Origin of the sequence: Methyloversatilis discipulorum (assembly GCF_000385375.1) — a bacterium.
GTDB classification, from domain to species: domain Bacteria; phylum Pseudomonadota; class Gammaproteobacteria; order Burkholderiales; family Rhodocyclaceae; genus Methyloversatilis; species Methyloversatilis discipulorum_A.
On the sequence record NZ_ARVV01000001.1, the window covers coordinates 2579389 to 2693277 of the forward strand.

General features: G+C 66.6%; 101 protein-coding genes and 4 tRNA genes (2 of these 105 cut by a window edge). 39 read left to right on the forward strand and 66 right to left on the reverse strand.

Annotated elements, in window-relative coordinates:
* Positions 1 to 1451 carry the 3' portion of a chemotaxis protein CheW gene (locus METRZ18153_RS0112170; protein WP_020164985.1) on the forward strand. 1201 nt of this gene lie to the left of the window's left edge, so the window shows 1451 of its 2652 coding nt (coding positions 1202-2652); the start codon falls outside the window, past its left edge; its stop codon occupies positions 1449 to 1451.
* Positions 1452 to 1463: 12 nt separating this feature from the next.
* On the opposite strand, the gene uvrB is transcribed toward METRZ18153_RS0112170, so the two are convergent.
* Positions 1464 to 3506 carry an excinuclease ABC subunit UvrB gene (gene uvrB, locus METRZ18153_RS0112175; protein ID WP_020164986.1) on the reverse strand — a complete coding sequence of 681 codons (2043 nt, stop codon included), beginning with the start codon at positions 3504 to 3506 and terminating at the stop codon, positions 1464 to 1466.
* Between the two features lie 170 nt (positions 3507 to 3676).
* On the opposite strand from uvrB, the gene METRZ18153_RS0112180 reads away from it, so the two are divergent.
* Positions 3677 to 4882, forward strand: coding sequence for an amino acid aminotransferase (locus METRZ18153_RS0112180; RefSeq protein ID WP_020164987.1), 1206 nt, complete (start codon positions 3677 to 3679; stop codon positions 4880 to 4882).
* 145 nt (positions 4883 to 5027) lie between these two features.
* Here the strand turns inward: METRZ18153_RS0112180 and gdhA are convergent, their stop codons facing one another.
* On the reverse strand, positions 5028 to 6371 hold the full coding sequence (gdhA, locus tag METRZ18153_RS0112185; protein ID WP_020164988.1) for an NADP-specific glutamate dehydrogenase: 1344 nt from the start codon (positions 6369 to 6371) through the stop codon (positions 5028 to 5030).
* A gap of 270 nt (positions 6372 to 6641) precedes the next feature.
* Between gdhA and METRZ18153_RS0112190 the strand changes: the two genes are divergently transcribed.
* The gene (locus METRZ18153_RS0112190) at positions 6642 to 7844 is read left to right on the forward strand and encodes an ammonium transporter (RefSeq protein ID WP_020164989.1); all 1203 of its coding nucleotides are present in this window, start codon (positions 6642 to 6644) and stop codon (positions 7842 to 7844) included.
* Between the two features lie 103 nt (positions 7845 to 7947).
* Positions 7948 to 9144, forward strand: coding sequence for a phospholipase A (locus METRZ18153_RS0112195; protein WP_020164990.1), 1197 nt, complete (start codon positions 7948 to 7950; stop codon positions 9142 to 9144).
* 35 nt (positions 9145 to 9179) lie between these two features.
* Here the strand turns inward: METRZ18153_RS0112195 and METRZ18153_RS0112200 are convergent, their stop codons facing one another.
* Positions 9180 to 11192 (reverse strand): cache domain-containing protein, encoded by a 2013-nt coding sequence (locus METRZ18153_RS0112200; protein ID WP_029143726.1) that lies wholly within the window; start codon positions 11190 to 11192, stop codon positions 9180 to 9182.
* Between the two features lie 80 nt (positions 11193 to 11272).
* Here METRZ18153_RS0112200 and METRZ18153_RS0112205 point away from each other — a divergent pair, with 80 nt between their 5' ends.
* Positions 11273 to 12463, forward strand: a complete 1191-nt coding sequence (locus METRZ18153_RS0112205) for a BaiN/RdsA family NAD(P)/FAD-dependent oxidoreductase (protein ID WP_029143727.1) — start codon at positions 11273 to 11275, stop codon at positions 12461 to 12463.
* A gap of 16 nt (positions 12464 to 12479) precedes the next feature.
* On the opposite strand, the gene METRZ18153_RS0112210 is transcribed toward METRZ18153_RS0112205, so the two are convergent.
* Entirely contained in the window at positions 12480 to 14210 is a 1731-nt protein-coding gene (locus tag METRZ18153_RS0112210; protein WP_020164993.1) for an SLC13 family permease, read from the reverse strand.
* A gap of 10 nt (positions 14211 to 14220) precedes the next feature.
* Positions 14221 to 14997, reverse strand: coding sequence for a 3'(2'),5'-bisphosphate nucleotidase CysQ (cysQ, locus tag METRZ18153_RS0112215; RefSeq protein ID WP_020164994.1), 777 nt, complete (start codon positions 14995 to 14997; stop codon positions 14221 to 14223).
* Between the two features lie 969 nt (positions 14998 to 15966).
* Between cysQ and cysD the strand changes: the two genes are divergently transcribed.
* Together cysD and cysN are read left to right on the forward strand one after the other, a co-directional pair.
* Positions 15967 to 16896: a sulfate adenylyltransferase subunit CysD gene (gene cysD, locus METRZ18153_RS20910; RefSeq protein ID WP_051091718.1), complete on the forward strand. Its 930-nt coding sequence runs from the start codon at positions 15967 to 15969 to the stop codon at positions 16894 to 16896.
* On the forward strand, positions 16897 to 18807 hold the full coding sequence (gene cysN / locus METRZ18153_RS0112225) for a sulfate adenylyltransferase subunit CysN (RefSeq protein WP_020164996.1): 1911 nt from the start codon (positions 16897 to 16899) through the stop codon (positions 18805 to 18807). It begins immediately after the preceding gene.
* Positions 18808 to 18825: 18 nt separating this feature from the next.
* Here cysN and METRZ18153_RS0112230 read toward each other — a convergent pair whose 3' ends face one another.
* Both METRZ18153_RS0112230 and METRZ18153_RS0112235 read right to left on the reverse strand, forming a co-directional pair.
* Complete coding sequence (locus METRZ18153_RS0112230; protein WP_020164997.1) at positions 18826 to 22464, reverse strand: EAL domain-containing protein; 3639 nt, start codon at positions 22462 to 22464, stop codon at positions 18826 to 18828.
* A complete protein-coding gene (locus tag METRZ18153_RS0112235; RefSeq protein ID WP_020164998.1) occupies positions 22461 to 23396 on the reverse strand; it encodes a phosphate/phosphite/phosphonate ABC transporter substrate-binding protein in 936 nt (311 codons plus the stop codon). The genes METRZ18153_RS0112230 and METRZ18153_RS0112235 overlap by 4 nt, the downstream gene beginning before the upstream one ends.
* Before the next feature lie 360 nt (positions 23397 to 23756).
* On the opposite strand from METRZ18153_RS0112235, the gene METRZ18153_RS0112240 reads away from it, so the two are divergent.
* Entirely contained in the window at positions 23757 to 23960 is a 204-nt protein-coding gene (locus tag METRZ18153_RS0112240) for a cold-shock protein (RefSeq protein ID WP_019917894.1), read from the forward strand.
* Positions 23961 to 24113: 153 nt separating this feature from the next.
* On the opposite strand, the gene ppsA is transcribed toward METRZ18153_RS0112240, so the two are convergent.
* Positions 24114 to 26483: a phosphoenolpyruvate synthase gene (gene ppsA / locus METRZ18153_RS0112245; RefSeq protein ID WP_020164999.1), complete on the reverse strand. Its 2370-nt coding sequence runs from the start codon at positions 26481 to 26483 to the stop codon at positions 24114 to 24116.
* 170 nt (positions 26484 to 26653) lie between these two features.
* On the opposite strand from ppsA, the gene ppsR reads away from it, so the two are divergent.
* Entirely contained in the window at positions 26654 to 27469 is an 816-nt protein-coding gene (gene ppsR, locus METRZ18153_RS0112250; RefSeq protein WP_029143729.1) for a posphoenolpyruvate synthetase regulatory kinase/phosphorylase PpsR, read from the forward strand.
* On the opposite strand, the gene METRZ18153_RS0112255 is transcribed toward ppsR, so the two are convergent.
* On the reverse strand, positions 27463 to 28530 hold the full coding sequence (locus METRZ18153_RS0112255) for a glycosyltransferase (RefSeq protein ID WP_232416040.1): 1068 nt from the start codon (positions 28528 to 28530) through the stop codon (positions 27463 to 27465). The genes ppsR and METRZ18153_RS0112255 overlap by 7 nt on opposite strands.
* A gap of 167 nt (positions 28531 to 28697) precedes the next feature.
* On the opposite strand from METRZ18153_RS0112255, the gene METRZ18153_RS0112260 reads away from it, so the two are divergent.
* Complete coding sequence (locus METRZ18153_RS0112260; protein WP_020165002.1) at positions 28698 to 29129, forward strand: DUF1841 family protein; 432 nt, start codon at positions 28698 to 28700, stop codon at positions 29127 to 29129.
* Positions 29130 to 29179: 50 nt separating this feature from the next.
* Positions 29180 to 30037 carry a D-hexose-6-phosphate mutarotase gene (locus METRZ18153_RS0112265; RefSeq protein ID WP_020165003.1) on the forward strand — a complete coding sequence of 286 codons (858 nt, stop codon included), beginning with the start codon at positions 29180 to 29182 and terminating at the stop codon, positions 30035 to 30037.
* Positions 30038 to 30099: 62 nt separating this feature from the next.
* Here METRZ18153_RS0112265 and METRZ18153_RS0112270 read toward each other — a convergent pair whose 3' ends face one another.
* Both METRZ18153_RS0112270 and METRZ18153_RS0112275 read right to left on the reverse strand, forming a co-directional pair.
* Positions 30100 to 31989 (reverse strand): propionate--CoA ligase, encoded by a 1890-nt coding sequence (locus tag METRZ18153_RS0112270; protein ID WP_020165004.1) that lies wholly within the window; start codon positions 31987 to 31989, stop codon positions 30100 to 30102.
* A 73-nt stretch (positions 31990 to 32062) separates the two neighbouring features.
* Positions 32063 to 33247 carry a GGDEF domain-containing response regulator gene (locus METRZ18153_RS0112275; RefSeq protein WP_043363884.1) on the reverse strand — a complete coding sequence of 395 codons (1185 nt, stop codon included), beginning with the start codon at positions 33245 to 33247 and terminating at the stop codon, positions 32063 to 32065.
* 149 nt (positions 33248 to 33396) lie between these two features.
* Between METRZ18153_RS0112275 and METRZ18153_RS20225 the strand changes: the two genes are divergently transcribed.
* A complete protein-coding gene (locus tag METRZ18153_RS20225; RefSeq protein ID WP_029143730.1) occupies positions 33397 to 33951 on the forward strand; it encodes a C40 family peptidase in 555 nt (184 codons plus the stop codon).
* Positions 33952 to 33967: 16 nt separating this feature from the next.
* On the opposite strand, the gene METRZ18153_RS0112285 is transcribed toward METRZ18153_RS20225, so the two are convergent.
* Positions 33968 to 34318 (reverse strand): DUF2325 domain-containing protein, encoded by a 351-nt coding sequence (locus METRZ18153_RS0112285; protein ID WP_232416042.1) that lies wholly within the window; start codon positions 34316 to 34318, stop codon positions 33968 to 33970.
* A 113-nt stretch (positions 34319 to 34431) separates the two neighbouring features.
* Here METRZ18153_RS0112285 and METRZ18153_RS0112290 point away from each other — a divergent pair, with 113 nt between their 5' ends.
* From METRZ18153_RS0112290 to METRZ18153_RS0112310, 5 genes are all read left to right on the forward strand, one after another.
* On the forward strand, positions 34432 to 35460 hold the full coding sequence (locus METRZ18153_RS0112290; RefSeq protein ID WP_029143731.1) for a Fe(3+) ABC transporter substrate-binding protein: 1029 nt from the start codon (positions 34432 to 34434) through the stop codon (positions 35458 to 35460).
* 109 nt (positions 35461 to 35569) lie between these two features.
* On the forward strand, positions 35570 to 35908 hold the full coding sequence (locus METRZ18153_RS0112295) for a CidA/LrgA family protein (RefSeq protein ID WP_020165008.1): 339 nt from the start codon (positions 35570 to 35572) through the stop codon (positions 35906 to 35908).
* The gene (locus tag METRZ18153_RS0112300; RefSeq protein ID WP_020165009.1) at positions 35905 to 36624 is read left to right on the forward strand and encodes an LrgB family protein; all 720 of its coding nucleotides are present in this window, start codon (positions 35905 to 35907) and stop codon (positions 36622 to 36624) included. The genes METRZ18153_RS0112295 and METRZ18153_RS0112300 overlap by 4 nt, the downstream gene beginning before the upstream one ends.
* Positions 36625 to 36712: 88 nt before the next feature.
* Positions 36713 to 37396, forward strand: a complete 684-nt coding sequence (gene ribA, locus METRZ18153_RS0112305; RefSeq protein ID WP_020165010.1) for a GTP cyclohydrolase II — start codon at positions 36713 to 36715, stop codon at positions 37394 to 37396.
* On the forward strand, positions 37396 to 38022 hold the full coding sequence (locus tag METRZ18153_RS0112310; RefSeq protein WP_020165011.1) for an SAM-dependent methyltransferase: 627 nt from the start codon (positions 37396 to 37398) through the stop codon (positions 38020 to 38022). Before ribA ends, METRZ18153_RS0112310 begins: the two co-directional genes overlap by 1 nt.
* Positions 38023 to 38034: 12 nt before the next feature.
* Here the strand turns inward: METRZ18153_RS0112310 and METRZ18153_RS0112315 are convergent.
* Positions 38035 to 38119 (reverse strand) — tRNA-Leu (locus tag METRZ18153_RS0112315).
* 45 nt (positions 38120 to 38164) lie between these two features.
* On the opposite strand from METRZ18153_RS0112315, the gene hpnC reads away from it, so the two are divergent.
* The 3 genes from hpnC to hpnE are packed head-to-tail and all read left to right on the forward strand — an operon-like array spanning position 38165 to position 41084.
* Complete coding sequence (gene hpnC / locus METRZ18153_RS0112320) at positions 38165 to 38998, forward strand: squalene synthase HpnC (protein WP_020165012.1); 834 nt, start codon at positions 38165 to 38167, stop codon at positions 38996 to 38998.
* Positions 38995 to 39828, forward strand: a complete 834-nt coding sequence (hpnD, locus tag METRZ18153_RS0112325; protein WP_020165013.1) for a presqualene diphosphate synthase HpnD — start codon at positions 38995 to 38997, stop codon at positions 39826 to 39828. Before hpnC ends, hpnD begins: the two co-directional genes overlap by 4 nt.
* Positions 39825 to 41084: a hydroxysqualene dehydroxylase HpnE gene (hpnE, locus tag METRZ18153_RS0112330; RefSeq protein ID WP_020165014.1), complete on the forward strand. Its 1260-nt coding sequence runs from the start codon at positions 39825 to 39827 to the stop codon at positions 41082 to 41084. Before hpnD ends, hpnE begins: the two co-directional genes overlap by 4 nt.
* A 117-nt stretch (positions 41085 to 41201) precedes the next feature.
* Here the strand turns inward: hpnE and METRZ18153_RS0112335 are convergent, their stop codons facing one another.
* A complete protein-coding gene (locus METRZ18153_RS0112335; RefSeq protein ID WP_020165015.1) occupies positions 41202 to 41426 on the reverse strand; it encodes an RNA-binding S4 domain-containing protein in 225 nt (74 codons plus the stop codon).
* A gap of 8 nt (positions 41427 to 41434) precedes the next feature.
* Positions 41435 to 42601: a methionine aminotransferase gene (locus METRZ18153_RS0112340; protein WP_269744944.1), complete on the reverse strand. Its 1167-nt coding sequence runs from the start codon at positions 42599 to 42601 to the stop codon at positions 41435 to 41437.
* A 66-nt stretch (positions 42602 to 42667) separates the two neighbouring features.
* Between METRZ18153_RS0112340 and mtnA the strand changes: the two genes are divergently transcribed.
* From mtnA to METRZ18153_RS0112360, 4 genes are all read left to right on the forward strand, one after another.
* Entirely contained in the window at positions 42668 to 43708 is a 1041-nt protein-coding gene (mtnA, locus tag METRZ18153_RS0112345) for an S-methyl-5-thioribose-1-phosphate isomerase (protein WP_020165017.1), read from the forward strand.
* 179 nt (positions 43709 to 43887) lie between these two features.
* Positions 43888 to 44517 carry a class II aldolase/adducin family protein gene (locus METRZ18153_RS0112350; protein ID WP_029143732.1) on the forward strand — a complete coding sequence of 210 codons (630 nt, stop codon included), beginning with the start codon at positions 43888 to 43890 and terminating at the stop codon, positions 44515 to 44517.
* A 114-nt stretch (positions 44518 to 44631) separates the two neighbouring features.
* Positions 44632 to 47247: a response regulator gene (locus METRZ18153_RS0112355; RefSeq protein ID WP_029143733.1), complete on the forward strand. Its 2616-nt coding sequence runs from the start codon at positions 44632 to 44634 to the stop codon at positions 47245 to 47247.
* A gap of 45 nt (positions 47248 to 47292) precedes the next feature.
* The gene (locus METRZ18153_RS0112360) at positions 47293 to 47877 is read left to right on the forward strand and encodes a rhodanese-like domain-containing protein (protein WP_020165019.1); all 585 of its coding nucleotides are present in this window, start codon (positions 47293 to 47295) and stop codon (positions 47875 to 47877) included.
* On the opposite strand, the gene METRZ18153_RS0112365 is transcribed toward METRZ18153_RS0112360, so the two are convergent.
* Positions 47878 to 48402 (reverse strand): cytochrome b, encoded by a 525-nt coding sequence (locus METRZ18153_RS0112365; protein WP_020165020.1) that lies wholly within the window; start codon positions 48400 to 48402, stop codon positions 47878 to 47880. It abuts the gene before it with no gap.
* A 140-nt stretch (positions 48403 to 48542) separates the two neighbouring features.
* Positions 48543 to 50423 carry a potassium transporter Kup gene (locus METRZ18153_RS0112370; RefSeq protein WP_029143734.1) on the reverse strand — a complete coding sequence of 627 codons (1881 nt, stop codon included), beginning with the start codon at positions 50421 to 50423 and terminating at the stop codon, positions 48543 to 48545.
* 123 nt (positions 50424 to 50546) lie between these two features.
* Here METRZ18153_RS0112370 and METRZ18153_RS0112375 point away from each other — a divergent pair, with 123 nt between their 5' ends.
* From METRZ18153_RS0112375 to METRZ18153_RS0112405, 7 genes are all read left to right on the forward strand, one after another.
* Positions 50547 to 50918, forward strand: coding sequence for a nucleotide pyrophosphohydrolase (locus tag METRZ18153_RS0112375; RefSeq protein WP_020165022.1), 372 nt, complete (start codon positions 50547 to 50549; stop codon positions 50916 to 50918).
* Positions 50919 to 51255: 337 nt separating this feature from the next.
* Positions 51256 to 54687, forward strand: a complete 3432-nt coding sequence (gene mfd / locus METRZ18153_RS0112380; RefSeq protein WP_029143735.1) for a transcription-repair coupling factor — start codon at positions 51256 to 51258, stop codon at positions 54685 to 54687.
* Between the two features lie 118 nt (positions 54688 to 54805).
* Complete coding sequence (locus METRZ18153_RS0112385) at positions 54806 to 55738, forward strand: ketopantoate reductase family protein (RefSeq protein WP_020165024.1); 933 nt, start codon at positions 54806 to 54808, stop codon at positions 55736 to 55738.
* A 57-nt stretch (positions 55739 to 55795) separates the two neighbouring features.
* The gene (locus METRZ18153_RS0112390) at positions 55796 to 56749 is read left to right on the forward strand and encodes a diacylglycerol/lipid kinase family protein (RefSeq protein ID WP_020165025.1); all 954 of its coding nucleotides are present in this window, start codon (positions 55796 to 55798) and stop codon (positions 56747 to 56749) included.
* On the forward strand, positions 56746 to 57546 hold the full coding sequence (locus METRZ18153_RS0112395) for a metallophosphoesterase family protein (protein WP_020165026.1): 801 nt from the start codon (positions 56746 to 56748) through the stop codon (positions 57544 to 57546). Before METRZ18153_RS0112390 ends, METRZ18153_RS0112395 begins: the two co-directional genes overlap by 4 nt.
* Before the next feature lie 13 nt (positions 57547 to 57559).
* Complete coding sequence (locus METRZ18153_RS0112400) at positions 57560 to 58345, forward strand: phosphatase PAP2 family protein (RefSeq protein ID WP_020165027.1); 786 nt, start codon at positions 57560 to 57562, stop codon at positions 58343 to 58345.
* 36 nt (positions 58346 to 58381) lie between these two features.
* Positions 58382 to 59410, forward strand: a complete 1029-nt coding sequence (locus tag METRZ18153_RS0112405) for an ADP-ribosylglycohydrolase family protein (RefSeq protein ID WP_020165028.1) — start codon at positions 58382 to 58384, stop codon at positions 59408 to 59410.
* Between the two features lie 3 nt (positions 59411 to 59413).
* On the opposite strand, the gene METRZ18153_RS0112410 is transcribed toward METRZ18153_RS0112405, so the two are convergent.
* From METRZ18153_RS0112410 to METRZ18153_RS0112475, 14 genes are all read right to left on the reverse strand, one after another.
* The gene (locus tag METRZ18153_RS0112410) at positions 59414 to 60352 is read right to left on the reverse strand and encodes a GGDEF domain-containing response regulator (RefSeq protein WP_020165029.1); all 939 of its coding nucleotides are present in this window, start codon (positions 60350 to 60352) and stop codon (positions 59414 to 59416) included.
* Between the two features lie 68 nt (positions 60353 to 60420).
* Entirely contained in the window at positions 60421 to 61392 is a 972-nt protein-coding gene (locus METRZ18153_RS0112415) for an electron transfer flavoprotein subunit alpha/FixB family protein (RefSeq protein ID WP_020165030.1), read from the reverse strand.
* Positions 61393 to 61403: 11 nt separating this feature from the next.
* Positions 61404 to 62153 (reverse strand): electron transfer flavoprotein subunit beta/FixA family protein, encoded by a 750-nt coding sequence (locus METRZ18153_RS0112420; protein ID WP_020165031.1) that lies wholly within the window; start codon positions 62151 to 62153, stop codon positions 61404 to 61406.
* On the reverse strand, positions 62150 to 62446 hold the full coding sequence (locus METRZ18153_RS0112425; protein WP_020165032.1) for a DUF971 domain-containing protein: 297 nt from the start codon (positions 62444 to 62446) through the stop codon (positions 62150 to 62152). The genes METRZ18153_RS0112420 and METRZ18153_RS0112425 overlap by 4 nt, the downstream gene beginning before the upstream one ends.
* A complete protein-coding gene (locus METRZ18153_RS0112430; protein ID WP_019917853.1) occupies positions 62443 to 63321 on the reverse strand; it encodes an ABC transporter ATP-binding protein in 879 nt (292 codons plus the stop codon). Before METRZ18153_RS0112430 ends, METRZ18153_RS0112425 begins: the two co-directional genes overlap by 4 nt.
* Positions 63318 to 64286, reverse strand: a complete 969-nt coding sequence (locus METRZ18153_RS0112435; RefSeq protein ID WP_020165033.1) for an ABC transporter permease — start codon at positions 64284 to 64286, stop codon at positions 63318 to 63320. Before METRZ18153_RS0112435 ends, METRZ18153_RS0112430 begins: the two co-directional genes overlap by 4 nt.
* 3 nt (positions 64287 to 64289) lie before the next feature.
* Positions 64290 to 65732: an ABC transporter substrate-binding protein gene (locus METRZ18153_RS0112440; RefSeq protein ID WP_029143736.1), complete on the reverse strand. Its 1443-nt coding sequence runs from the start codon at positions 65730 to 65732 to the stop codon at positions 64290 to 64292.
* Positions 65733 to 65807: 75 nt separating this feature from the next.
* Positions 65808 to 66137: a ferredoxin FdxA gene (gene fdxA / locus METRZ18153_RS0112445; RefSeq protein WP_020165035.1), complete on the reverse strand. Its 330-nt coding sequence runs from the start codon at positions 66135 to 66137 to the stop codon at positions 65808 to 65810.
* A gap of 10 nt (positions 66138 to 66147) precedes the next feature.
* A complete protein-coding gene (locus tag METRZ18153_RS0112450; RefSeq protein WP_020165036.1) occupies positions 66148 to 67095 on the reverse strand; it encodes a HEAT repeat domain-containing protein in 948 nt (315 codons plus the stop codon).
* 10 nt (positions 67096 to 67105) lie between these two features.
* Positions 67106 to 67339: a 4Fe-4S dicluster domain-containing protein gene (locus METRZ18153_RS0112455; RefSeq protein ID WP_019917845.1), complete on the reverse strand. Its 234-nt coding sequence runs from the start codon at positions 67337 to 67339 to the stop codon at positions 67106 to 67108.
* Positions 67340 to 67370: 31 nt separating this feature from the next.
* Positions 67371 to 69101, reverse strand: coding sequence for a fumarate reductase/succinate dehydrogenase flavoprotein subunit (locus METRZ18153_RS0112460; protein WP_020165037.1), 1731 nt, complete (start codon positions 69099 to 69101; stop codon positions 67371 to 67373).
* A 96-nt stretch (positions 69102 to 69197) separates the two neighbouring features.
* Positions 69198 to 69977: a GntR family transcriptional regulator gene (locus METRZ18153_RS0112465; RefSeq protein WP_020165038.1), complete on the reverse strand. Its 780-nt coding sequence runs from the start codon at positions 69975 to 69977 to the stop codon at positions 69198 to 69200.
* Between the two features lie 127 nt (positions 69978 to 70104).
* Positions 70105 to 70935, reverse strand: a complete 831-nt coding sequence (locus METRZ18153_RS0112470; RefSeq protein WP_020165039.1) for a sulfite exporter TauE/SafE family protein — start codon at positions 70933 to 70935, stop codon at positions 70105 to 70107.
* A 228-nt stretch (positions 70936 to 71163) separates the two neighbouring features.
* Positions 71164 to 72174, reverse strand: coding sequence for a YeiH family protein (locus METRZ18153_RS0112475; RefSeq protein ID WP_020165040.1), 1011 nt, complete (start codon positions 72172 to 72174; stop codon positions 71164 to 71166).
* 100 nt (positions 72175 to 72274) lie between these two features.
* Here METRZ18153_RS0112475 and METRZ18153_RS0112480 point away from each other — a divergent pair, with 100 nt between their 5' ends.
* Positions 72275 to 73180, forward strand: coding sequence for a LysR family transcriptional regulator (locus METRZ18153_RS0112480; RefSeq protein WP_020165041.1), 906 nt, complete (start codon positions 72275 to 72277; stop codon positions 73178 to 73180).
* A 65-nt stretch (positions 73181 to 73245) separates the two neighbouring features.
* On the opposite strand, the gene purL is transcribed toward METRZ18153_RS0112480, so the two are convergent.
* Together purL and METRZ18153_RS0112490 are read right to left on the reverse strand one after the other, a co-directional pair.
* Positions 73246 to 77295, reverse strand: a complete 4050-nt coding sequence (gene purL, locus METRZ18153_RS0112485) for a phosphoribosylformylglycinamidine synthase (protein ID WP_020165042.1) — start codon at positions 77293 to 77295, stop codon at positions 73246 to 73248.
* Between the two features lie 89 nt (positions 77296 to 77384).
* Positions 77385 to 77789, reverse strand: a complete 405-nt coding sequence (locus METRZ18153_RS0112490; RefSeq protein ID WP_029143738.1) for a hypothetical protein — start codon at positions 77787 to 77789, stop codon at positions 77385 to 77387.
* A gap of 305 nt (positions 77790 to 78094) precedes the next feature.
* On the opposite strand from METRZ18153_RS0112490, the gene METRZ18153_RS0112495 reads away from it, so the two are divergent.
* The 4 genes from METRZ18153_RS0112495 (at position 78095) to METRZ18153_RS0112510 (ending at position 84489) form a co-directional block, all read left to right on the forward strand.
* Positions 78095 to 78967: a tetratricopeptide repeat protein gene (locus tag METRZ18153_RS0112495; RefSeq protein WP_020165044.1), complete on the forward strand. Its 873-nt coding sequence runs from the start codon at positions 78095 to 78097 to the stop codon at positions 78965 to 78967.
* Between the two features lie 5 nt (positions 78968 to 78972).
* Positions 78973 to 79536: a DNA-deoxyinosine glycosylase gene (locus METRZ18153_RS0112500; RefSeq protein ID WP_020165045.1), complete on the forward strand. Its 564-nt coding sequence runs from the start codon at positions 78973 to 78975 to the stop codon at positions 79534 to 79536.
* Positions 79533 to 80627, forward strand: a complete 1095-nt coding sequence (locus METRZ18153_RS0112505; protein ID WP_020165046.1) for a calcium/sodium antiporter — start codon at positions 79533 to 79535, stop codon at positions 80625 to 80627. The genes METRZ18153_RS0112500 and METRZ18153_RS0112505 overlap by 4 nt, the downstream gene beginning before the upstream one ends.
* A gap of 130 nt (positions 80628 to 80757) precedes the next feature.
* Positions 80758 to 84489, forward strand: coding sequence for a response regulator (locus METRZ18153_RS0112510; protein ID WP_020165047.1), 3732 nt, complete (start codon positions 80758 to 80760; stop codon positions 84487 to 84489).
* A gap of 20 nt (positions 84490 to 84509) precedes the next feature.
* Here the strand turns inward: METRZ18153_RS0112510 and METRZ18153_RS0112515 are convergent, their stop codons facing one another.
* The 21 genes from METRZ18153_RS0112515 to rpoE form a co-directional block, all read right to left on the reverse strand.
* Entirely contained in the window at positions 84510 to 86558 is a 2049-nt protein-coding gene (locus METRZ18153_RS0112515) for an extracellular solute-binding protein (protein WP_020165048.1), read from the reverse strand.
* A 174-nt stretch (positions 86559 to 86732) separates the two neighbouring features.
* Positions 86733 to 86808: transfer RNA gene (locus tag METRZ18153_RS0112520), tRNA-Gly, on the reverse strand.
* A 32-nt stretch (positions 86809 to 86840) separates the two neighbouring features.
* Positions 86841 to 86914: transfer RNA gene (locus tag METRZ18153_RS0112525), tRNA-Cys, on the reverse strand.
* Between the two features lie 66 nt (positions 86915 to 86980).
* Positions 86981 to 87056 (reverse strand) — tRNA-Gly (locus tag METRZ18153_RS0112530).
* Between the two features lie 71 nt (positions 87057 to 87127).
* On the reverse strand, positions 87128 to 87700 hold the full coding sequence (pgsA, locus tag METRZ18153_RS0112535; RefSeq protein ID WP_020165049.1) for a CDP-diacylglycerol--glycerol-3-phosphate 3-phosphatidyltransferase: 573 nt from the start codon (positions 87698 to 87700) through the stop codon (positions 87128 to 87130).
* Between the two features lie 5 nt (positions 87701 to 87705).
* Positions 87706 to 89493: an excinuclease ABC subunit UvrC gene (gene uvrC / locus METRZ18153_RS0112540; RefSeq protein WP_198291252.1), complete on the reverse strand. Its 1788-nt coding sequence runs from the start codon at positions 89491 to 89493 to the stop codon at positions 87706 to 87708.
* An 8-nt stretch (positions 89494 to 89501) separates the two neighbouring features.
* On the reverse strand, positions 89502 to 90536 hold the full coding sequence (gene nagZ, locus METRZ18153_RS0112545; protein WP_232416043.1) for a beta-N-acetylhexosaminidase: 1035 nt from the start codon (positions 90534 to 90536) through the stop codon (positions 89502 to 89504).
* Complete coding sequence (gene acpS / locus METRZ18153_RS0112550; protein ID WP_020165052.1) at positions 90533 to 90922, reverse strand: holo-ACP synthase; 390 nt, start codon at positions 90920 to 90922, stop codon at positions 90533 to 90535. The genes nagZ and acpS overlap by 4 nt, the downstream gene beginning before the upstream one ends.
* Positions 90919 to 91674, reverse strand: a complete 756-nt coding sequence (locus METRZ18153_RS0112555; RefSeq protein WP_020165053.1) for a pyridoxine 5'-phosphate synthase — start codon at positions 91672 to 91674, stop codon at positions 90919 to 90921. Before METRZ18153_RS0112555 ends, acpS begins: the two co-directional genes overlap by 4 nt.
* A gap of 2 nt (positions 91675 to 91676) precedes the next feature.
* Positions 91677 to 92408, reverse strand: a complete 732-nt coding sequence (gene recO, locus METRZ18153_RS0112560; RefSeq protein WP_029143740.1) for a DNA repair protein RecO — start codon at positions 92406 to 92408, stop codon at positions 91677 to 91679.
* Positions 92409 to 92466: 58 nt separating this feature from the next.
* Positions 92467 to 93357 (reverse strand): GTPase Era, encoded by an 891-nt coding sequence (gene era / locus METRZ18153_RS0112565; RefSeq protein ID WP_020165055.1) that lies wholly within the window; start codon positions 93355 to 93357, stop codon positions 92467 to 92469.
* A complete protein-coding gene (gene rnc / locus METRZ18153_RS0112570; protein WP_020165056.1) occupies positions 93354 to 94031 on the reverse strand; it encodes a ribonuclease III in 678 nt (225 codons plus the stop codon). Before rnc ends, era begins: the two co-directional genes overlap by 4 nt.
* Positions 94032 to 94035: 4 nt before the next feature.
* Positions 94036 to 94401, reverse strand: coding sequence for a DUF4845 domain-containing protein (locus METRZ18153_RS0112575; protein WP_020165057.1), 366 nt, complete (start codon positions 94399 to 94401; stop codon positions 94036 to 94038).
* A gap of 44 nt (positions 94402 to 94445) precedes the next feature.
* Positions 94446 to 95258: a signal peptidase I gene (lepB, locus tag METRZ18153_RS0112580; RefSeq protein ID WP_020165058.1), complete on the reverse strand. Its 813-nt coding sequence runs from the start codon at positions 95256 to 95258 to the stop codon at positions 94446 to 94448.
* A 69-nt stretch (positions 95259 to 95327) separates the two neighbouring features.
* Positions 95328 to 97121, reverse strand: a complete 1794-nt coding sequence (gene lepA / locus METRZ18153_RS0112585; RefSeq protein WP_020165059.1) for a translation elongation factor 4 — start codon at positions 97119 to 97121, stop codon at positions 95328 to 95330.
* A 102-nt stretch (positions 97122 to 97223) separates the two neighbouring features.
* On the reverse strand, positions 97224 to 97481 hold the full coding sequence (locus METRZ18153_RS0112590) for a glutaredoxin family protein (protein WP_020165060.1): 258 nt from the start codon (positions 97479 to 97481) through the stop codon (positions 97224 to 97226).
* Positions 97478 to 98920: a DegQ family serine endoprotease gene (locus METRZ18153_RS0112595; RefSeq protein ID WP_020165061.1), complete on the reverse strand. Its 1443-nt coding sequence runs from the start codon at positions 98918 to 98920 to the stop codon at positions 97478 to 97480. Before METRZ18153_RS0112595 ends, METRZ18153_RS0112590 begins: the two co-directional genes overlap by 4 nt.
* Positions 98917 to 99345: a SoxR reducing system RseC family protein gene (locus METRZ18153_RS0112600; protein WP_020165062.1), complete on the reverse strand. Its 429-nt coding sequence runs from the start codon at positions 99343 to 99345 to the stop codon at positions 98917 to 98919. Before METRZ18153_RS0112600 ends, METRZ18153_RS0112595 begins: the two co-directional genes overlap by 4 nt.
* Positions 99345 to 100313 (reverse strand): MucB/RseB C-terminal domain-containing protein, encoded by a 969-nt coding sequence (locus tag METRZ18153_RS0112605; protein ID WP_020165063.1) that lies wholly within the window; start codon positions 100311 to 100313, stop codon positions 99345 to 99347. The genes METRZ18153_RS0112600 and METRZ18153_RS0112605 overlap by 1 nt, the downstream gene beginning before the upstream one ends.
* Positions 100310 to 100816 carry a sigma-E factor negative regulatory protein gene (locus tag METRZ18153_RS0112610; RefSeq protein WP_020165064.1) on the reverse strand — a complete coding sequence of 169 codons (507 nt, stop codon included), beginning with the start codon at positions 100814 to 100816 and terminating at the stop codon, positions 100310 to 100312. The genes METRZ18153_RS0112605 and METRZ18153_RS0112610 overlap by 4 nt, the downstream gene beginning before the upstream one ends.
* A gap of 5 nt (positions 100817 to 100821) precedes the next feature.
* Positions 100822 to 101421 carry an RNA polymerase sigma factor RpoE gene (rpoE, locus tag METRZ18153_RS0112615; RefSeq protein WP_019917809.1) on the reverse strand — a complete coding sequence of 200 codons (600 nt, stop codon included), beginning with the start codon at positions 101419 to 101421 and terminating at the stop codon, positions 100822 to 100824.
* Positions 101422 to 101653: 232 nt separating this feature from the next.
* Here rpoE and nadB point away from each other — a divergent pair, with 232 nt between their 5' ends.
* Positions 101654 to 103270: an L-aspartate oxidase gene (nadB, locus tag METRZ18153_RS0112620; protein ID WP_020165065.1), complete on the forward strand. Its 1617-nt coding sequence runs from the start codon at positions 101654 to 101656 to the stop codon at positions 103268 to 103270.
* A 389-nt stretch (positions 103271 to 103659) separates the two neighbouring features.
* Here the strand turns inward: nadB and fabF are convergent, their stop codons facing one another.
* From fabF to METRZ18153_RS0112660, 8 genes are all read right to left on the reverse strand, one after another.
* Positions 103660 to 104898 (reverse strand): beta-ketoacyl-ACP synthase II, encoded by a 1239-nt coding sequence (fabF, locus tag METRZ18153_RS0112625; RefSeq protein WP_020165066.1) that lies wholly within the window; start codon positions 104896 to 104898, stop codon positions 103660 to 103662.
* 24 nt (positions 104899 to 104922) lie between these two features.
* The gene (gene acpP, locus METRZ18153_RS0112630) at positions 104923 to 105168 is read right to left on the reverse strand and encodes an acyl carrier protein (RefSeq protein WP_019917806.1); all 246 of its coding nucleotides are present in this window, start codon (positions 105166 to 105168) and stop codon (positions 104923 to 104925) included.
* 136 nt (positions 105169 to 105304) lie between these two features.
* Positions 105305 to 106051, reverse strand: a complete 747-nt coding sequence (gene fabG / locus METRZ18153_RS0112635) for a 3-oxoacyl-ACP reductase FabG (RefSeq protein ID WP_020165067.1) — start codon at positions 106049 to 106051, stop codon at positions 105305 to 105307.
* On the reverse strand, positions 106051 to 106989 hold the full coding sequence (gene fabD, locus METRZ18153_RS0112640) for an ACP S-malonyltransferase (RefSeq protein WP_029143742.1): 939 nt from the start codon (positions 106987 to 106989) through the stop codon (positions 106051 to 106053). The genes fabG and fabD overlap by 1 nt, the downstream gene beginning before the upstream one ends.
* 39 nt (positions 106990 to 107028) lie before the next feature.
* A complete protein-coding gene (locus METRZ18153_RS0112645) occupies positions 107029 to 107991 on the reverse strand; it encodes a beta-ketoacyl-ACP synthase III (RefSeq protein ID WP_020165069.1) in 963 nt (320 codons plus the stop codon).
* A complete protein-coding gene (plsX, locus tag METRZ18153_RS0112650) occupies positions 107988 to 109001 on the reverse strand; it encodes a phosphate acyltransferase PlsX (RefSeq protein WP_029143743.1) in 1014 nt (337 codons plus the stop codon). Before plsX ends, METRZ18153_RS0112645 begins: the two co-directional genes overlap by 4 nt.
* Positions 109002 to 109080: 79 nt before the next feature.
* Complete coding sequence (rpmF, locus tag METRZ18153_RS0112655) at positions 109081 to 109260, reverse strand: 50S ribosomal protein L32 (protein ID WP_019917801.1); 180 nt, start codon at positions 109258 to 109260, stop codon at positions 109081 to 109083.
* A gap of 76 nt (positions 109261 to 109336) precedes the next feature.
* Entirely contained in the window at positions 109337 to 109906 is a 570-nt protein-coding gene (locus METRZ18153_RS0112660) for a YceD family protein (protein WP_051091682.1), read from the reverse strand.
* Positions 109907 to 110046: 140 nt separating this feature from the next.
* On the opposite strand from METRZ18153_RS0112660, the gene METRZ18153_RS0112665 reads away from it, so the two are divergent.
* A complete protein-coding gene (locus METRZ18153_RS0112665; protein WP_020165072.1) occupies positions 110047 to 110637 on the forward strand; it encodes a Maf family protein in 591 nt (196 codons plus the stop codon).
* Positions 110634 to 111362: an SAM-dependent methyltransferase gene (locus METRZ18153_RS0112670; RefSeq protein ID WP_020165073.1), complete on the forward strand. Its 729-nt coding sequence runs from the start codon at positions 110634 to 110636 to the stop codon at positions 111360 to 111362. The genes METRZ18153_RS0112665 and METRZ18153_RS0112670 overlap by 4 nt, the downstream gene beginning before the upstream one ends.
* A gap of 16 nt (positions 111363 to 111378) precedes the next feature.
* Here the strand turns inward: METRZ18153_RS0112670 and METRZ18153_RS0112675 are convergent, their stop codons facing one another.
* The 4 genes in view from METRZ18153_RS0112675 to METRZ18153_RS0112690 are tightly spaced (at most 10 nt apart) and all read right to left on the reverse strand, a layout consistent with a single transcriptional unit that may run on beyond the window.
* Positions 111379 to 112344 (reverse strand): S49 family peptidase, encoded by a 966-nt coding sequence (locus METRZ18153_RS0112675; RefSeq protein ID WP_020165074.1) that lies wholly within the window; start codon positions 112342 to 112344, stop codon positions 111379 to 111381.
* A gap of 10 nt (positions 112345 to 112354) precedes the next feature.
* Entirely contained in the window at positions 112355 to 112708 is a 354-nt protein-coding gene (locus METRZ18153_RS0112680) for a Rieske (2Fe-2S) protein (protein ID WP_020165075.1), read from the reverse strand.
* Positions 112696 to 113352, reverse strand: a complete 657-nt coding sequence (locus METRZ18153_RS0112685; RefSeq protein ID WP_020165076.1) for an HAD family hydrolase — start codon at positions 113350 to 113352, stop codon at positions 112696 to 112698. The genes METRZ18153_RS0112680 and METRZ18153_RS0112685 overlap by 13 nt, the downstream gene beginning before the upstream one ends.
* Positions 113336 to 113889: the 3' portion of an RluA family pseudouridine synthase gene (locus METRZ18153_RS0112690; protein ID WP_043363889.1), read on the reverse strand. 445 nt of this gene lie beyond the right edge of the window; only the last 554 of its 999 coding nucleotides appear in the window; the start codon falls outside the window, past its right edge; the stop codon is at positions 113336 to 113338. Before METRZ18153_RS0112690 ends, METRZ18153_RS0112685 begins: the two co-directional genes overlap by 17 nt.

Consider the following 113889-nt stretch of genomic DNA (forward strand, 5'->3'; position numbering starts at 1 on the left):
TCAGCAATACCGGCGACCGCACCCGCGACGTGTTCGAGCGCTCGATCGCCAATCTGCACGAAACCGTGGTGTCGGCCATCCTGCACGACAGCCGCTTCGCAGCGTCGCTGGCCATCGACATCCTCGACCGCAATCTGTACGAGCGCGCCAACGACTGCCGCTGGTGGGCGCTCACCTCGGTGTTCCGCGAGGTGCTTGCAGCGCCGATCGACGACGCGGGCCGGCAGCGCGTCACCGAGGTGCTGCGCTACATCCACTCGCTCTACACCGTCTATGCCAACCTGCTGGTGTTCGACACGCAAGGCGTGGTCGTCGCTGAATCGGGTTCGACCGTCGGCGGCGCATCGTGGAGCGGGCGCGCGCCGGGCGAGGACTGGGTGCGCAGGACGCTGGCGCTGGACGACTCCCAGGCGTGGGCAGTGTCCGCCTTTGCGCCGAGTGCGCTGTACGGCAACGCACCCACCTATATATATGGTGCAGCGCTGCGCGCGCCGTCGGCCGGCGACGAGAAGGCACCGGTCATCGGCGGCGTCGCTGTCGTGTTCGACAGCGCGCCACAACTGCTCGCCATGCTGCGCGACTGCCTGCCGCGCGGCGCCGACGGCGCAGTCCGCTACGGCTGCTTCGCGGCCTTCATCGACGCCGAGGCCCAGGTGATTGCCTGCACCGACGAGCGCTGGCGCCCCGGTCACCGCCCGCCAGAGGCCGTCGAGGCGCTGGCGCTGGCGGACGACGGCAGTGGCGTGCTGCCCATCGACGACCAGTACTTCGCGGTCGGCGTGGCGAACTCGCACGGCTACCGTGAGTACGGCAGCGGCGCGAACGCCGCCCGCACGCGCGTCACCGCACTGGTATTCATGCCCCTGTGCGCGGTCGCCGTGCAGTCGGCTACGGCGAGCTGCACGGCGCCAGCAATCCGCGGCGACGCGAGCAGCGACGACACGGTGGAAATCGCCACCTTCCGCGTCGGCCGGAACTGGTTCGGACTGCGCAGCGAGAAAGTCATCGAGGCGGTCGATGCGGCCGGTCTGACCGGCGTGCCCGGTGCCGGCGAAACGATGGCCGGCTATCTGATGTACGACGGCGTGCCGATCGCCGTGTTCGATATCGCCAGCATGCTGCACGACGACGAAGCGGTCCCGTCGACATCCGACGACTCGACGCGGCAGGTACTCGTGCTTCGCCGCGACGACGACACCCGCATCGGCATACTGGCCGACGCGCTGGGCGACATTCCGGAAGTATCGACCGCCCGCCTGCGCCAGATACCGGCGATGCTGGCCGGCGGCAATGTGCTGGGCGAATCGGTGCTTGGCGGCAGCGGCGACGGCGACGAAGCGCTGCTGCTGGTGCTCGGCGTCGAGCGCATCGTCAATCGCCTCGCCGGTGGGAGCACGCCGCCGGCCGCAGCCATTCCGCTGCCGCGACGCGAAGCGGCGGCCGCTCGCTGAGACCGTGCCAGCTCAGGCGACGCCGAAAGCGCCGCTGCGCAGCTTGAACAGGCGGTCGCGTGCCTCGGCCGCCTTTTCGAATTCCAGGTTCTTCGCGTGCTCGACCATCTCCTTTTCGAGCTTCTTGATCTCCTTCGCCAGATCCTTCTCGCTCATCGCCTCGAAACGCGCGTGTTCCTCGGCCACCATCAGCTCGCGCGCGACCTCTTCCTGGTCGTAGACGCCGTCGATGATGTCCTTGATCCGCTTGACTACGCCCTTAGGCGTGATGCCGTGCGCTTCGTTGTGCGCGATCTGCTTGGCGCGCCGCCGTTCGGTTTCCGCAATGGCGCGCTTCATCGAGTCGGTCATGTTGTCGGCGTACAGGATGGCGGTGCCGTGCAGATGTCGCGCCGCCCGGCCTATGGTCTGGATCAGGCTGCGCTCCGAACGCAGGAAGCCCTCCTTGTCGGCGTCGAGGATGGCGACCAGCGACACTTCGGGAATGTCCAGACCTTCGCGCAGCAGGTTGATGCCCACCAGCACGTCGAATTCGCCGAGCCGCAGGTCGCGGATGATTTCCACGCGCTCGACGGTGTCGATGTCGGAGTGCAGGTAGCGCACGCGCACGCCGTTCTCGCTGAAATAGTCGGTCAGGTCCTCGGCCAGCCGCTTGGTGAGCACGGTCACCAGCACCCGCTCGGACGCCTCGACCCGCTTGCGGATCTCGCCGAGCAGGTCGTCCACCTGGGTGGACGCCGGGCGGATATCGACCACCGGGTCCACCAGACCGGTCGGCCGCACCACCTGCTCGACCACCTGGCCCTGGTTGGCGGCCTCGTAGGCGGACGGCGTGGCCGACACGAACACCGTTTGCGGCATCAGCTTCTCGAACTCGTCGAACTTGAGCGGCCGGTTGTCCAGCGCCGACGGCAGGCGGAAGCCGAAATCGACCAGATTGGTCTTGCGCGCCATGTCGCCCTTGTACATGCCGCCGATCTGCGGAATGGTCACGTGCGACTCGTCGATGAACATCAGCGCGTCCGGCGGCAGGTAGTCGATCAGTGTCGGCGGCGGCTCGCCCGGCTGGCGGCCTGACAGGTGGCGCGAGTAGTTCTCGATGCCCTTGCAGAAGCCCAGTTCGTTCAGCATTTCGAGGTCGAAACGGGTGCGCTGCTCGATGCGTTGCGCCTCGACCAGCTTGTGCTGGCTGACGAGTTCCTTCGAACGCATTTCCAGCTCGATCTTGATCGCATCGATCGCGCGCAGCACAGTGGCGCGCGGCGTCACATAGTGGCTGGACGGATAGACGGTGAAGCGGCCGATGCGGCTGCGCACCTGGCCGGTCAGCGGATCGAACAGCGACAGTTCCTCGATCTGGTCGTCGAACAGCGACACGCGCAGCGCGTTTTCCGCGTGTTCGGCCGGAAAGATGTCGATCACGTCGCCGCGCACGCGAAAGGTGCCGCGCTTGAAGTCGGTGTCGTTGCGCTGGTACTGCATCTGCACCAGCCGGGCGATGATGTCGCGCTGGTGCAGCGTGCCGCCTTCGCGCAGGTGCAGGATCATCGCGTGGTAATCCACCGGGTCGCCGATGCCGTAGATCGACGACACGCTGGCGACGATGACCACGTCGCGCCGCTCCATCAGGCTCTTGGTCGCCGACAGCCGCATCTGTTCGATGTGCTCGTTGATGGCGCTGTCCTTCTCGATGAACAGGTCCTTCGACGGCACGTAGGCTTCCGGCTGGTAGTAGTCGTAATAGCTGACGAAGTACTCGACCGCGTTCTCCGGGAAGAACTCGCGGAATTCCGAGTACAGCTGGGCGGCCAGCGTCTTGTTCGGCGCCATCACGATGGCCGGGCGACCGGTGCGCGCGATCACGTTGGCCATCGTGAAGGTCTTGCCCGAACCGGTCACGCCCAGCAGGGTCTGGAACATGAGTCCGTCGTCGATGCCCTCGACCAGTTTGGCGATGGCGCCCGGCTGATCGCCGGCCGGCGGGAAGGGCTGGTGCAGCCGGTAAGGGCTGTTGTCAAAGGTTAACAAGGCGGGTGCGGCGACAGTTTCCGACATGGTAGAATTTTGCGTTGCACAAATCGTTTGCAGCCTGATGACCGCGCGACTTCGGCGGCGTTCGGGCAAAGGCAGACATTAGCGCGATTGTTGTCCGTTTTTCGACCTATCTTTAATAGCACGACGCACCGCCCGTACCGGGCAAACCAACCCTGCACACCGGAGCACGCATGAACCCGTCCGTATTCTCGTCCGTCGAGATGGCCCCGCGCGACCCCATCCTGGGCCTGACCGAAGCCTTCAACGCTGATACCCGCACCACCAAGGTGAACCTGGGCGTGGGCGTGTACTACGACGACGCGGGCAAGCTGCCGCTGCTGCGCGCGGTGCGCACGGCCGAAGAGGCGCGCATGAAGAATGCGCCGCCGCGCGGTTACCAGCCGATCGAGGGTGCGCCGGCCTACAACAAGGCGGTGCAGGACCTGCTGTTCGGTCAGGGCGCCGCCCTGACCGCCGACGGCCGCGTGGTCACCGCCCAGGCCCTGGGCGGCACCGGCGCACTGAAGATCGGCGCCGACTTCCTGAAGCGTCTGCTGCCGCAGGCCCGGGTGTACATCAGCGACCCGAGCTGGGAAAACCACCGCGCGCTGTTCGAAGCCGCCGGCTTCGAAGTCGATGTCTATCCGTACTTCGACGCCGACACCCGCGGCGTGCGCTTCGACGCGATGATTGCCCACCTGAAGGCGCTGCCGGCCAACCAGATCGTGCTGCTGCACGCCTGCTGCCACAACCCGACCGGCGCCGATCTGACCGACGCCCAGTGGGGCGAAGTGGTCGAGGTGTGCAAGTCGCGCAACCTGGTGCCCTTCCTCGACATGGCCTACCAGGGCTTTGCCGACGGCATCGACCAGGACGCCGTGGCGGTGCGCCAGTTCGTGCAGTCCGGCCTGAGCTTTGTCATTTCCAGCTCGTTCTCGAAGTCCTTCTCGCTGTACGGCGAGCGCGTCGGCGCGCTGTCCATCGTGACCGCGTCGAAGGATGAGTCGGCGCGCGTGCTGAGCCAGCTCAAGCGCACCATCCGCACCAATTACTCGAACCCGCCGACCCACGGCGGCGCCATCGTCGCTTCGGTGCTGGCGACGCCGGAACTGCGCACGATGTGGGAACAGGAACTGGGCGAAATGCGTGAGCGCATCCGCGCCATGCGCACCGGTCTGGTCGACAAGCTGGCCGCCCGTGGCGTTGCACGCGACTTCTCCTTCGTCGTGCGCCAGCGCGGCATGTTCAGCTACACCGGCCTGACGGTGGCCCAGGTCGACCGCCTGCGCGACGAATTCGGCATCTATGCGGTCAGCACCGGCCGCATCTGCCTGGCCGCGCTGAACTCGAAGAACATCGATTACGTGGCCGATTCGCTGGCAATCACCCTGAAGTAATCGAAGTACTGCTCCACAAAAAAGCCCACTCCGCGGAGTGGGCTTTTTGTTGGCCAGGATGCACGGCAACGCGTCGCTGCAGCACCCCGGCCGATGTCGCGAGCACCGCTCTCCCGCACGGCGGCGCCGAGCGGGAGCAGGTCCGTCAGACCACGCCCTGCCCCAGCATGGCCTCGGCCACCTTGACGAAGCCGGCGACATTGGCGCCGTCGAGGTAGCTGACGCGCCCGTCCTTGCGCTTGCCGTACTGCAGGCAGGCGCCGTGGATGCCCTGCATGATGTGCAGCAGACGGGTATCGACCTCGTCGCGCGTCCAGCTCATGCGGATCGCGTTCTGGCTCATTTCCAGACCCGAGGTCGCGACACCGCCTGCGTTCGATGCCTTGCCCGGCGCGTACAGCACGCCCGCCGCCTCGAATGCCTTGGCCGCTTCGATGGTCGACGGCATGTTGGCGCCCTCGGCCACGCAGCGGACGCCGTTGGCGATCAGCGTGCGCGCATCGCTCTCGTCCAGTTCGTTCTGCGTCGCGCAAGGCAGCGCGACATCGACCGGCACCCGCCACGGCCGCATGTTCGCCTCGAAAGCAGCGCCCACCTTCTTCGCGTAGTCGCTGACGCGGCCGTACTGCACGTTCTTCACGTCCATCAGGATGGCCAGCTTCTCCGGCGTAAATCCGTCCTCGTCGATCACCGTACCGCCGGAGTCGGACACCGTCACCACCTTGGCGCCGAGCGCCATCGCCTTTTCCACCGCGTACTGCGCCACATTGCCCGAGCCGGACACGGCGACACGCAGGCCGGCCATCGAATGGCCGGCGTGGCACAGCATTTCCTCGGCGAAGTAGACGGTGCCGTAGCCGGTCGCTTCCGGACGGATCAGCGAACCGCCAAAACTCAGGCCCTTGCCGGTGAACACGCAGTCGGCGCGATTGCTGAGCTTCTTCATCATGCCGGCCATATAGCCGACCTCACGACCACCGACGCCGATGTCGCCAGCCGGCACGTCGGTATCCGAGCCGATATGGCGGAACAGTTCGGACACGAAAGCCTGGCAGAAACGCATGATTTCGCCCTGGCTGCGCCCCTTCGGGTCGAAGTCCGAGCCGCCCTTGCCGCCGCCCATGGGCAGCGTGGTAAGCGCGTTCTTGAAGGTCTGCTCGAAAGCCAGGAACTTCAGGATGGACAGGTTCACCGACGGGTGGAAGCGGATGCCGCCCTTGTAGGGGCCAATTGCCGAGCTGTGCTGGATGCGGTAGCCGCGATTCACCTGCACCTCGCCCTTGTCATCGACCCAGCTGACCCGGAACATGATCACCCGCTCGGGTTCGACCAGTCGCTCGAGCAGGGCCTGTTCGGCGTAACGCGGATGCGCCTCGATGAAGGGCCACAGGCTCTCCATCACTTCGGTGACCGCCTGCATGAATTCCGGTTGCCCCGGATTGCGCGCCTCGACGACGCTCACGAACGACTTGAAATTGCTGTACTTCAACGCTGTCTCCTGAATCACGCACTAAGGCTGTTTGCACCACAGCAGGGCATTTTGATCGAATTTGTTTCAGCAAGCACACTTTTAGTGCCTGAAAACACGCCACGCCCCAGCTCAGTGCAACCAAAGACCGACCAGTGAGCTGTGCCGGGAGCACGGCCTGGTGCGGCACTCCGGATTACGCTCAATCACCGTGCATCGACCGTCACCAGACCGACACATTCTGGTGCGCTCCTTGCTAAACGCACCGCGATTGTGATTTCTGGAGCCCTCATGGACAGTTTCAAGACCTCGGCCGACGTGTTGTTCATCCTGCTTGGCGCCATCATGGTGCTGGCGATGCACGCCGGCTTTGCCTTCCTCGAAGTCGGTACGGTGCGACGCAAGAACCAGGTGAACGCCCTGGTGAAGATTCTGGTCGATTTCTGCGTATCGACGCTGGTGTATTTCTTCATCGGCTACGGCATTTCCTACGGCGTGCATTTCTTCGGCAGTGCAGCCTCGCTCACCCAGTCGAGTGGCTACGACCTGGTGAAGTTCTTCTTCCTGCTCACCTTCGCGGCGGCAATCCCGGCCATCGTGTCCGGCGGCATCGCCGAGCGCGCGCGCTTCTGGCCGCAGGTGATGGCGACCGCGCTGATCGTCGGCCTGCTCTACCCGCTGTTCGAAGGCATGGTGTGGAACGGCAACTTCGGCTTCCAGAGCTGGCTCGAAGCGCAGTTCGGCGCTCCATTCCATGATTTCGCCGGCTCGGTGGTGGTGCACGCGTTCGGCGGCTGGGTCGCGCTTGCCGCCGTGCTGCTGCTCGGCGCGCGCCGCGGCCGCTACTCGCGCGACGGCGGCATCGCCGCGCACCCGCCGTCGAGCATCCCCTTCCTCGCGCTGGGCGCCTGGATACTGACCGTCGGATGGTTCGGCTTCAACGTGATGAGCGCACAGAAGCTGGAAGCGGTGAACGGCCTGGTCGCGGTCAATTCGCTGATGGCCATGGTCGGCGGCACGCTGGTGGCACTGGTCGCCGGCCGCAACGACCCGGGCTTCGTGCATAACGGCCCGCTGGCAGGGCTGGTCGCGGTCTGCGCCGGCTCGGACCTGATGCACCCGCTCGGTGCGCTGGCCACCGGTGCGGTCGCCGGCGGCCTGTTCGTACTGATGTTCACGCTGACGCAGAACCGCTGGAAGATAGACGACGTGCTCGGCGTCTGGCCGCTGCACGGTCTGTGCGGCGCCTGGGGCGGCATCGCAGCGGGCATCTTCGGGCTGGAAGCGCTCGGCGGTCTCGGCTCGGTCACCTTCATGACGCAGCTGGTCGGCACCGTAGCCGGCGTCGTCATTGCACTGGCGGGTGGCTTCGCCATCTACGGCATCCTCCGCGTCTTCGTCGGCCTGCGGCTCGATGCGGAACAGGAATTCGAAGGCGCCGACCTCGCCATCCATCGCATCAGCGCCTCGCCGGAACGCGAAACGCTGTGGTGAACACCCGGTAGGACGGCGCTGGCGCGTGGTCGGTCCATACCGACAGCGCAAGCGGCCGGCGGCAAGGCAGAATCGCGGGCAGTCCACACTGGAGTCCCCCGCCATGATCCGCCCGCGTCGCGCCGCGCCCTACCATCGTTCCACCCTGCTGTTCGCGCTGCTCGGTGCGCTGTTCGCCGCGCCCGTGCAGGCGGACCTGTTGCTCGCCACGCGGCAGACCGTGATCGACCCCGGTCTGCCGCTCACACTGACGGTCGTGTCGACCGCCGGCGAAGCGCTGCCCGACGAACTGAAGGCACGCATCATCGTCGGCGCCCGCGCCGCCGACGTGACGCTGCGCGCTGCCACGCCGGCACAGGGCGGGCGACGCGACTACTCGGCGGTATTCCCGACCGATCTCGATGGCACCGGCCGTCTGGAACTGACGTCGGCTGCATCCAGCGTGCTGCTGGTGCAGCTCAGACCGGCGCCGCTGGCCGCCGGCGCAGTGGCGATCACGACGCCGGGCGCCGCCCGTCCCACTACGACCGACGACCAGGACGCCGAGCCGGCGGGCGTGGTCAACCTGGGCCGCAATCGTATCGGTCTGGGGACGCACGAGCCGGTCTACTTCGTCGCCGGCTCGCGCGGCGACACCACGGCGCGCTTCCAGCTGTCGTTCAAGTACCGCATCTTCGACCCGGAAGGCTGGGCGACCGAACTGCCGCTGGGCGAACTGCTGACCGGCCTGCACTTCGGCTACACGCAGACTTCGACCTGGGACTGGAGCGGCGACTCCAAACCCTTCCGCGACACCACCTACAAGCCCAGCTTCTTCTACGAGTTCGGGCCATACCGGCAGATCGGGTCGCGCCACACGGTGAGCGCCCAAGCCGGTTACGAACACCAGTCGAACGGCCGCGACGGCATCGAATCGCGCTCGATCGACACGCTGTTCGTGAAACCGTCCTGGCGCTGGGACATCGACCACAACACCCACATCGGTGCGTCGGTGAAGCTGTTCGACTACACCGACCGCGATCCCAACAACCGCGACATATCGAAGTACCGCGGCTACGCGCTGGTCGGCGTGGAAGTGGGCAACGACGACGGCTGGCTGCTGAAGGCGGAAAGCTATCCGGGCGACCAGGGCTCGCTGCAGCTGGACCTGTCCTACCGGCTGAAGCGCCGCCTGCTGGCGGACGCCGGCGCTGGCGGCTTCCTGCACTTCCAGTACTTCAATGGCTACGGCGAAAGCCTGATCGACTACAACCGCAGCGGCCCGGCGCAGTTCCGCGTCGGTTTTTCCATCGTGCGCTGAGAAAGCAGCATCGCGACTCGCGTCGCGATGCTGCCTTACGCGTGCGCCGGTCCCTCGGCGCCGCGGAACTGCGGTTCGGCCAGCAGGTGCACGCTGAAGCAGGTGCCCTCGCCAGGCGTGCTGGTGACCGTAATGGTGCCGCCGTAGCGCTCGATCAGGCCGAGCGACACCGACAGCCCGAGGCCTGTGCCTTCCGAACGCTTGGTGGTGAAGAAGGGATCGAATACGCGACCGATGTGTTCGGGCGCGATGCCGTGGCCGGTGTCGCGCACGTCTATCCGTGCACCTTCCGGATCTTCGCTGTCTCGCGTCGCCAGCGTCAGCGTGCCGCCGTCGGGCATCGCATGCAGCGCGTTGACGATGAGGTTCACCAGCACCTGCTGCAGCTCGTCGCGATTGATGCGCACACGGGTCGTCGCTTCGGTATCGAACACGATGTCGACGCCGGACTTGCGCGCCTGGTGCTGCACCAGCGGCAGCGTGTCGTGCAGCAGCGTCGCGGTGTCCAGCTCGTCCACATAGCCGGCGAACTCGCCCGGCCGCGCGTACTGCAGCAGCTTGGTCACGATGACGCGGATGCGGTTGATCTGTTCGTCGAGCAGCCGGACTTCGGTCTTCACCGTATTGCCGGCCGGGCCGAGCAAGGCGCGCATCAGGTCGAGATTGCCCTGCATCACGGCGATCGGATTGTTGATCTCGTGCGCCACACCGGCGGTGAGCTGGCCGATGGCAGCCAGCTTTTCCGAGCGCACCAGCTGGCGCTGCGCCTCGCGCAATTCGGCGGTGCGTTCGACTACCTTCTGGTCCAGCTCGGCGTTGAGCTGTTTCAGTTCGGCCTCACGGGCAGCCACGGTATCGAGCAGGGTATCGAGGTGACTGGCCAGACGGGCGATTTCCTCACCGCCCTCGACCGCACCGGTGCGCGCCGTCGCATCGCCCTTCTCGACGGCGCCGATGGTCGCATCCATCCGCTCGATCGGCCGGAAGATGCTGCGCGCGCCGCGCAGCGACAGCACGACGCCGGTCGCCATGATGAGTGCGAACAGGCCGATCAGCGCCGCCAGGATGTTCTGCTTCACCTCGCGGAAGGGCGCTTCGAGAAAGCCGACGTAGAGCATGCCGATGCGCCGGTCGTCGCCATCGACCACCGGTTCGTAGCCCGACACATACCAGTCGTTCACGACGAAGGCGCGGTCCAGCCAGCGCTCGCCGTTGTCGAGCACGCGGTGGCGCACCGCCGCCGACACGCGCGTACCGAGCGCGCGGTCGCCGCCGAACATGCGCACATTGGTGGCGATGCGCACGTCGTCGAGGAAGAGCGTGGCAGTGCCGCGCGAGCCCAGCGGCAAGGCGCCGTCGTTGTAGACGAGGTCGTTGATGGTGTCGACGAAATCGAGGTTGCGGTTCAGCAGCTGACCGCCTTCGAGCACGCCGATCTGTTCGCCCTGCGCGTCGAGTATCGGTACGGCGATATGGATCACCATGCCGCGGTCTTCCTCGCTGCGCGGGTCGGGCCGGGCATTGGTGGTCGGCACGATGGCGAGTCGGGCGCGTTCGAGCAGCGGCGGGCTGATCGCTTCGAGCCGGGCGGCGTCGAACACCGACAGCACAACCCGTGCCTCGCCTTCGAGCGCGCCGCGCACCACCGGCCAGTCGGCGCGCGCCTCACCCGGTTTCGCGCCGTTGGACGCTGCACGCACCCGCCCCTGACGATCGAGCACATAGAGATAGTCGAAGTGCTGCGAGCCGGCCTGTGCCGCCAGCAGCGTGCCAAGTCTGGCCGGGTTGTCGAGCACGCTGCGCAGCCTGCCCGACGCGGCCAGCCCGGCGATCGCCTGCTTCTGGCCGTCGAGCACGCGGTCGAAGTACTGGCGTGCGATGGTCAGTTCGGCATTCACCTTGTAGATGAGCAACTGGTCGTAGGCCGAATTGCCCCAGTGCACGACCAGCCCGATCAGCAGCGGCAGCATCAGCAGCGGCGGCGCCAGCACCAGCACGACCAGCCGGGTGCGCACCGAACCGCGGCGCAATGAATGAATGAATCGCATCCGCCGATGCTACTTCAGGCCCCGGGTTTGCGCTGCCGCCCGCTACACTCGCGCCTTTCGTCCTTCCGCCCTCCCCGTCCATGCATGTCGACGTGATCGTGATCGGCGCCGGCGCGGCCGGCCTGATGTGTGCCGCCACCGCCGGCAGCCGCGGCCGCAGCGTGCTGCTGATCGACCACTATCCGAAGCTGGCCGAGAAGATCCGCATTTCCGGCGGCGGCCGCTGCAATTTCACCAACCGCGATCTGCGGCCGGACTGTTTCCTGTCGCAGAACCCGCATTTCTGCCGCTCCGCGCTGTCGCGCTACACGCCGCGCGATTTCGTCGCGCTGGTCGAGCGGCACGGCATCCGCTATCACGAGAAGACGCTGGGCCAGCTGTTCTGCGACGACAGCTCGCAGCAGATCATCGACCTGCTGAAGGCCGAGTGCGACGCCGGCAGCGTGCGCTGGCAACAGCCGTCGGCGGTGGCGGGCGTCACACGAGAAGGCGATCTGTTCCGCGTCGATACCGACCAGGGGGCGCGCTTCGCCGCCTCGCTGGTGATCGCCACCGGCGGGCTCACGGTGCCCAAGATCGGCGCCACCCCTTTCGGTTACAAGCTGGCCGAGCAGTTCGGCCTGAAGGTGGTGCCGCCCAAGCCGGCACTGGTGCCGCTGGCGCTGGACCCGGAGTGGCTGGCGCGCTTCGGCGAACTGTCCGGCGCCTCCTTCGATTCGATCGCCTCCTGCGACGGCCCGGAATTCCGCGAACAGACCCTGCTCACCCACCGCGGCCTGTCCGGGCCGGCCATCCTGCAGGCGTCGAGCTACTGGCAGCAGGCGGGCGGCCGCGAGCCAGTGCGCATCGACCTGCTGCCGGACGTGGACGACGCGGAAGGCTGGCTGCAATCGGCGCGTGCCGGCCGGCAGACGCTGGCTGGGCTGCTGGCGGAACACCTGCCGAAGCGCTTCGCCCAGCAATGGGTGGATTTCGAAGGCGGCGGCCGATGGAACAGCGCACTGATCGAACTGCCGCGCGCAACGCTTGCCGACATCGCGGCAAAGCTCAAGAGCTGGGCGCTGCATCCGTCCGGCACGCTGGGCTACAACAAGGCCGAGGTGACGCTGGGCGGTGTCGACACGCGCGAGCTCGACCAGAAGACGATGGCCGCCCGGCGCGTACCCGGCCTGCACTTCGTCGGTGAGGTGGTCGACGTGACCGGCTGGCTGGGCGGCTACAACTTCCAGTGGGCCTGGTCGTCGGGCTGGTGCGCCGGTCAGTCAGTCTGAGCGCGCCCTCTGCGCTTCATCGGGCGAACGGGAAGAACACCGGCACCAGCAGCAGCACGGTCGCGCCATAGGCGAGCGTGATCGGCAGGCCCATGCGGACGAAATCCAGCATGCGGTAGCGCCCGGGCGAATACACCATCAGATGGGTCTGGTAGCCGAAGGGGATCAGGAAACCGGCGCTGGCGCCATACAGTACCGCCATCACGAAGGGCATCGGGTCGGCGTCGAAGGCACGCGCGGTCGACAGCGCGATCGGAAAGGCCAGCGCCGCAGCGGCGTTATTGGTCACCAATTCGGTCAGGATCACCGTCAGCAGATAGATGCCGATGAAGGCGCCCACCACGCCGTGTCCGTCATAAAGCGTGCGCAGCGCACCGGTCATCAGTTCCGCGGCGCCGCTGTTTTCCAGCACCTGGGCGATGGCCAGCGACGAGCCTATGGTCAGCACCAGATCGAACGGAAAGCGGCGCCGCATTTCGCCGAGCGTCAGCAGGCCGCTGACGACCAGACCGGCGAGCAGCAGCAGCAGACCGGTGAACAGCGGCACGATTTCCAGCCCGGACAATGCGATCACCGCCGCGAAGGCGCCCAGCGTGAGCCGGCTCTGCAGCGGCGTCAGGCGCGGCCGCACCGTGCCGCCGACTAGGTGGAAGTTGCGGTCGATGTTGCGGTGGTTGGCGAAATCGGGGCCGACCGCCAGCAGCAGGCTGTCGCCGACGTGCAGCGGCACGCGCCCGAGCTGACCGGTCAGGCGCTTGTCGCCGCGCCGTATGCCGACCACGCCGGCGTCGAACATGGTGCGGAAGTCGACTTCTCGCAGCGTCTTGTTTGCCAGTTCGGACTGACTCGACACGACAACTTCGAGCAGGTTGGAGCGCAGCAGCGAATCCGCCTCGACACCGAACACCTGCAGGCCGTCGAAGCGCTGCAGCGCGGCCATCTTGTCAACTTCGCCGGTGAAGATGAGCACGTCGCCGGACTCGATCACCTCGGTCGGTGCGACCGGAGAGATCAGCCTGCCCTCGCGCATGATTTCGAGCAGGAACAGGCCTTCGAGATTGCGCAGCCTGTTCTGTTCGATGCTGCGGCCGATCAGCGACGACGCTGGCTCTACCCGCGCTTCGAGGAAATACGCCTGCTGCAGTTCACGGTCGTTCGCCGCATGCCTTGGCAGCAGACGCACGCTCAGCGCCAGCACCGCCACGCACACCAGCGCCACCGGCACGCCGACCCAGCTCGGGTCGAACATGCCCAGCGGCTTCATGCCGGCATTCACCATCAGCGAACTGACCACCAGATTGGTCGAGGTACCGACCAGCGTGGTGATGCCGCCGACGATGGCGGCGAAGGACAGCGGTATCAGCAGCAGCGAGGCCGGGTGATGGCGCTGCTTGGTCACCACGCCGAGCAACGCGCCCACCACCGCGGTGTTGTTCAGAAAGGCGGAAAACAGCGTGGTGACCGAGGTGAAACGCACCACCGCCCAGCCGGGCGAGCCGCGCAGCAGCCGGTCCGACACGCGCTCCAGTATCGGCGAGCGCTCGATCACCAGCGACACCAGCAGCAGCATCACCAGCATGGCCAGCGCCGGATTGGTGTAGCTGGCCAGCCAGGCTTTCTGGTCGAGCAGACCGGCCAGGTAGTAACAGGTGGCCAGCCCGGCGAACAGCGGTGCAGGCGCTATGCGGCCATGCACCAGCAGCGCCAGCAGCAGGCCGATGGAGGCGAGAACCAGCCAGGCGGTCATGAGCGAAGACTCAGGCGCCCAGTCCCCAGGCCGCGAAGTGCGGGTTGGCGAAATCGGGTTTGCCGTAGCTGAACGGCGAGCCGTCGACCTGTTCGATGCGGCCGCCGGCGGCAACCAGCACCGCGTGACCGGCGGCAATGTCCCATTCCATCGTGCGACCGAGGCGCGGATAGACGTCGGCTTCGCCGGCCGCCACCAGACAGATCTTCAGCGACGAGCCGGCGTTGCGCAGGTCAGCCACCTTGCGCCCCGCGAGGTAGGCGTCGAGCGCGGCCGCGTCGCCGTGCGAACGACTGGCCACCACGGTGAGCCCTTCGCCTGGCGGCACGCGGCAGCGGATTTCGCGCGCGCCGTCGGCGTCCTCCAGCCAGGCGCCGACACCGGCGATGCCGGAGAACAGGCGGCCCAGCGCCGGCGCCAGCACGACGCCCAGCACCGGCTGGCCGTTCTCGATCAGGGCGACGTTGACCGTGAACTCACCGTTGCGGTTGATAAACTCTTTCGTGCCATCCAGTGGATCAACCAGCCAGAACGGTGCGCCGGCCGCCGGCCGCTGACCGGCTTCGGTGGACTCTTCGGACACGATGAAAATGTCCGGCGTCAGCGCCTTCAGTCGGGCAACGATCACCTCGTCAGCCTTCTTGTCGGCTTGCGTTACAGGCGAATTGTCCGACTTATCAGTGACTTCGAAATCCGTCGCATAGACATCCATCACGCACTTGCCCGCATCCCGGACGATGTCCAGCAGTGCTGCGTGCAAGGTCTTCAGTTCGGCGACGTCCTTCATGTGTTCTCCTGACAAGCCACGGTGTCCGCCGGTTTAACGGCCACTAAATAATTAATGCACATTATCTGCGCACTGAATGCTTGTACTCTACATGACGGATGACAACCCTGTCCGTGAAGAATGGACGCTAGAAACCTGCCTGCCGAAGAGTTGAACGAACGCCGCCGCGAAGCCGTCAGGCTGCGCCTGACCGGCATGACCGTGGCCGCGGTGTCGGCTGCGGTGCGCCTGAGCGCGCCCACGGTCATCGCTGCCCACAAGGCCTATCTGGCTGGCGGGTGGGATGCGGTGCTGCTGCGCCGGCGCGGCCGCAGTGCCGGCAGCGGTCGCAAGCTCGACGCCTCGGTCGAGCGCAGGCTGCTGGCCGCCATGGTCGGACACACCCCGGATGCGCTCGGCCTGCCGCAGCGTTTGTGGAGCGACGAGGCGATTGCGGCGTGGTTCGTGCAACAGGGTCTGCCGGTGCCGCCGCGGCGCAGCCTGGGTCGCTACCGCGCCGGCTGGGGCCTGCAGCCCGCGCTGTCCGACGACGACCACAGTCAGCTGCACACACTGATGAAATCGGTCGCGCGCGACCACGACCCCTTCTGGTGCGGCGCCCTGCCCGGCACCGCCACCGAGCACCTTCATTGGCTCCTGTTCGCGCGCGGCAGCCGCGGCCAGCTGCACTGGTCGGCATGCCCGAACCCGCCCGATACCGACGACTGGACGCGCTTCTGGCAGCGTCTCGCCGCCGAACGGAAGCGGCCGGTGCATCTGTTGCTGAGCGGCCTGACGCTGACGCCGGGCGGTGAACTGGACCGCTGGATGTCGGCGCAGACGCCGCCGCTAAGCTGGACCGCGCTGCCGATGTCGCCGACCGTGACGCGCGCCGCAGCCCTGTCTTCGAATCCGCCGCCCGCCGTGACGCGCTCGAACGCGCACATCACGACGGCACCCCATCATTCTGCGATCAAACCGAGAGCGCCCATGCAGACCACACCCGAAGCGATCGATCCCGACACCCTGACCCACCTGCAGCGGCTGGAAGCCGAGAGCATCCACATCATGCGCGAGGTGGTGGCCGAAGCCGAAAACCCGGTCATGCTCTACTCGATCGGCAAGGACAGCGCGGTCATGCTGCACCTGGCGATGAAGGCCTTCTACCCGGCCGTGCCGCCCTTTCCGCTGCTGCATGTGGACACCACCTGGAAGTTCAAGGCGATGTACCAGTTCCGCGACGAAATGGCGAAGAAGCTGGGCATGGACCTCATCGTGCACATCAACCAGGAAGGCGTCGCCAAGGGCATCAACCCGTTCACACACGGCTCGGCCATCCACACCGACATCATGAAGACCGAGGCGCTGAAGCAGGCGCTGGACAAGTACGGGTTCGACGTCGCCTTCGGCGGCGCCCGCCGCGACGAAGAAAAGTCGCGCGCCAAGGAACGCGTGTTCTCCTTCCGCACAGCGCAGCACCGCTGGGACCCGAAGAACCAGCGGCCAGAACTGTGGAACCTCTATAACGCGCGCAAGCACAAGGGCGAATCGATCCGCGCCTTCCCGATCTCGAACTGGACCGAACTGGACATCTGGCAGTACATCTATCTGCAGAACATTCCCATCGTGCCGCTCTACTTCTCGGCGCCGCGCCCGGTGGTCGAGCGCGACGGCACGCTCATCATGGTGGACGACGAGCGCATGCCGCTGCGCGCTGGCGAAGTGCCGCAGATGAAGAGCGTGCGCTTCCGCACCCTGGGCTGCTATCCGCTGACCGGCGCGGTCGAGTCGAATGCATCGTCGCTGACCGAAATCATCCAGGAAATGCTGCTCACGAAGACTTCGGAGCGTCAGGGCCGCGTGATCGACCACGATTCGGCCGGTTCGATGGAAAAGAAGAAGCAAGAGGGTTATTTCTAAATGGCACACGTATCAGACCTCATCGCGCAGGACATCGGCGCCTACCTGAAGCAGCACGAGCACAAGAGCCTGCTGCGCTTCATCACCTGCGGCAGCGTCGATGACGGCAAGAGCACGCTGATCGGCCGCCTGCTGTACGAATCGAAAATGCTGTTCGAGGACCAGCTGGCCGCGCTCGAAGCCGACTCGAAGAAGGTGGGCACCCAGGGCGGCGATCTCGATTTCGCGCTGCTGGTCGACGGCCTGGCCGCCGAGCGCGAACAGGGCATCACGATCGACGTCGCCTACCGCTTCTTCTCGACCGACCGGCGCAAGTTCATCGTCGCCGACACGCCGGGCCACGAGCAGTACACGCGCAATATGGTCACCGGCGCCTCGACCGCTGACCTCGCCATCATCCTGGTCGATGCGCGCCACGGCGTGCAGACGCAGACCCGCCGTCACAGCTTCCTGGTGTCGCTGATCGGCATCAAGCGCGTTGTCGTCGCGATCAACAAGATGGATCTGGTCGGCTATTCCGAGGCCACCTTCCGCCGCATCCTCGACGACTACCGCGCCTTCGCCGCCCAGCTGGGCCTGGAGGACATCGTCGCGATACCGATGTCCGCGCTGAAGGGCGACAACATCACGTCACAGAGCGAACAGATGGGCTGGTACCACGGCCCGACGCTGATGGGCTATCTGGAAACCGTCGAGGTCGACCAGAAGCGCCGGCTGAAGGGCCCCTTCCGCCTGCCGGTGCAGTGGGTGAACCGCCCCAATCTCGATTTCCGCGGCTTCGCCGGCACCATCGCCAGCGGCGTGATCGAGCCGGGCGCAGCCATCCGCGTGCAGCCTTCGGGCCGCACCAGCACGATCAAGCGCATCGTCACCGCCGACGGCGACCTGCCGCGCGCCATCGCCGGTCAATCGGTCACGCTGGTGCTGGAGGACGAGGTCGACATTTCCCGCGGCGACGTGATTTCGCACAAGGACACGCCGGCCGAAGTGGCCGACCAGTTCGAGGCCACGCTGGTGTGGATGCAGGACGAGCCGATGATGCCCGGCCGCGCCTACCTGATGAAGATCGGTACGCGCACGGTCACTGCCACGGTCACCGACATCAAGCACAAGGTGAACGTGAACACGCTGGAGCATCTGGCGGCCAAGCAGCTCGCGCTGAACGAAATCGCGGTGGTGAAGCTCGGCATCGACCGGCCTGTCGCCTTCGATCCCTACGAATCGGTACGCGAAACCGGTGGCTTCATCCTGATCGACCGCATCAGCAACGCGACCATAGGCGCCGGCATGCTGCGCTTCGCGCTGCGCCGCTCGCACAACATCCACATGCAGCACGTCGATGTGGACAAGGCGACCCGTGGCGCGATGAAGGGCCAGAAACCCTGCGTGCTGTGGTTCACCGGTCTGTCCGGCGCCGGCAAATCGACGCTGGCCAACCAGCTCGAAAAGCGCCTGAACGCGCTCGGCCGGCACACCTATCTGCTCGATGGCGACAACGTGAGGCACGGGCTGAACAAGGATCTGGGCTTCACCGAAGCGGACCGCGTCGAGAACATCCGGCGCGTCGCCGAAGTGGCCAAGTTGATGGTCGATGCCGGCCTCATCGTACTGACCGCCTTCATTTCACCCTTCCGCTCGGAACGCCGCATGGCGCGCGGTCTGCTGGAAGAAGGCGAATTCATCGAAATCTTCGTAGACACGCCAATCGCGGTGGCCGAGGAGCGCGACCCGAAGGGGCTGTACAAGAAGGCGCGGCGCGGCGAGATCAAGAACTTCACCGGCATCGACTCCCCCTACGAAGCGCCGGAGAACGCGGAAATCCGCATCGACACAAGCGGCCGCGACATCGAACAGACGGTCGATGACATGATGCAGCGCCTGCGCGATCTGGGCATCCTGATCGACGCGTGACAGGCGCGGTCGCCGGTGTCAGCCGGTGACCGCTCGGCGCCGTGCGGCGCGCTGCAGTGCATCGATGCAGGCCGTCACCCGTTCACGCGCAGCGCTCAGACTGAGCGCCGCGGCCTGTGCTGCGGCCGCGTCGCCGCGCCGCAGGCAATCGATGATGTCGGCACCCAGTTCGTGCAGTTCGCGGTGCGCCACATCGAGGCGCCGATATTCGTCGAGGCTGCCGTAGCGCTGTTCGCCCTCGGCGTGGAACCACAGACCGAAGCGGCATTGCGTCGGGTCACGCACCTCGACGTCGGTCAGGCGCGTCGTCTGGCCGGCGGCGATCGCCAGCACGTCGTCGGCCCAGCGGTTGAAGTCGCGTATCGCGGTAAACAGCGGCCGGTCGTCGATATCCCAGCTGAAATCCCGCCATTCCGTCCACCGCGGATCCGGCACCCAGGCCGCCAGCCACGGCAGCAGGTCAGCCGCCGGCATCGGTCGCGCGATGCCGTAGCCCTGAATCTGGTGACAGCCCAGACGCAGCAGCAGCAAGCCATGCTCCGGCGTCTCGACGCCCTCGGCCACCGATTCCCGCCGCAGTGCGCGCGCCAGCGCGATGACTGCCTGCACGACTTCGAAATCGTCCTCGTCGTCCAGCATGTCGAGCACGAAGGATTTGTCGATCTTGACGACATCGACCGGCAGACGACGCAGGTATCCGAGCGAGGCGTAGCCGACACCGAAGTCGTCGATCGCCACGCGCACGCCGAGCCGGCGGATGTCGCTGACCACGGTGGCGGCGCGCTCGATGTCGTTCAGCGCCACCGATTCGACCACCTCGATCTCCAGCACCCGGCGCGGCAGTTGCGGCTGCTCGGCCAGCAGTTCGGCCAGTCGCGCAACGAAGCCCGGCGCCAGCAGGTGCGGCGCGGATATATTGACCGACACGCTGAAGTGCGCACCGGCCGCCCACCAGTTCGACAGGTGGCGCAGCGCGTCGCGGATCACCCACTCGCCGAGGCGGTGGATCTCGAGATCGTTGTCGATCAGTGGCAGGAAGCTGTCCGGCGGCAGCAGGCCCTCCTCCGGGTGCTGCCAGCGCACCAGCGCTTCGGCGCTGACCATGCGCCCTTCGCGCATGTCGATGCGCGGCTGGAAGTACAGCCTCATCTCGCCGCGCGTGATCGCTTCGCCGATGCGTTCCTTACGGCGCAGGCGTTCGACCGATTCCTGGCTGTGCTCGAAATCGAACAGCCGGTAGCAGCGCCCGCCGGCCTGCTTGGCCGCGTACATGGCCTGGTCCGCGTGGCGCAGCAGCGCGTCGGCCTCGCTGTCGTTCAGCGGGTAGAGCGTGACGCCGATGCTGGCTGGCGTGCTCACCTCCTCGCCGGCGAGATGCAGCGGCTCGGCCAGTGCGTCCAGCATGCGTTCGAGACAGGTTTCCATCTCGCCGACATCGCTGAGCGAACCGAGCAGCACGACGAATTCGTCGCCGCCCAGCCGCGCCACCGTGTCGTCCATACGCACCGACGCGCTGAGGCGGTGCGCGATGGCCTGCAGCAGCTCGTCACCGGCTTCGTGGCCGAGCCGGTCATTCACCGCCTTGAATTCGTCGAGGTCGAGCACGCATACCGCGAGCAGCTTGTCCTGGCGGCGCGCGCGGGCCATCGCCTGCGTCAGTCTGTCTTCGAGCAGCAGCCGGTTGGCCAGACCGGTCAGCGGGTCGTGTGTCGCCTGCCAGCGCAGGCGTTCCTGCATTCGATGGCGGTCGGTGGCGTCACGGAACACGACGACCGCACCACAGACGCCGCCGTGCGCATCGCGTATCGGCGCCGCCGAGTCCTCGACCACGCGTTCCTCACCACTGCGCGACACCAGCAGCGTCTCGCCGTCCAACGGCATCACGACCTGCTGGCGCAGCACCTCGATCGCCGGATCGGGACGGGGCTGGCGGGTCACGCCGTCGACCAGACGGAGCACCTCGGCCAGCGGACGGCCCGCCGCCTCGTCGTTGGTCCAGCCGGTCAGGTGCTCGGCAACCGGGTTCAGGAAATCGATGCGGCCGTCCTCACCGGTCGAGATCACTGCGTCGCCGATCGACAGCAGGGTGACGCGCAGCCGCTCCTTCTCCGCCGACAGATTCCGCTCCAGCCGGATACGGGCCGAAATGTCACGCAGCGTCCACAGCGCTCCCTGCTTCGCGTCGCCGACGCGGATGGGCAGGAAATCGCGCTCGATCACGCGGCCGTCCTTCAGCTGCACGCGCTCGCCTATCACCGCCTCGCCGCGCTGCGCAATGTCGAGCGCGCGCTGCACGCTGGCTGCACCGTCGGCGAACAGCGCCTGTGCGTCGATCAGCACATCCTCGCGCCGCCGACCGATGAAGTCGGACGGGTCTCCCGACACCGACAGCAGTTCGCAGAAGGCGTGGTTGCACAGCGCGATACGCCCGTCGGCGTCCTCCATCACGACGCCGATATACATCTGCGCGAGCAGGCTGTAGAGGCGCGAACGCTCGAGCGCGAGGCCGGCTTCAGCGTTCTTCAGCGGCGTGATGTCGGTGTGGGTGCCGCTCATCCGCCGGGCGTGTCCGCTGGCGTCGCGAACCGCCGATCCACGCGACATGATCCAGCGCCAGCCACCGTCGCGATGTCGTGCGCGAATGATGATTTCGTAGACTGGAATGCGCCCTTCGAGATAGTCGTTGATGCGGTCGAGCAGGCGCGGCAGATCGTCCGGATGAACGCGATCGAGAAAGGCGTCGGGGCGATTGCCCAGCTCGTCGTCGGAATAGCCGAGCATCTGCTTCCAGCGCGGCGAGTAATAGACATCGTTGCTCGCCAGGTCCCAGTCCCACACGCCGTCGTTCGAACCCTTGACGGCGAGCTCGAGCCGCTCCTGCGTCTGCTGCAGCACGCGGTCCTTGCGCATCAGCGTATCGAGCGTGTCGTTGATGCCGTCGAGCAGATCGCCAAGTTCGTCCTGGCGGCGATGCGTCAAACGCTGCGACAGATCGCCTTCGCGTACCCGCTCGAACAGGCTGCGTGCGCGGCGCAGGTCCGCGGTCAGACCACGCGCCAGCAGCATCGCCAGCAGGGTGCCGATGACGATGGCCGTCAGCGCGTAGAGCGCGCCATCGAACACCGCGCGTTGCAGCGCCACCGCCTCGCTCTGGTGGTTGCGCGCGATGCGCACCCAGCCGACCAGCCGGTCGCCGTAGTGCACGGGCGCCAGCGCGTCGCTCAGCTCCGCCGTCTGCTGCAGCAGTCGTGCCCCCTGCCCGACGCCCGCAGACAGCGCGGACCGGCTGAGCGCGTCCGACAGCATCGTACCGCTGCGCTCGGCCTCGGTATGGACCAGCACCCGGCCATCGGGATCCAGATACATCGCGTATTCGATGCCGGGCGAACTGCGCACGCTCTGCAGCAATTCGTCGAGGCCGGCGAGATCGTTCGCCAGCACCCATTCCCGGCCGCTGCGCGACAGCAGTTCGACCTCGGCCAGCAGCGCCTCGCGCGACTGCGCCAGCAGCACCTCGCGCTCGCGGCGAACCAGATCGCTGACGAAGAACGAAATCAGTACCGCGTGCAGCACGACGATCGACAACACCAGCCGACGCGTCAGCGACGCCGTGAGCAGCGTGCGCAGTCGGGCAGCGAAGGTAGCGGCGAGCGTCATGGTCCGATCGGGCCTATCAATTCCGCGTAACGGGCGAGCATCGCGTGCACCGGCGCGTAGCGAGCATCGGTCGCCGGCTCGAAGCCGGCAATCTCGGCATTGACCAGCAGTCGCCGCCCTTCTTCGGTCGCCGCCAGACCGAACAGGAACTGCGCGACGCGTTCGACCAGTTCGGGCTCAAGGTCCGCCCGCGCCATCAGGCTGTTGTTCGGAAGGTTGTCGGTAACCCAGGCAACCTCGAGCTGGGCAGCGAGCTCCGGGTAGTCCTTCTGGAACGCACGCCAGGGCGGCGGCCAGGTTGCGCCTGCGTCAACCAGGCCACGCGCCACGTTCAGGATACTGGATTCCTGCGAGCCCACCGTCCTGACGTCGAGCTGGCGTGCAACGTCGAGACCCGCCTCGCGCAGATGCAGCAGCGGCAGCATGCAGGCCGCCACCGCGGTGCGCGCAGGACAGCTGAAGGTCGCCCCGCGCAGGTCGAGCGGCTGCCGGATCGGACTGTCGCGGCGCCGCAGTATCAGACCATGAAAGTCTTCGTCGCCAGACACCTTGCCGAAGACGCGGTAGGCGGGCGCCGCGACCGAAACCGTCTGATAGGGATTGGGCAGTGCCAGATCGAGCGTCCGCTCGCGCAGTTTGCGTTCGTAATCCGCGTAATCGCGCGAGGCCTCCAGACGGATCACGACATCGGGCAGCGCTTCGTTGAGCGCTTCGACGATAGGGCCGTAAAGCGCCATAAGACGCCCTGGGTTGTGCAGAGGGTGCACGCCGAAGCTGAGGCGACGCAACTGCGGCACCGCATCGGCTCGTGAGTACTCGGGCCGCTGTACCACCGGCGCGTCGTCGGCGCAGCCGGACAGCAGCGAGACGGTCATCACGCCCAGTACAGCGCACACGCCGCGGCGCAGCGTATCGACGCATCGCCGCTGCATTCGAGCGGCTTCGGGCACCGTCGCAGTTATCAAGGGGTCTCCTGTTCCGCTTCCACGTCAGTGCGCATCATGCATTCACTTCGTAGCGGATAACGTCAGTCCGTGAGCCTTACTGAAGCACCGCCGGCAATCGCTGCTCACGTGCAAACAATGCATCGATGAAAATACCGTTTGCGTCGCGCGCGCTATTCCCGTATAAGCACGTCTGTAGGTGATTTCAAGCATGAACGTGTTGTGCGTCGGTTCTCGATTTTCAAGTCAGTACTCCGCTTGCCATATTCCCCTTGAGGTTTCCCTGCGCTACGGTCTTCGCGTGTCGCGAAGACTTGTTCAAAACTACGTATTCAAAGGAATTCAAAAATGGCAACTGGTACTGTCAAGTGGTTCAATGACGCCAAGGGTTTCGGTTTCATCTCCCCGGACGACGGCGGTGAAGACCTGTTCGCGCACTTCTCCGCGATCCAGGGCAACGGCTTCAAGTCGCTGCAAGAAAACCAGAAGGTGTCGTTCGAAGTGACCCGCGGCCCGAAGGGTCTGCAGGCCTCCGAAATCAAGCCGCTCTGATTCTTCAGACGGTTTGAGATCGCCGCAAGGCGATCCGCACTGAAAGAAAGCGCACCTCACGGTGCGCTTTTTTTTCGCCTACAGCTTTCGTCCGGCAAATAGCATAGGCGAAAAAAAGCCCCGCCGAAGCGGGGCTTCCTGCTGCAGCGCCGATTACTTCTCCTTGGCGTGCGCAGCGAACTTCAACCAGGTATCGACCACCGTGTCCGGGTTCAGCGACACGCTCTGGATGCCCTCGTCCATCAGCCACAGCGCGAAATCCGCGTGGTCGGACGGGCCCTGGCCGCAGATGCCGACATACTTGCCCAGACGGTTCGCGGTGCGGATCGCCATCGACAGCAGCTGCTTGACCGCCGGGTCGCGCTCGTCGAAGGCGCCGGCCACCAGGCCGGAGTCGCGGTCCAGGCCCAGCGTGAGCTGGGTCAGATCGTTAGAACCGATCGAGAAGCCGTCGAAGTGCTCGAGGAACTGCTCGGCCAGCAGTGCGTTGGACGGGATCTCGCACATCATGATCAGGCGCAGGCCGTTCTCGCCACGCTTCAGACCGTGCTCGCCGAGCAGCTTCACCACTTCGGCAGCCTCGCCGACGTTGCGCACGAAGGGCACCATCAGTTCGACGTTGGTCAGGCCCAGCTCGTCGCGCACGCGACGCATCGCGCGGCACTCGAGTTCGAAGCAGTCGCGGAAGCTGTGCGCGATGTAGCGCGACGCGCCGCGGAAGCCCAGCATCGGGTTCTCTTCGTCCGGCTCGTAGATGTCGCCGCCGAGCAGCTTCTTGTACTCGTTGGACTTGAAGTCGGACAGACGCACGATGACCGGCTTCGGCCAGAAGGCGGCGGCGATGGTGGCCACGCCTTCGACCAGCTTGTCCACGAAGAAAGCTTCCGGATTTGCGTAACCGCGGGCGCGACGGCGGATTTCCTCACGCAGGCGGGCCGGCGCCTGGTCGATTTCGAGAATCGCCTTCGGGTGGATACCGATGGTGTTGTTGATGACGAATTCGAGACGGGCCAGACCGACGCCGGCATTCGGCAGCTGGCAGAAATCGAAGGCCAGTTCCGGATTGCCGACGTTCATCATCACCTTGAGGTCGAGGTCGGGCAGATTCGACAGGTCGGAAGTGACCACCTCGAAATCGAGGCGACCGCGATAGATGTTGCCGGTATCGCCCTCGGCGCAGCTGGCGGTGACTTCCTCGCCTTCAGTCAGCGTTTCGGTCGCGTCGCCGCAGCCGACGATGGCCGGGATGCCCAGTTCGCGGGCGATGATGGCGGCGTGGCAGGTACGGCCACCGCGATTGGTGACGATGGCGGCGGCCTTCTTCATGACCGGCTCCCAGTTCGGGTCGGTCATGTCGGTGACGAGCACGTCGCCAGCCTGCACCTTGTCCATCTCGGCTGCGCTTTCGACGATGCGCACCGGACCGGCGCCGATCTTCTGGCCGATGGCACGGCCGCTGGCCAGCACCTTGCCGTACTGCTTGAGGCGGAACTTCTGCTGCGACATGCCGGACTCGTGCGACTTCACCGTTTCCGGACGCGCCTGCAGGATGTAGAGCTGGCCGTCGACGCCATCCAGACCCCACTCGATATCCATCGGACGGCCGTAGTGCGCTTCGATGGTCATCGCGTAGCGCGCCAGCTCGAGCACCTGTTCGTCGGTCAGCGAGAAGCGCTGGCGATCGGCGTCGGTCACGTCGACCGTCTGCACGCTGCGACCCGCGGCCGCGGCGGCAGCGAACTCCATCTTGATCATTTTGCTGCCGAGGGTGCGACGGATCACCGCCGGGCGACCCTGGGCCAGCATGGGCTTGTGGACGTAGAACTCGTCCGGATTGACCGCGCCCTGCACCACGGTCTCACCCAGACCGTAGCTGGAGGTGATGAACACGACGTCGCGGAAGCCGGATTCGGTGTCCAGCGTGAACATGACGCCGGCCGCCCCCTTGTCCGAGCGCACCATGCGCTGCACGCCGGCCGACAGCGCGACACCCGCGTGCATGAAGCCCTTGTGCGCGCGGTAGCTGATCGCGCGGTCGTTGTAGAGCGATGCGAACACCTCGCGGATCGCGTGCAGCACGTTGTCGATGCCGGAAATGTTCAGGAAGGTTTCCTGCTGGCCGGCGAAGGACGCATCCGGCAGATCCTCGGCGGTGGCCGAACTGCGCACCGCGAACGAGCCATTGCCGGCGGCGTCCAGTTGCGCGTAGAAGCTGCGGATGTCGGCTTCGAGCTGGGCCGGGAACGGGGTGTCCATCATCCACTGACGGATCTGCGCGCCGGTACGGGCCAGCGCATTGACGTCATCGACATCCAGCGCCTCAAGGGCGGCGTGGATGCGATCGGCCAGGCCGTCCTGCGCCAGAAACTCACGGAAGGCTTCAGCCGTGGTGGCAAAACCTCCGGGTACGCGCACGGACTTGGGGAGCTGGCTGATCATTTCGCCCAGCGACGCATTCTTGCCACCGACGCTTTCGACGTCGGTCATGCGCAGCTGTTCGAACGGGATGACGTAGCGAGACATGGGTATCCTCTCTTGAACATGGGGCGATCGCTTGTTGCGGCGACCGTGTACTTTCCTGTCGCACCGGGTGGGTGCGCGGGAAGCCGGCATTCTAGTTAAAGTCGCTGTTGCGCTGCGGAAATTTTTCCGTCCAACGTGATGTTTACGTTCTGATTCCTGAGCAAATGGCCATGAGAACCGTCTTCTTCATCTCCGACAGTACCGGCATCACCGCAGAAACCCTGGGCCGCAGCCTGCTCTCCCAGTTCGAGGGCATGAAATTCCGGCAAACCCGTGTTCCCTTCGTCGATTCGGTCGATAACGCGCTCGATTGCGTCGAACGGATGACCGAAGCCAAGATGCGCGACGGCGAGCGACCCATCGTCGTCACCTCCATCGTCAATGCCGAGGTGGCACGCACGGTGCGCCAGGCCGATGCGCTCTTTCTCGACATGTTCGAGCACTTCGTCGGCCCGCTGGAGGAAGAGCTGGGCCAGGCGGCGAACCACAATGTCGGCCGCCAGAAGGGCATGGAAGAAAGCGCCGACTACCAGCGCCGCATCGAGGCGATCAATTTTTCGCTGGCACACGACGACGGGATGTCGCACAAGGAACTGGCACAGGCCGACGTGATCCTGGTCGGCGTATCGCGCTCCGGCAAGACGCCGACCAGCCTCTACATGGCGATGCAGTTCGGCGTGAAGGTCGCCAACTATCCGTTGATTCCCGAGGATTTCGAACGCAACAAGCTGCCGACCGAGCTGGTGAAGTACCGCGCCAAGCTGTTCGGTCTGACCATCTCGCCGGAGCGGCTGTCGCAGATCCGCGAGGAGCGCCGGCGCGGCAGCCACTACGCCTCGATCGAGAACTGCCGCTTCGAGGTCGAGGCGGCACAGAAGCTGATGCGTATGGAAGGCATACGCTGGCTCGACTCGACCCACAAATCGATCGAGGAAATTGCCGCCATCGTGCTGCAGGCGGTGCAGGTGGACGAGAACGCCTACTGATGGAGCGAATAGGCCGCAACGCTGTCGCGACACGGCAGCGCTGACCACGGCAGGCCCTCCTCGTCGTCCAGCGGTCCATGCAGCAGACGGGCGTAGCGCCGCGCCGCGGTCGCCACGTCGTAATCGCGGGCAACGTCGGCGCGTGCCTCGCGCCCATAGCGCTCGGCAGTTGCCGCGTCGCCGAGCAGTCCGATCGCCGCATCGCCCAATGCTGCGGGGTTCGCCGCCTCCACCAGACATCCGCTCACGCCGTCACGCAGCACCTCGCGGGCCGGCGCATGTCCCGGCGCAACCACGGCGCAGCCGTTCGCCATCGCCTCGAGCACCGACTGCGAGCTCCGGCCCGCGTGCAGGTGCACCGTGGACAAGGCCAGCAGAGCACCCCGACGCGCCTCTCCCGGGTCATCGACGAGATCGATACGGGCGATGTCGGCCGCGCTGCCGCTGACCGATGGAAGCGGGCGCCCGATGACCAGTACCCGACAATCGGCGCGGGCGCGCAGCACCTGTTCGAGCGCGCCGGCGAGCGCCTGCGCATCATCCGGGTCGGCCCAATCTTCCATCAGCACGCTGAGCATGGGCTCGCCACGAAAAAGCGGACGGCCATCCCGGCTGAGCACCTTGCCGACGGCGAGAGGCTGGGCGCTGGCAATGCCTTCGTGGATGACATCGATGCGCGAACGCAGCACCTCCGGATGACGGTCGCGCTGCCACCAGCTCGAGCAGACGACCGCGTCGAAGCCGGCCGCGTCGGCCGGATCAGTCCGCTCATCGACATGAAGGACCTGATGCGCTTCGGGAAAATCGCGCAGCACCCGCGCCGCCGTTCCGGGATCGGTATCCACCAGCACCGCGTGCGGACGCATCGCCGACGTCGGCAGGCGCATCGACGCCGGACTTGCGGCCGAACGCACCTGCCAGCCGGGAAGCTGCGCCCAGTGCGGAATGAGCGGACTGAACCGCCCGCGTGCCGCACGTTGCACGACCAGCAAGCGGAATTCGCGCCGCAGGGAGCCCTCGGTCACGCGGGGAAAGAACACTGATGAGCACACTCGGGCCATGCCAGCCTCCTTCAGTCTGCCTCGCGACGACCCCATGCCGACGCGCCGCCGGAAACAGCGACGCTACACGGGACGATGAAGCCGAAGAATAATGCAAATGTACTAATCCGGCGGTAAATCCCAGGCTGTGGTGCAATAGCCGTCCGTACCAGACTGCTTTTCGCACCATGTTCAACCCCTCCCGCGACCAGGCCCGCCAGTTCTTCCTCGACACCTGGGCCAAGCGCGGCGGCAATCAGCCGCTGACGCAGATGGAAACGCTGGCACTGACCCTGATGGGCCGTCATCCGGAGTACCACGCGCTGCTCGATCAGGGCGAACGCGCCCTGACGCGTGAGTACCCTCCGGAACTGGGCGAAACCAACCCCTTCCTGCACCTGTCGCTGCATCTGGCGATCGAGGAACAGCTGGCGATCGACCAGCCGCCGGGCATACGCGCCGCCTTCGAGGCCCAACGCGCGAGGCTGGGCGACGAACACGAGGCGCTGCACCGTGTGCTGGACTGCCTCGGCGAAACGATCTGGCGCGCGCAGCGTGATCGCCAGCCACCGGACGGGGCGGCCTACGTTGCCTGCGTCCGCGCAGGACTGGACGACTGAAGCAGGTCAGGCGCTAACATGTGCGCCCTCTTCTCCAGTCGCTGCATGCAATGACCTCGACCGACGCATCTGTTCACACCATAGACTTTCACGGTCAGCCCGCGCTCGAACTGCGCGCACCCGACGGCGCCCTCTGCGTGGTCAGCCTGTTCGGTGCGCAGGTACTGTCCTGGGTGCCGGTCGGCGGCAAGGAACGGCTGTATCTGTCGCCGCAGGCGCGCTTCGACGGCCGGAGCGCGCTGCGTGGCGGCATTCCGGTCATCTTCCCGCAGTTCGCCGAGCGCGGCAGCGGCCCGCGCCACGGTTTCGCGCGCACCCTCGTCTGGCAGGTCGATCAGACTCGCGTATCGAAGGACTTCGCCATCGCGACGCTGCGCCTGACCGACGACGAAGCAACGCGCGCGGTCTGGCCACACGCCTTTGCGCTGGAACTGACCGTGGTGATCGGCGGCAACCGGCTCGACCTCGAACTTTCGGTCGAGAACACGGGTGACACCGCCTTCGACTTTGCCGCCGCGCTGCACAGCTATCTGCGCGTCGCCGAGGTCGAGAACTGCCGCCTCGAAGGCCTGCGCAACACGCGTTATCTCGACGCCACCGACGGCGACAAGGCGAAGGACGACAAATTGGACGCACTCATCGTCGAGGACGAGGTCGATCGCCTCTACCGCCGCGCGCCCGACACGGTCGTGCTGCACGACGGCGCCCGTGCCTTCGGTTTCCAGAGCGAGGGATTCCCGGATCTGGTCGTATGGAATCCGTGGGAACACAAGTGCCGGGCACTGAACGACATGCCCGACCTCGATTTCCGCCGCATGATCTGCATCGAACCAGCGATCGCCGAGCGCCCGCAGACGCTGGCCGCCGGAGAACAGTGGAGCGGTCGCCACACCATAGTCGCCGCCTGACGGAAAAGAGGACGGAAAGAAAAAGGGCACCCGCAGGTGCCCTTTTTGCGTGACGCAGCGGCTCAGCCCAGCGCCTGACGCACCTGATCCAGCGTCGTCGGATCGTCCAGCGTGGTCAGGTCGCCCGGGTCGCGCCCTTCCGCAATGGCCTGGATGGATCGACGCAGCATCTTGCCGGAGCGGGTCTTGGGCAGACCATTGACGAACACGACCCGGCTCGGGCGCGCGATCGCGCCGAGCAGGCCGTCCACGGTCTGCATCACTTCCTTCTCCAGCTTGGCGCGGTCATCCGCAGTTGCGGTCCGGGCCGGATCCTTCACCACCGCAAAAGCCAGTGGCATCTGACCCTTCAACTGATCGGCGACGCCGACCACGGCAACCTCGGCAATGGCCGAATGCGCCTGGATGGCTTCCTCGATCTCGCGCGTGCCCAGGCGGTGCCCGGCCACGTTGATCACGTCGTCGGTGCGACCGAGGATCTTGTGATACCCGGCCTCGTCGCGGATGCCCCAGTCGAAGGACGAATAGACCAGCGGCGACTTGAACAGCGAGAAATAGGTGCGGACGAAACGGTCGTCGTCACCCCAGACGGTGGACAGGCAGCCGGGCGGCAGCGGCGGCACGATGCCGACGATGCCCTTCTCGTTCGGACCGCATTCGCTGCCGTCCTCGCGGAAGATGCGCAGGTCGTAGCCATATACCGGCGCACCCGGAGAGCCGAGCTGGATCGGCGTCTTCTCGACGCCCGGCAGCTCGCACAGGATGGGCCAGCCGGTTTCGGTCTGCCAGTAGTTGTCGATGACCGGCTTGTCGAGTGCTGTCATCAGCCATTCGTGCGTCGGCTCGTCCAGTGGTTCGCCAGCGAGGAAGATGTGGCGCAGCGACGACAGGTCGTGCTTCTTCAGGTAGGCGGGATCCTGCTTCTTCAGCACGCGCGCGGCAGTCGGTGCCGAGAACATGACCGTCACCTTGTACTTCTCGACCAGGCTCCACCAGATGCCGGGATCCGGGCGCAGCGGCGTGCCTTCGTACATCAGCGTCGCCATGCCGGCGATCAGTGGACCGTAGATGATGTAGGAGTGACCCACCACCCAGCCGATGTCCGATGTCGTGAACATCGTTTCGCCCGGGTTGCCGCAGTAGATGTGCTTCATCGACGCGGCCAGCGCCACCGCGTAGCCGCCGGTGTCGCGCTGCACGCCCTTCGGCTTGCCGGTGGTGCCCGAGGTGTACAGGATGTAGGAGGGCTCGCTCGACTCCAGCCAGGCGCAGGGCACTTTCGCATCCATGTGCTGTGCGCGCAGCGTCGCGTAATCGACGTCGCGGCCTTCGGTGCGCGGGAAACCCTTCTCCAGCCCGCGATCGACCATGAGCACTTTCTGCGGCGGATGCTCGGCCAGCGAGCAGGCCTCGTCCAGCAGGTGCTTGTAGGGCACGACCTTGCCGCCCCGCATGCCGGCCTCGGCCGACACGATCACCTTGGGCTTCGCGTCATCGATGCGCGTCGCCAGCGAACCGGAAGCGAAGCCGCCGAACACCACCGAGTGAATGGCGCCGATGCGCGCGCACGCCAGCATCGCGAAAGCGGCCTCGGCAATCATCGGCATGTAGATCAGCACGCGGTCGCCGCGGCCCACGCCGAGTGACTGCAGAATGGCCGCCGTGCGCTCGACCTCGCGCTGCAGTTCGGCAAAGGTGTAGGTCTTCTCGGTGTCGGTTTCGGTCGACACGAAGATCAGCGCCGGCGCGTCGGGACGCTGCGCGGCGTGACGGTCGACCGCGTTGTGGCACAGATTGGTGGTACCGCCGACGAACCACTTGGCAAAAGGCGGACGGGAAAAATCGCAGATCTGCTGCGGCGGCGCCTGCCAGTCGATCAGACCGGCCTGCTCGGCCCAGAACTCATCGCGTTTGGCGATAGAGCGGGCACGGAACTCCTTGCTTGCTGACATTCAACTCCTCCAACCCCGCACCACTGTGAATTGACCTGATTGATCTTTTTTATTGTGTGTTTCGCTTGTCGACCTAGCCTGGCTGCTGCTTGCCGAGGAGCGAAGTATCGGCTTCGGCTGCGTGCTCGCGCAAGCAGTCGAGCGGAATGTTGCAGTCGTACTTGACTCCGATCAATTCCAGCAGCGGCAGCAGCCGGTAGATCAGCGCCGGCAGTTGCGGCTCGATCTCGGCCTGTGCGCCCGACTTGATCAGCAGCAGCGCACGCTCGATGCTGACGATGCCGGCCGTCCACGCGAATTTCTGCGGCTCGCCGCCGGTGCTTCGCACCGCGTTGCCGCCCTCGCGGTGCGCCAGATCGGCACGCGCCACGGCCAGGCCCAGCATCTGCGACACCGACTCAGCCTGGTCGGCCAGACTGTTGGCGACGCCGATGTTCAGACTGATGCGCAGTGTCTGGCCGCGATACTGCATCGCCGTTGCGCCGATCACGCTGCGCATCCGGTTGGCAAACTGTTCAGCGCTCTGCAGGCTGATGTCCGGCGTGATGATGGCGAACTGGCCGTCGCCGATCTGCGAGAAGGTATCTTCCTTGCGCACTTTCGTGGCCAGCACCTTGGCCAGCTTGCGCATGATGAGGTCGGTCACGTGGCGACCGAAGTTGCGGGTGATTTCGCCGAAGTTGTCGATGCCGACAATCAGCACGCTGACCTGACCGTGATAGCGCGCCGCCGCGGACATCAGCTGCGCGCCGTGGATTTCCATGTACTGCGGCGTCGCCATGCCCGAATCCGGGTCGATCGGCGAGGCGGCGGCCAGCGCCTCGCGGCTGTCGGCCAGTTCGCGCGACGTCTTGCTGAGCCGGCTGGCCGATTCGATGCGCGACAGCAGTTCGACGGTACCGATGCCCTTGGTGATGAAGTCGGTGGCGCCGAGTGCCCGCGCACGCTCGCGCGCCGCGTCGTCCTCGTCACCGGAAATCATGATCACCGGAATGTCAGCGATGCGCTGGATGTGCGAGGCGCGGATGCGTTCGAGCAGGCCGTAGCCGTCGAGGTGCGGCATGCTCAGATCCGACAGCACGACCTGGATCGAATCATCGACCAGCAGCGTCGCCCAGCCGGCTTCGCCGTCGGCCTCCTCGCGGCACTCGAAGCGGTCGCGGATGCGTTTGATGATGGACGCGCGCACCATGCGCGAGTCGTCTACGACAAGCACCTTGGCGTGCATCACATCATCGCTGGGCGGGGAATCACTCATGGGCCGCGCGTCGGCTGGGATGGTCGGACCCGCGATTGTAGGGGAAGCCGGCGCGCTGTCGCGCAACATGTTGGCGGTGTCGGAAAACTTGGCAGATGGGGGTTGCGTCGGTATATTCCGGCCCCATGCTCCGAATATCCCTTCTCCGGATGTGGTTGTGCGCCGCGACTGCGTGCGCGCTCCTCGCCTCCCCCGCCGTTCGGGCCGAGCCCGCTCCGGCACCGGAAAGCAACGTATTCACGACGCTCTACGGCCCCTTCTCGGGCGAACGTGTGCTCGAGCACGCCAATGCCGCGGCTGACGCGGTGACTGACCTGATCGACAACGGCCTGTCCCTGCTTGGTATCCGTTACCGTTTTGGCGGCAACACGCCGCAGAGCGGCTTCGACTGCAGCGGTTTCGTGCGCCATGTGTTCTCCGACGCGCTGGGCGTGCTGCTGCCGCGCACCGCGGTCGAAATGGCGCGGGTCGGTGAAACGATTCCGAAGGACGAACTGCAGCCGGGCGACCTGGTGTTCTTCAACACGCTGCGCCGTTCCTTCTCGCACGTCGGCATCTACCTCGGCGACAACAAGTTCATGCACGCCAATTCGCGCGGCGGCGGCGTGCGGGTCGACGACATGACCGGCCGCTACTGGGCCAAGCGCTTCAACGGCGCACGCCGGATCGACGTCGATCAGGGCAGCGACATTTCGCTGCGCTGATTCCTTCCGGCCGGCTTCACTTTGCGCGCGGACACGCCGCGCACCTGACCGCGCCGCACCCCTCCAACGCTGTTTTCAATGCACACACCGAACGGCGGCAGGCCACCACCGGCACGCCGCTGTCGCGTGCCGCGTCGCGATAGGCCTTCATCACGTTGTGGCCGAGAAAGTCGGTAAACAAAATCACCACGTCGGTGCCGCCGGGCAGGCGCTGCGCCTGCCGCTGGTGCTTGGGATCGCGACCGGTGATGTGATGACGGATCTTCAGGCCGAACTCGGCCAGCACCTCGGGAATGTTGCCGAGGCGATCGGCCCCGACCAGAACAGCGTCCATGCGAACATCCTTTTGAGAACGATTCGCATTCACGGTAGCGCAATTGCGAATGCTTTGCAATTGCGAATTGCTTCTGCTAATTTCCGGCCGCATCGTGACGCACTGATTCGCGCACGAAACTTGCGACCGTATCTCCTGGAGCGACCATGAAATCCCGACTCATCCGCCTCGCAACGGCGTTGACCGCCGCCTTCGCGCTGACCCCGGCGCTTGCGCAGGAAAAGGTGCTGAACCTCTATTCCGCCCGTCACTACCAGACGGACGAAGCGCTGTACTCGAACTTCACGCGCCAGACCGGCATCAAGATCAACCGCATCGAAGGCAAGGAAGACGAACTGGTCGAGCGCATCCGCAACGAAGGCGCCAACAGCCCGGCCGACGTGTTCATCACCGTTGACGCCTCGCGCCTGGCCCAGGCCGATGCGCTCGGCCTGTTCGCGCCGGTGAAGTCCGCCGTGCTCGAAGAGCGCATCCCGGCCCACCTGCGTGACCCGGAGAACAACTGGTTCGCGTTCTCGACCCGCGCCCGCGTCATCATCTACAACAAGATGAAGCTGAAGTCGGCCGACGTCGCCAATTACGAGGACCTGGCCAAGCCGGCGCTGAAGGGCAAGCTCTGTTCGCGCTCCGGCGCCCACCCGTACAACGTGTCGCTCGGCGCTGCGCTGATCCAGCACTGGGGTGAAGCCAAGACCGAAGAGTGGGCACGTGGCGTGGTCGCCAACTTCGCCCGCGCGCCCAAGGGCGGCGACACCGACCAGATCAAAGCGGTGGCGGCTGGCGAGTGTGACGTGGCCGTGTCGAACACCTACTATCTGGTGCGCCTGCTGCGCTCGGGCAAGGCGGAAGACCGCTCGATGATGGAAAAGGTCGGCGTCGTGTGGCCCAACCAATCCAGCTTCGGCACCCACATCAACATTTCCGGCGGCGGCATGCTGAAGACGGCGCCGAACAAGGACGCCGCGGTCAAGTTCCTGGAGTACCTCGCCTCGGACGAAGCCCAGGCCTATTTCGCGAACGGCAACAACGAGTGGCCGGTGGTGAAGTCGGCCGTGGTGGCGAACCCGGAACTGAAGTCGCTCGGCAACTTCAAGGCCGACACGCTGAACGTGGGCGAACTGGCGCGCACGACGGCCCAGGCGCAGAAGGTGTTCGACCGTGCCGGCTATCGCTGATCCGGCGATCTAGGCCCATCAGCGAAGGCCCCGGTACCGCAAGGACCGGGGCCTTTGCACATCTGCGGACGCCGTAGAATCCGGTCACGTATCAAGGCCGGAGGTCGTCATGCTCGCGTCGCTCACCCTGCTGCTGGTGCTGCAGCTGATCGGGGAAGTGCTGGTCCAGTGGCTGGGGCTGCCGGTACCCGGCCCGGTGGTCGGCATGGCGCTGCTGTTTGCCGCCCTGATGATCCGTGGCGACACGCCGGCACCGCTGCGCGAGACGGCCAACACGCTGCTGCAGCACCTGTCGCTGCTGTTCGTACCGGCCGGCGCCGGCATTATGGTGCACGCCAGCCTGCTCGCCCGCGAGTGGCTGCCGACCTTGACTGCGGTCGTGCTGAGCTGCGCGATCACGCTGCTGCTCACCGCCGCCGTGCTGCGCCTCGGAGCGCGCGGGCGATGAGCGGCGAAATCCGCGAGCTTTGGGTCTATCTGGCGGCCAGCCCGCTGCTCGGCCTCACGCTGACTCTGCTGGCCTACCAGGCGGCGCATGCGCTCTACCTCAGGCTCGGGTCGCACCCGCTGGCCAATCCGGTCGCTCTGGCGGTGGCGCTCATCGTTGCCCTGCTCACGCTGACCGGCACGCCCTACGCCGTCTATTTCGACGGCGCCCAGTTCGTGCACTTCCTGCTCGGCCCGGCCACGGTCGCGCTGGCAGTGCCGCTCTACGCACAGCTACCGCGGCTCAAGCAGCTGTTCGGCCCGTCCATGCTGGCGCTGCTGGCCGGGTCAGTGGTGTCGGTGCTGTCGGTATGGTGGATCGCGCAGGCGCTCGGCGCCGAGCCGCGTACGCTGCTGTCGCTGGCGCCGAAATCGGTCACCACACCGATCGCCATGGGCATTTCGGAAAAGATAGGTGGCCTGCCCTCGCTGACCGCCATCCTGGTCATCCTGACCGGCATCGTCGGCGCCGTCATCGGCCCCGCGCTGCTCAAGGCCACCGGCACCCGTGACCCGGCGGTAACCGGCTTCGCCATCGGCATGAGCGCCCATGGCATCGGTACCGCGCGCGCCTTCCAGCTCGGCGAGACGGCGGGCGCCTTCTCCGCGCTTGCAATGGGATTGAATGGTGTCGTCACGGCGATTGTCGTGCCGCTGATCGCCCGCTGGTTAAGCTGACCGTGCCGCCCCGAGCACAACATGGGCCATACTTACGCCCCTTGGCCTGCTCCCGCACTCCGCTTCAGGCCCCAACACAAAGCAGCACATGAGCACGCAACCCAGTGAAAAGAAGTACCGCGCCATCGGCCACCTGCCGGAAGGCGACAACGCCGGCCGCCACCCGGCCGACGCCACCGCGCACGCGACCGCTCCGTCGGACATCGTCTGCCGGCTGCCCACCCGCTGGGCCGACTTCACGCTGCACGGCTACGCCGACCCGAAGACCGGGCTCGAACACGTTGCGCTGACGCTGGGCGACTTCAGCGACGGCGCGCCGGTCATGCTGCGCCTGCACTCCGAATGCCTGACCGGCGACACGCTGTTCAGCCTGCGCTGCGATTGCGGCCCGCAGCTCGAAGCGTCGCTGCGCGCGATTGCTGCCGAAGGCCGCGGTGCCCTGGTCTACCTGCGACAGGAAGGGCGCGGCATCGGCCTGATCAACAAGATCCGCGCCTACGCGCTGCAGGACAGCGGCGCCGACACGGTGGACGCCAACCGCATGCTGGGTTTCGAGGACGACGCGCGCGACTATCGCTACGCCGCTCACATCGTGCGCAGCCTCGGCATACGTCAGGCGCGCCTGCTCACCAACAACCCGCTGAAGGTGCGGGCGCTGGAGAGCGAGGGTGTCGAAGTGGTCGAGCGCATTCCGCTGCACGCCGGTGCCAACCCGATGAATCACCGCTACCTGGCGACCAAGGCCCAGCGCATGGGCCACATTCAGGACTGATGAGCCACGCCGACGCGCAGGACTTCTGGTCCGACAAGTACCGCGCCGTCGGCGAGTCCTATCTGTTCGGCACCGCGCCGAACCGCTTCCTCGCTGCACAGGCCGGTCTGCTCCGTGCAGGACAGCGCGCGCTCAGCGTCGCCGACGGCGAAGGCCGCAACGCGGTCTGGCTGGCCGAACAGGGGCTGGACGTGACGGCGACCGAACTGTCGCCAGTTGCACTCGACAAGGCCGAAGCACTGGCTGCCGCGCGCGGCGTGCGGGTCGATTTCGCGCTGGCCGACGCGCTGAACTGGACCTATCCGGACGAAGCCTTCGACCTGGTGGTGGCCATCTTCATCCAGTTCGCGGCGCCCGACGAGCGCGCCCGGCTGTTCGAAAACCTGAAGCGCACGCTGCGCCCGGGCGGATGCATCGTGCTGCAGGGCTATACGCCGAAACAGCTCGATTACCGCACCGGCGGGCCGTCAGCCGTCGACAATCTCTATACCGCCGCAATGCTGCGCGAAGCCTTCGGCGACTTCGACATCGAGCGGCTGGACGAATACGAGGACGTTCTCGACGAAGGCTCCGCGCATCGCGGACAGTCGGCACTCGTGGGAATGGTGGCGAGAAAGCCTGGCTGAACAAGCGCAGGCTGGTGCCCAGGAGAGGACTCGAACCTCCACGCCTTGCGGCGCTGGAACCTAAATCCAGTGCGTCTACCAATTTCGCCACCTGGGCACGCGGCGCGGATTGTACACCCGCCCCCGGTATACTCGGCGCCCCATGTCGGTCGAACACTACGAAAACTTCCCGGTCGCGTCCCGCCTGATGCCGCCCGCGCTGCGCGAGCCGGTCGCGGCCATCTACTGGTTCGCCCGCAATGCGGACGACATCGCCGACGAGGGCGAGGCCGCCCCGGAAGCGCGCCTGGCGGCGCTCGAACTGTGCCGCGAGCAGTTGCGCGTCATCGAACGCGGCGGCATGCCGGACGACCCGATACACGCCCGGCTGGCCCGCACCATCCGCGCGTGGTCACTGCCGCTGCCGCTGTTCCACGACCTGCTCGACGCCTTCGCGCAGGACGTCGTGAAAACCCGCTACGCAAACGACACAGAACTGCGCGACTACTGCCGCCGCTCGGCCGACCCGATCGGCCGGCTGCTGCTCTGCCTGTACAAGGTCGACGACGCGGAAAGCCTTGCGCAGTCCGACGCGATCTGCAGCGCGCTGCAGCTGATCAACCACTGGCAGGACGTCGCCATCGACATCGGCAAGAACGCCGACGGCCTGCCGCCCGGCCGCATCTACATTCCGCTCGACACGATGGCGCGCTTCGGCGTCACCGAGGCGCATCTGCGCGAGGCCCGCTGCGACGACGCCTTCCGCGCCATGATGAAACACCTGGTCGATGACGCCCGCGCACTGATGCGTTCCGGCATGCCGCTGGCACGCCGCCTGCCCGGTCGCATCGGCTGGGAACTGCGCCTGATCGTGCAGGGTGGGCTGCGCATTTTGCAGCGCATCGAACAGGTCGATTACGATGTGTTCCGCCGCCGCCCGAAACTGGGCCGAACCGACTGGCCGCTGATCGGCCTCAAGGCCCTCACCTACCGATGACTCCCGACGAATACTGTCAGGACCGCGCCGCCAAGAGTGGCTCGTCCTTCTATTACAGCTTCCTTTTCCTGCCGCCGCCGCGCCGCCGTGCGATCACCGCGCTGTACGCGTTCTGCCGCGAGGTCGACGACGTGGTCGACGAAACCGAGGACGTCGGCATCGCGCGCACCCAGCTCGCCTGGTGGCGCACGCAGATCGACGCCTGCTTCGACGGCACGCCGGAGCATCCGGTCTGCCTCGCGCTGCTGCCGGCCATCCGCGACTACGGCCTGCCGCGCGAACAGCTGCTCGAAGTCATCGACGGCATGGAAATGGATCTCGACCAGTCGCGCTATCTGGACTTCAAGGGCCTGCAGCTCTACTGCTACCGCGTCGCCTCGGTGGTCGGCCTGCTCGCCTCGCAGATCTTCGGCTCCACCCACCGTGACACGCAGAAGTACGCGCACGACCTGGGCATCGCCTTCCAGCTCACCAACATCATCCGGGACGTCGGTGAGGACGCGCGCCGCGGCCGCATCTATCTTCCGGTCGAGGAGCTGCAGCGCTTCAACGTGCGCGCCGCCGACATCCTGAACGCGCGCTACAGCGACGAGTTCCGCCAGCTGATGGAGTTCCAGATCGCCCGCGCCCGCCAGTACTACGAACAGGCGATGGCTGCGCTGCCTAAGCAGGACCGCGCAGCGCAGCGACCGGGCCTGGTGATGGCCGCGATCTACCGCACGCTGCTCGACGAGATCGAGCGCGACGGGTGCCGCGTGCTCGACCGGCGCATCGCGCTGACGCCGCTGCGCAAGCTGTGGCTGGCGTGGAAAACCTGGCTTAGAAGTTGAGCACCACGGTCGCCATCGTCGGTGGCGGATGGGCCGGCCTGGCCTGCGCGGTCGACTGCGTGCGCCGCGGCCTGCGCCCTACGCTGTTCGAAGCCGCCCCCCAGGTCGGCGGCCGCGCACGCACCGTGCGCATGGATGGTCTGCCGCTGGACAACGGCCAGCACATCCTGATCGGCGCCTACAGCGAAACGCTGACACTGATGCGTGCCGTCGGCGCAGACCCCGACGCACTGCTGCAGCGCCTGCCGCTGGCGCTCGAATTCGACGACGGCTTTTCGTTGCGCGCACACAGCAGCGGACGCCTCGGCCTCGCCATTGCATTCCTGCGTGCCCGCGGCATGAGCGGGCGCGACCGTGTGGCCGCGCTGCGGCTGATGCGCGCGATACGCCGTACACCGGCGGGCGACGAAACCGTGGCCGCCCTGCTCGCCCGCACGGCGCAGACCGACGGCGCAATCACGCACCTGTGGGCGCCGCTGTGCATCGCCGCGCTGAACACCTCGATCGAACAGTCCAGCGCCCGCGTGTTCGCGCGCGTGCTGACCGACAGCCTGATGGGGCCACCGGGTGCGGCCGACCTGCTGCTGCCGCGCGCAGACCTCGGCAGTCTGCTGCCGGAACCGGCGCTGTTCTGGCTGCGCGCGCACGGCGCAGCGGTGAACACCGGAACGCGCGTACGTGCGGTGCGCCAGCAGGCCGACGGCTTCGCCATCGAGGTCCCCGACGGCGCACCGTGCTTCGACCGCATCGTGTTCGCCTGCAGCCCGCATCAGTTGCCGGCGCTGCTCGGCGACCTGCCGGGCATGCAGGACATCGCGCGACAGGTCGCGGCGCTGGAGTACGAAGCCATCACCACGGTCTATGCCGCATTCGACGCCCGCACGCATCTGCCCGCGGCGATGACCGGCTTCGTCGCCGGCGAACCCCACTGGGTGTTCGACCGCGGCCAGCTCGGCGGTCCGCCCGGCCTGCTGGCCAGCGTCGTGTCGGCAGCCGGGGCGACGCGGGAAGAAACCGAGCGCGCCGTTCTGGCCGCCTTGCGCCGGCAGTTCCCGGCGCTGCCGGAGCCGCTGTGGGTGCGCACGATCAGCGAACGCCGCGCCACCTTCCGCTGCACGCCGGGGCGTGCTGTGATCGAACAGCCGCGCGACACCCGGGTCGCCATCGCCGGCGACTACCTCGTCGCCGACTATCCAGCCACGCTGGAAGCGGCCGTGCGCAGCGGCCTGGCGGCTGCCAGCAGACTCCCTTTGTAGGCATGCATTGGTCGTCGCTTACGCGTAGCCCTGTGCTCGCGTTGCGGCGATATCCGCGTCGACCGGGCATGCAGCCGCCGTATCGCGAGCAGAGCTCGCTCCCACGAGAACCAGCAATTAAGCGGCCGTGCCGCGCACCTTGATCCGCACGCCGTCGCACTCCACCACCTGACCGGCGCGGATCTTGGCGGTGCGACGCGATTCCGGCTTGCCGTCCACCATCACGCCACCGGCGTCGACGCGGGCCTTGCCCTCGCCGCCACTGGTGACGACACCGGCAATCTTCAGCAGGTCGCACAGGGCGACGTACTCGCCCCGCAGTTCGAAATCGACGTTTTCCATTGCAGCTTTCAATAGGCGCACAGGCGCTCGCAGGCCTGTGCAATGAGCGCTTCGCTCTTGGCGAAGCAGAAACGGATGAGCTTCGCGTCGAAGCCATCGTGGTGGAAGGCTGACACCGGTATGGTGGCTACGCCGGCTTCGCGCATCAGCCGGCGCACGAACACGGCGTCCGGCTCGTCGCTGATCGCGTCGTAGCGGGCGAGCTGGAAATAGGTGCCGGCGCAGTCCAGCAGTTCGAAGCGCGAGCCGGCCATGCGGGCGCGGAAATCGTCGCGCTTCTGCTGGTAGAAGGCGCCGAGGTCGAGATAGCGCGACGCTTCCGACATGTAATCGGCCAGCCCGAGCTGGCAGGGCGTATTCACCGCGAACACGTTGAACTGGTGCACGCGGCGGAATTCTGCGGTCAGCGACGGTGGGGCGCAGACGAAGCCCACCTTCCAGCCGGTCACATGGAAGGTCTTGCCGAAGCTGGACACCAGCAGCGTGCGCACCGCCAGTTCCGGCAGGCGGCAGGCGCTGGCATGTTCGCGGCCGTCGAACATGATGTGCTCGTACACCTCGTCCGAAATGACCAGGATGTCGCGGCCCTCGCACAGCGCGGCGAGCCGGCGCTGGTCGTCGAGCGACCAGGCGGCGCCGGTCGGGTTGTGCGGCGTGTTGGTGATGATGAGCCGGGTGCGCGGCGTGATCGCGCGCGCCACCGCATCCCAGTCCGGCAGGAAGTGCGGCGCCTGCAGCCGGATGAACACCGGCGTCGCGCCCGCCAGCCGGATGCCCGGCAGATAGCTGTCGAAGGCCGGCTCGAAAATGATCACCTCGTCGCCCGGCCCGGCCAGCGCCGTGATCGCGGTATAGACGGCCTGGGTGGCACCCGCGGTGATGGTGATTTCGGATTCCGGGTCGTACTGCGCGCCATACACCGCGGCCATCTTGGCGGATACCGCAGCGCGCAGCGCCGGCTGACCGGCCATCGGCGAATACTGGTTGTGGCCGGCGTGCATGTGCCGCGCCACCGCGTCGAACAGTTCCGGACCGGCGGTGAAGTCGGGAAAGCCCTGCGACAGGTTCAGCGCGTCCAGTTCGGCGGCTTCGCGCGAAATGACGGTGAATATCGTGGTGCCCACGTCGGGCAGCTTGGACGGCACGCGGCCGCTGTAATCCTGCATGGCAGACATCGCTCTGGCTTGGAGGGCGGATTATGCTTGAGGCCCCGACGCAATACGGCATGCCCGCCCCGCTCCATGACCGAAACCCCCAGTCCGCTGCGCATCGACAACGGTGTGCTCCACATCCTCGACCAGACCCGCCTGCCCTTCGCCGCACACGAACTGCGCATCGGCACCGCAGCGCAGGCCGCGCACGCCATCGCCTCGATGCAGGTGCGCGGCGCGCCGCTGATCGGTGCCATCGGCGCCTTCGGTCTGGCGCTGGCGCTGCGTGAGGCAGCCGACGACGACGCACTCGACGCCGCCCGACGCACGCTGGCCGCGACCCGACCGACCGCGGTGAACCTGGCCTGGGCGCTGGACCGGGTCGCGCGCGCGGTGCAGCCCCTCGCACCGTCGGCGCGTGCCGATGCCGCCTGGCGCGAGGCACTGGCGATCTGCGACGAGGACCGCGCGGCCAACCGCGCCATCGGCGAACACACGCTGGTGCTGATCCGCGCGCTGCCGGCACGCGGCCGCATCAACCTGATGACCCACTGCAACGCCGGCTGGCTGGCCACGACCGGCTGGGGCACCGCGCTGTCCGGCATCTACCTGGCCCAGCAGGCCGGACTGGACATCCACGTCTGGGTTTCGGAAACACGGCCGCGCAATCAGGGCCTGCTGACCGCCTGGGAACTGGCCTGCGCTGGCGTGCCGCACACCGTGATCGCCGACAACGCGGCCGGCCAGCTGATGCGCGAAGGCCGCGTCGACGCGGTGGTGATCGGCGCCGACCGCATCGCAGCGAATGGCGACACCGCGAACAAGGTGGGCAGCTATCTGAAGGCGCTGGCAGCACACGCGCACGCGCTGCCCTTCTGGGTTGCCGCGCCGTGGTCGACCATAGACCTCGCCTGCGCCGACGGCGACGCGATTCCGATCGAGGAGCGCAGCGGCGACGAGGTGCGCGTGGTACGCGGCGCCGAGGGCGGCGTCACGGTGCTCGACGCCAGCCGCGCCGTCGCCAATCCGGCCTTCGACGTGACCCCTGCGGCATTGCTCAGCGCCATCGTGACCGAGCGCGGTCCGATCGACTGCGCCGCGGGGCAGACACCGGCGCGGGCCAACATCTGACTTCATCCACAGAAGTTAATGTTGTTTCGAGAAGACTGGAACCCTTATCTGTAAAGGGTTTCCGGCCGACGATGTGGCGAAACCACTGACGGATCGTCAACGTTTAACGCAGACACGCTTGTAATCCGCGGCGCGTTGGGGATAATCGGCGGCACTCCACAATACAGGGGCACACCCTGATGACTGAGGTCAGCGGCGCCGACGTGCACTCTGCGGCTCGCCGGTTGGAAGCGTGCGGACTGAACCGCGGTGCGGCTGGCAATGTCAGCGCGCGCCGCGGCGCCGCATTCCTGATCACACCGAGCGGACTCGAACCGGATGCGTGCACGCCGGACGACATGGTTCTGGTCGACCTGGATGGCGGTTTCGCAGGCCGGCTCAAGCCGTCCTCGGAATGGCGCATCCATCGCGACATCTATCGGGCGCGACCCGAAGCCGGTGCAGTCGTGCATACGCACGCTCCCTTCGCAACCGCGCTGGCCTGCGTCGGTGCCGACATTCCACCCTTCCATTACATGATTGCGCGCTTCGGTGGCGCCACCGTGCGCTGCGCGCGCTACGCCACCTTCGGCGAACAGGCGCTGTCCGACGCGGTGATCGAAGCGCTGGACGGTCGCTGTGCCTGCCTGATGGCCAACCACGGCATGCTGGTGTTCGGCCACGATCTGGCGCAGGCGGTGGCGCTGGCGGTGGAGTTCGAAACCCTGTGCGAGCAGTACTGGCGGGCGCTGCAGATCGGCACGCCGCGGCTGATCGACGACGCCGAAATGGCGCGCGTGCTGGTCAAGTTCGGGAGCTACGGTCAGTGAGCCGGGCGCCCCGTCAAGGCCGGCCGGTTAAAGAAACCGTGCCCACAGTCGTGAACCGGAACTACTCCTTTCTATCGAGCCTCGCGGCCGACTGCCCTACGAGCTGAGCCGGTCATGCCCACCACTCTTCTGTCACACGGCACCACACCGCGCAATGAAGGCACGGAACGCCAGGTCGAGGCGGAACTGGTGGCGCTCGCCTATCGGCTGACGCCCTTCACGCTGCTGATGGCCATCGTGCTGGCCAGCCTGATCTGGGGCGTGCTGCACAACATCGTCGATCCGCGCGCGCTCAGCGTCTGGCTGGTGGCGATGGTGATCGTGAACGTCGGTCGCTACGGCCTCATCCTGGCCTGGCGCCATGTGTCGCCCGGCATCAATGAAACGCTGATCTGGAAGTGGCTGTTCATGCTCGGCGTGCTCGCCGCCGGCTCGGCCTGGGGATCGCTGGGCGTGTTCCTGATGCCGCCGCCCGGGCACCCCTACGAAATGGTGGTGCCGCTCTGTCTGGTGGCCGTTTCCGCCGTCGGGCTGTTCTCGCTGACCGGCATGTGGAAGGCCTATCTGTGCATGGCGCTGCCGACGCTGCTGCCGACCGCCTACTTCTATCTGCGCTCGCCCGAACCCGAACGCGAGGTGCTGGGCGGCTTCATCCTGCTGTTCCTGATGATCGCCGTGGTCAATGCCCGTCGCTTCCAGCGCAACACTGCCGAGTTCATCCGGCTGCGCCTGCACCACGCCAAGGTGGCGCAGGAAAACGAGGAAGCGAAGGAGAACGCGGAACAGGCCAACCAGGCGAAGAGCCAGTTCCTGGCGAACATGAGCCACGAAATCCGCACGCCGATGAATGGCGTGCTGGGCATGGCGCAGCTGCTGCTGCGCAGCGAACTGAATGGCGAGCAGCGGCGTTACCTCGAAACGCTGTACCGCTCGGGCGAGAACCTGCTCGATCTGCTGAACGACATCCTCGACCTGTCGAAGATCGAAGCCGGCCGCTTCGATCTCGTGCGCAGCGAATTCGACCCGCGGCGCACGCTGCGCGAGGTGACCGAATTGCTCGGCGCCCAGGCGCGCGAAAAGAACCTGACGCTGGCGCTCGACGTCGACGACGCGGTGCCTGGCCGCATCGAGGGCGACCCGGGTCGCCTGCGCCAGATCGCCGTCAACCTGATCGGCAACGCCATCAAGTTCACCGACCACGGCGGCGTGTTCATCACGCTGCGTGCGCACTCGATGGACGACGACCTGATGCTGCACGATCGCCCGACCAGCGGTTCGGTGCGCATGGTCATGTCGGTCCGCGATACCGGCATCGGCATCGCGCACGACGACCAGGCGCGCATCTTCGACGCCTTCGCCCAGGCCGACAACACCGCCTCGCGCCGCTTCGGCGGCACCGGTCTCGGTCTGGCGATTTCGCGTCAGCTGGCCGAAATGCTCGGCGGTTCGGTGACGCTGCGCAGCGCCCAGGGCATAGGCTCCACCTTTACGCTGTCGCTGCCGTGCAAGGTGGTATCGACCGGCATCGAGGAAGCGCAGAACAGCCTGTCGCTGCCCACCTTGCCGCGACTGTCCGGCAGCGTGCTGCTGGTCGAGGACAGCCCGGTCAATGCCGAAGTCGCGTCCCACATGCTGGAGGCCTTCGGCCTGCGCTGCACGCTGGCGCGCGACGGTCGCCAGGCGCTGCAGGAGCTTGAACACGCCCGCTTCGACCTCGTGCTGATGGACTGCCAGATGCCCGGCATGGACGGCTTCGAGGCCTGCGAACGCATCCGCGATCGCGAACGCCTGGTCGGCCTGCCGGCCACCCCGCTGATCGCGCTGACCGCCGGTGCCAACGACGGCGATCGCGAAAACTGCATCGCCGCCGGCATGGACGACTACCTGGCCAAGCCCTTCCGCGAGGACGACCTGTACGCCATCGTGCGCAAGTGGCTGCCGGACAACGCGGTGTCCGGCACGCAGTCGATCTCGATCGACGCGATCAACCAGCAGGACCGCGCGCGCTTCGCCGCGCTCTACGAGAAGGAATCGCAGCGCAACGTGCTGGCCATGCAGGAAGCACTGCGCGAGCGCGATGAGAACACGCTGCGCCGCGCCGCCCACACGCTGAAGTCGCTGGCCGTGCATGCGCAGGCTTTCGACCTGCACGACACGATGCGTCGCCTCGAAGCGGCTGCGCTGGAAAAGGACTGGGCGCTCGCCACCACGCTGGTACCGATCGCCAGCCGCATGCAGCTGGAGTCGGCGCGTCGCGTACTCGAATGCAGCCTGGACAGCGAAGGCGCGCAGGGCGCACTGCCCGACGCGCTGGACATCCTGATCGTCGACGACGACGAGGCGGAACGCTTCCTGATGCGTCGCTCGCTCGAAGGCGCCGGCTGCACGCACATCCGCGAGGCGGAGAGCGGCGAGCAGGCGCTGCTGATGGTGGGCCAGCAATGCCCGCACGTACTGCTGCTCGACGGCCTGATGCAGGGCATGGACGGCGTCGCCACCTGCAAGGCGCTGCGCGAACACTACAGCGCCGACAAGCTGGTCATCGTGATGCTGTCGGGCATCGAGGACCCGGCCTGGCAGCGCGCCGCGATGGACGCCGGCGCCAGCTGCTTCGTCGCCAAATCGGTGTCGCGCGACAAGCTGATGGATACGCTGACTGCGCGTCTGGCAGAACTCGACCGCCCGCTGCGCAGTCGACTGCGTGGCAAGCCGCGTCTCAGCGTGGCCTGATCGTCGCCCCGTCCTGCGCGGCGATCCACCGCGAAGGAGTCACCGATGCGCTCAACCCTCGTCGTTCTTGCACTGTGCGCCTGCAGCAGCGCCTACGCCATCGATCCCGCCGCCGTGCCGCCGGACAAGCGCACGGTGCTGGACCGCTATCTGACCTCGGCCGAGGCGCACCGCATGCTGAGCAACAACCCCGGCGGCACGCTCTTCCTCGACGTGCGCACGCAGGCCGAGGTGAGCTACGTCGGCGTACCGGCAGGCATGGACGCCAACGTGCCCTTCATGCTGGTCGATTTCGACCACTTCGACGCCAAGTCGCGCCGCTTCACGCTGCACAAGAACCCTGAATTCATCCGCTCGGTCGAGCAGCGCCTGCAGGCCAAGGGACTGGACCGCAACGCCGACATCGTGCTCATCTGCCGCTCGGGCGACCGCACCGCGCGCGCCGTCAATGCGCTGGCCGCGGCCGGTTTCACCCGGGTATGGACGGTGATCGACGGTTTCGAGGGCGACACCGCGGACAGCGGCGCCGAGCGGGGCAAGCGCACCGTCAATGGCTGGAAGAACGCGGGCCTGCCGTGGAGCTACGCGCTCGAGCCGGCGCAGGTCTGGCTGCCGGCTGGCGCGCGCTGATCAGCGTCCGGGCAGCATGCGCGACAGCAGCCCGTCGCGGTCGATGAAGTGGTGCTTCAGCGCGGCCACCACGTGGCCCGCCACCACCAGCATGAAGAACCAGTTCAGCAGCCGGTGCGTCAGCAGCAGCGCCTCGCCCAGCGCCTCGTCCTTGGCCAGCAGATCGGGCAGCGGCAGCACGCCGAACCAGACGGTCTGGAAGCCCTTGGCCGAACTCATCAGCCAGCCGGACAGCGGCACGATCACCATCAGCAGATAGAGCAGATGATGGCCCGCCTTGGCCGCCTTCACCTGCCACGCCGGCATGCCGGCCGGCAGTGCCGGCGGCCGGTGCGTGATGCGCCACGCAAGGCGCGCGAGCACCAGCAGGAACACGGTGACGCCGGCCCACTTGTGATACGAGTAGAACTTCAGCTTCTGCGGCGACAGCGGCAGTTCGACCATGTAGAGGCCGAAGCCGAACATGCCGAACAGCATCAGCGCGATCAGCCAGTGAAGCGACATCGCGGTGCGGGTGTAGCGCATCGTTGTTTTCCTGTGCGAGGGGTGAAGCAGGCTGGAGGCGCGTCGGCCTCCGCGAGGTTCGGCATTGTCGGTGCGTCGCAGTTCCGGCGGAAGCCCCGGCCGGTGCGGCCGGGAAAATTGCCCACACCCGCTGCAGCCGTTCAGAGACTGATCTGCGTGCCCAGCTCGACCACCTGATTGGGCGGCAGGTGGAAGTAGTTCGCCGGCCCTTCAGACTGCCGCATCATCCAGCCGAACAGCGCGCGCCGCCACGACTGCAGATCGTCACCCTGCCCTTCGACCACGGTCGCCCGGGCGACGAAATAGGTGGTGCTCATCGGCTCCAGTTCGAGGCCCAGATCGGCCAGCGCGGCAAGCGCCTGCGGTATGTCCGGTTCCTCCCGGAAGCCGTAGCGCGCCTCCACCGTGTAGTGCTCACCGCCGAGCTTGTGCACCTCGATGCGGTCGATGTCTGGCACGCGCGGCACGTCCTCGATCATCACGTGCAGGAAGAACACGCGTTCGTGCAGCACCTTGAAGTGCTTCAGGTTGTGGAACAGCGCGCTGGGCACGGTTTCGGTATCGGACGTCAGGTAGATCGCCGTGCCGGGCACTCGCGGTACGTCCAGCGGCGGTCCGCCGATGAAGTCGGCCATCGGAATGTTGATGCGCCGGCGTTCCCGGGTGATCAGCGCGGTGCCCTGCTTCCACGTCGTGAGCATCGTGAACAGCGCACCGCCGAGCAGCATGGGCAGCCAGCCGCCGGCCATGAACTTGGTCAGATTGGAGGCGAAGAACAGCATCTCGACCACCAGGAAGACACCGAGCACGGCGAGCAGCAGCGTCTTCAGGCGACGCTGCGACATGGTCGTGATGAACAGCATCAGCAGCGTCGTGATGATCATGTCGCCCGACACCGCGATGCCGTAGGCGGCGGCCAGCTCGCTCGAGGTGTCGAACTCGAGCACCAGCACGACCACGGCGACCAGCATCATCCAGTTCACCGCCGGTATATAGACCTGCCCGCGTTCGGTGTCCGAGGTGTGCAGCTGACGCAGGCGCGGCAGATAGCCCAGGCGCGTCGCCTGGGCGGTGATCGAGAAGGCGCCCGAGATGGTCGCCTGCGACGCGATCACGGTGGCCATCGTCGCCAGCGCGACCAGCGGCAGCCGCCAGTCCTCCGGAGCCAGCATGAAGAAGGGGTTGCTGACCGCTTCGGATGCGCGCAGCACCAGCGCGCCCTGACCGAAGTAGTTGATCAGCAGCGCCGGCGACACGATGAAATACCAGGCCAGCCGCACCGGGCGCCGGCCGAAATGCCCCATGTCGGCATACAGCGCCTCGCCACCGGTCAGCGCAAGGAAGACCGCACCGAGCAGCAGGAAGGCCTGCCCCGGCTTGTCGATCGCGAACGACACGGCGTAGGCCGGGTTCAGCGCGCGCAGCACCTCGGGCGTCTGCGCGATGCTCGATGCACCCAGCAACGCCAGCACGGCGAACCAGACGATGGTGACCGGCCCGAAGAAACGCCCCACGACAGCCGTGCCGGTGCGCTGCACACAGAACAGCAGGACCAGGATGACGATGGTGATCGGTTCGACCCAGTGCTCCAGGGTCGGCGTCACCACGGCGATGCCCTCGACCGCCGACAGCACCGAAATCGCCGGCGTGATCACCGCGTCGCCGTAGAACATTGCGGCAGCGAACACGCCAGCCGCGGTGACCGCGGCAACGCGGCGCCGTACGCCGGTGCGCGCCGAGCGCTGCGCCAGCGAAGCCAGCGCCAGTGCGCCGCCCTCACCCTCGTTGTCGAAGCGCAGCACGATGAACACGTACTTGAACGAAATGATCAGCGTGACCGCCCAGAACAGCGCCGACAGCGTGGCCAGCACATTGGCCTCCGACAGCGGCAGTCCGTGCGATCCGGCGAAGGCTTCCTTGAAGGCGTAGAGCGGGCTGGTACCGATGTCGCCGAACACGACGCCGAGTGCGGCAAGCATCAGCGGCGCGAGGGCTTTCGGCTCTTGAGTGGCCTGGGTCATCAGGGGAATCGGTTGGAAGACGTCGCCGATACTGCGCCGCACCATTTGCAAGATCAAGTCTTGACGGCGACGCAAGGTTGGAGTTTTGCAACAATCACACACCTCCGTTACTTCGATCACGCCATGCCGTCGCCCACCGACACCACCGACCTGTCCGCCCTGCGCGAGCTGATCCGCCATTTCGTCGATGAACGCGACTGGGCGCAGTTCCATACGCCGAAGAATCTGGCGATGGCGATGAGCATCGAAGCCGCCGAGGTGATGGAACACTTCCAGTGGCTGCCCACCGGCCACGAACTGGCCGACGACAAGCGCACCGCGGTCGGCCACGAACTGGCCGACGTGCTGGTCTATCTGGTGCGTCTGGCCGACGTGCTGGAGATCGATCTGCCGGCCGCGGTGGCCGACAAGATGGCGCTGAACCGCCAGAAGTACCCCGCCGACCGGGTACGCGGCGACGCGCGCAAGTACGACGAGTACCCCGATCGCGAATGAAGCGGGCAAGGCGTCCGAAGCGGTTTCCGGGATAATCCTGAAAACCTCGGTTGACCGCTTGCCATGAAGCCGAAAGCTCTGCCCTTCAAGGACATCGGTCGGTTTGTATCGCTCACTCTCCGGATGAGACCGCTTCGACGTCGCGTGCACGGCCGGCGGGGCGCCCGGCCGCGTTGCTCGTCCTTGCAGGGAGCCATCCTGCCGCGTCCTCGCGCCTTGCCGTGCATCCCGCCAACCGCGCCCACGACGCCGATCAACTGAGGTTTTCTGGATAATCGCGCCTCTGCCGTCACCGGTGGCGCCCGAACGTTCGGTCGCCCCACTGCTCTACCCGCACATGACTTCATCGCCCTCCCTGCTGTCCCGTCTTCCCCGCCCGCGCCCCGGCGGTCGCACCGACTGGCCGAAGCTGCCGGGCGGCGCCCAGGCGCTCGCGTTGTCCGAGCTCGCGCGCGAGCTGGGCGCCCCGCTGGTGGTCGTCGCCGCGCGCCCGATGGACGCCCAGCGCCTGCTCGACGAACTGCGCTGGTTCGCGCCGGCGCTGCGCTCATTCCAGCTGCCGGACTGGGAAACCCTGCCCTACGACCAGTTCTCGCCGCACGCCGATCTGGTGTCGGAGCGGCTGGAAACGCTGTACGCGCTGATGCGCGGCGAACTGGACGTGCTGGTGGTGCCGGCCTCGACCGCGCTGTACCGCCTGGCACCGCGCGAATACCTGGCCGCCCACACCTTCTTCGTCAAGCAGGGCTCGAAGCTGGACGTCGAAGGCCTGCGCCTGCAGCTCACCATCGCCGGCTACAGCGCGGTCACCCAGGTGGTCGCACCGGGCGAATACAGCGTGCGCGGCGGCCTGGTCGACCTCTACCCGACCGGTTCCGCCCTGCCCTATCGCATTGACCTGTTCGACGACGAGGTCGAAAGCATCCGCACCTTCGACGTCGACACCCAGCGCACCGTGTTCCCGACGCAGGAGATACGACTGCTGCCGGCGCGCGAATTCCCGATGGACGACAAGGCGCGCGCCGCCTTCAGGTCGCGTTTCCGCGAAACCTTCGAGGGCGATCCGTCGAAGTCGGTCATCTACAAGGACGTGTCCAACGGCGTGCCCAGCGCCGGCATCGAGTACTACATCCCGCTGTTCTTCGAGCGCACCGACACGCTGTTCGATTACCTGCCGGCCAACGCGGTGGTGGCGCTCGACTACGAAGTCAATGACGCCATCGCCGACTTCTGGCGCGACACGAAGAGCCGCTTCGACCTGATGAAGGGCGAGCGCGCGCGGCCGATACTGCCGCCGCCCGATCTGTTCCTGTCGGAAGAACAGTTCCACGTGTCGCTGGCCAACCGCCCCATCGTGCGCCTGGGCCGCGGCGACGAAGTGGCCGCGGTCACGCCGCTGCCCGACCTTGCTGTCGAGCGTAAGTCGGACGACCCGCTGTTCCGTCTGCGCGCGCTGGTCGCCGCGCAGCGCGTGCTGGTGGTGGCCGAGTCGGCTGGCCGGCGCGAGACGCTGACCGACTACTTCACCGAATACGGCCTGGCCAATGCCGCCTGCGACAGCTTCGACGCGGCGCTGGCGAGCGAGGCACGCCTGCTCATCGCCACCGGCCCGCTGGCGGAGGGCTTCGCGCTGACCTCGCCGCCGGTTGCGCTGGTCACCGAAAGCGAGCTCTACCCGACGCAGGCCCGCGCGCGCAGCAAGCGCGACGGCCGCAAGGTGACCGCCGAGAACTTCCTGCGCGACCTGACCGAACTGAAGGTGGGCGACCCGGTGGTTCACCTGCAGCACGGCATCGGCCGCTACATCGGCCTGATGCACATGGACCTCGGCGAAGGCGAAACCGAGTTCCTGCATCTTGAGTACGCCGACGGCGACAAGCTCTACGTGCCGGTGTCGCAGCTGCACCAGATCAGCCGCTACAGCGGTGCGCCCGGCGACCAGATCACGCTGCACAAGCTCGGCTCCGGCCAGTGGGAAAAGGCGAAGAAGAAGGCCGCCGCGCAGGTGCGCGACACCGCCGCCGAACTGCTGGCGCTTTACGCGCAGCGCTCGGCGCGCAAGGGCCACACCTTCGGCTTCAGGCAGCACGACATGGACGCCTTCGCCGAAGGTTTCGGCTTCGAGGAAACGCCGGATCAGCTCAATGCGATCAGCGCGGTAGTCGGCGACATGACCTCCGGCCGGCCGATGGACCGACTCGTTTGCGGCGACGTCGGCTTCGGCAAGACCGAAGTCGCGCTGCGCGCCGCCTTCGTCGCGGTGGCCGACGGCAAGCAGGTGGCCGTGCTGGCGCCGACCACGCTGCTGGCCGAACAGCACTACCAGACCTTCACCGACCGCTTCGCCCAGGTGGCGCACGAGTGGCCGGCGCGCATCGCCGAGATTTCGCGCTTCAAGAGCGCGAAGGAACAGACGCAGGCGCTGAAGGAGGCGGCCGAGGGCAAGATAGACGTGCTGATCGGCACCCACCGCCTGCTGCAGAAGGACGTCAAGTTCGCCCGCCTCGGCCTGGTCATCATCGACGAGGAACACCGCTTCGGCGTGCGCCAGAAAGAGGCGCTGAAGGCGCTGCGCGCCGAGGTAGACGTGCTCACGCTGACCGCCACGCCGATTCCGCGCACGCTGGCGATGTCGCTGGAAGGCATCCGCGACTTCTCGGTCATCGCCACCGCACCGCAGAAGCGGCTGGCGATCAAGACCTTCGTCAGCCCATGGTCACGCGGGCTGATCCGCGAAGCAGTGCTGCGCGAATTCAAGCGCGGCGGCCAGGTGTACTTCCTGCACAACGAGGTCGACACCATCGAGGAGATGAAGACCCGGCTGGCCGACCTGCTGCCGGAAGCGCGCATCGTGGTCGGCCACGGCCAGCTGCCGGAACGAGAGCTGGAGCGCGTGATGCGCGAGTTCACGCAGAGGAAGCACAACGTGCTGCTGTGTACCACCATCATCGAGACCGGCATCGACAACCCGAACGCCAACACCATCATCATCAACCGCGCCGACCGCTTCGGTCTGGCCCAGCTGCACCAGCTGCGCGGTCGCGTCGGCCGCAGCCACCACCAGGCCTACGCCTACCTGCTGACCGACGCGCACGCCAAGCCGACCGAACAGGGCCGCCGCCGGCTGGAGGCGATCCAGATGATGGAAGAGCTGGGCTCCGGCTTCTTCCTTGCGATGCACGACCTGGAAATCCGCGGCGCCGGCGAGGTGCTGGGTGATTCGCAGTCCGGCGAAATGCAGGAAGTCGGTTTCAACCTCTACACCGAAATGCTGAAGAGCGCGGTGAAGGCGCTGCAGAAGGGCGAGGAGGCCGACCTCACGCAGCCGCTGGACATCGTGTCGGAAATCAATCTGCACACGCCCGCGCTGCTGCCGACCAAGTACTGCCCGGACGTGCATGAGCGGCTCACGCTGTACAAGCGACTGGCCAACTGCGAAACCGAGGACGAACTGGGCGGCCTGCGCGAAGAACTGGTGGACCGCTTCGGCCCGATGCCCGACCAGACGCGCGCACTGCTGGAGACGCACCGCCTGCGCATCGCCGCGCGTCCGCTGGGCATCACCAAGATAGACGCGCACGAAACGCTGATCCTGATCACCTTCTGCCCCAACCCGCCGATCGAGCCGATACGCATCATCCAGCTGGTGCAGAAGGACCGGAACTTCAAGCTGGCCGGACAGGACAGACTGTCGTGGAAGCGATCCAGCCCGGACCTCGACAGCCGGGTCGGCGCCGTACGCGAACTGATGAAGAAGCTGAGCCGCTGATCGTCTCAGCCGGCGCGCCGCAATGTACCGGTGCGGCGACCGGCACAGCCCGGCCGCCCCCGCCCCGGCCTGCGCCGGTGCGGCTTATGCTGTAGCGCCCCGTTCTGGAGTGACAACGATGCGCATACTGATACTGGGTGCCGGTGGCATTGGCGGCTACTTCGGTGCCCGACTGCAGCAGGCCGGTGCCGACATCACCTTCCTCGTGCGGCCGGCGCGCGCCGAACATCTGCGCGAACACCGGCTGCGCGTGTGGAGCCCCTTCGGCGACCTGCAGCTGACGCCGGATCTTCTGACCGCCGTCGACTCCCCGTTCGACCTGGTGCTGCTGTCGTGCAAGGCCTACGACCTGACGTCCGCACTCGACGCCATCGCACCGGCGGTCGGGCCGCAGACCGTCGTGCTGCCGCTGCTCAACGGCATCGCCCACCTCGATCTTCTTGACGCGCGCTTTGGCCGCGAGCGGGTGGCGGGCGGCGTCGCCCACCTGGCACTGACGCTGGACGAGAGCGGCGGCATCCGTCATCTGAACGCCAGCCAGCGCCTCATCATCGGCGCCCGCCACGCGGCGCAGTCGGCAGCCATCGAGGCGCTGGGCGCCGTGCTTTCCGGCATCTCGCCCGACTACTCGGTGTCGGCCGACATCGAGCAGGACATGTGGGACAAGCTGGTATTCATCGCCACGCTGGCCGGCGCCACCTGCCTGATGCGCGCCTCGATCGGCGACATCCTCGACACGCGCGCCGGCCGCGCGCTGATCGAAGGCATGCTGGAGGAAGGTGCTGCAGTCGCCACCGCCTGCGGCCGCGCGCCGGCCGCGCAGCGCATGACCGGCTACCGCGCACAGCTGACCGAGGCCGGCTCGACCCTCACCGCCTCGATGCTGCGCGACGTGCTGCGCGGCGCACGCACCGAAGCCGATCACATTCTCGGCGACCTGTGCAGGCGTGCCGACGCACAGTCGGTGTCGGTGCCCAAGCTCGATCTGGCCTGCTCGCACCTGCAGGCTTACGAGGCGACGCGGGCACGGCTGTCGGAATCGTCCGGCTGATCGCCGGACGCCGCCTGCCTAAGATGCAGCCGGTCCGTCACCTTCTCTCCCTCTCCGATGCCCCAGTCCTCTCCTTCCGCCGACGCACCGCTGTTCATCGTGCTCAATGCCGGTTCCGGCAGCAGCGACGCCGAGCGCACGCGCGAAACCATCGAATCGGTGCTGTCCGGCGTCGGTCGCGCGCACCGCATCCTTTACGTCGAGGACGCGCGCCGGCTGCACACGGTCGCCTGGCAGGCGGTGCAGGAGGCGCGTATCCAGAAAGGCATCGTGGTCGCCGCCGGCGGCGACGGCACGATCAACGCGGTGGCGCAGGTGGTGGTCGGCAGCGGCGTTGCATTCGGCGTGCTGCCGCAGGGCACCTTCAATTACTTCTCGCGCGAGTACGGCATTCCGGCGGATACCGCGGAGGCGACGCGCATGCTGCTGACCGGTCGCATAAGACGCGTACAGGTCGGCTGGGTGAACGAGCACATCTTCCTGGTCAACGCCAGCCTCGGCCTCTATCCGGCGCTGCTGGAGAACCGCGAGGAATGGAAGCAGCAGTTCGGTCGCAGCCGCATCATCGCGCTGTGGGCGGGCCTGGCCACACTGCTGCGCGGACATCGCCGGATGACGCTGGAAATGGAACACGCCGGCCGGCTGCGCACGCTGCACACCTCGACGCTGTTCGTCGGCAACAACCGGCTGCAGCTCGAACGGATAGGCGTCGACGAAGCGACGGCGCTGGACGAAGGCCGGCTGGCCGCGCTGGCGCTGCGCCCGACCGGCCGGCTGGCCATGCTGTGGCTGCTGGCGCGCGGCGCCTTTGGCCGGCTGGGCGACGCCGACGAGGTGCAGAGCTTCAGCTTCGAAACGCTGCGCCTCAGCGTGTTGCGGCGCGGCCGGCGCGGCGGACGCATCAAGGTCGCCACCGACGGCGAGGTCGGCTGGATGCGCACACCGCTCGAGTTCCGCGTCATTCCCGATGCGCTGCCGCTGATCGTCCCGGCCGACGGTGCGGACGGATGAGCGCACTGCTGCTGCAGATATCGGACACCCATTTCGGCACCGAGCGTCCGCAGGTATGCGACGCGCTGCGCCGGCTTGCACACGCGCAGCGCCCACAGGTGCTGCTGCTGAGCGGCGACATCACGCAGCGCGCACGGCGCGCGCAGTTCGCCGCCGCGCGCGCTTTCGCCGACAGCCTGCAGATCGCGCAACGGATGGTGTTGCCGGGCAACCACGACATTCCGCTGTTCAACCTGCCGGCACGCCTGTTCGCCCCCTATCTCGACTACCGCCGCGCCTTCGGGCGGGCGCACGACGCCGTGCTCGACGCCGACGGCCTGCGCCTGGTCGGTCTCGACAGCACCCGGCGGCTGCGTCATGTCGACGGCCAGCTGTCGGCGGCACAGATCGAGCGCGCAGCCGGCTGGCTGGAACAGGCACCGGCGGGCGTGCTGCGCGTGGTCGCGCTGCACCACCCGGTGGCGGTCACCCGCGCCAGCGAGCGGCACAACCGTGTGCACGGTCATGCCGAAGCGCTGCGGCGCTGGCTGGAGGCCGGGGTGGATCTGGTGCTGGGCGGACACATCCACCTGCCCTTCGTGCGCCCGCTCGACGGCAGCGGACGCGCCGGCTGGGCGGTGCAGGCAGGCACCGCGGTATCGAGCCGCACGCGCCGCGACGCCGGCAATTCGGTCAATCTGATCCGTCGCCGCACGCACGCGGGGCGCCCGATCTGTACGGTCGAACGCTGGGACTACCGCAGCACCGCCGGCGAGTTCGAAATGGCAGCGCTCAGTGCGCTGCCGCTCGGCAACTGACGCTCGCACACCCATGCACGCCTCTCTGAGCACGCCTGCACTGCTGGCCGAAGCGGTCGCCGCCAACCTGCTGCCGCTCTATTTCGCGCTGCTCGCCGGCGCACTGGCACTCGCCGCCTCGACGCTGCTGTCCTGGCGCCGGCTGCGCCCGGGCGGCGCGGCATCGGCAGCGCGCATCGCCAGCGCCGGGGCGCTGGGCGTCGGCATCGCGAGCAGCGCCTTTGCCCTGATTGCGGCAGCCATGAGCAGCGGTCACGCGCTGACCGAATTCGACGATGCGCTGGTCACCGCGCTGAGCGCCACGCAGCCGGCGGACACGCTGCGCGTGTTCGCGCGCCTGACCCATTTCGGCGACACGGCGACGCTCACCGCGCTCGGCATCGGCGGCACGCTGCTGCTGGCCTGGCGGCGACACCTCGTGCTGGCTGCCACCTGGGCAGCGGCCATCGCCGGCAACTCGCTGCTCAACGTGTCGCTGAAGGCGCTGTTCGAGCGTGTGCGGCCGGTGCACGACCACGGCTTCACGATCGAAACCAGCTGGAGTTTTCCGAGCGGCCATGCATCCGGCACGGTGGCCGCCTGGGGCATCGCCGCCTACGTGTTGCTGCGGCTGCTGCCGTCGCGCTGGCACCTGCCGGTGGTACTCGCGGCGGTGGCCATCGCCCTCACCACGGCGGTGAGCCGGGTCGTGCTGCAGGTGCATTTCGCCAGCGACGTGCTGGCCGGCATGGCGTCCGGCGCGGCCTGGCTGACGCTGTGCATCACGCTGTCCGAGTTGCTGCGCCGACGCGTGCCGTGAAAAGATGCTCCCGCCCTGCTGCCCCGGAGACCCCGCATGATCGACACTTCCCGCTTCGACGCCGCCTGGTGGGGCGGTTTCATCGGCGACGCGCTGGCGATGCCGGTGCACTGGTACTACACGCGCAACCGCATCGCCGAGGACTACGGCGACATCACCACCTATCTGCCGCCGCACAACCCGCACCCGGACAGCTTCCTGTGGCGCAGCGAGTACACCTGCACCGGCAGCACCGACGACATCCTGCACGAGCAGGCTCGCTGGTGGAGCGGCCCGCGCGACATCCACTACCACCAGTTCCTGCACGCCGGCGAGAACACGCTGAACGTGCGCCTCGCCATATTGCTGGCCGAGTCACTGCTGGCCTGCGGGCGCTATGACCGCGACGACTACGCGCACCGCTACACCGATTTCATGCTGACACCGGGCATGCACGGCGACACCTATGTCGAGGAATGCCACCGCGCCTTCTTCCGCAACTACGGCAAGGGGTTGGAGATCGACGACTGCGGCAGCGTGGACATCCACATCGGCGGGCTGGCCACGCTGGCGCCGCTCATCCTGTTCCACGCCGACGACCGCGATGCGCTGCGCGATGCGGTAATCCAGCATGTCGACCTGACGCACAAGGGCGAGGAGATGGCCGCTGCGGCGGCGCTGTATGCCGACCTCGCCTTCCATCTGCTGCACGGCGCGACGATCGACGACGCGCTGTCGCGCGCCGAACCCGCCGGCCACCCGGCGCTCGCGTTCCCTTACCGCGACTGGGCGGCGACGCGCGCGGACGACGACGTGATCGGGCGGCAGTTCAGCCCGGCCTGCTATCTGAAGGACGCGCTGCCGGCGACGCTGCATCTGGCGGTGAAGTACGGCGGCACGCCGCGCGACGGACTGCTCGCCAACGTGCGGATGGGTGGCGACAACTGCCATCGCGGGGTCGTGCTCGGCACGCTGCTCGGTGCAGCGAACGGCATGCCTGCGCTGCCGGCGGAATGGGTAAGCGGCCTTTACGCCGCCGCTGACTGCCGGCGGCTGCTGGAGGCGTTGCGCGCCCGTGTGAGCTGAGCTTCAGGCCAGGACGGCGCGATTGCGTCCGGCTTCCTTGGCTGCGTAGAGACGCTCGTCAGCGGTGCGGAACACGTGCATCAGTTCGTCGTCGGCAGCATCGATGAAGGCGCCGCCGACCGACGTCGTCACCACGCCCCAGTCGGCGTTGCGCTCGTGCGGAATGGCCAGTCCGCGCACTTCGGCGATCACCGTTTCGGCGATGCGCTCATACACCGGCTTGCTGGCCACCGGCATCAGCACCGCAAATTCCTCGCCGCCGTAGCGGGCGGCGAAAGCGCCCTCGGTAAGGCGTTCAGCGTTGAAGCGCTCGACCACGCCCGACAGTGCCTGCGCGACCGCGCGCAGGCAGTCGTCGCCGGCCAGATGGCCGTAGTGGTCGTTGTATTTCTTGAAGTGGTCGATGTCGAGCATCAGCAGCGCGAAGGGGCGTCCACTCTCGCGTGCCTCGCTCCACGCCAGATCCAGCGTCAGGTCCATGTGCCGTCGGTTGCTCAGACCGGTCAGTCCGTCGCGGCTGGCCTGTTCCTTCAGCAGCCGGTTGGCGACCGACAGGCGCTTCCTCAGCGCGGCGATGCGGGTCATCGCCTTCATCTTCGCCTGCAGCACCGCTTCCGGCACCGACTTGACGATGAAGTCGTCGCCGCCGGCCTCGATCGCGGTGATCAGGTTTTCCTGCGTGTCGGACGCGGTGAGGAAGAGGATGGGCGTCCACGCCCAGTCCTGCGTCGCTTCGATCGCACGGATGCGCGCAGTCGCCTCGAAGCCGTTCATCACCGGCATCTCGATATCCATCAGGATGAGGTCGGGCGCGAGCTGCGCGAACTGCGCCACCGCGGCCTCGCCGTGCTCGGCCACCGTCACCTCGTAGCCGAACGACGCGAGCCGCACCGACATGACAGCCGCCATGGCGCGACTGTCCTCAACCAGCAATATCTTCATGTGTTCCCCGGAGAAGCCGATTTCTTTTTCTCGTTGTGAACACTATTTCGGCTACGCCGCCCGGCGCTTTAGGAGGAAAAATTACCCTCGCCGCCCCCGGCCAGCGCCTGCGTCAGCGCCGGTACCGCCTCGAAGATGTCCGCCACCAGCCCATAGTCGGCGATGCCGAAGATGGGCGCGTCGGCGTCCCGGTTGATGGCGACGATGACGCGTGAATCCTTCATGCCCGCCACGTGCTGGATGGCGCCGGAAATGCCCACCGCGATGTACAGCTCGGGCGCGACCACGCGGCCGGTCTGGCCGACCTGGCTGTCGTTACCGACGAAGCCGGCGTCGACCGCGGCGCGGCTGGCGCCGAGGGCGGCGTTCAAGGTATCGGCCAGCGGTTCGAGCAGACGGCGGAAGTTGTCGGCGCTGCCCAATGCACGACCGCCTGACACCACGACGCGCGCGCTGCCCAGATCCGGGCGCCCGCCCTGCACCCGCTGGCGCGCCACCAGGCGCGAGCGGGCCGGATCGGCGGCGGCCGGCAGCGGCAGCACGGGGCAGTCGCCGCCGGTTGGCGCCGCGGCAAAGGCGGTCGCGCGCACGGTGAGCACCTTCAGCGCATCGAGCGACTGCACGGTGACGAGCACGTTGCCTGCGTAGATCGGGCGTACGAAGGTATCGGGCGATTCGATGCGCACGACGTCGGTGACCGGCGCCACACCCAGCCGCGCAGCCACCCGCGGCAGCAGGTTGCGGGCAAAGCCGCCGGCCGCGGCGACCACGTGCGTGTAGTGACCTGCCGCATCGGCGAGCACCGAGCGCAGCAGTTCGGCCAGCGGCTCGGCCAGCTGATCGGCGTAGTGCGTGGCTTCGGCGTGCAGTACGCGGGCGACGCCGGCGATCCGGCGCGCCGGTCCGGCCACGGCGGCGCAGTCATGACCGGCCACCAGCAGATCGATCTCGCCACCGAACTGCAGCGCCGCCGTCACTGCATGCAGCGTGACCGGGTGCAGCTCGGCGTTGTCGTGCTCGGCAATCACCAGGGTTCTCATCGCGTCTCTCCTCAGATCACCTGCGCCTCGGCGCGCAGGCGTTCCATCAACTGGGCCACGCTGGCTACGCGCACGCCCGGTGTGCGCGCCGGCGGCGGCGCCATCCGCAGCGTGCGCAGGCGTGGCGCGACATCGACACCGAGCGCCTCGGGCGTCACGCTGTCGACCGGCTTCTTCTTCGCCTTCATCAGATTGGGCAGCGACACGAAGCGCGGCTCGTTCAGGCGCAGGTCGGTGGTGAGCACCGCAGGCAGCGTCAGCGCCAGCACTTCGCTGCCACCGTCGATCTCGCGCGTCACTTCGACGTGGCCGTCACCGGGCAGCAACTTCGACGCGTTCGTCGCCTGCGGCCAGTCGAGCAGCGCGGCCAGCATCTGGCCGGTCTGACCGGCGTCGTCGTCGATCGCCTGCTTGCCGCAGATCACCAGTTGCGGCTGCTCTCGCTCACACAGCGCGTGCAGCAGGCGAGCCACGGCCAGCGGCTGCAGTTCGGCCGCGGTCTCGACCAGCACGGCACGATCCGCCCCCATCGCGAGCGCGCTGCGCAGCGTGTCCTGACAGGCGGCGACGCCGCAGGACACGACCACCACCTCGCTGGCGACGCCGGCCTCCTTCAGTCGTACCGCCTCTTCCACCGCGATCTCGTCGAACGGGTTCATCGCCCGCTTGGCGCTGCCGATGTCGACATCGCTGCCGTCGGCCAGCACGCGCACTTTCACGTTGTGATCGACCACCCGCTTCACCGCCACCAGCACCTTCATGACTCGCCCTCCTCCAGCTCGCGCAGATAGGCCCACGGATAGATGCCGCGCCGGTGGCCGTCGGAGAACACGAGGTTCAGGCCGGCGTCCGCCATCGCGTGCGCCTCGGTCAGCACGACACCGCTGCAATCCGGCGCCGCGGCGCCGGCGCGCGCCGCCTTGGTGCAGAAGGCGCAACGGCAGCGGGCGCGCAGCAGCGCGTGCGGCAATGCGCTCTCGCTGCCGTCGTCCCATTCGATGCGCAGCAGCCGCGAGGCGCTGTGCACGGTGACCGACCGCGGCAGCGCATTCACAGCATCGCTCCCACGCCTTCGGCGCCGACATGCCAGTCGTGCCCGGCCAGTCCGCCCTCCTTCAGTTCGCCGCCCATCGCCGCGAGGCTTTCCTCGCGGATGAGCGCCTTCAACTGGCGGTGCAGCGCGAGGAAGGTGGGCGACGAAGTCATGTCGGGCGTGCGCGGACGCGGCAGCGGCACCGGGATTTCCGCCTTGATGCGGCCGGGGCGCGCGGTCATCACGTAGATCTTGTCGGACAGGAAGATGGCTTCCTCGATGTCGTGCGTGATGAACAGCACCGACAGCTGCAGCTGCTGCCACATATTGGTCAGGATTTCCTGCATCACCACGCGGGTCTGCGAATCGAGCGCGCCGAAGGGCTCGTCCATCAGCATCACCTGCGGGCTGGTGGCGAGCGCGCGGACGATGCCGACGCGCTGCTTCATGCCGCCGGAAAGCTGGTCCGGATAGTGATTCTCGAAGGACAGCAGGCCGGCCAGGCCGAGCAGCGTGCGCGCCTTCACTTCGCGCGTGCTGCGGCTCACGCCCTGCATCTTCAGGCCGAACTCGACGTTCTGCCGCACGCTGAGCCAGGGAAACAGCGAGTACTGCTGGAACACCACGCCGCGGTCGGCACCCGGCGCTGTCACCGCACGGCCATCGACCGTCACCGTGCCCTCATCGGCACGCAGGAAGCCGGCGACGATGTTCAGCAGCGTCGATTTGCCGCAGCCGGACGGTCCGACGATGGACACGAACTCGCCCGGCTTCACGTCCAGCGACACGTTCTTCACCGCGTCGAAGGGCACGCCGTTCTGCGTGAAACGGATGTTCACGTCGCGGATGTCGATGTGGCCGGTGGCCGATCGGGTCTGTACGGTCGATGCATTCATCGCGAGTTCTCCTTTCCACTGCTGGCCTGCCAGGGCATCAGCACGCGGCCGAGCAGGCGGATGACACCGCTGCAGGCCAGTCCGAGTACCCCGATCACCAGCATGCCGATGACGATGTTCGAGTACTCGATCAGCGAGTACGCCTCCCAGGTGAAGTAGCCGACGCCGTACTGACCGGAAATCATTTCCGCGGCGATCAGCGACACCCAGGCCACGCCCATGCCCACCGCCAGACCGGTGAAGATGTGCGGCATGGCGCCGCGCAGCACCACCTGCGTCATCAGCGCGAACTCGGTGGCCCCGAGACAGCGCGCCGCCCGCACCAGCACCGCATCCATCGTCGCCACGCCATGCACGGTGTTGAGCAGGATGGGGAAGAAGGCGCCGATGAAGGTGATGAACACGATGCTGGTTTCGGTGGTCGGCCACAGCATGATGGAGATCGGCACCCAGGCGATGGCCGGGATCGGACGCAGGATCTCCATCGCCGGGAACAGCAGGCTGCGCACGTGGCGGTAACGACCGATCAGCAGCCCCAGCGTCACGCCGAGCACGGTGGCGATGGCGAAGCCCAGCATGATGCGGCGCAGGCTCAGCATCACGTGCGTCGTGAAGCCCTTGTTGCCGAACAGGTTCATCGCCTCGCCGAACACCTCGACCGGACCGGGCACGTTGGTGAAGCGGATGTAGAACACCCAGCGATAGGTGGTAGCCAGGTGCCAGAAGCCGATCAGCAGCACGATGGACAGCGCCCCCAGCGCCCAGGTCGGCAGTTCGCGGCGCAGCGTGCGCCCCAGCCGCTGCGCCGGGGTCAGCCGGAGCGGTGCGGCGGCAGCCGGGGCGGCAGGCGCCCCGCCGGGCACCGCGACCGGCGCCACCGCGCGCACCGGCGCCGGTGCGTCGGCCGGCACGGCGTCCGGCGGGGCGGCGTCATCGATCGAGTGCATCCTCATGACGGTCGACATGGCTCATTTCCTCACGGTGGCGACGGCAAGTGCGTCGGCGTAGCTGCCGAGCTTTCCGCCATGGGCGGCGGCGTGCGCCTCGGCGTCCTTCTTCAGCAGGAAGGGCGTGATGGCCGCACCGCCCTTGCCGCCCAGCGAGTAGAAGGCCTTGTCGGCGAACAGCTTGATCTTGAAGCTCTGGTCGAACACGAAGGCCACGCCGACCTTCTTGCCCGCCTTGGTCGCCGCATTGACCGCGGCCAGCGTGCATTCGGCCGATTTGTAGGCAGTCAGCGCGCCGCCTTCGATCCACACCTCGCCGGCTTCGCGCGGCTTGTCGATGCTGCCGCCGCACAACGGGTCGGTCCCCGAAATTTCGTAGCTGGCGAAGCTCGCCTTCTGCTTGGCGTAATCCAGCCCCAGTTCCTTGTAGGCCTGCATCAGGTAGGACTCGTCCACCCAGGCGTCGGCGTCGAACTCCTTCACCCGGCCCATGCGCTGCAGCACGCCGTGGTCGTACTTCACCGTCTCGACCCACTTCGGCTTGATGGTCGGGTCCAGCGTATGCACGCCGCCCGGGCCGAGGAACATGTAGGCCACTTCCTTCTCGACCCGCGTCCATTCCTCGATCTTGGTCGCCGCCTCGACCGGGTTCTTGCGCACCCAGTCGTTCGCCTCCATCAGCGCCTTGATGTAGGCGACGACGAACTCCGGATATTTCTTCGCGAAGTCCTCGCGCACGACGACGCCGTGGAAGGTGGGCACCTTGGTTTCGACGCCGTCGAAAATCTTGCGCGCGAAACCGCGGTAGGGCAGCAGCTCGGCGAAGGGCACGAAGTCGGCGTGGCCATCGATGCGCTTCTCCTGCAGGCTGGAGGTGCCGACTTCCGGGCTCTGGCTCGACAGCTCCCAGACATCGCTCTTCCAGCCCTTGTCCTCCATCGCCTTCAGCAGCATGCCGTGCGCGGCCGAGCCGAAGGGCACCGACACCTTCTTGCCCTTCAGGTCGGACAGCTGGTAGTAGGGCGAATCCTTGTGCACCACGATGCCGTTGCCGGCGCCGTCGGCGTTGTAGGCAATCAGTGCGATCAGCCGGCTCTTCGTTTCCGGGCTGGCCTGGAAGGTGGCGCCATTCACCAGCAGCGGGTAGTCGCCCATCATGCCGATCTGCAGCGTGTTTGCCACCATGCCGTTGGTCACCGGCGGGCCGGAGGTGAAGTTCTGCCACTCGAACTTGAACTGGATGTCCTTGTACTTGCCGGTCTTCGGCAGGTGCTTCTCCAGCAGACCCAGTTCCTTGATCACGATGCCGCCGGTCACCGTGTTGGTGGTGGTGTTCTGCGTGCCGATGCCGACGGTGACGACCTCAGCCAGTGCGCCGGTGGCACAGCAGCCAAGGGCTGCGCCGAGCAGCAGTGCGCGGGTCGTGCCGGTTACGCGACCCAGGGTCTTCTTCATAACGTTCATGGCTTCACCTCTTCCTGTCAGTTCAATGAATGAATCGAAGATTTGCTGCGTGCTTGCTGTGTGGGTGGCCGGCGCTCAGGCGCTCTCGAACAGGTAGTGTTTCTTGTCCTTCACGTTGGCCCACTCGTCCGCGTCGGGCAGCGGATCGCGCGCCGCGGTGATCAGTGGCCATTCGTTGGCGAGTCGGGCATTGATGGCGACGAACTCGACCTGGTCGGCCGGCAGGTCCTCTTCGGCGAAGATGGCTTCGGCCGGGCACTCCGGTACGCAGACGCCGCAGTCGATGCAGGCCGCCGGGTCGATGACCAGAAACTCCGGCCCCTCGTGGAAGCACTCGACCGGACAGACCGACACGCAGTCGGTGTACTTGCAGCGCACGCAGGCTTCGGTGACGACGAAGGTCATGGTGTTCTCCCTATTTCTGGGCCAGCGAAATGGCGGTCAGCGCGAGGCGGGACAGCTTGCGCACGTCCGGGTCGGCGTCATCGAGCGCCTTTTCCAGCGCCGGGATGGCGCGCGGATCGGCCAGTTCGCCCAGCGCGATGGCCGCTTCCTTGCGCAGGTTGCCTATCGGATGGGCCAGCGCTTCGACCAGCGCCGGCAGTGCCGCCGCCGCCTTCAGCAGACCGAGGCTGCGCGCCGCCTTGACGCGCACCTGCCAGTAGTCGTCCTGCATCGCCCGGATCAGGTCGGGCACCGCCAGCGCGAGCCGCAGCTTGCCCAGCGTCTGCGCCGCCTCGTCGCGCACCATCCAGGCGACATCGGTCAGCGCGCGGGTCAGCGACGGCAGCACGCTCACCTCGCTCGAATAGCCGATGGCGCCGATGGCGATGCGCCGCACTTCCGGGTCCGGGTCGCGGGCGGCGATCTCGGCCAGCGCGCCGACCGCCTCCGCCTTGCGCAGATAACCGAGCACGCCCACCGCCTCGCGGCGCACCGCGGCGTCGCTGTCCTTCAGCGCCTCCATCGCCGGTGCGAAGGCGGCATCGACCCGCAGCGCGCGCACCGCGCGCAACGCCAGCATGCGCACTTCGGCCGTGTGGCCGCTGAGGAAGGGAATCAGCGGCGCGGCGGAAGCGCTCTCCTTCAGTTCCGACAGCACCTCGCCGGCGGCCGCCCGCACCGCCGGGTCGGCGTCGAGCAGCATCGGCGCCAGCGCCTCGACCACCTCGGCGTCCTCGTAACCTTCGAGCGCGCGCACCGCTTCGGTCCGCACGGTGGCGTCGGCGTCCTTCAGCCGCGGCAGCAGCAGCGGCACGATGTCGTCCTCGTCGCCGTAGGGCAGGTCGATCACCGCCAGCCGGCGCACTTCGGCGTCGGGGCTGGTGAGCCGCTCGACAATGGAACAGGTCAGGGTATCCATCGTCGGCTCCTCAGCGCAGCAGGTAGGGAATCGACACGCTGACCGCACCGGTCGGGCAGTCGGTCTCGCACGGCAGGCAGTACCAGCACTCGTCGAACTTCATGAAGGCCTTCTTGGTGAGCATGTCGATGGCCAGCACGTCGAGCGGGCATACATCGACGCACACGGTGCAGCCTTTCTCGGCGATGCATTTGTCGTTATCGACACTCACCGGCACCTGGGTCGGCGTAGCAGCTATGGTCATGGCGAACTCCTTGATGGATGTGTCGGTGGAATCAGGCGGCTTCGGCGTTGCGGGCGACGCGCAGGCGCTGGTAGGCGCTGCGCTCCTCGTCGTCGATCGGCACGATGTAGGGCTCGATCGGCTTCTTGCGCATCTGCATGCGGCCGTCCTCGCCCTTGCTCAGCAGCGTGTGGCAGAACCAGTTTTCGTCGTCGCGCTCGGGGTGATCGACGAAGTAGTGGTAGAGGCCCCAGCGGCTCTCGGTGCGGAACAGCGAAGCGCGCGCGGCCATTTCGGCGCAGTCGAGGATGGAGTGCGCTTCCATCGCGCGCATCAGCTCGTGCGGGTTGGCGGCGAACATCGCTTCGGTGTCCTCGCGGATCTCGTCGAAGCGGCGCAGCGCGATTTCGTACTTGCGGGTGATCTTCGGCGGCTGCAGGTAGTCGTTCACCAGGCGGCGCGTCTTGTATTCGATCTGGAAGGGTGTGAGGCCGTCGGTGCGGCCGAGCGGCGCCAGGATGCGCGCCTCTTCCGCCGCGACGTCGCCGGCATCGACCGCGCCCAGACCGTGTCCGGCGCAGTACTCGGCCGCGTTTTCGCCGCACAGCCGGCCATAGACGAAGGCGCCCAGCATGTAGTTGTGCGGCACGCTGGCGCAGTCACCGGCCGCGTACAGACCGGGCACCGAGGTCGCGCCATGCGCGTCGGTGTGGATGCCGGAGGCGCTGTGGCCGCTGCAGAAGCCGATTTCCGAAATGTGCATCTCGACCATCTGCTTGCGGTAGTCGTTTCCGCGCTTCTCGTGGAAACGGCCGCGGCTCGGACGTTCGTTGGTGTGCAGGATGTGCTCGATCTCGCTGATGGTTTCTTCGGCGAGGTGGTCGAGCTTGAGGAAGACCGGGCCGTTGCCGCCTTCGAGTTCGTTGTAGAACTCCATCATCATCTGGCCGCTCCAGTAGTCGCACTCGATGAAGCGTTCGCCCTTGGAGTTGGCGGTGAAGCCGCCGAACGGACCCGTCACGTAGGCACAGGCCGGGCCGTTGTAGTCCTTGATCAGCGGGTTGATCTGGAAGCACTCGAGGTTGGCCAGGTCGGCCCCGGCGTGATAGGCCATCGCGTGGCCGTCGCCGCAGTTGGTCGGGTTCTCGTAGGTACCCATCAGGTAGCCTGAAGCCGGCAGTCCGATGCGGCCGGCCGCGCCGGTGCTGAGCACCGCCGCCTTGGTGCGGATGACGTAGACGTCGGCGGTGCGGCAGTCGAAGCCCATCACCGCGACCACCTCGCCGCTTTCGCCGGTCAGCACGCGGGTGACGACGACACGGTTGGTCACCTCGACGCGCGCCTTCTTCAGCTGGCGGTAGAGGATCTTCTTCATGTGGTGGCCTTCGGGCATCGGCAGCACGTAACTGCCCAGGTGATGCACCTTGCGCACCGCGTAGTCGCCGGTTTCGTCCTTCTCGAACTTGACGCCCCAGCGGTCCAGTTCGTTGATCATGTCGAAGCTGTTGGCGGCGTAGGCCATCACCGCTTCCTGATCGACGATGCCGTCGTTGGCGATGGTGATTTCCTTGACGTACTGCTCCGGCGTCGCGTGCCCGGGAATGACGGCGTTGTTGAGACCATCCATGCCCATCGAGATGGCGCCCGAGCGCTTCACGTTGGCCTTGTCGATCAGCAGCACGCGCAGCTTGGGGTTCTTCTCCTTGGCCTTGACTGCGGCCATCGGGCCGCCGGTACCACCGCCGATGACGACGAGGTCGAATTCCATGTCGATGCGTTTCATGTTCTCTCCTTGATTTGGGGCTGCACTGTCGCGCCGTGGCGCGCCGTGGCGCGCCGTTGCGAACGAAGAATTCCTGCGTTGCTTTCCAGCGGTGGATCAACTTCGGTCTATGCGCAGGCGGTACTGGAAGGCATCGCCGCGGTAGTAGAGGAATTCGAAATCGATGGGCCGGTCGTCAGCCCAGGTCAGGCGCTCGATGCGCAGCAGCGGCGAGGCCTCGGCGATGTCGAGATGACGGGCCAGCGACTCGTCGGCCGAGATCGCCTCGATCTGCACGTCGGCGTGCGTGAGGTTGCGGCCGAGGTCGTTTTCGAGAATGACGAAGATGTCGCGCGTGGCCAGGTCTTCCTGCGTCAGCCGCTCGCCGATGTCCGGCGGGAAGTAGCTCACGTCGACCGAGATGGGTTCGCGGTTCAGGTAACGCAGGCGCTGTATCTCGAACACCGGCGCCTCCGGCTTCAGCTGCAGCCGCTGCGCCACCACGGCACTGGCGGCGACCGGCTTCGCGCTGAGCAGCAGCGAGTAGGTTTCGTAGCCGGAGGTGGACATCGCCTCGCCGAAACCCTGCAGCCGCGACAGGCTCTGGAAGGCCTTGGGCTTGGCAACGAAGCTGCCCTTGCCCATCACCTTGAAGATGAGCCCCTCCTTCTGCAGGTCGCCCAGTGCCTGCCGTATCGTGATGCGGCTGACATCGAATGCCGACATCATCTGGCTTTCCGACGGCATCTGCGAATGCGGCGGGTAGCTGCCGTCGAGAATGCGCCGGCGCAGGATTTCGCGGATCTGCGTGTACAGCGGCATCTGCGATACCGGCGACAGCGCGTCCTCGACCTCCGCCGCGCCCGGGGGCGCGATCTGCTTGCGGTGGGGTGCCATGTTCGAGCTCCTGTTCAAGAACCTGTTATGACGGGTCATGTCATGCAAAGTCAGTGCCAATTTTTTCGCTCCGCACAACATGTTCAGAAATCGTTGATTTGACTGCGGTTTACGACGATCAACCGCTTCAGCACCGGCTGTCGGACGCACCGCATTGCTGCACCGCGACAGTGCCCTGCACCAGTGCGAGCGCATGCACCGGCCAAGCTGCGAGCGCGCCGGTCGCCATCAGCAGGCACAGCACGACGCGACGGAAATGACGCGGGTCCAGCCACTGGTAGAGCCGCTCGCCGAGGAGCCCGCCGCCGTGAAAAAGCGGCGCCAGCAAAAGCCCCTGCAGCAGCAGCGACAGGCCGAACATGCCCGACAGCACGATGGCGATCAGCGCCAGCGGGTAAAGACATCCGAAATAGACGAGGAAGCTCGCGCGCGCCCGGTGACTGTCGGTTTCGACGCCCAACAGATAGAGGATGGCCGGCGGTCCGCCGACCCCGCCGAAGCCGGTCAGCACGCCGCTGAACAGACCCGCAGAGATCGAGCCCGCCTGACTGCGGCCACGCACCAGACGGGCGCCGGTCAGCAGCACCGCCGCACTGGCGATCACCGCGACGCCGATCACCTGGCCGAACAGTCGCGCCGGCAGCACGCTCACCAGCCACAGCCCGAGAGGAATGCCGGCACAGGCAGCACCCAGCATCGGCAGCAGCACCCGGTGATCGACCAGCCGGCGCACCGACGGCGCCAGTGCATGCGTCAGCGGCAGCGCGTTCAGCAGCGTCACGATGCACAGCGTGTCGCGCGCCGACGCCACCGTAGAGAGCAGCGGCGCCATCAGCAGCGCGGCGCCGAAGCCGGTCATGCCGCGCAGCACGCCGCCGGCGATCACCGCGCCGGCGATCACCGACCAGCTCGCGAGCGCGCGGTCCGGCCACAGCGTGTTCAGCAGCGAAGCATCCAATCGGTTCTCCCCGGCGGGACGGACCACCTGCGAATTCGACAGCGTCCGCGCCCAACCTGTCATGACAGGTCATGTCGAGCAAAAGCCGGACCAGTTCGCGCACACGCCACGCGCCGGTCGTCAAACCCTTTGCCGTCGCGGCTTCCGTCAGTGCGTGGCGGTTCATGTGCAGCACCACGACAGCCCGGCACGGTGCGCCGGCCTCGGCGACGCCCTGCTTGCGTGCGTTCATGCCAGTGCTCCGAGGCTGACCAGGCCGAAGCCGGCAAGCAGCAGCCACAGCCACAGCAGCGCGGCCAGTGCCCACACGCGCCAGCCGGCATGCGCCATGTCGGCCAGCCGGGTGTTGGCACCGAGCGCCGCCAGACCGACCGCGAGCAGCGCCTGCGCGGCTTCCGCTCCGGCGGCCTGCAGCCACAGCGGCAACAGCCCCGACGCGTTGAGCGCCATCATCACGACAAAGCCATACAGGAAGAGCGGCACGCCCGGGCTGCGCAGCGACGTGGCGCCCGGCACGCGCAGCCCGGCGGCGATCAGCATCACCACCGGCGCCAGCAGCATCACGCGCATCATCTTCTCGACCAGCGCGCTGGCCGCCGCCTCAGGTCCGGCCGCGGCAGCGCCGGCGACGACATGGCCCAATTCGTGTACCGAGAGGCCGACCCAGAGGCCGAATGAGGAGTCGTCCAGACCGCTGAGCGGTCGCAGCAGCGGCAGCAGATACATGCCCAGCGTGCCGAACACGACCACCGCCAGCACCGCCGCCGACACATGGCGTGCGCGGGCGCCGATCACGCTGTCGGCCGCGGCCACCGCCGCCGCACCGCAGATCGCGCTGCCGCAGCCGATCAGCACCGCCGCCTGGGTGTCGAGCCCGAGCCGACGGCCCAGCGCGAGAGCCAGCGCCAGCGTGCTGAGCACGATGACCAGCGCCATCGCCAGCCCGCTCCAGCCCACGCTGCCCAGTTCGTCGATGCCGATGCGCAGACCGTACAGCGCGATGCCGGCGCGCATCAGCGTGCCGCGCGCCAGCCGGAATCCATCCGCGCCGCGCGTCGGCAGCGCCGGCCACAGATTGCCGACCACGATGCCCAGCGCCACCGCCAGCGGCAGCCAGCCAAAACCGTGCGCCGACACGCCCGGCACGGCCGACAGCGCCGCCGCGGCAGCCGCAACGGCCACCGACGCGACAAGACCGGTCGGCAGGCTGGAAGCAGTGAGGGCGGTGGTCGAATTCATGGAGGCGTCGCGGGCTGCAGGAAAGTGAGTGCAGCGTAAGCGGCGCGCCATTCATTCTTCTATATCATGCAAATCACTGATCGATTACCGTGGGTAATGCATGAACCTGCATCTTCTGCGCATCTACGTGAAGGTCGTCGAAGTCCAGAGCTTTTCGCGTGCCGCGGAGGCGCTGGACATCACTCAGCCCGCCGTATCGAAGGCGGTGCGCGAGCTCGAATCCCAGCTCGAAACGGTGCTGCTGGACCGCCGCGGCAAGACCTTCCGGCCGAGCGAATCCGGTCGGGCGCTCTATGAGTACGGGCGCAGCATCCTGGCGCTCGAACGCGAGGCGACCGAAACCATCCGCGCCTACAGTTCGCTCGAACGCGGGCGTCTGACCGTAGGTGCGAGCACCACCATTGCGACCTACTGGCTGCCGCCCTTCCTGGTCGATTTCCACGCCCGCCATCCGCACGTCGAGCTGCAGGTGATCAGCGGCAACACGCGGCAGATCGCCGATCTGCTGCTCGATTGCCGGGTCGATGTGGCGCTGGTCGAGGGCGAGGTCGACGACGCGCGACTGAACCGCCGCATCTGGCGACGCGACGAAATGGTCATCATCGCGCCGCGCGACGCCGATCTGCCGACCGGCGGCGTGCTGCGGCCGGCCGATCTGGTCGACCACAGCTGGATCGTGCGCGAACGCGGCTCCGGCAGCCGTGCCGCCACCGACCGCGTACTCGACGAGATGGGCCTGACGCCGGCGCGCACCATCGAGGTGGGCAGCAACGAAGCCATCGTGCAGACGGTGGCCGCCGGCCGCGGTCTGGGCATGGTGCCGCGCATCTGTGCGCGCGACCAGCTGGCGCTCGGCCGCATCCGCCGGCTGCATCCGGGCGGTGCCGCGATCCAGCGCACGCTCTATCGCATCCGCCTGCCCGAGCGCCCGATCAGCCCCGCCGCCCTCGCCTTCGAGGCGCTGATCGCTGACTCACACACGGCCACGGACGCGGCCGTCGAGTGAGCATCACAGGCCCGAAATGAAGAAGCCGGCTCGCGGCCGGCTTCTTCACTGCATCGACGCGTGGATCAACCCACCCACACCCGCGCGTTCCTGAACATGCGCATCCACGGGCTGTCCTCGCCCCAGTGCGCCGGATGCCAGCTCATCTGCACCGTGCGGAACACGCGTTCCGGGTGCGGCATCAGGATGGTGACGCGGCCGTCGTCGGTGGTGACCGAGGTGATGCCGGCCGGCGAGCCGTTCGGGTTGCGCGGGTAGCGCTCGGCGATGGCGCCGTCGTGGTCGATATAGCGCATCGCGACCTGCGCCAGCGACTGCGCCTGTTCGTCGTCGAACACCGCGCGGCCTTCGCCGTGCGACACGACGATGGGCAGCTTGGAGCCGGACATGCCGCGGAACAGGATGGACGGCGAATCCGCCACTTCGACCATGGTGAAGCGCGCTTCGAACTGCTCCGAGCGGTTGCGCTCGAAGCGCGGCCAGTGCGTGGCGCCGGGGATGATGTCGCGCAGCTGGCTCATCATCTGGCAGCCGTTGCACACGCCCAGCGCGAAAGTGTCCTCGCGTTCGAAATAGGCGGCGAAGGCGTCGCGCAGTTCCGGATGGAACAGGATGGACTTGGCCCAGCCGGAACCGGCGCCGAGCACATCACCGTAGGAAAAGCCGCCGCAGGCCGCCAGACCCTTGAAGTCGGCCAGCTTGATGCGGCCGGCCATCAGGTCGGACATGTGCACGTCCTGCGCGTCGAAGCCGGCGCGATCGAAGGCCGCAGCCATCTCGACCTGACCGTTCACGCCCTGCTCGCGCAGGATGGCGATGCGCGGCCGCACGCCCTTGCTGATGTGTGGGCCCCCAGGCGGGCTCAAGCGCCCGCCGCCCCCCGAGGGGGTATCGGAAGCTTGGGACGGCCCGGCGCTTCCGATGTACGGCGCAGCAACATCCTCCTGCGGCTCGAAGGTGAGCGCCGCGAACAGGCCGCTGTCGGCGGTGTCGTCGAGCAGCGCGAATTCTTCGCGCGCGCAGTCGGCGTCGTCGCGCAGCAGTGCGATGCGGTGGCTGGTTTCGGTCCACGCCTTCTGCAGCTCGGCGCGCGGCTCGCTGAAGATGACCTTGGCGTTGTGCCAGAGACGGATTTCGTCGCGGTCGTTCGGGCTGCCGATGCCGTGCGTGACGCCGGAAAGACCCGCCTCGCGCAGGATGTCCATCACCTGCGAGCGCTGGTCGACGCGGATCTGGATCACCGCGCCCAGTTCTTCGGCGAACAGCGCGGTGAAGGTGCGGTCGTTGAAGCGGCCGCGCACCGCGTCCGGCTTCTTGGCCAGCGAATCGACGTCGACCAGCAGCGGATCGTAGGCCAGCGTGTCGAGATTGATCGACAGGCCCACCTTAGAGGCGAAAGCCATTTCGCACAGCGTGGCGAACAGGCCGCCGTCCGAGCGGTCGTGGTAGGCCAGCACCAGGCCGGCGTCGCGCAGCCGGTTGATCGCCGGCAGGAAGCGGCCGAGCAGCACTGCGTCGGCATCGGGCGCGTGTTCGCCGACCACGCCGTAGGCCTGCGCCAACGCCGAACCGCCGAGGCGGTTCTTCATCTGGCCGAGGTCGAGCAGCAGCAGTTCGGTATCGACTTCGGGGTCGATCAGCAGCTGCGGCGTCAGCGTCTTGCGCACGTCCTCAACGCCGGCGAAGGCGGTGATGACCAGCGACAGCGGCGACACCACCTCCTTCTGCGCCTCGCCCTCGCTCCAGCGCGTCTTCATCGACAGGCTGTCCTTGCCGACCGGAATGGCCAGACCCAGCGCCGGACAGAAGTCGAGCGCCACCGCCTTCACCGTATCGAACAGCGCGGCGTCCTCGCCCTTGTGGCCGGCCGCTGCCATCCAGTTGGCCGACAGCTTGATGCGCTCGAAGCTGCGCACGTCTGCGGCGACCAGATTGGTGATGGCCTCGCCGATCGCCATGCGGCCGGACGCCGGTCCGCTGAGCAGCGCGACCGGCGTGCGTTCGCCCATCGCGAACGCCTCGCCGCGATAGCCGGTGAAGCTTTCGGTGGTGACGGCGACGTCGGCCACCGGCACCTGCCACGGGCCGACGAACTGGTCGCGCGCGGTCAGGCCGCCGACCGAGCGGTCACCGATGGTGATCAGGAAGGATTTGCTCGCCACCGCCGGCATGCGCAGCACGCGGTAGGCGGCGTCCTTCAGGTCGTAGCCGGCGACGTCCATCGGCGGCGCGTAGGCCGGGCGGCGCTGCACCGTGCGGTGCATCTTCGGCGGCTTGCCGAGCAGCACGTCCATCGACATGTCGACCGGCTTCGTGTTGAACAGCGGATCGGCCACCGTGAGTTGGCCGTCGGACGTCGCCTCGCCGAGCACGGCGAAGGGGCAGCGCTCGCGTTCGCACAGCGCGCGGAATTCATCGATACGCTCAGGCGCGATCGCCAGTACGTAGCGCTCCTGCGATTCGTTGCACCACAGTTCGGCCGGACTCATGCCCGACTCTTCGCTGTGGATGGCGCGCAGGTCGAACCAGGCACCGTGGCCGGCGCCGTGCGCCAGTTCGGGCAGTGCGTTCGACAGGCCGCCGGCACCGACGTCGTGCACGGCGAGGATGGGGTTGTCCTCCTGCATCTGCCAGCAGCGGTCGATCACTTCCTGCGCGCGGCGCTCGATTTCCGGGTTGCCGCGCTGTACCGACGCGAAGTCGAGGTCGGCGGTATTGGTGCCGGTGGTCATGCTCGACGCAGCCCCCCCACCCAGGCCGATCAGCATTGCCGGGCCGCCCAGCACGATGAGCTTGGTGCCAGCTGGGAACTCGATCTTCAGCGCGTCACGCGCGGCGATGTTGCCGATACCGCCGGCGATCATGATGGGCTTGTGATAACCCCGCATCTCGCCCATGAAGGGCAGTTCGAAGGTGCGGAAATAGCCCGCCAGATTGGGGCGACCGAACTCGTTGTTGAAGGCGGCAGCACCCAGCGGGCCGTCAATCATGATCTGCAGTGCAGAGGCGATGCGCTCCGGCTTGCCGTAGAGCTCGCCGTCGACACGCTCCCAAGGCTGTTCGAAGCCGGGGATGTTCAGGTTGGACACCGAAAAGCCGGCCAGACCGGCCTTGGGCTTCGCGCCACGGCCGGTCGCGCCTTCGTCGCGGATTTCGCCGCCAGCGCCGGTGGCGGCACCAGGGAAGGGCGAAATCGCGGTCGGGTGATTATGCGTCTCGACCTTAGCCAGGAAGTGCATCGGTTCGGAATGCCAGCCCCAGCGGCCGTTGCGATCCGGGTAGAAGCGATCGACCGGCGCCGTGGTGGCGCCCTCGATCACCGCCGCGTTGTCCGAATAGGCGACCACGGTGTGCTGTGGCGTCGCGCGATGGGTTTCGCGGATCATGCCGAACAGACTCATGTCCTGCGTCGCGTAATCGATGTTCCAGCTGGCGTTGAATATCTTGTGCCGGCAGTGCTCGGAATTGGCCTGCGCGAACATCATCAGCTCGACGTCGGTCGGGTCGCGGCCCAGCTTGGTGTAGGCGTCGAGCAGGTAATCGATTTCGTCGTCGGACAGCGCCAGACCCAGTTCGGCGTTGGCGCGCTCCAGCGAGCGGCGGCCGTCGGCCAGCGATACGCTGACCAGCGGACGCGGCGCGACGTGGCTGAACAGCGCGTCGGCGTCGTCGAGCGAGGTGAGCACCGATTCGGTCATACGGTCGTGCAGCAAGGCGGCCAGCGCTGTGCGTTCGGCATCGTCGGGACCACCACCCAGCAGGCCGCGAGCCAGCTCCAGCTCGTACAACACGCCGCGTTCGACGCGCTGCACGCTGTCCAAACCGCAGTTGCGGGCGATATCAGTCGCCTTAGACGACCATGGCGAAATCGTGCCCAGACGCGGCGTGACCAGCAGGGCATCGCCCTCGACGGCGGCTGCCGGCTGCGCATTGAGCAACGCGCACAGCTTGTTCAACTCGTCGGCCGACGGCTGCGCCGTGCATTCAACGAAGAAATACTGGGTGGCGGTGAGCTCGCGCAGCTTGGGAAGCGCAGTGCGGCATTCGTCGGACAGGCGCGCCAGACGCGCGGCGGAGTATGCGGGCGAGCCGCGGAGCTTGAGGAGATGGGCCATGAAAGGACAGCGGGGAAGTGGGCCGCGCACCTGTGTGCGCGGATAAAACCCGATTATACGGGTTCGCCCCGCCCGCTGCCCCTGCGCGCTTACTGCTGGAAGCGGGCCTTGGCCTGCTCGACGCACGCATCCTTGGCGTTGCCGCTCATTTCATTGCAGCGGGCCTTGGCGGCCGCATACTGGGCTTCGAGACGGTCCTCGGCGGTATCGGCCCGCTCTTCGCCGGCCTTGCGTCTCACCTTGGCGTCGGCCATGGCCGACTCACGCGCAGCCTTGGCTTCCTTAACGCAGGTCTTCTTGGCGCTTGAATCGAGCGCGTCGCAGCGGGTTTTCGCCGCTTCGTAATCCATGTCGGCGCGCTTCTTCGCCGCGTCGTACTGAGCCTCGGTCTGCGCCTCGATACGGTCTTCGACGTCGGCGGATGCGGCAGGCATCGAGAAAGCGGTCAGGGCCATCGAGCACAGCACGGTCAGCAATCGGGCTTGAGTCTTCATTGGACACTCCTTGATTCGTTTGATGAAGGCCCCGTCAAACGAGGCCGTCGGATGTTCAGAGGCAGCACAACCAGGGCCGCGCCCCGATGACTTCAGCCTAGCCGCCGCGGCACTGATGGCGCGTAAGACGCCGGGGCACGCCATGTAGGAGAACACCGCCCGCAGCTGTCGGACGCGCTGAACTGGCGGAAGACGCCCGCTTCGCAATAGCATCTGCATCTGCGGCATGCTCGCCCGGGCACTGCACCCGCACGCCGACCGGCCTGCCGGCAGGCGAGCGCCGCGCGAAAAGGAGCCGAAGCACGATGTCCGCCGTTGTCCCCCTCCCCGACGTGATCGACGCGAACCTGACCAATTTCCAGCGCGACGTGATCGACGTATCGCAGCGCATGCCGGTACTGGTCGACTTCTGGGCGCCTTGGTGTCAGCCCTGTCGTGTCCTGACCCCCAGACTGGAGGCGCTGGCCGCCGACTACGCCGGCCGGGTGCGTCTGGCCAAGATCAATTCGGACGACAACCCGGAACTGGCGCGCCGCTTCGGCGTGCGCGGCATCCCCAACGTGAAGGCCTTTGTTGGCGGCGTGGTGGTCGATGAATTCACCGGCGTTCTGCCGGACCGCGAACTGCGCGATTTCATGGACGCGCTGCTGCCGTCGCCGGCCCTGTCGGCCTTCGAAGAGGCGCAGGCCGCGCTCGCCCGCGGCGATACCACCGCTTCGCTCGGCCTGTTCCAGGGCGCACTGGCCATCGATCCTGGATTCGAACCGGCGGTGCTCGGCCGGGTCGAGGCACTGATTGCGCTCGGCCGGCTCGACGACGCCCAGTCCGCACTCGACGCGCTGCCCTACGAGCAGGAAGACCGTGCTCGCATCGGCACGCTGTATGCGCGCATCGCCATCGCACGCCGCCAGCCGGGCGACGGCGACGAGAACTACGCCGCCCGCATCGCGCGCAATCCGGGCGACCTGAGCGCCCGCCTCGCCTTCGTTGCAGAGCTCGCCGCGCGCGAACAATGGGAGGAAGCGATGGAACAGGCGCTGGAAGTGGTACGCCGTGACCGCAGCTTCGACGACGACGCCGGCCGTCGCGCGCTGCTCGACCTGTTCGCGTTGCTCGGCTCGGGCGACGAACGGGTACGTCGCTACCGGCGCGAGCTGGCCGCCGTGCTCAACCGCTGACGACGATGGTGGAGCGGATACGCTGCTTTCCGCCGGTGGCCGATCCGGACACCGCGCGCGTGCTGATCCTGGGCTCCATGCCCGGCGTGGCCTCGCTGACCGCGCAGCGCTACTACGCCCATCCACGCAACCAGTTCTGGCCCATCATGGGTGCGCTGTTCGGCGCCGGTCCCGACCTGCCTTACGCCGAGCGGCTGCGCGCACTGACACGCGCGGGCATTGCACTGTGGGACGTGCTCGAAAGCTGCGAGCGCGCGGGCAGCCTGGACGCCGCGATCGACGTCCGCAGCGCGCAGGCCAACGACTTCGCCGCCTTTCTCGATGCGCACCCGGGCATCGTGCGCATCGCCTTCAATGGCGGCACGGCGGAAAAGCACTTCCGCCGTGACGTGATGCCGCATCTGCAGCCTCCTGTGCGGGCGCTCGATCTGCGACGCCTGCCCTCGACCAGCCCGGCGCACGCCGGCATGGGTGCGCAGGAAAAGCTCGCGCGCTGGCGTGCGGCGCTGCAACCCCTGTGCACGTCCGCGGTCGAAGCGCCGCTTTCAACCGACACCGTTCACACATGACCACCCTGCTCCTGTTCGCGCTCGGCCTGGGCGCACTGATCGCCGGCGCCGAACTGCTGGTGCGCGGCGCCTCGAAACTGGCCCTGTCCTTCGGCATCTCGCCGCTGGTGGTCGGGCTCACCATCGTCGCCTTCGGCACCAGCTCGCCGGAAATGGCGGTGTCGGTGCAGTCGGCCTGGGCGGGCAAGACCGATATGGCGGTCGCCAACGTGGTGGGCAGCAACATCTTCAACGTGCTGTTCATCCTCGGACTGTCGGCGCTGATCACGCCGCTGCTGGTCGACAAGCAGCTGATACGGCAGGAGGTGCCGATCATGATCGGCGCCTCGCTGCTGTTCGCCGGCCTGACGCTGGACGGCGGCCTGTCGCGTGCCGAGGGCGGTCTGCTGTTCGGCCTGCTGATCGCCTACACCGCTTTCCTGATCGTGCAGAGCCGTCGCCAGAACGCCGGCCTGGGCGAGGAATACGCGGAAAGCCTGCACAGCGAGGAAATCGCAGCTCATCCCGAAGCCTGGGACGCCAAGCTGCCGGTGCAGCTTGCGCTGATCGCCGGCGGTCTGGGCCTGTTGGTCGTCGGCTCCAACCTGATGGTCGACGCCGCCATCGTGTTCGCCCGTCATCTGGGCATCAGCGACACCGTGATCGGTCTGACCGTGGTCGCCGCCGGCACCTCGCTGCCCGAGGTGGCGGCCTCGATCACCGCCGCACTGCGCGGTCAGCGCGACATCGCGGTTGGCAACGTGGTGGGTAGCAACACCTTCAACCTGCTCGGTGCGCTCGGCCTGTCCGCCGTGGTCGCACCGGACGACCTCGTCCTGGGTTCGGCCATGCTGTCCTTCGACATCCCGGTCATGGTGGCCGTCTGCATCGCCTGCCTGCCCATCTTCGCCACCGGCAACCTGATCGCGCGCTGGGAGGGCGGCCTCTTCTTCGCCTACTACTGTGCCTACACGCTCTATCTGATCCTCGCGGCCAAGGACCATGACAATCTCGCCGATTACGCATTCGTGATGCAGACCATCGCGCTGCCGCTGACGGCGGTGACGCTGATCGTCATCAGCGTGCGCCACTGGCAGAGCCGCCGCAGCTAGCGGGTCTCGCCCGGCCGTACTTCAGCGGCGTGCACGCCGTCAGCATCGCGCAAGCAATCCGCAGGCATACTGGACAGATGAGCCGATCGACGCCATTGCCGACAGCACGCCGCACAGGTGCATGTAAACGATGACGCTTCGCCGGCCGACATCGATTGCAGGGCTGCTGATCGTACTCATCGTCACCACCGTGTCGGTGCTGCTGGCAGCGGTCGGCGCGCTGGCCTATCGAGCGTACAGCGTCGCCGAGCATGGCGAATTCGAGCGCTCGATCGAACTGGCCGCCGACCAGCTCGCGGTCGGTCTGGCGCCGGCGGCGTGGAATCTCGAGTACGAACAGGTGCGCAAGCTGATGGAAAGCCGCATGCGCGACCGCTCGATCTATGGCGTCGTCGTGCAGCTGGACACCGCACGTTTCGCACTGCAGCGCAACGAGGACTGGGAACTGCAGTCGGTCGATGGCGACATCGACAGCACGGGCCTGTTCGTCACCGAGCAGCCGGTGAGCTTCGGCGAGCAGCGCATCGGCCAGGTACGCGTCATCGGCAGTCCGCGTTTCGTCGACCAGGACCTGCGCAGCGCACTGGCCACCATGGTGCTGTTCACCGTGCTGCTCGATGTGGTGCTGACGCTGGCGCTCTATATCGCGCTGCAGCGCATGGTGCTGCAGCCACTGCGTCTGGTCGAGCGCCATGCCGACGAGGTGGCGCGGCACGGGCGGTCCACCACCGCGCTGGGCGATCTGAGCTTCCTCGGCGAACTGCAGCGGCTGACGCAGTCGGTCGACGCCATGGTGACGCAACTTGAAGCGCGCAACGCCGAACTCGAACGTTCGAACGAACGCTTCCGGCGGGTGATCCGCCTGCTGCCTCTGCCGATCAGCCTGTTCGATCGCGACGGTCGCATCCTGTACGTGAACGACTGCTTCGTGGACACCTTCGGCTACACGCTCGAAGACATTCCGGACGCGCACACCTGGTTCGGACTGGCCTACCCGGACCCAGCCTATCGCGCCGAGGTCCTGCAGACCTGGGGGCAGGAGCTGGCGAGCGCGCAGGGCACGTCCGGACTGGTGCGCGCCCGCCCCTATGTGGTGACCTGCAAGGACGGCAGCCGCAAGATCGTCGAGATCGGTGGCATGCTGGCCGATGACCCCAACATCACGGTGCTCAACGACATCACCGACCGCACCCGCGCTGAAGAGGAGCTGGCGCGCCACCGCGACCACCTCGAAGAACTGGTGTCCAGCCGCACGGCTGAGCTCGAAGCGGCCAATCGCCGGCTGGAGGAAACCCAGTTCGCGCTCGATCACGCGGGTGTCGCGATCCAGTGGATCGACACCGCCAGCGGCTGTTTCAGCTACGTGAACGATCACGCCTGCACGCTCTATGGCTATCCGCGCGAACGTCTGCTCGGCATGCCGGCACACAGCGTGATCGACGACTTCACAGGCACACGCCTGGGCGCGCTCGAACCGGCGCTGCGCGCGCAGGGCCAGGCACGGATAGAGGCCGATGCCCGGCGGGGCGACGGCCGCGTCGTGCCGGTCGAAATCGGCATCTATTTCGATCCGCTGGCCGACGGCGGTGCTGCGCACTACATCGCCTTCTCGATCGACATCACACCGCGGCGTGAAGCGGAACAGGCCCTGATCGCTGCGCGCCTCGCCGCCGAGAGTGCGGCGCAGGCGCGCAGCGAATTCCTGGCCAACATGAGCCACGAAATCCGCACGCCGATGAACGCCGTCATCGGCATGACGCGGCTGGCGCTGCAGACCGAACTGACCGCCAGACAACGCAATTTCGTATCGAAGGCGAACGCGTCGGCGGTGGCTCTGCTGGGCATCCTGAACGACATCCTCGATTTCTCGAAGGTCGAGGCGGGCCAGATCACCATCGAATCGGTGCCTTTCCGGCTGGACCGCGTATTTGAATCGCTGCTGTCCGTCGTGTCGCTGCGCGCCGAGGAAAAGGGTCTGGACCTGCTGTTCGACGTCGCGCCCGACGTGCCACCGGTGCTGGTCGGCGACCCGCTGCGCATGGGCCAGATCCTGACCAATCTGGCCGGCAACGCGATCAAGTTCACCGAGCGCGGCGAAGTGCTGGTGTCCTGCCGCGTCATTGCGCGCGACAGCCAGCATGCGACGCTGGCTTTCGGCGTGCGCGATACCGGCATCGGCATGAGTGCCGATCAGCTGGGCGGCCTGTTCCGCCCCTTCATGCAGGGCGACACCTCGATTTCTCGGCGCTTCGGCGGCACCGGTCTCGGCCTCGCGATCAGCCGGCGTCTGGCAGAGCTGATGGGCGGCACGCTGAGCGCGCACAGTGTGGAAGGCCAGGGCAGTACCTTCACTTTCACCGCACGCTTCGAGACCGGCGAGCTGCCGGACAGCGCCCTGCGGACGCTGCCGTCGGCGCTGCACAAGCGTCGCGTGCTGGTGGTCGACGACAACCCGGAAGCGCTGCAGATACTCTGCCGCGACCTCGAACACCTCGGCCTGAGTACCGAGCGCGCGCAGTCCGGCCCGCAGGCGATCGAACTGCTGCGCAGCCGGCCACCGTTCGCGCTGCTCGTGTGCGACTGGAAGATGCCGGGCATGGACGGCATCGAACTGATCCGTCGCGTGCAGTCCTGCGACGATCTCGCGCATCCGCCGGCAGTCGTCATGGTGAGCGCCTATCGCGCGGACGACCTGCAGCATGCCGGCGCCGGTCTGGCCATCGCCGGCGTACTCACCAAGCCGGCCAGCACCTCGTCGCTCTACGACGCCATCGTCTCGGCGCTCGGTCATCAGGTCGCCGCCGAAGGCAGCAGCGGCGACGCGCCCGGCAGCTTCCGCAGCGACGCACTGCGCGGACGCCGCGTGCTGCTGGTCGAGGACAATCCGATCAACCAGGAACTGGGCGTCGAAATCCTGACCGGTGCCGGGGTCCGCGTCACCGTCGCCGAGAACGGCGCCGAAGCGTTGCGACGGCTCGACGCGGAGGAATTCGACTGCGTGCTGATGGACGTGCAGATGCCGGTGATGGACGGCCTCGAAGCAACCCGCGAAATCCGCCGTCGCGAGCGGCTGAACAAACTGCCGGTGATCGCGATGACCGCCGGTGCCATGCCGTGGGAACGGGAACAGACGCGCGCGGCCGGCATGGACGACCACGTGACCAAGCCGGTCGACGTCGACGAATTGCTGCGCACGCTGACGCGTTGGCTGGGCAGCGTGCCGCTGGCGGAACCGGCAGCGGGCAGCTCCGCACCGACCGCCGACGCCACGCCGCTGCTCGACACCGCCGCCGCACTGCGCAGCATGAATGGCGCCAGCGCGACTTATCGACGCGTGCTCGGCATGTTCCTCGACAGCGCCGACGCCGCGCAGACGCAGCTGAAGCAGGCTTGGGGCGATCGCGACTTCGACACCCTCGGGCAGCTGGCTCACCGGCACAAGGGCAGCGCGGCGACGCTCGGGGCGCGCGCCCTGAGCACGGCGCTGGACGCCGTTGAAATGGCCTGCCGTACAGGCGATCCGGCAGCGATCGACGCTGCGATGACGGACAGCACACCCATCTTCGCCGCCACCGTCGAGGCGATGAGGGTGCAGGCGGACGCCGGCTCGCTCGCCCCACCGTCGGCCACCGAGCTGGACACGCTGCACGCCCTGCTGAGCAGCAACGACAGTGACGCGCAGGAGGCGATCACCCGCCTGCTGGCACGCCCTCAGCCGGCCGACCTCCTGGTGGTCCTGCGGCAGATGTCGCGCGCGATGGTGCGCTACGACTTCGACGCCGCCCTGCTGCAGCTGGCGCAGCTGCGTGCCACGATCGCCGCTGGCGCAGCGGACGCGAGCGGGGTCGAGGGCCAGATCTAGGGCCTCACTTAGGGCCTCACTTAGGGCTTCAGATAGCCCGAATCACGCATCAGCCGCGTCACCTCGGCCTGCGCTCTGCGCAGCGCGGTATCCACGTCCTGCTCGCCCTGCAGGGCACGCGCCAGCTCGGAGCCGACTGCATGGCCGATGGCGGGAAATTCCGCGATGCCGACCCACTGAACGCCGCTGTAATGGCGCCCCGGCAGTCGCGTATGCGAACCGGCGATGGCTTCGTTCACGAAGCGCGAGAAGGGCGCGGCGTCGCGATAGCCGGGTGCATCGTAGGTCGACTGCCGGGTGCCCGGCGGCACCGCGACCCAGCCCCGGCGCGCCGCCACCAAACGGATGTAATCGGCCGACGTCGCCCACTCGACGAAGCGGCGCGCCAGCGCCTTGTTCGGCGACGAATCGGGCACCGCCAGCGACCACACCCACAGCCAGTTCGCGCCGTCCCGTACGCGCTCGACCGGCGCCGGCGCAAAGCCCAGGCTGGCGGCAACCGAAGAGGTCCGCGGATCGAACAGCATGCCGGCCGCCACCGTGGCATCGATCCACATCGCGCAGCGGCCGCGGGCAAACAGGTCGAGCGTTTCCGGAAAGCCGTTGAGATGCGCGTCGGGCGGGCCGTAGCGTCGCATCAGGTCGAGGTAGAGCGACGCCGCCTCGCGCCACGGTGCGCTGTCGATTTCCGGTCGCCACTGCGGGTCGAACCAGCGGCCGCCGAAGGTATTCACCATGGTCGTGAGCACCGGCACGTTCTCGCCCCAGCCGGGGCGCCCGCGCAGGCAGATGCCGTAGATGCCCTTGGCCGGATCGTGCAGCCGCGCCGCCAGCTGCCGGATGTCGGTGTAGGTCGGCTGCGCCGGCATGACGACGTCAGCGGCGCGGAACAGATCGCGCCGGTAGAAGGTCATCGAGCTCTCGGCATAGAAGGGCAAGGCATACAGCTCGCCGCGATAGGACAGGCTGTCACGGACCGGCGCCAGCAGGTCGTCGGCGCGATAGCCGGCCGACAGATCGCGGAACGGCGTAAGCCAGCCGCGCGCGGCCCACAGCGGCGCCTCGTAGGAGCCGATGGTCATCACGTCGAACTGGCCGTCGGCAATCGCCAGATCGGTCATCAGACGCGTGCGCAGCGAGTTCTCATCCAGCACCCGCCATTCGATCCGCACGCCCGGGTTCTGGCGCATGAACTCGGCGGACAGCGACTTCAGCAGCAGCATGTCCGGATTGTTGACCGTGCCCACCGTGATCACGTCGCGCCCCGAGGCCTGTGGCTTGCGCACGCTCAGCCCGTGCCGCGTCAGGATGTCCTCGACGCGCCCTTCACGCACCAGCGCCGACAGCCCGCGGTTGAAGTCCGCACGCAGCCGCTCGTGCCGCGGCGCGCGCCGCGAGAAGGCGACGTGAAAATCGCTGCGGAACAGGGGTGGCCGCAGAAATTCGAGCTGGCCGATCAGGTGCGGCCGGTGCAGGATCATCAGATCGCTGGCGCGGAATTTGTCGACCACCATCAGATCGATGCGGCCCAGTGCCAGCTTGTCCAGGTTCTGCAGATCGCGATCGACGTACTCGCGCTTGAGGAAATCCGCGCCGTCGAACGCTGCCGACACCGATGCGCCGCGCACGGCACCAAAGCGCAGGTGCGACAGCTGGCGCAGCGTGTCCAGCGGTCGCGTCGCCGCGTCGGCCGGATAGGGAACTGCAAGCGAGCGCTTCTTCAGCAGACCGCCGTTGGCGCCGGGAAATGGCGCGGAGAGCACGAACTCGCCCGCCAGCGAACCGGAGTCAGGCGCTGGCAACAGTCCGTCGACCTCCCCCGACGCCGCGACGCTGCGGGCGCGTGCCGGCGGATAGAAGCGGATGTCCACCGTGTAGCCGACGCGCTCGAAAGCGGCACGCACCAGTTCCGCCACATAGCCCTCGCGCGCATGCGTCGGACCGATGTACGGCGACAGTTCGGCAGCGACCAGGCGAACCGTGCCCGCAGCCGTGGCCACGGACGCACCGAGCGACAGCGCGACCCCGCACAGCAGGCGCAGGAGTGAGCGGAACTGGAGCGGACGCACGGATGCTGCACCTCAGGCCTATGCATAGCGGCTCAGCATATCGCGCTGTCGGCGGGGGCGCATCGCCATTACGACACGCCGGCGCACGATCGCCGCGATCGACGGACAGGATGGGGATTGAGGGCGCAGAAAGCAGAACGGGGACGCCTCGAAAGGCGTCCCCGTTCTGGGTGTTGGAGCGGGAAACGAGGCTCGAACTCGCGACCTCAACCTTGGCAAGGTTGCGCTCTACCAACTGAGCTATTCCCGCGTATCGGCACTTGCGCGCCGACCGAATTGTCCTGGAGGCGAGGGTCGGAATCGAACCGGCGTCCACGGCTTTGCAGGCCGCTGCATGACCACTCTGCCACCTCGCCGGTGGTGCAGCCCGGTCAGGGGCTGCAAATAAAAAGGGGAAGAAGAACTTCCCCTTTTTCAAATCTTGGAGCGGGAAACGAGGCTCGAACTCGCGACCTCAACCTTGGCAAGGTTGCGCTCTACCAACTGAGCTATTCCCGCAAGACAGGCGCGCATTATAGGCCTGCCGAAAAAGCTGTCAACACTTCGCGCCGAAGATTTTTGTGGCGCGCTCAGATCGCCTTGCGCGCACGCAGCTCGGGCCATGCCTTTCGCATGTAGTACACCATGGACCACACGGTCAGCACCGCGGCGATCCAGATCAACTTGCTGCCGATGAAGCCCACGTCGATGCCGAACAGCGGTTCATAGTACAAAAGCATGGGGATCGCAATCATCTGCGCCGTCGTCTTCACCTTGCCTATCATCGACACGGCAACGCTGCGCGATGCACCCACCTTGGCCATCCACTCGCGCAGCGCCGAAATCGTGATTTCGCGACCGATGATGATGAGCGCGATGACCGTACTGGTCCGCGACAGCTCGACCAGCATGATCAGCGCAGCCGCCACCATGAGCTTGTCGGCCACCGGGTCGAGGAAAGCGCCGAAGGCGGAGGTCTGGTTCAGCGTGCGCGCGAGGTAGCCGTCCAGCCAGTCGGTAATGGCGGCGACGACGAACACGACGGTGGCGATCAGGTTCTTGTCCGGCATGATCAGCGTCTGGTCAGGCAGGAAGAACACACCGACGAAAAGCGGGATGAGCAGGATGCGCGCCCAGGTGAGCGCGGTTGGCAGCGTAAACATGAGCCCTAGTTTAACTGCCGCTGTATCTGTTCGGCGAGCTTGCGGCTGATGCCTTCGACTCGGCACAGATCTTCGACCGTGGCATTGCGCACGCCGGCCAGCCCGCCGAAGGTCGTAAGCAGGCGCTTGCGGCGCGCCGGTCCGATGCCCGGAATGTCTTCCAGCGTCGATGTCAGCCGCTTCTTCGCGCGTTTGGCGCGGTGACCGGCAATGGCGAAGCGGTGAGCCTCGTCACGGATTTCGGCGATCAGGTGCAGCGCCGGATGATCGGGGCCGAGTACAAGACCTGCGGCGACACCCGGGCGTATCAGCTCCTCGGCGCCCATCTTGCGCTCTTCGCCCTTGGCCACACCGACCAGCGGCAGATCGAGCCCGAGTTCGGCCATCACTTCGACAGCGATGCCGAGCTGGCCCTTGCCACCGTCTATCAGCACCAGATCGGGCCGCGCCCCCTCGCCGCTCGCCACCTTCTCGTAGCGCCGAGTCAGCACCTGGCGCATTGCCGCGTAGTCGTCACCCGGTGTGATGCCGTCGATGTTGTAGCGCCGGTACTCGCCGTTGCGCATCGCGCCGTTGGCCCACACGACGCAGGACGCGACCGTCGCCTCACCCATCGTGTGACTGATGTCGAAGCATTCGATACGCTCGGGTGCGATATCGAGTTCGAGCGCCTCGACCAGCGCTGCGACACGATGCGAGGCGCGCGCGCCAGCGTCGATCTTCGCGCGCAGCGCGATCTCGGCGTTCTTCAGCGCCATGTCGGCCCACGCGCGTTCGCGCTCGTTGCGCGCGAGCGCCAGCGTCGAGCCCGGCAGCGGTGCTTCGACCTCGTCTTCCGGCAGCACATTGACGACGATGCGCCTGGGCGCGTTACCGCTCGCGTAGTGCTGGCTCAGGAAGGCCACCAGCATGTCGGCCGCACTGCCCTGCCCGGCCGCCGGGAAGTGGGCGTGATCGCCGAGGTGGCGCCCGCCGCGCACCATCGCGTGATTGACGCAGGCGGCCCCATCGCGCTCGATGGCGACGACGATGTCGAGGTCCTCGTCGCGCGCACTGTCGGCGAACTGCTTGTGCAGCACCTTGGACAGCGCGCGGATCTGGTCACGTATCTGCGCCGCCTTCTCGAAGGCGAGCGCTTCGGCAGCGGCATTCATCTGCGCCGACAGCTTGTCGATCACCTCGGAGTGACGGCCGTTCAGGAAGAGCGCGGTCAGCCGCACGTCCTCGTCGTAGTCCTCCTTCGACACGAGATCGACGCAGGGCGCGGAACAGCGGTGGATCTGATGCAGCAGACAGGGCCGCGAACGGTTGGCGAACACGCTGTTCTCGCAGGTGCGCAGCAGGAAGGCGCGCTGCACCAGCTGTATCGTGTCGCGCACCGCCCACACATTGGGCAGCGGCCCGAAATAGCGCGCGTCGCGCCCGACCGTGCCACGGAAGAAACCGATGCGTGGAAAGCGGTCGTTGCTGATCCGGATGTAGGGGTAGGACTTGTCGTCCCGGAACAGGATGTTGTACTTCGGCCGCAGGCTCTTGATCAGGTTGTTTTCGAGGATGAGGGCCTCGGCTTCCGACCTGACGACGGTGATGTCCACCCGCGCGACCTGCGCCACCATGAGGCCGATGCGCGGACTCGACGGCGTGCGCTGGAAGTAGGACGACACGCGCCGGCGCAGATTCTTCGCCTTGCCGACGTAGAGCACGTCCTCGTCGGCGCCTATCATGCGATAGACACCGGGGTCTTCCGGCACCGTCGGCAGCCAGGCCTTCGCGTCGAAACCCATGTCTCGCAGCGTCCCCTTCAGGCGATCAGGCGCTGCACCGTGCCGAGTGCATCGCGGTAGCGCGCGTCCTGCGCCAGCACCGTGCGGTCGCCGTAGGGCTGCTTCGGCATCAGCGATTCGATGCGTGCGCTGCGCACGCTGTCGAATGCCGGCCGCCAGCCGTCGATCAGCTTCACGGCCTGGTCGCGCGCATTGCATACCAGCACCATGTCGCAACCGGCGTCCCACGCGGCCTCGGCGCGCGCGACCACGTCGCCGGCCACCGACGCCCCCTCCATCGACAGGTCGTCGCTGAACACGACGCCATCGAAGGCGAGCTTATCGCGCAGGATGCCCTGCACCCAGGCACGCGAAAAACCGGCCGGCATGCGGTCGACCGCCGGATAGATCACGTGCGCCGGCATCACTGCGTCGATCTGCTTGCCGAGGTCGATGTAGGGGCGGATATCGTCGGCCCAGATGGTGTCGAAATCGCGCTCGTCCACCGGAATCGCGACGTGCGAATCCGCCTCGACGAAACCGTGGCCAGGAAAGTGCTTGCCAACCGACTTCATCCCGGCCGCGCGCAGGCCTTCGGCCAGCGCACCGGCCAGCGGCGCGACGATGGCCGGGTCACGATGGAAGGCGCGATCGCCGATCACGCCGCTGCGTCCGAAGTCGAGATCGAGCACCGGCGTGAAGGACAGATCGACGCCCAGCGCGCGCAATTCGGCCGCCAGCACGTAACCGGCGGCGCGCGCGTCGGCCAGCGCGCCCTGCGCATCCGCCTCGTAGCGCGCGCCGAGCGAACGCATTGTCGGCAGATGGGTGAAGCCATCGGACTTGAAGCGCTGCACCCGGCCGCCTTCGTGGTCGACCGCGATCAGCAGCGGCGGTCTGCGCACCGCGTGGATGGCTTCGGTCAGCGCGGCCAGCTGTTGCGCATCATGGAAGTTGCGGGCAAACAGGATAAGCCCGCCGACCGACGGGTGAGCCAGCAGTTCGCGGTCTTCGGCATCCAGTTCGAAGCCGGCCACGTCCATCATGACCGGTCCGGGTGGGGTCGTTCTCATGCGATGTTCTCCGTGCGCTCGACCACCACGAAGGCGAGCGCGTGTTCGGTTTCGTCGGACAGCGAAAGATGGGCATGCAGTCCGCGTGCGCTCATCCACGCCGTCAGCGTGTCGTCGTAGGCGAAAGCCGGTTTGCCCAGATCGTCGTGCGTCACGGCGATCGAGCGCAGCAGCACCGGCGTGCGGATGCCGGTGCCCAGCGCCTTGCCCAGCGCCTCCTTGGCGGCAAAGCGCTTGGCCAGGAAATGCGCCGGCTGCTTCGCTGATTCGTAGTCGGACACTTCGGCGGCGGCTAGGATGCGCCGCGCAATGGCGTCACCATCCTCGGCCAGCATGCGCTCGAAACGCGCGATGCCGCAGAGGTCGGTGCCGATGCCGAAGATCACGCAGCCCTCCCGGCCGCCTCGCGCATCAGCGCCTTCATTTCGCGCACCGCCTCACGCAGGCCGACGAACACCGAGCGGCTGACGATGGCGTGGCCGATGTGCAGCTCGCGCACGCCCGGCAGTTCGGCCACCGGCTGAACGTTGGCGTAGTTCAGCGCGTGGCCCGCGTTGAAGCGCATGCCGAGGTCGCGGATCATCTTGCCGCCGGCACGCACCTTGTCCAGCTCGACCACCACCGCCTGCGATTCGCGGTCGCGGCCCAGCCCGTGGAAGGCGTGCGCGTAAGGACCGGTGTGCACCTCGCATACCTGGGCGCCGATGCGGGCCGCCGCCTCGATCTGCGCCGGCTCGGCGTCGATGAACACGCTGGTGACGATGCCGGCGTCGCGCAGGCGGCCGATCACGCCCTTCAGTCGCTCTTCCTGCGACACGATGTCCAGCCCGCCCTCGGTCGTCACCTCGTGCCGGCCTTCCGGCACCAGCATGGCCATTTCCGGCTTCAGCGCGCAGGCGATGCCGACCATCTCCTCGGTGGCCGCCATTTCCAGATTGAGCTTGATGTGCACCAGATCGCGCAGCCGGCGCACGTCGTCGTCCTGGATGTGACGACGGTCCTCGCGCAGATGCACGGTGATGCCGTCGGCACCGCCCAGGTGCGCCTCGACCGCCGCCCACACCGGATCCGGTTCGTAGGTACGGCGCGCCTGCCGTATCGTGGCCACGTGGTCGATATTGACGCCCAGTTCGATCATGTTCAGAGATCCTGTAGTTCGATGAAAACGCGCCGCGTGCGCAGCTCCTGTCCCTGCAGATAATGCGCGATCAGCACGCGCATCAGTGTCTTTGCCAGCCGCGCGACCTGCGCGTCGGCGTAATCGTCGGCGTGGATGGCCAGCGCCTGAGCGCCGCTCAGGCTGACGTCGTCCGCACCGCCCTCGCCTTCGAGCAGCCCGAGTTCGGGCTTGTACATGTAGTGCGCCGCCGGATCGATCGCGTCGCCGTTGGCGTCGTGGTCCAGAGTCAGCCCGTAGCCCAGTTCGCGCAGCAGTGCCTTTTCGAATCCGCGCAGCAAGGCTTCGTGGCGCACCGTTTCGGCCGGCGCCAGCGCGAGCTTCTGCACGGCTTCGGCGTACAGGTCGAACAGCGCCGGATGTGCATCGTCGCGCGCCAGCAGGCGCTGCAGCAATTCGTTCAGATAGTAGCCCAGCAGAAGACGTGGGCCGGACAGCATGGGCCAGGCACGCTGCCATTCGGCACGCGCCAGCGTGCGCAGTTCGCCGGCACCGAACCAGCCCAGATCCAGCGGCTGGAATTCGACCAGCACGCCACGCAGCTGCGAACGCGGCCGCTTGGCGCCGCGCGCGACCAGACCGATGCGGCCGAAGTCGCGGCTGAACACGTCAACCACCAGGCTCGTTTCGCGATAGGGATGCGACTGCAGCAGGAAGGCCGGCTGGCCGTCCACCCGCTGCTTGCCGGAAGTCACGGCACGGCCTTCCCGACGCCGGGCGCGTCAGCACGGATGGCGTGCATCGCCAACGATGTCATGGCTCGAAGCCCAGGCTCTTCAGCGCGCGCTCGTCGTCGGCCCAGCCGCTGCGCACCTTCACGTGCAGTTCGAGGAAAACCTTGGAACCGAACACCTTTTCCATATCGCTGCGCGCGGCCGAGCCCACCGATTTCAGCACCTCGCCGCCCTGGCCGATCACGATGCCCTTGTGTGCCTCGCGGCTGACGATGACGCAGGCGGCGATGCGGCGCAGATTGCCTTCCGCCTCGAAGCGCTCGATCTCGACCGCCAGGCCGTAAGGCAGTTCGTCACCCAGTTGCCGGAACAGCTTTTCGCGGATGTACTCGGCGGCAAGGAAGCGCTCGCTGCGGTCGGTAAAGTCGTCGGCGTCGAACATCGCCTGACCTTCCGGCAGCAGTTCGCCGGCGACCTTCAGCAGTGCGTCCAGCCCGTCGCCGCGCTGCGCGCTGACCGGCATGATGGCGTGGAAGTCGTGCAGCTTCGCGATGCGCTCGACGAAGGGCAGCAGCTTGGCGCGGTCACCGGTCTTGTCGGTCTTGTTCAGCAGCAGCAGCACCGGGCGGTCCTTCGGCAGCAACGCGATCACTTCTTCGTCCGCCTCGGTCAGCCGACCTGCCTCGATCACGAACAGGATCACGTCCACGTCGGCCAGCGCCTGCGTGACTGCGCGATTCATCACGCGGTTGAGCGCGTTGCGGTGCTTGGTCTGGAAACCGGGCGTGTCGACGAACACGAACTGGTGCGCGTCACGCGTCAGCACGCCATGTATGCGGTGACGCGTGGTCTGCGCCTTGGCCGAGGTAATGCTCACCTTCTGGCCGATCAGCCGGTTCATCAGCGTCGACTTGCCGACGTTGGGTCGACCGACGATGGCGATGAAGCCGCAATGAGTGATGTCGGTCATGACTGCCCCTGAAGTTGTTCGAGTGCGCGCGTGGCGGCGGCCTGCTCGGCGTGGCGGCGGCTGCGTCCTTCGCCTTCGGTACGCAGACCGTAGGCTTCGACGATGCAGGCGGCGCAGAAGACCGGCGCGTGCGCCGGCCCGGAGGTGGAGGCGATTTCGTAGCGCGGCGGCTTCTTCGCGCGGGCGTGCAGCCACTCCTGCAGCGCCGTCTTCGGGTCGCGGGCGTCGCGCTCGGGATTCAGTGCGTTCAGGCGGGCATCAAGCAGGCGCGCGACCACCTTGCGCGCCGCCTCGTAGCCACCTTCGAGGAAGACCGCGCCGATCAGCGCCTCAAGCGCATTGGCCAGCAGCGCCGGACGGCTGCGACCGCCGGTCTTCAACTCACCGGCACTGAGCCGCAGCGCGTCGCCGACAGCGATGGCGGCAGCGACTTCGGCGAGCGTGTCTTCCTTCACCAGCGACGCGCGCAGCCGCGACAGCAGACCTTCGGGCACATCCGGAAAGCGGCGGAACAGCAGATCGGTGGCGACGCAGTCGAGCACCGCATCGCCCAGCAGTTCGAGCCGCTCGTTGTGAGTAGAAGAGAAGCTGCTGTGCGTCAGCGCCTGAGCGAGCAGTGCGCGCGACGCGAAAACGTGGCCGAGCGCCTGCTCGATCTGGGCATCCGGGTTCAACGCGTCAGTTCGACCCCGAGGCCGACCCTTCGAAGTCGAACAGCAGGCTCACCGGCCCGAACAGCGGCACCTTGCGCTGGTAGGCAAACGAAATCTCGACGCCCTGAGTGTCCTTGACGATGTCGAGATCGGCCGGCGTGACGCTGGACATCTCGTCCATGATGGCGCGCTTGGCGTAGGCATTGCGGTAGTCGGCGACGGTACCGCCCTTGACCTCGCCGCTCTTCACGATGGCTTTCACGTTCTTCAGGATGGTGTAGTACTCGATCACCGCCGGCACCGACTTCATGCCGAGGATGACGACGATGGCGACCAGACCCGCCACCAGAATGAATCCCACCATGCTCAGACCGGACTGCTTGCGCTGCATCGCTGTCTCCCTGTTGCCTGTTCTGATTGTCTGACGCTGCCGGATCAACGGAAGCTGCCGATGCGGCCGAAATCAATGCCCTTCGGCGGCACGATGGCATCCGCGTGGAACCAGACGAAGAAGGCCTTGCCGACGATGTTGGCGTCGGGGACGAAGCCCCACACACGGCTGTCCGCACTCTGGTCGCGGTTGTCGCCGAGCACGAAATAGTGGCCGGCCGGCACCTCGCAGCGCACCCCTTCATGATTGTAGACACAGTTCTCGCGCCCCGGAAAATCGAGCGGCATCGGTACGTCGGCGCGTGCGTCGCGGTCGTTCAGGATGGAATGTTCGACCTCGCCCAGCGTTTCCGAGTAACGGTTGGAATAGTAGGCACGTTCCTTGTGGAAGTAGTCCTCCTGCGCCTTCACCGGCACCTCGACGCCGTTGATGGTGAGTCGCTTGTTCTGGTAGGCGATCTTGTCGCCCGGCAGGCCGACCACGCGCTTGATGTAGTCGACCGACGGATCGGCCGGGTAGCGGAACACCATTACATCGCCGCGCTGCGGGTCATTCATGTCGACGATCTTGGTGTTGAGCACCGGCAGCCGCACGCCGTAGGTGTACTTGTTCACCAGGATGAAGTCGCCCACCAGCAGGGTCGGAATCATCGAACCGGACGGAATGCGGAAGGGCTCGACGACGAAACTGCGCAGCGTGAATACGACGATGATGACGGGGAAGAAGCTGGCACCGTATTCGACCCACCACGGGTCGGGGGTGCCGGCCGGGCGCTGCTTGGCAAACACTGCCTTGTCCATCACCCACAGAATGCCCGTGAGCACACACAGCACAAAAAGAATCAGTGCGAAATTCAAGATGGAAATCCAGTCGTATTGTCGGGCATCCGGGCGGATGCCTCGTTTGTCGTCCGAGCCTGTTGGTCCTTACTTGTCGTCAACGCGCAGCACGGCGAGGAAGGCTTCCTGCGGAATTTCCACATTGCCCACCTGTTTCATGCGCTTCTTGCCGGCCTTCTGCTTTTCAAGCAGCTTCTTCTTCCGCGTGATGTCGCCGCCGTAGCACTTGGCCAGCACGTTCTTGCGCAGCGCCTTGATCGTTTCGCGCGCGATGATGTGGGCGCCGATCGCCGCCTGCACCGGCACGTCGAACATCTGGCGCGGAATCAGTTCGCGCATCTTGGCCGCCACCTCGCGGCCACGGAACTGCGCGTTGGCGCGGTGCACGATGACCGACAGCGCATCGACCTTCTCGCCGGCCACCATCAGATCGAGCTTCACCACGTCGGCGGCGCGGTATTCCTTGAACTCGTAGTCGAGCGAGGCGTAGCCGCGTGACACCGACTTCAGCTTGTCGAAGAAGTCGAACACCACTTCGGCCATCGGCAGGTCATAGGTCAGCTGCACCTGGCGACCGTGGTAGAGCATGTTCACCTGCTGGCCACGCTTCTGCTCGCACAGCGTGATCACCGCACCCAGGTAATCCTGCGGCATGAAGATGACCGCCTTGATGATGGGTTCGCGGATTTCGGCGACCTTGGACGTTTCCGGCAGCTTGGACGGGTTCTCGACCATGACGACGCTGCCGTCGTTCATCAGCACCTCGTACACCACGGTCGGCGCCGTCGTGATCAGGTCCATGTCGAATTCACGCTCCAGCCGCTCCTGCACGATTTCCATGTGCAGCATGCCGAGGAAGCCGCAGCGGAAACCGAAGCCCAGCGCCTGCGACACCTCCGGCTCGTACTGCAGCGAGGCGTCGTTCAGCTTGAGCTTTTCCAGCGACTCGCGCAACTGGTCGTACTCGCTGGCCTCGACCGGGTACAGACCGGCGAACACCTGCGGCTTGATTTCCTTGAAGCCGGGCAGCGGCGCGTCGGCGCGGCGGTCAGCCAGCGTGATGGTGTCGCCGACCTTGGCGGCCTGCAGTTCCTTGATGCCGGAAATGATGAAGCCCACCTCGCCCGCCGACAGACTGGTCTTCTGCACCGATTTCGGCGTGAACACGCCGACCTGGTCGCACTGGTACTGGGCACCGGTCGACATCAGCAGCATCCTGTCCTTGGGCTTCAGCGCGCCATCGACCACGCGCACGAGCATGACCACGCCGACATAATTGTCGAACCAGGAATCGATGATGAGCGCCTTCAGCGGCGCGTCCGGGTCGCCCTTGGGCGCCGGAATGCGCGCGATCACCGCTTCGAGGATGTCGTCGATGCCCATGCCGGTCTTGGCCGAACACGGAATGGCGTCGGTCGCGTCGATGCCGATCACGTCCTCGACTTCCTGTTTCGCGTTGTCCGGATCTGCCTGCGGCAGGTCCATCTTGTTCAGCACCGGCACCACCTCGACGCCGAGGTCGAGCGCGGTGTAGCAGTTGGCGACCGTCTGCGCCTCGACCCCCTGAGAGGCGTCGACCACCAGCAGCGCGCCTTCGCAGGCGGACAGCGAGCGGCTGACCTCGTAGGAAAAGTCGACGTGCCCCGGGGTATCGATCAGGTTCAGGTTGTAGACCTGACCGTTCTTGGCCTTGTACGACAGCGCAGCAGTCTGCGCCTTGATGGTGATGCCGCGCTCGCGCTCCAGATCCATCGAGTCAAGCACCTGCGCCTCCATCTCGCGGTCGGACAGGCCGCCGCAGCGCTGGATCAGCCGGTCCGCCAGCGTGGACTTGCCGTGATCGATGTGGGCGATGATGGAAAAATTTCGGATGTGCTGCATCAGTCGAATGGAATCGGGAACGGAATCAAAAAAGGGCGGCGGAAAACAAAAAAGGGCGCCGTGGCGGGCACCCCTGTGCGGTCAGCCGGACCGGGCCTGCAGTCAAGCGCGCGATTCTAGCAGATAGGCCCGTACAGCCCCCTCGTCCAGCCGGTGCCGGCACAGTTCGCGATCGCCCGCACAGAGCACTGGAATGTGCTCGCCGTAGGCGTCCTCGAATTCCTCGTGCTCGTCGATATCGATTTCGCGCACGATTACGCCCTGACCGGCGATCAGCGGCTCAAGCGCCTCGATCAGTTCGTCGCAGAGGTGACACCAGCGCCGCAGGTACAGCGTCAGCTCGCGCTGCGTCCCGCTCACTTGCCGTCGCCCTGCCCGTTCGGCGCGCGCAGCGTCAGGAAGGTCTGGCTGTCGCCGCGGCGCACCAGCACCGTCAGCCCGACCTTGGGTTCGATGCTGGAGAGGATCTTGTTGAACTGCTCCAGCGTGCCGACCGGCGTCTGCTTGCCGCGCGCGATCACCGCCAGGATGATGTCGCCGGCGCGCAGGTCGGAACGCTGGTTGCCAGCGACCTCCTCGACCTTCAGCCCGCCCTCGACCTTCAGTTCCCGCTTCTGCTGCGGCGTCAGCTCGGACAGCACCAGGCCGAGCCGATTGGGAGCAGGCGCTGCCTCGGGTGCTGCGCCCCGGCGTGCCTTGCGCGGGTCGATACGTTCGTCGCTCAGTTCGGCCACGGTGACGCGGATGTCGCGCGTCGCACCATTGCGCCAGATCTGCGCCACCGACGCCGTACCCGGCTTCGTCCCGCCCACCAGCCGCGGCAGATCGCCCGACTTCTCGACCTGCTTGCCGTCGAAACGCAGGATCACGTCGCCCGGTTCGATACCCGCCTTCTCTGCCGGGCCGCGCGGCTCGACCGAACTGACCAGCGCACCTTCGGCGTTCGGCAGGCCGAAGGAGTCGGCCAGTTCCTTCGTCACCTCCTGGATGACCACGCCGATGCGCCCGCGCTGTACCCGGCCGGTGGCGCGCAGTTGCGACTGCACATCCATCGCGACATCGATAGGGATGGCGAAGGACAGGCCCATGAAACCGCCGTTGCGGCTGTAGATCTGCGAATTGATGCCCACCACCTCGCCGCGCAGATTGAACAGCGGCCCACCCGAATTCCCGGGGTTGATGGCGACGTCGGTCTGGATGAACGGAACGAAGTTCTCCTGCGGCAGCGAGCGGCCCTTGGCGGACACGATGCCGGCCGTGACCGAACTTTCGAAACCGAAGGGCGAACCGATGGCAACGACCCACTCGCCCACCTTGAGCTTGCTGGCGTCACCGAAACGGACGACCGGCAGGCCGGAGGCGTCGATCTTGAGCACGGCGACGTCGGTGCGCTTGTCGGCACCGATCACGCGGGCCCTGAACTCGCGCTTGTCCGACAGGCGTACGGTGATCTCGTCGGCTTCATCGACCACGTGAGCATTGGTCATCAGGTAGCCGTCGGCCGAAATGATGAAACCGGAACCGAGCGATCGGGCATCCTGCGCGCCCGGTACGCCCGGCTGCTGCGGAATGAAGCGGCGAAAGAAATCGAACATCGGGTCGTCTTCGTCCAGACCCGGCGGAAGCTGCGACATCGCCCGCGTACTGACCTTCTGCGTCGTGCTGATGTTGACCACCGCCCGCCCCTGCTGCTCGACCAGCTGAGAAAAATCGGGCAGTTCGCGCTGCGCGCTGGCCGGGGGAACGAGGGCAAACAGGCAACTCAGGCTGAACACCGCAGCCGCAAACAGGGATTTCATGATCTGGGCGAAAGGTCGCGACCGGAAAGGATGCGTACGGAAGGAATGAGCGTGCTGCGCGAGCGACTGCCGCGCAGCCAGAGCGCTGCCGCGATCAGACCGACTAGGGCCCCTGCGGCCACGGAGAGGTCAGAATCGCCGGCGAGCAGCATGGCCAGTGCAACGCCCACGAACAGCGCGAGCAGCGCCACGCCGTAGGTCAGCAGCGCGGCGATCAGCGGCGCCCGCTGCGATACGACGACATCGACACGTTCGCCGGGCAACACGGCAACGTCGACGGGTATGACGTAGGTCGCCGCCGCTGATTCACAGGCCCGACCGCAGCCACCGCTTTCGGCACATCGACCACAACCGCTCTGGCGCTCGACATCGACCCAGGCGAAACCATCGGCGACGCGGCGGACCTGGCCCGAACGGACGTTCATCAACGCTTCTGTCCCACCGCGTCCGCCATGCGCTGCAGACTGTGCGGCGGCACTTCGCCGAGCGCGGTGATGACGTAGCCCGCCAGCCGTCGCTTGTAGACGTTCACCGCGCCATGTTTCATCGGCCCGACGACGTTTCCGTCCTCCTTGCGGTAGGGCTCGATGAATACCGAAATTGCGGCGAGGCCGTCGGAAAACACCATATGGACCATGTCGGGGCGGTCCGGACCGAGCGACCGCTTCATGCCGGCGATCTGACGGAAGCCCGGCACGTCGCCGTTCAACGTCCAGCCGAGATCGGCATTCTGGGCCTGGGTCGAATTCGCCGTATGTACCTTCCAGCCGGACGACGAGGCGGCCAACCTGGACTGCACGTCCTCACGCGTCAGCGCCGGACCGAGCTGCAGCTGGGCGAAGGCGAACTGTTCTATCGGCTCGCTGCGCTCATTCACCATGCGTGCCTTCAGCAGCAGACCGGTCTGTGCCTCGATCCAGAACATGTGACCGTAACGGTAACCGTCCTTCGGTTCGAGCAGCACGGACTGAGTATCGAAACCCGCGACGCGGCCGGGCGGGCCTTTGCGAACCGTGTAGTAATCGCTGAGCGCACCGACCGATTCCGGCAACAGCGACGGGAAGGTCTTCCGCGCCCCACGCCGGTCTTCGATGATGATCTTTTCCTTCGGCAGGTAGCAACGCACCTCGTCATTGACGCGGATGACCTCGCGCGGGCTGCCGTCGAGCACTTCCAGCCGTTCGACCGAATTGCCGTCGGTGTCGACGTAGTGCGCGACACGCGAGGTTTCGACGTTCGAACCGCTCTGATAGACGAAGGTACCGATGTAGGAAGTGCGCTGCGAGGCGCTCACCGCTCGCCCGAGGAGGGACAGCGCTTCAGGCTGCCCCTGGGCCAGCGCGCCCTGCGCAAACAGCAGGGACGCAAACAGCCAGACTGCCCGCACGATCATCGACGGTCGTCGGTCTGCGGATCCGAAACGCCGCGCGCGTAGAGCGCGACGCCCTGCATGCTGCCGGTCGGCGAGTAACCCTGATGCGCGACCAGATAGGCGCGAAGGGGGGATTCGGTCTGTGCAAGCTGCACCGGCACGACCACCGGAGCAACCGCCAGTTGCGGCTGCACGTCAGGAGCGGACATGAAGTCGAGGCCCAGCCAAGACACCAGCGCGACACCGGCAACGGCCGCCGCCGCGGGCATCCACAGCCGCTTCGCTTCGGGCTGCACGCGGAAGGCAACCGGCGCGAGCACCGTAGGCTCGTCATCGAGCCTGCTCATGACCGAAGCCGTGAAGCGCGCATCGAAACCAGTGTCGCCGCGCAGCACATCACCGATCATCACCTGTAATGCAAACTCATCGCGCAGATCGCCGTCCGCGTGCAGGCGATCCAGCACCTGCTGCGACGTGCGCTCATCGAGCTCGTCATCGATGAATGCGCTCAGATTCTCTTTCATGCCTGTTACCACCTCTTGTCGGGAGCCGTGTCGAGCAGCGGCCGCAGCTTCTCGGCGATCGCCTCCCGGGCACGGAAAATGCGCGAACGCACCGTCCCGATCGGACAATCCATCACTGTCGCAATCTCCTCGTAGGCCATGCCTTCGAGTTCGCGCAACATGATGGCTGTGCGCAGTTCTTCGGGCAGTGCTTCCATTGCGGAGGTCACCGTCTGTCCGATCTGCTTGGTCAGCAGCAGCCGCTCGGGGGTGTTGATGTCCCGGAGGTTGTCGCTGTCGTCAAAGTTTTCCGCCTCTTCGGAATCGAACTCCGTGCTGGTCGGAGCTCTGCGCCCCTGCGACACAAGGTAGTTCTTCGCCGTATTGACGCCTATCCTGTACAGCCACGTGTAAAACGCGCTTTCACCGCGGAACGAGGGCAGCGCACGGTAAGCCTTGATGAAGGCCTCCTGTGCGACGTCCTCTACCTCGGCCGGGTCGCGTATCAGGCGCGACAGCAGCCGTCCGAGCTTGCGCTGATACTTGCTGACCAACAGACCGAAGGCCTGCTTGTCGCCGCGCTGCGCACGCTCGACAAGCAGCTGATCAACCTCTCGCTCGCTCATCTGGGCCGATGTTGTGCCACCCGGGTCTTTCACCGGCGCGGGTTTTGAACTGGCGCGCAGTATATCCGAGCGCGCAGGCCTGGGTACCACTTGGAGGGGGTGTAGTGTCGCGTCCATGCCTGCACAGACCGGGGGCTTCCGACAAAGTTCATTGCGACCAACGCGCCCGCGGCCGGCATCCTCTCGCTGCGCTGCGATATAGTGCAGCCCTCCCATTGAACTGCTGATCGCCGTGCAGACATTCGACGTGCTGGTACTCGGAAGCGGCCTGGCCGGACAGGCGCTCGCTTTGCGACTGGCGGAAGCCGGTCGCCAGGTCGCGCTGGTCACCAAGCAGAAGCTGGAGGATTCGGCGTCCAGCTGGGCCCAGGGTGGCGTCGCTGCCGTGCTCGACAGCGAGGATTCGGTCGAGGCGCATCTGCGCGACACGCTGGTCGCCGGTGCAGGACTGTGCGACCCGGAGGCCAGCCGCTTTGTGGTCGAGAACGGCCGTCGGGCGATCGAGTGGCTGATCGGCCGCGGCGTCCCCTTCACGCGCGACGACCAGACCTCGCTCGGTTACCACCTGACTCGCGAGGGCGGCCACAGCCACCGCCGCATCGTGCATGTGGCCGACGCGACCGGCTCGGCCATCCAGATGACGCTGACCGGTCAGGTCAAGGCACACCCGAACATCCATATCTTCGAACGCCATCTGGCGGTCGATCTGATCGTCGGCTGGAAGATCGGTCGCCCCGAACTGGGCTGCGCCGGCGCCTACGTCCTCGATATCGAGAACGACCGCGTCGACACCTTTGCGGCGCCCGTGGTCGTGCTGGCAACCGGCGGTGCCGGCAAGGTCTATCTGTACACGACCAATCCGGATACCGCGACCGGCGACGGCATCGCGATGGCCTGGCGTGCCGGTTGCCGGGTCGGAAACATGGAGTTCATCCAGTTTCATCCGACCTGCCTCTACCATCCGCACGCCAAGTCCTTCCTGATCACCGAGGCGATGCGTGGCGAGGGCGGCCTGCTGCGGCTGCCCGACGGCGAACGCTTCATGCCGGCGCACGACGAGCGCGCCGAACTGGCGCCGCGCGACGTCGTGGCACGGGCGATCGACTACGAAATGAAGAAGCGCGGTCTCGACTGCGTCTATCTCGACGTGTCGCACAAGCCGGCCGACTTCCTGATCAGCCATTTCCCGAACATCCACGCCCGCTGCCTCGAACTCGGCATAGACATCACGCGGCAGCCGATTCCGGTGGTGCCGGCGGCGCATTACACCTGCGGCGGCGTCAAGGTAGACCAGCGTGCGCACACCGATGTCGACGGCCTGTACGCGATCGGCGAGACCAGCTATACCGGCCTGCACGGCGCCAACCGGCTGGCCAGCAACTCACTGCTGGAATGCCTTGTCTATGCGGAGTCTGCGGCACAGGACATTCTCGCCCGCCCCGGCTCTTCCCTGCCCGACCTGCCGGCCTGGGACGAAAGCCGCGTGACCGACGCCGACGAAGAGGTGGTGATCGCGCACAACTGGGACGAGCTGCGCCGCTTCATGTGGGACTACGTGGGCATCGTGCGCACCAACAAGCGCCTCGAACGCGCACTGCACCGCATCCGCCTGCTGGAACGCGAGATCGACGAGTACTACGCGCACTTCCGCATCAGCAATGACCTGATCGAATTGCGCAATCTGGTCATGACCGCCCACCTCATCGTGCGCAGCGCGATGCAGCGGCACGAGAGCCGCGGCCTGCATTTCAGTCGTGACTACCCCGATACCAGCGACGCAGCCAGCCCGACCATCCTGCGTCCGCGTCGCTCGCGTCAGCCTGAAGAACAGCACGCAACCACAGTCTGAAACGTCGGTAGTCGTCGACGCTGTCGAACTGGTCCGCAAACAGCAGCAGGTGCTGTCGACCGCCCTCGCCGTCCAGCGTGACCGAAGTCCATGCACGCCCCATTCTCGCGGCGCAGGGGCGGCCGCTCAGCGCCTCGCCGACGGACTGCACGCAAGCGAGGGATACGCCATCCTCGCTCGCCAGCCCGCACAGGCGCCCCGCTCGCACGCGCGCCGCTACGGTCAGCAGCAGCGAGAGCGCACAGAGCGCGATGGCGAGAGGGCCCAGCAATACCGACGCGACCACAGCGGCAAGCGAGGCGAAAAAAAGGGCCACGTCGCGAAGACGTGACCCTTTCAGATGCATCTGCCGGAAGCCCTGAAGCCGCTCGCGGTTCAAGGCCGGTCGCTCACATGCGACGGAAGACCAGCGTCGCGTTCGTGCCGCCGAAACCGAAGGAATTCGACAGCGCGGAACGGATGTTGATCTCGCGCGGCACCAGCGGCACGTAATCGAGATCGCAGGCCGGATCCTGGTCGCGCAGATTGGCGGTCGGCGGCGCGATCTGCTTGTGGATCGCCATCACCGTCACCACCGCCTCGATACCCGCGGCCGCGCCCAGTGCGTGGCCAGTCATGGACTTGGTCGAGCTGACGCACAGCGTTTTCGCGTGCTCACCGAAACAGCGCTTGATCGCCACCGTCTCGGCGATGTCGCCCAGCGGCGTGGAGGTGCCGTGAGCGTTGATGTAATCGACCTCATCCAGCGCCACACCGCCGTTGCGCAGCGCATTCGCCATGCTGCGCGATGCGCCTTCACCGTCCTCGCAGGGCGCAGTGATGTGATGCGCGTCGGCACTCATGCCGTAGCCCGCGAGTTCGCAGTAGATGCGGGCGCCGCGTGCCTTCGCATGCTCGTACTCTTCCAGCACCAGCACGCCGGCACCTTCGCCCAGCACGAAGCCGTCACGACCGCTGTCCCACGGACGGCTGGCGGTCTCCGGATCATCGTTACGACCCGACAGCGCCTTGGCAGCCGCGAAGCCGGCCACGCCCAGCGGGCACATCGTCGATTCGGCACCACCGGCAATCATCACGTCGGCGTCGCCGTACTCGATCAGGCGCATCGCTTCGCCAATCGAGTGGTTGGCCGTAGCGCAGGCACTGACGGTCGCAAAGTTCGGGCCTTTGAAACCGTAGTTGATCGCCACGATGCCGGAGATCATGTTGATGATCGAGCCCGGCACGAAGAACGGCGACACCTTGCGCACGCCGCCTGCCAGCATGGCGTTGTGCGTTTCCTCGATCATTGGCAGACCGCCGATGCCCGAGCCGACGCAGACGCCGATGCGTTCGGCGTTGGCCGGATTCGCCTCGAGTCCGGCGTCGCGGATGGCATCCATCGAGGCAGCGATGCCGAAATGGATGAAGGTGTCGAAACGCCGTGCCTCTTTCGGAGACAGGTAGTTGGCGACGTCGAAATCGCGCACTTCGCCCGCGATCTGGACAGGCAGGTCGGACGGATCGAAACGCGTGATGCGACGGATCCCCGACTTCGCCGCCAGGATATTCTCCCAGGCTTGTCCGACCGTGTTCCCGACCGGGGAAATGATGCCCAGGCCGGTGACAACTATTCTTTTACGTGCCAAAACGTACTCCGCTCGATGAAACGATCAGGCCTTGCTGGCCAGATGACGGTTCACGTAATCGATGGCCTGCTGCACCGAGGTGATCTTCTCGGCTTCTTCGTCGGGGATTTCGCATTCGAACTCTTCTTCGAGCGCCATGACCAGTTCAACCGTATCGAGCGAGTCAGCGCCCAGATCGTCCACGAAGGACGATTCGTTCTTGATCTCGGCTTCGTTGACGCCCAGTTGTTCGGCAACGATCTTCTTGACGCGTTGTTCGATGTTTTCCATTGCGGTACTCCTTCCCTGTGTATGCCCTGACTAGAGCGTGAGAGCGCGAAAAAAAAGTGGCGCGAGTGTAACAGAAAGCCTGGTCCACTTCGCCTTTGGAGGTGTATGGCGCTCGCGCGCCGCACACCGCCGAATATCAGTGCATGAACATCCCGCCGTTCACGTGCAGCGTACTGCCGGTCACGTAGGCGGCCAGCGGCGACGCGAGGAACACGACGGCAGCGGCCACTTCATCGGCCGAGCCAAGGCGGCCCAGCGGAATCTGGCCAAGCAGCGCGTCACGTGCGGCATCGCCCAGCGCCTCGGTCATGTCGGTGGCGATGAAGCCCGGCGCCACGCAATTGACGGTGATGTTGCGCGAACCCAGTTCGCGCGCCAGCGCCATGCTCATGCCGGCGACACCAGCCTTGGCGGCGGCGTAGTTGGCCTGCCCGGGATTGCCGGTTTCGCCGACCACCGAAGTGATGTTGATGATGCGGCCACTGCGCGCCTTCATCATGCCCTTCATCACCGCGCGCGACATTGTGAACACCGCCTTCAGGTTGGTGTCGATGACCGCCTGCCACTCGTCGTCCTTCATCCGCATCGCGAGGTTGTCGCGCGTGATGCCGGCGTTGTTCACCAGCACCGAAACGGTGCCGAAGTCCTTCTCGATCGCGCTGATCGCGGCGGGAATCGCCGCGGCGTCGGTCACGTCGAGCACGATGCCCCGCCCCCGGACGCCGGCAGTCTCGAAAGACTGCTGTATGCCTGCAGCGCCGGCTTCACTGGTCGCGGTGCCGATCACCGTGGCCCCGGCCTGGCCGAGCGCCAGCGCAATGGCGCGGCCGATGCCTCGGCTGGCACCGGTCACCAGTGCGATCTGTCCGTCGAGAACACCCATCAATTCACTCCGATCTGTTGAGCAAGCTGTTCCAGCGCGGCACCGTCGGACAGCGCCACGCCGTTGAGGTTGCGGTCGATGCGCTTGGTCAGGCCGGCCAGCACCTTGCCGGGGCCGCACTCGGCGACCGTGACGACGCCCAGCTCAGCCATACGCTGGATCACCTCGACCCAGCGCACCGGTGCCGCCGCCTGACGGACGAGGGCATCGCGGATCGCGTCCGGCTCGTCCGGCGACGCCACATCGACGTTATTCACCAGCGTAATCTGCGGCCGGCGGAACTCGACGTCGGGCAGCGCCTGGGCCAGCTTCTCGGCCGCCGGCTGCATCAGGCTGCAGTGAAAGGGCGCACTGACCGGCAGCGCGACCGTGCGCTTGGCACCGCGCTCCGACAGCAACGCCATCGCACGCTGGACGGCAGCGGCGTGGCCAGCGATCACCGTCTGCTCCGGCGAGTTGAAATTCACAGCAGCGACCACTTCACCTTGCGCGGCTTCGTCGCAGCAGGCCTGCACTGCGGCTGCGTCCAGGCCCAGCACGGCGGCCATCGCGCCGGTACCGGCGGGCACCGCGTCCTGCATTGCCTGCGCGCGCAGACGAACCAGCGGTACGGCGTCCTTCAGTCGGAGCACGCCGGCAGCAACCAGCGCTGCGAACTCGCCAAGGCTGTGCCCGGCGACGACATCAGGAGTGCGGCCGGTACGTTTGACCCAGCTGCGGAACACTGCGACGCCAGCAGTCAGCATCAAGGGCTGCGTGTTGGTGGTCAGCGACAGGCGCTCGGCAGGGCCGTCGGCTGCCATCGCCCACAGATCTTCGCCTAGTGCGAGCGAAGCCTCGTCAAAAGCCGCGCGGATTTCGGCATCGTCGCCATAGGCGGCCATCATGCCGACCGATTGCGAACCCTGGCCCGGAAAAACGAATGCGAGTTTCTGCATGGAAGACATCGGAAAATCGGTGGATCGGAAGCGAATGGATCAGAAGCGCAGCAACACGCCGCCCCAGGTGAAACCGCCGCCCACACCCTCGAGCATCACGTTCTGGCCCCGCTTGATGCGACCATCACGGACGGCGATGTCGAGCGCCAGCGGCACCGACGCAGCCGACGTATTGCCATGCTCGGCCACCGTGGTAATGACCTTGTCCATCGACATATCGAGTCGCTTGGCAGTCGACTGAAGGATGCGGATATTGGCCTGGTGAGGCACCAGCCAATCGAGCGCCGTCATCGGCAGTTCCGCCGCCTGCATCAGTTCGACCGCGGTATCGCCAAGCACGCGCACGGCGAACTTGAAAACCGCCTGGCCGTCCATCTGCAGCAAGGGCTTGCCGGCAACGGAGCCATTGCAGACCTGGCCCGGCACCGACAGGATGTCGTGGTAGTGGCCATCGGCATGCAGCGCCGACGACAGGATGCCCGGCTCGCTCGACGCCTCGAGCACCACCGCGCCGGCACCGTCACCGAACAGCACGCAGGTGCCGCGGTCGTTCCAGTCGAGGATGCGCGAGAACACCTCGGCACCGACCACCAGCGCGCACTTGTGCGAACCGGAACGGATGAACTTCTCGGCGATGGTCAGCGCATAGACGAAACCCGAGCACACCGCCTGTACGTCGAACGCGGTCGCCGCGCGATTGCCCAGCTTGTGCTGCAGCAGGCAGGCGGTGCTCGGGAAAACCTGATCGGGCGTCGACGTGGCGACGATGATCAGATCGACCTCGCTCGCCTCGCGACCCGCCATTTCGAGCGCCTTGCGGCTCGCATTCAGCGCGAGGTCGCTGGAATGCTCATGCTCGGCGGCAAAGTGACGGAAGCGGATGCCAGTGCGATCGGCAATCCACTCGTCCGACGTTTCGATGCCCCGTGCGACCAGATCATGGTTCGACACCGGCGCGCCGGGCAGATAGCCGCCCGTGCCGGTGATGCGGCAAAAACTCATGCAGCTACCTCGGTACGTGTCATGCATTCGGTGATGCGGGCGATCAGATCATTGCGCACTGCGTCTGCCGCGCGGGCGATGGCCTGCTCGAATCCGTAGGCATCGCTGGAGCCGTGGCTCTTCACGACGACACCGCGCAGCCCGAGCAGGCTGGCGCCATTGTAACGACGATGATCGACGCGGCGGCGGAAGGCGGCAATGACCGGTCGGGCAACCAGGTACATCAGCTTGCGCAGCGGTCCGCGGCTGAATTCCTCGCGCAGGAAGGTGCCTATCATCTGCGCCAGGCCTTCCGAGGTCTTCAGCGCGACGTTACCGACGAATCCATCGCAGACCACGACGTCGGTCGTGCCCTTGTAGATGTCGTTACCCTCGACATTGCCGTAGAAGTTGAGATCGCTGGCGCGCAGCAGATCGGCCGCGCCCTTGACCGCCTCGTTACCCTTGATCGCTTCCTCGCCGATGTTGAGCAGCCCGACGCTCGGGCGCTCGCGCGACTCGAGCGCCGACACCAGCATCGCGCCCATCAGGCCGAACTGGAACAGGTGCTCGGAGGTGCAATCGACGTTGGCGCCAAGGTCCAGCACGTAAGTGTGGCCCTTTACAGTCGGCAGGATGGAGGCAATCGCCGGCCGGTCGATGCCGGGCAGCGTCTTCAGGACGAACTTGGAGATCGCCATCAGTGCGCCGGTGTTGCCGGCGGACACTGCGGCCTGCGCGCGACCTTCCTTCACCAGGTCGATCGCCACACGCATCGATGAATCCTTCTTGCCGCGCATGGCTTGCGCGGGCGGCTCGTCCATGCCGACCACTTCGGACGCATGGACGACAGAAATCCGCGGCTCGTTGTTCGCACCGAGACGCTTCAGTTCAGCGTCGAGCACATCCTTGAGCCCGACGAGCAGCAGACTGCAGGCCGGATCCCTGCGCAGATAGGCAAGGGCGGCAGGCAGGGTGACAGACGGACCATGATCCCCGCCCATGCAATCGATGGCCAGGGTATAGCTCATGCCGCGCATCCGATCAATTCAAAGTCGCCCGGGGAGGCCGCACAGGTGCGGCGTGCCGGAAAAAACGACAAAGCGATGATCACTCGCCCTTGGTCTTGAGCACCTTCTTGCCGCGGTAGAAACCGCTCGGCGAGATGTGATGACGCAGGTGGACCTCGCCCGTGGTCGACTCGACGGCGGTGGCCGGCGCGGTCAGAAAATCATGCGCACGGTGCATGCCGCGCTTCGACGGCGACTTCTTGTTTTGCTGGACAGCCATGAACAACTCCCCCGGATAACCGGATAAAAAACCACACAACCGCGCCCGCCGGATCGGATGATCCAGCCAGCCTCATTCAATTCCGTTTCAGCTGCCCGAGCACCGCAAACGGTGACGGCTTCGCCGAAGTCGTTTCCTGCTCACTCACACCTGCTATCGCCGGCGCATCGCACTGCTGATGCAGCGGTACCGCGGGCAACGCAAGCAGCACCTCGTCTTCGACCAGTGCTGCCAGATCGAGCGGCCCGTCGAGTTCCAGCGCCTCGAAGCTGTCGTCGTCGAGATCTTCGTCGCCCCAGGCTTCGCCAGCAAATACCAGGCGGAAGCGGGACTCGCTATGCACATCGATCTGCACGTCGCCGAGACAGCGCTGGCATTGCATCATCACATCTGCCGACACGGCGAGAGTCAGCCAGCATGCGCCCTCGGCGTCTACGGAGCCCGCCAGCGACCACTCGATTCCGTCGGCACTGCGGCACTCCGCCGCCAGACGCCCGAACGACGCCAGCGCGACGCGACCGGTCAGGCGCTGCTGCGCACGCGCTAGCTGCTGCGCGTCGAGCCGGACACGTACGTCATCGCCGCTCGATTCATTGCCGGCCGACAACTTACCCGTCGACTTTCCGGCTCCGGCTGCTTCGGTCATGAACGTCTGCTTGCCCGATGATGCAATGGGCGGAGAAACAAACCCGAAATGATACTATCCCCTTGAAGCAGCTGTCAAAGCGCGCTCAGAATTTCGGCCTGCGAAGAAGCAGACCGGCACTCCGTTTCCCTCGTCCGCACATGTCCCCAGATCTTCCTCCGCTGGTCCTCGGCTCGTCCTCACGCTATCGCCAGGAGCTGCTGTCCCGGCTGCGCGTTCCCTTCACCACGGCGTCACCGGACATCGACGAATCGATGCTGGGCCACGAAACGCCGCGCGAACAGGCCATACGCCTCGCGCGCAGCAAGGCCGAGGCGATCGCGGCGCGCTTTCCCGGCGCCTGTGTCATCGGCTCCGACCAGGTCGCCTCCTGCGGCGGACGTCGCTACGGCAAGCCGGGCAGCCGCGATGCCGCGATTGCCCAGCTGGCGGAACTGAGCGGCCGGACCGTCGTGTTCGACACTGCGCTGTGCGTGATCGATGGCCGCAGGGGCACACGGCATGAAGCCCTGGTGCCGACCGAAGTCGTATTCCGCGCGCTGTCTCGACCGGAAATCGAGCGCTACGTCGATCTCGACGACCCGCTGGACTGCGCTGGCGCCGCGAAATCCGAATCGCTGGGCATTGCATTGCTGGAAAGACTGAGCGGCGACGACCCGACGGCGCTGGTCGGCCTGCCACTGATCCGTCTCAGCGCGCTGCTGCGCGGCATCGGCTACCCGCTGCCATGAGCGCGACGACCTCGTCGGGCACGCTCTACATGCTGCCCAGCCCGCTCGACGTCGGCGCCGCATGCGCGCTCGACACGCCGGCGGCGGTACGCGACTGCGCACACCGCCTCGATTACTTCCTGGTGGAAAGCGCAAAGTCGGCCCGCGCCACGCTGAAGCGTCTGGAGCACCCGACGCCGCTGCGCGAACTCGAAATCGTCGAGTTGCCACCGGAAAAGGACGGCCGACTGCTGCGCGACCTGCTGGCGCCCATGCTCGCCGGCCGCAGCGCCGGCGTGATTTCCGACGCCGGCTGCCCCGGCGTTGCCGACCCGGGTGCGCTGGCAGCACGCACCGCGCACACGATGGGAATTCCGGTCATGCCACTGGTCGGCCCGTCCTCCATCCTGCTCGGTCTGATGGCGTCCGGCCTGAACGGGCAATCATTCGCCTTCCACGGCTACCTGCCGGTGGAGGACGCCGCACGCGCAAAGACACTGGCAGAGCTGGAAAAGCAGTCGGCGCGACTGAGACAGACCCAACTGTTCATCGAGACGCCCTACCGCAACCTGAAAATGTTCGACGCGATCCGCGCTCACTGCCGCGGCAGCACCTTGCTGTGCGTGGCGGCGGCGCTGACGGCGCCCGATCAATTCGTGCGGACGAAGCCGGTGTCGAAGTGGACAGCGGAAGAAATCGGACGCATCGACCGCCGCCCGACACTTTTCCTCCTGCTGGCCGACTGAGGCGTAGCCAGACGCCTCAGCGCATTCCGACGCGATTCAGCGCGCCGGTCACGCTCTCACCCAGATCGGCGCCCAATTGCTTGGCAAAACGCTCGGCAATGTTCTGACGCTGCGTGAAATCGACGATGTCGGCAGCCTTGACAACGTCGCGCGCAACATACTCGACGCTGCCGAGGTCGTCGGCCAAGCCAAGTTCGATGCTGCGCGAGCCGCTCCACATCAGGCCGGAGAACATGTCCGGCGATTCCTTCAGCCGCTCGCCGCGACCCTTGCGCACCACTTCGATGAACTGCTGGTGCACGTCGCCGAGAAGCTGACGCGCATGATCCTTGTGCCGTTCATCCTGCGGCGAAAACGGATCGAGAAAACCCTTGTTCTCGCCTGCGGTCAGCAGCCGGCGCTCGACCCCCACCTTGTCCATCAGCCCGGTGAAGCCGAAACCGTCCATCAGCACACCGATCGAACCGACGATGCTCGCCTTGTCCACATAGATGCGGTCAGCGGCCACGGCAACGTAATAGCCGCCCGACGCACAGATGTCCTCGACCACGGCATACAGCGGCGTATCCGGATAGAGCGCGCGAAGCCGCCCGATCTCGTCGTTGATGATGCCGCTCTGCACCGGACTGCCGCCCGGGCTGTTGATCTTCAGGATGACGCCCTGGGTGTTCTTGTCGTCGAATGCCGACTGCAGCGAGGACACGATGCGCTCGGCGCTCGCTTCGCCATTCGGCGCGATGACGCCACTGAGCTCGACCAGCGCCGTGTGCTTGCGGTGTTCCGCCTGGCTGAACAGGGAACTCCAGTCGATCAGCGCAAAGGTGAGCACGCCAAGGTAGGCGAAGCCGATCATCCGGAAGAAGATGCTCCAGCGCCGACGACGGCGCTGCTCGGTGACCGATTCGAGCGCGAGACGCTCGATCAGCTTGCGCTCCCACGTTGATTCAGGACGTTTGTCGGACGGCGTATCAGGTTCTGACATGATGTTTTGCTTACTCGCTGCGTGCTTCGGACAGCCACACCTGTCCATCGGATTCTTCGAGCTTCACCGGTTCCAGTCGTGCGCCGCGGCATGGGCCACCGACACACAGCCCGGTGTCCGGTGCATAAAGGGCGCCGTGAGTGGAGCAGATCAAGTATAACTTTGAAGTATCGAAGAACTCGCCGTGATTCCAGTCGAGTTCTATCGGCACATGGCGGCAGCTGTTTACATATCCGTGCACCCGCCCGCGGAAACGTACCGCAAAGGCCTGCCGCGACTTGTCGCCAGCACTCGCGATCTCGAACCGCACCCCTGCTCCGCCTTCCTCCAGCGCGTCCGACGCGCAGACGTTCACGCGTGACATCGCAGCCATTCCGTCAGTTCGGCCACGCTGGCGGCGTGCGCACGCGGCGCCGCGTCGAGCAGTTCATGCAGAGGGTGGGCCCCATAACTCACCGCCACCGCCTCGCAACCCGCGTGACGCGCCATCAGCAGGTCGTGCGTCGTATCGCCGATGACCAGCGTGCGCTCGGGCGCGTGCGACAGTTCGTCCATCAGTTCCAACACCATATCGGGCGCCGGTTTCGACACCGATTCGTCGGCACAGCGGGTGGACGCGAACATCGGCCCGAGGCCGGTGTGGCCGAGCGCGCGATTCAAGCCGACGCGGCTCTTGCCGGTGGCCACCGCAAGCGTGTGTCCGCGCCCGCGCAATTCGTCGAGCAGTTCGGGCACGCCGTCGAACAGCGTCAATTCATGGTCGCGCGCCAGATAGTGATAGCGGTAACGGCCGGCCAACTCCTGGTGGCGCGAAGCCGGTAGCTCGGGCACGGCGCGCGCCAGCGCGTCGATCAGCCCGAGGCCGATCACCGAGCGCGCGGTCGCGTCGTCCGGCGGCACGACGCCCAGGTCGTCGCAGGCGTGCTGGATGGCATGGACGATGGCCGCCGCCGAATCGAGCAGCGTGCCGTCCCAGTCGAAAACGATGAGGTCAAACTGTGCGGGCATGGTCTTGGTCGGTATTGCGGGCTGCGCGGTCGAAGTCGCGCGGGTGCTGTGCGTCGAGCCGGCGCACGAAACCCGCCAGGTCCTCGGGCAGCGGCGCCTCGATCTGCAGGCGCTCGCCGGTCAGCGGATGGTTCAGCGTCAGGCTGTGGGCGTGCAGGAACATGCGCGGCAGCCCCTCCTTGCGCAGCGCTTTGTTCAACGGGAAATCGCCGTACTTCTCGTCGCCGGCGATAGGGAAGCCGCTGGACGCCAGGTGCACGCGGATCTGGTGCGTGCGGCCAGTCTTGATGCGCACACCGAGCAGGCTGTAGCCGGGCCAGCGCGCCTCAAGTTCGACAATAGAGTGGGCCGCCTTGCCGTCGGGATCGACCGATACGCGGCGCTCGCCCGACTCCGTCAGATACTTGGTCAGCGCCAGCTTGATGTGCTGCAGCGGATTGAGCCAGCGGCCCTTCACCAGCGCGAAGTATCGCTTGTCCATGCCGCCATCGCGGAAGGCATCGTGCAGCGCGGTCAGCGCCGATCGCTTCTTCGCCA

What these genes read in the sequence shown, in the direction of transcription:
- METRZ18153_RS0112355 (WP_029143733.1), top strand. Translation starts at nt 44,632, where the DNA reads ATGCCCACCACTCTTCTGTCACACGGCACCACACCGCGCAATGAAGGC.
- METRZ18153_RS0112405 (WP_020165028.1), top strand. Translation starts at nt 58,382, where the DNA reads ATGATCGACACTTCCCGCTTCGACGCCGCCTGGTGGGGCGGTTTCATC.
- METRZ18153_RS0112455 (WP_019917845.1), bottom strand. Translation starts at nt 67,339, where the DNA reads ATGACCATAGCTGCTACGCCGACCCAGGTGCCGGTGAGTGTCGATAAC.
- METRZ18153_RS0112595 (WP_020165061.1), bottom strand. Translation starts at nt 98,920, where the DNA reads ATGAAATCCCTGTTTGCGGCTGCGGTGTTCAGCCTGAGTTGCCTGTTT.
- purL (WP_020165042.1), bottom strand. Translation starts at nt 77,295, where the DNA reads ATGGCCCATCTCCTCAAGCTCCGCGGCTCGCCCGCATACTCCGCCGCG.
- METRZ18153_RS0112385 (WP_020165024.1), top strand. Translation starts at nt 54,806, where the DNA reads ATGCGCATACTGATACTGGGTGCCGGTGGCATTGGCGGCTACTTCGGT.
- METRZ18153_RS0112495 (WP_020165044.1), top strand. Translation starts at nt 78,095, where the DNA reads ATGTCCGCCGTTGTCCCCCTCCCCGACGTGATCGACGCGAACCTGACC.
- METRZ18153_RS0112275 (WP_043363884.1), bottom strand. Translation starts at nt 33,247, where the DNA reads ATGAGTGATTCCCCGCCCAGCGATGATGTGATGCACGCCAAGGTGCTT.
- METRZ18153_RS0112450 (WP_020165036.1), bottom strand. Translation starts at nt 67,095, where the DNA reads ATGGATACCCTGACCTGTTCCATTGTCGAGCGGCTCACCAGCCCCGAC.
- METRZ18153_RS0112475 (WP_020165040.1), bottom strand. Translation starts at nt 72,174, where the DNA reads ATGAATTCGACCACCGCCCTCACTGCTTCCAGCCTGCCGACCGGTCTT.
- METRZ18153_RS0112375 (WP_020165022.1), top strand. Translation starts at nt 50,547, where the DNA reads ATGCCGTCGCCCACCGACACCACCGACCTGTCCGCCCTGCGCGAGCTG.
- fdxA (WP_020165035.1), bottom strand. Translation starts at nt 66,137, where the DNA reads ATGACCTTCGTCGTCACCGAAGCCTGCGTGCGCTGCAAGTACACCGAC.
- METRZ18153_RS0112665 (WP_020165072.1), top strand. Translation starts at nt 110,047, where the DNA reads ATGTCCCCAGATCTTCCTCCGCTGGTCCTCGGCTCGTCCTCACGCTAT.
- mfd (WP_029143735.1), top strand. Translation starts at nt 51,256, where the DNA reads ATGACTTCATCGCCCTCCCTGCTGTCCCGTCTTCCCCGCCCGCGCCCC.
- METRZ18153_RS0112265 (WP_020165003.1), top strand. Translation starts at nt 29,180, where the DNA reads ATGACCTCGACCGACGCATCTGTTCACACCATAGACTTTCACGGTCAG.
- METRZ18153_RS0112205 (WP_029143727.1), top strand. Translation starts at nt 11,273, where the DNA reads ATGCATGTCGACGTGATCGTGATCGGCGCCGGCGCGGCCGGCCTGATG.
- rpoE (WP_019917809.1), bottom strand. Translation starts at nt 101,421, where the DNA reads ATGAGCGAGCGAGAGGTTGATCAGCTGCTTGTCGAGCGTGCGCAGCGC.
- METRZ18153_RS0112500 (WP_020165045.1), top strand. Translation starts at nt 78,973, where the DNA reads ATGGTGGAGCGGATACGCTGCTTTCCGCCGGTGGCCGATCCGGACACC.
- fabG (WP_020165067.1), bottom strand. Translation starts at nt 106,051, where the DNA reads ATGGGTGTTCTCGACGGACAGATCGCACTGGTGACCGGTGCCAGCCGA.
- METRZ18153_RS0112675 (WP_020165074.1), bottom strand. Translation starts at nt 112,344, where the DNA reads ATGTCAGAACCTGATACGCCGTCCGACAAACGTCCTGAATCAACGTGG.
- hpnD (WP_020165013.1), top strand. Translation starts at nt 38,995, where the DNA reads ATGACTCCCGACGAATACTGTCAGGACCGCGCCGCCAAGAGTGGCTCG.
- METRZ18153_RS0112600 (WP_020165062.1), bottom strand. Translation starts at nt 99,345, where the DNA reads ATGAACGTCCGTTCGGGCCAGGTCCGCCGCGTCGCCGATGGTTTCGCC.
- ppsA (WP_020164999.1), bottom strand. Translation starts at nt 26,483, where the DNA reads ATGTCTCGCTACGTCATCCCGTTCGAACAGCTGCGCATGACCGACGTC.
- cysD (WP_051091718.1), top strand. Translation starts at nt 15,967, where the DNA reads ATGCAGACCACACCCGAAGCGATCGATCCCGACACCCTGACCCACCTG.
- uvrB (WP_020164986.1), bottom strand. Translation starts at nt 3,506, where the DNA reads ATGTCGGAAACTGTCGCCGCACCCGCCTTGTTAACCTTTGACAACAGC.
- METRZ18153_RS0112685 (WP_020165076.1), bottom strand. Translation starts at nt 113,352, where the DNA reads ATGCCCGCACAGTTTGACCTCATCGTTTTCGACTGGGACGGCACGCTG.
- METRZ18153_RS0112420 (WP_020165031.1), bottom strand. Translation starts at nt 62,153, where the DNA reads ATGAAGGTGCTGGTGGCGGTGAAGCGGGTGGTCGATCACAACGTGAAA.
- era (WP_020165055.1), bottom strand. Translation starts at nt 93,357, where the DNA reads ATGACCGACATCACTCATTGCGGCTTCATCGCCATCGTCGGTCGACCC.
- ppsR (WP_029143729.1), top strand. Translation starts at nt 26,654, where the DNA reads ATGAGAACCGTCTTCTTCATCTCCGACAGTACCGGCATCACCGCAGAA.
- METRZ18153_RS0112335 (WP_020165015.1), bottom strand. Translation starts at nt 41,426, where the DNA reads ATGGAAAACGTCGATTTCGAACTGCGGGGCGAGTACGTCGCCCTGTGC.
- nagZ (WP_232416043.1), bottom strand. Translation starts at nt 90,536, where the DNA reads ATGAGAACGACCCCACCCGGACCGGTCATGATGGACGTGGCCGGCTTC.
- METRZ18153_RS0112435 (WP_020165033.1), bottom strand. Translation starts at nt 64,286, where the DNA reads ATGTCGACCGTCATGAGGATGCACTCGATCGATGACGCCGCCCCGCCG.
- METRZ18153_RS0112240 (WP_019917894.1), top strand. Translation starts at nt 23,757, where the DNA reads ATGGCAACTGGTACTGTCAAGTGGTTCAATGACGCCAAGGGTTTCGGT.
- METRZ18153_RS0112350 (WP_029143732.1), top strand. Translation starts at nt 43,888, where the DNA reads ATGACTGAGGTCAGCGGCGCCGACGTGCACTCTGCGGCTCGCCGGTTG.
- rpmF (WP_019917801.1), bottom strand. Translation starts at nt 109,260, where the DNA reads ATGGCTGTCCAGCAAAACAAGAAGTCGCCGTCGAAGCGCGGCATGCAC.
- METRZ18153_RS0112210 (WP_020164993.1), bottom strand. Translation starts at nt 14,210, where the DNA reads ATGACCGCCTGGCTGGTTCTCGCCTCCATCGGCCTGCTGCTGGCGCTG.
- METRZ18153_RS0112195 (WP_020164990.1), top strand. Translation starts at nt 7,948, where the DNA reads ATGATCCGCCCGCGTCGCGCCGCGCCCTACCATCGTTCCACCCTGCTG.
- acpP (WP_019917806.1), bottom strand. Translation starts at nt 105,168, where the DNA reads ATGGAAAACATCGAACAACGCGTCAAGAAGATCGTTGCCGAACAACTG.
- METRZ18153_RS0112370 (WP_029143734.1), bottom strand. Translation starts at nt 50,423, where the DNA reads ATGACCCAGGCCACTCAAGAGCCGAAAGCCCTCGCGCCGCTGATGCTT.
- METRZ18153_RS0112360 (WP_020165019.1), top strand. Translation starts at nt 47,293, where the DNA reads ATGCGCTCAACCCTCGTCGTTCTTGCACTGTGCGCCTGCAGCAGCGCC.
- plsX (WP_029143743.1), bottom strand. Translation starts at nt 109,001, where the DNA reads ATGAGCTATACCCTGGCCATCGATTGCATGGGCGGGGATCATGGTCCG.
- METRZ18153_RS0112555 (WP_020165053.1), bottom strand. Translation starts at nt 91,674, where the DNA reads ATGATCGAACTGGGCGTCAATATCGACCACGTGGCCACGATACGGCAG.
- METRZ18153_RS0112610 (WP_020165064.1), bottom strand. Translation starts at nt 100,816, where the DNA reads ATGAAAGAGAATCTGAGCGCATTCATCGATGACGAGCTCGATGAGCGC.
- ribA (WP_020165010.1), top strand. Translation starts at nt 36,713, where the DNA reads ATGAGCACGCAACCCAGTGAAAAGAAGTACCGCGCCATCGGCCACCTG.
- hpnC (WP_020165012.1), top strand. Translation starts at nt 38,165, where the DNA reads ATGTCGGTCGAACACTACGAAAACTTCCCGGTCGCGTCCCGCCTGATG.
- METRZ18153_RS0112395 (WP_020165026.1), top strand. Translation starts at nt 56,746, where the DNA reads ATGAGCGCACTGCTGCTGCAGATATCGGACACCCATTTCGGCACCGAG.
- METRZ18153_RS20225 (WP_029143730.1), top strand. Translation starts at nt 33,397, where the DNA reads ATGTGGTTGTGCGCCGCGACTGCGTGCGCGCTCCTCGCCTCCCCCGCC.
- METRZ18153_RS0112400 (WP_020165027.1), top strand. Translation starts at nt 57,560, where the DNA reads ATGCACGCCTCTCTGAGCACGCCTGCACTGCTGGCCGAAGCGGTCGCC.
- METRZ18153_RS0112180 (WP_020164987.1), top strand. Translation starts at nt 3,677, where the DNA reads ATGAACCCGTCCGTATTCTCGTCCGTCGAGATGGCCCCGCGCGACCCC.
- METRZ18153_RS0112680 (WP_020165075.1), bottom strand. Translation starts at nt 112,708, where the DNA reads ATGTCACGCGTGAACGTCTGCGCGTCGGACGCGCTGGAGGAAGGCGGA.
- METRZ18153_RS0112230 (WP_020164997.1), bottom strand. Translation starts at nt 22,464, where the DNA reads ATGACGCTCGCCGCTACCTTCGCTGCCCGACTGCGCACGCTGCTCACG.
- METRZ18153_RS0112505 (WP_020165046.1), top strand. Translation starts at nt 79,533, where the DNA reads ATGACCACCCTGCTCCTGTTCGCGCTCGGCCTGGGCGCACTGATCGCC.
- lepA (WP_020165059.1), bottom strand. Translation starts at nt 97,121, where the DNA reads ATGCAGCACATCCGAAATTTTTCCATCATCGCCCACATCGATCACGGC.
- METRZ18153_RS0112480 (WP_020165041.1), top strand. Translation starts at nt 72,275, where the DNA reads ATGAACCTGCATCTTCTGCGCATCTACGTGAAGGTCGTCGAAGTCCAG.
- METRZ18153_RS0112365 (WP_020165020.1), bottom strand. Translation starts at nt 48,402, where the DNA reads ATGCGCTACACCCGCACCGCGATGTCGCTTCACTGGCTGATCGCGCTG.
- METRZ18153_RS0112575 (WP_020165057.1), bottom strand. Translation starts at nt 94,401, where the DNA reads ATGCAGCGCAAGCAGTCCGGTCTGAGCATGGTGGGATTCATTCTGGTG.
- METRZ18153_RS0112310 (WP_020165011.1), top strand. Translation starts at nt 37,396, where the DNA reads ATGAGCCACGCCGACGCGCAGGACTTCTGGTCCGACAAGTACCGCGCC.
- METRZ18153_RS0112255 (WP_232416040.1), bottom strand. Translation starts at nt 28,530, where the DNA reads ATGGCCCGAGTGTGCTCATCAGTGTTCTTTCCCCGCGTGACCGAGGGC.
- METRZ18153_RS0112200 (WP_029143726.1), bottom strand. Translation starts at nt 11,192, where the DNA reads ATGCGATTCATTCATTCATTGCGCCGCGGTTCGGTGCGCACCCGGCTG.
- METRZ18153_RS0112260 (WP_020165002.1), top strand. Translation starts at nt 28,698, where the DNA reads ATGTTCAACCCCTCCCGCGACCAGGCCCGCCAGTTCTTCCTCGACACC.
- METRZ18153_RS0112460 (WP_020165037.1), bottom strand. Translation starts at nt 69,101, where the DNA reads ATGAAACGCATCGACATGGAATTCGACCTCGTCGTCATCGGCGGTGGT.
- METRZ18153_RS0112340 (WP_269744944.1), bottom strand. Translation starts at nt 42,601, where the DNA reads ATGTCTGCCATGCAGGATTACAGCGGCCGCGTGCCGTCCAAGCTGCCC.
- METRZ18153_RS0112295 (WP_020165008.1), top strand. Translation starts at nt 35,570, where the DNA reads ATGCTCGCGTCGCTCACCCTGCTGCTGGTGCTGCAGCTGATCGGGGAA.
- METRZ18153_RS0112415 (WP_020165030.1), bottom strand. Translation starts at nt 61,392, where the DNA reads ATGAGAACCCTGGTGATTGCCGAGCACGACAACGCCGAGCTGCACCCG.
- mtnA (WP_020165017.1), top strand. Translation starts at nt 42,668, where the DNA reads ATGACCGAAACCCCCAGTCCGCTGCGCATCGACAACGGTGTGCTCCAC.
- METRZ18153_RS0112390 (WP_020165025.1), top strand. Translation starts at nt 55,796, where the DNA reads ATGCCCCAGTCCTCTCCTTCCGCCGACGCACCGCTGTTCATCGTGCTC.
- METRZ18153_RS0112645 (WP_020165069.1), bottom strand. Translation starts at nt 107,991, where the DNA reads ATGAGTTTTTGCCGCATCACCGGCACGGGCGGCTATCTGCCCGGCGCG.
- METRZ18153_RS0112670 (WP_020165073.1), top strand. Translation starts at nt 110,634, where the DNA reads ATGAGCGCGACGACCTCGTCGGGCACGCTCTACATGCTGCCCAGCCCG.
- METRZ18153_RS0112510 (WP_020165047.1), top strand. Translation starts at nt 80,758, where the DNA reads ATGACGCTTCGCCGGCCGACATCGATTGCAGGGCTGCTGATCGTACTC.
- METRZ18153_RS0112270 (WP_020165004.1), bottom strand. Translation starts at nt 31,989, where the DNA reads ATGTCAGCAAGCAAGGAGTTCCGTGCCCGCTCTATCGCCAAACGCGAT.
- cysQ (WP_020164994.1), bottom strand. Translation starts at nt 14,997, where the DNA reads ATGAAGGACGTCGCCGAACTGAAGACCTTGCACGCAGCACTGCTGGAC.
- METRZ18153_RS0112430 (WP_019917853.1), bottom strand. Translation starts at nt 63,321, where the DNA reads ATGAATGCATCGACCGTACAGACCCGATCGGCCACCGGCCACATCGAC.
- METRZ18153_RS0112605 (WP_020165063.1), bottom strand. Translation starts at nt 100,313, where the DNA reads ATGATCGTGCGGGCAGTCTGGCTGTTTGCGTCCCTGCTGTTTGCGCAG.
- METRZ18153_RS0112290 (WP_029143731.1), top strand. Translation starts at nt 34,432, where the DNA reads ATGAAATCCCGACTCATCCGCCTCGCAACGGCGTTGACCGCCGCCTTC.
- METRZ18153_RS0112235 (WP_020164998.1), bottom strand. Translation starts at nt 23,396, where the DNA reads ATGCAGCGGCGATGCGTCGATACGCTGCGCCGCGGCGTGTGCGCTGTA.
- METRZ18153_RS0112440 (WP_029143736.1), bottom strand. Translation starts at nt 65,732, where the DNA reads ATGAACGTTATGAAGAAGACCCTGGGTCGCGTAACCGGCACGACCCGC.
- METRZ18153_RS0112465 (WP_020165038.1), bottom strand. Translation starts at nt 69,977, where the DNA reads ATGGCACCCCACCGCAAGCAGATCGCGCCCCCGGGCGCGGCGGAGGTC.
- fabD (WP_029143742.1), bottom strand. Translation starts at nt 106,989, where the DNA reads ATGCAGAAACTCGCATTCGTTTTTCCGGGCCAGGGTTCGCAATCGGTC.
- METRZ18153_RS0112300 (WP_020165009.1), top strand. Translation starts at nt 35,905, where the DNA reads ATGAGCGGCGAAATCCGCGAGCTTTGGGTCTATCTGGCGGCCAGCCCG.
- METRZ18153_RS0112190 (WP_020164989.1), top strand. Translation starts at nt 6,642, where the DNA reads ATGGACAGTTTCAAGACCTCGGCCGACGTGTTGTTCATCCTGCTTGGC.
- cysN (WP_020164996.1), top strand. Translation starts at nt 16,897, where the DNA reads ATGGCACACGTATCAGACCTCATCGCGCAGGACATCGGCGCCTACCTG.
- METRZ18153_RS0112490 (WP_029143738.1), bottom strand. Translation starts at nt 77,789, where the DNA reads ATGAAGACTCAAGCCCGATTGCTGACCGTGCTGTGCTCGATGGCCCTG.
- METRZ18153_RS0112410 (WP_020165029.1), bottom strand. Translation starts at nt 60,352, where the DNA reads ATGAAGATATTGCTGGTTGAGGACAGTCGCGCCATGGCGGCTGTCATG.
- METRZ18153_RS0112660 (WP_051091682.1), bottom strand. Translation starts at nt 109,906, where the DNA reads ATGACCGAAGCAGCCGGAGCCGGAAAGTCGACGGGTAAGTTGTCGGCC.
- pgsA (WP_020165049.1), bottom strand. Translation starts at nt 87,700, where the DNA reads ATGTTTACGCTGCCAACCGCGCTCACCTGGGCGCGCATCCTGCTCATC.